Genomic DNA, 108,026 nt, shown 5'->3' on the forward strand with positions numbered 1-108,026 from the left:
TGATCGAGGTGACGATGCAGACGCCGCAGATGGCCAGCGGCAGCAGCATCATGTTGCCGACGATTTCCTGGCCTTTGAAGAAGATGGCGGCCAGGACCATGGTGGCGACCGTGGTCACCGCATAGGTCTCGAACAGGTCGGCGGCCATGCCGGCGCAGTCGCCGACGTTGTCGCCGACGTTGTCGGCGATGGTGGCGGCGTTGCGGGGATCGTCTTCCGGGATGCCGGCTTCAACCTTGCCGACCATGTCGCCGCCGACGTCGGCGCCCTTGGTGAAGATGCCGCCGCCCAGACGGGCGAAGATGGAGATCAGCGAGGCCCCGAAGCCCAGGGCGACCATCGAATCGACCACTTCACGGCTGGTGTTCTCCAGGCCCAGCGGCCCGGTCAGCACCGCGAAATAGCCCGCCACGCCGATCAGGGCGAAGCCGGCGACCAGCATGCCGGTGATGGCGCCCGAGGTGAAGGCCAGGTTCAGACCCTTGGCCAGGCTCTCGGAGGCGGCCTGGGCGGTGCGGACGTTGGCCCGGACCGAGATCAGCATGCCGGCGAAACCGGCCAGGCCCGACAGGACCGCGCCGATGCCGAAGCCGATGGCGGCGTGCCAGCTGATCAGGACGCCGACGATGACCAGGATCACCACCCCGACCATGCCGATCGTCATATACTGACGGTTCAGATAGGCCTGAGCGCCTTCCTGGATGGCGGCGGCGATTTCCTGCATCTTCGCGTTGCCGGGCGACTTGCGCATCAGCACAGCGGTTTGCAGCGCGCCGTAGAGCACGGCCAGCAGGCCGGCTACGATCGCGAGCCAGAGAAAATTGATCATTAGCAAAGCGCCCCTCTTGTTCTTGCGCATGAGCAGCCGTCGACGGGCGTCGCGACCGCTCTCTTGTTGCCCTGACGCGCGAACGCACGTCTCCCAGAGCCTTAAAGAAGACCGTGTTTGCCAAATACGCCGCCCCGGCGCAATGGCGCCGCTCCAAGCAAGACAAACTGGCGCAAGGGCGCCCCTGGTATTGCTAGCGCGTGGGGTTGCTGACCCGGCGGCGGGGGGTTTCGAGGACCAGGGTCACCGAGGCCAGGTTCTCGGCCCCGACCAGAGCGGCCGCCTCGCGCATCAGGCTGGCCTTGAGCTTGGCCTGGTCCAGGCGGTTGTAGTCAGTGGCCAGGGTGAAGGGCGTGCGGTGGCCGGCCCGCACCAGGGCGTCGCGGAAGTAGGGTTCCTTCTCGCGCATCTTGTTGGCGTCGGCCCGCGTCGAGAGGTTCACCCGCACCGTGGCGAAGACGTAGTTGAGCAGCCGGCCGTTGACCCCGATCGGCAGGGCGACCGGCGAGATGTCGACATATTGCCCGACCTTGTCGCTCTTCTTGTCGCCCTCGGCCTCGGCCACGCCCGCGACAGCGAGCATGGGAGCGGCGGCGAGGAGGTCACGTCTGCGCATGACCGCAAGGTCTAGGCCGACAAGGTTACCGGCCCCTTGCCGTCAGAGCCCGACCTCGGCCTTGCTGGCCTCGTTGAGCAGCGGCTCGCCCGCGCGGAAGCGTCGCAGGTTCTCCAGGAACAGCTCGTCGCCCCGCCGCAGGGTGCCGTTGCCGGCGTTGGAGGCGTGGGCCGTGACCCGGACATTGGGGTGAGTCCATGGCCAGCTGCCCGCCGGCAGCGGCTCGGCGCGGAAGACGTCGAGCACCGCAAAGCCCGGCCTGCCCGCCTCCAGCCCGACGCGCAGGGCGTCCTCGTCGACCAGCTCGCCCCGGCCGATATTGATCAGGATGGCGCCCGGCTTCATGGCCGCGAAGAAGGCGGCATTGGCGATGTCGCGGGTCTCGTCCGTCAAGGCGCAGGCCAGCACCACCACATCGGCCTGGGGCAGCAGGTCCGGCAGCTCGGCCTGGGTCGCCATGCGGTCGACCAGCGGGTCGGGCTGGGCGGAACGGCGGACGGCGGTGATCTGGGCGCCGAATCCCTTCACCCGCCTGGCGATCTCGTGGCCGATATTGCCAAAGCCCACCAGCAGCCAGTGGCTGGAGCCGATCTCGGTGAAGGGCACGCGCTTCCATTCCCGCGCGTCCTGAGCGGCCTGCTGGGCGGCGATGGGGTGCAGCAGGCTGATGCCGTGGGCGACGACATATTCGGCGATGGGCGGGGCCTGGGCGCTGCTCTTGGAGACCCGAAGGCCCTTTTCGAACAGGATGCGGAACACCGGATTGTCGAGGCCGGCGTTGAAGGTCTGCACCCACTGGCCGCGCGAGCCCTGGCCGATATGTTTGAAGAAATGGCCCAGGCCCGCGCCGAACGCGTCCAGGCTCAGCCAGTAGAGCTCGGGATCCACCTCGGCCGCGTCGCGACTGAGCGTGCCGTCGGGGGCCAGGGTGACGATGTCGAGATCGGGGGCCAGGGCCCGCAGGCGGTCCCCTACCCGCTTCAGCGCGGCCTCGGTCAGCAGCAGTTGCATCAGTGGCTCCAGCCCAGACGGTCGGGGGTGACGACTTCCCCCTGGAAGCGGGTGGTCTGCTCGCCCTCGGTCAGCCGACCGACGACGGTGGCGGGCACGGCGCCGACCTCGGCCTGGAAGGCTTCCAGGGCCTGCGGCGCGACGGCGCAGACGATTTCATAGTCGTCGCCGCCGGTGGCCAGGGCGATGCGGGCGCCGGCCTGATCCTCCTGCCGTTCCAGCCAGCGCGCGGCGGCGGGCGACAGGGGCAGGCGTTCCAGCTCGATCTCCAGGCCACAGCCGCTGGCCGTGGCGATGTGGCCCGCATCGGCCAGCAGGCCGTCGGAGACATCGGCGGCGGCGCTGGCATGCCGCAGGGCCACGCGCCATCCCAGGCGGGGCTCGGGAAGCTGGTAGCGGCGGACGAGGTAGCTGTCCGGCTCGGTGAACTCGCCCTGCAGCGCCTTCAGGCCCAGCCAGCCATCGCCGATCATTCCGCTGACCACCAGCAGGTCGCCGGGCTTGCCGCCACCGCGCCGGACCATGCCGCCGGGATCGACCCGGCCCATCATGGTGGCCGACAGCGTCCAGGGACCGGGGGTGGAGACCGTGTCGCCGCCCAGCAGGCTGAGCCCGAAGGCGCCCTGGTCGGTGGCCAGGCCCTTGGCGAACATCTGGCGGCGCCGCCAGTCGGCGTCCCTGGGCCAGGCCACGGTCATCAGATAGCCGAACGGCACGGCGCCCTTGGCGGCGAGATCCGACAGATTCACCCGCAGCAGCTTGCGCGCCACCATGTCGGGCCGGTCGGAGGCCAGGAAATGCACGCCTTCCACCAGGCAATCGCTGGTGACGACGATCTGGTTGGCCTCGTCGATCTCGGGGATCAGGGCCGCATCGTCCAGCAGGTCGAACGCCTCGGGCGCGCCGCGCGTCAGGGGACGCAGCAGGCGCGCGATCCAGTCGAACTCGTCAACCGGCTCGCTCATCCCGCGCGATTCCATCCAGGGCGCCGTTGACGAAACCGGCTTCGGGGCCCTCGAAGAAGGACTTGGCGATCTCGACATATTCGTCGATGGCGACCTCGACCGGCACGTCGGGCCGGCGCATCAGCTCGAAGGCGCCGGCGCGCAGGATGGCCCGCAGGGTGGCGTCCAGCCGCTCCAGCCGCCAGCCCTCGGCCAGCCGGCGGATGACCGCCTTGTCGATCAGGCCCTGCTCGGCCACCACGCCCCGCACCAGCTCGCCGAAGAAGGCTTCATCGGCAGCGGCCAGGGTCTCGCTGCCCTCGCCGTCCAGCCCGCGGTCGAAGCGGTGCTCGCTGAACTCGCGGACCACGGCCTCGGCCCCGACGCCGCTGACTTCCATCTGATAGAGGGCCTGCACGGCGGCCAGACGGGCGACCGAACGTTTCTGGCGGCTCATCGCGCCCCGCCCAGCAGTTGGCGCTTGATCGAGACCATTTCCAGCGCCGCCCGCGCCGCGCCGCCGCCCTTGTCGCCCTCGGAGATGCGGGCGCGGGCCCAGGCCTGGTCCTCGTCCTCGACGGTCAGGATGCCGTTGCCGATCGCCAGCCGCTTGCCGATGGCCAGGTCCATCAGGCCCCGGGCCGACTCGTTGGAGACGATCTCGAAATGGTGGGTCTCGCCACGGATGACCACGCCCAGCGCCACATAGCCGTCATAGCGCACGCCGGCCGGGCGATGGCCGCCCTCGTCCGCCAGGGCGATCACGGCCGGAATTTCCAGCGCGCCCGGCACGCTGATCACGTCATGCTCGGCCCCGAACGCCTGAATGGCCTGCACGGCGCCGTTCAGCAGTTCGTCCGACAGGTCGGAATAGAACCGCCCCTCGACGATCAGAATGCGCACGGGGTCTTCCTGCATGGTCGCTCTCAAAACCTATTCGGCGCCTGCAATGGGCGCTCGGCCGACGATCTTCAAGCCATAACCTTCCAGGGCCGCCGGCTTGAAGGCGCTGGAGGTCAAGAGGGTCATGTCGCGGACCCCCAGGTCCAGCAGGATCTGGGCGCCGACGCCATAGTCGCGGATGGCGTGCTGGCGGAACTGCGCCCCGGCCGCCATCTCGCCGCCGTAGCGTTCCGACAGCCAGGTCGGGTTGGGATCGCGGATGAACACCGCCACCCCCGGGCCGTCATGGGCGCCGATGGCCTTCAGGGCATTGGGCACATAGTCCCGCCGCGCGCCCACGAAGCCCAGCAGGTCGCCGGCGAAGTCGACCTGGTGCATGCGCACGAGCGTGGGCTTGCTGGCCTCGATCCGTCCCTTGACCAGGGCGATGTGCTCGCAGCGGTCGATCAGGTTGCGATAGATGATCATCCGGAACTCGCCGCCATAGACGCTCTCGAACGGCGTCTCCAGCACCCGCTCGACCTGCCGCTCGTTGCGGCGGCGGTAGGCGATCAGGTCGGCGATGGTGCCGATCTTCAGGCCATGCAGCTGGGCGAAGGCGACCAGGTCCGGCAGGCGGGCCATGGTCCCGTCGTCCTTCATGATCTCGCAGATCACCCCGGCCGGGATCAGCCCGGCCATGCGCGAGATGTCGACGGCCGCCTCGGTATGGCCGGCGCGGACCAGAGTCCCGCCGTCCTTGGCCACCAGCGGGAAGACGTGGCCGGGCGAGACGATGTCGTCGGGGCCCTTGCCGGGGTCGATGGCCACGGCGACCGTGTGGGCGCGGTCATGGGCGGAGATGCCGGTGGTGACGCCCTCGCGGGCCTCGATGGAGACGGTGAAGGCTGTGCCCATGCCCTCGCGGTTCTCCGAAGCCATCGGCGGCAGGCGCAGCTGGCGGGCGCGGTCGGCGGTGATGGAGAGGCAGATCAGGCCGCGCGCATGACGGGCCATGAAGTTGATCTGGTCGGGGGTGGCGAACTGGGCCGGGATGATGACATCGCCCTCGTTCTCGCGGTCCTCGGCGTCGACCAGGATGTAGGGCCGGCCGTTGCGGGCGTCCTCGATGATGTCCTCGATCGGGGAGATGGGGGTGTCTTCGCTCATGACGCAGTCTCCTGCCAGCGGGCGAGGTAGCGCGCCAGCATGTCGATCTCGAGATTGACGCGGCTGCCGGGCTTCAGGGCGCCCAGGCTGGTCACGTCCCAGGTGTGGGGAATGATGTTGAGGCCAAAGACATCGTCCTCGACCTCGTTGACGGTCAGCGACACGCCCTCGACGGCGATGGAGCCCTTGGCGGCGATATAACGGTGCAAAGGCCGGGGCGCGCGGATGCGGTAGCGGTGCGAGCCACCCTCCGGCTCGATGCTCAGCACCTCGCCGACGCCATCGACGTGACCGGAGACGACATGGCCGCCCATCTCGTCGCCGAGTTTGGCGGCGCGTTCCAGGTTGACCCGCGTTCCTTCACCCCAGTCCCCCAGGGTCGTCTTGGAAAGCGTCTCTTCGGAAACCTCGACCGCGAACCAGCCCGGTCCCTTTTCCACCACCGTCAGGCAGCAGCCGGCATGGCTGATCGACGCGCCAAGGTCGATGGTGGCGGTGTCATAGGCCGTCTCGACCTCGTAGCGGCGGTCGCGGTTGGTCTGGCGGACCGAGCGGACACGGCCCACGTCGGTGACGATGCCGGTGAACATCAGCTTCTCCCGTAACGCTCCCAGAGATCGTCGCCGACCTCGTGGATACTCAACCGCCGAAACCGCGGCGCAGCGGCCAGGGCCTTCAACGGAAAGGCCCCAACCGCCGGACGCCCCTCGTCGCCCAGCACGATGGGCGCGCGGAACCACTCGACCGCATCGACAAGGTCGGCGCCCAGGAAGCTGGCCGCCACCTGCCCGCCGCCCTCGATCATCACCGCCCCGACCCCGGCCGCTTCCAGCGCCGCCAGGGCGGCGGCCGGATCGACCCGGCCATCGCTCGCCTCGACTTGCAGCACGGTGACCCCTGCGTCAGTCAAACGGTCGTTTGAATCTTTTGTGGTGACGACAATGGTCGGGATGCGGTCGGCGGTTTCGACCAGCTTGCAGGCCGGTGGAATGCGCAGCCGACTGTCCAGCACCACCCGGCGCGGCTGCGGGCCGACATAGCCCGGCAGGCGCACGGTCAGTTCCGGATCGTCGGCGATCACCGTATCCACCCCCACCAGCACCGCCATGTGAATGGCGCGCAGGCGGTGGACCTCCTCGCGGGCCGCCGGACCGGTGATCCAACGGCTTTCCCCGGAGGCGGTGGCGATGCGTCCGTCGAGCGAGGTGGCCAGTTTGAGCGTGACGCTCAAACCTAGTCCTCCGCCTCTTCGCGAAGGCCCTCGTCGCTGAGGAACTGGGCGAAGTCGTCGGTGTGGCGGAAGTCGCGATAGACCGAGGCGTAGCGGACATAGGCGACATCATCGAGCGACTTGAGCGCCTTCATGACCATCTCGCCGACCACGGTGCTGGGCAGTTCCGTCTCGCCCATGCTTTCCAGCTGGCGGACGATGCCGTTGACCATGCGCTCGACCCGCTCGGGATCCAGCGGCCGTTTGCGGATGGCCACCGAGATCGAGCGCATCAGCTTTTCGCGGTCGAAGGGATTACGCCGGCCCGAGCGCTTGAGGATGGTCAGCTCGCGCAGCTGCACCCGCTCGAACGTCGTGAATCGGCCACCGCATTCGGGGCAGAGCCGGCGACGGCGGATGGCCGCGCCGTCTTCCGACGGGCGGCTGTCCTTGACCTGGCTTTCGGCATGGCCGCAGAACGGGCAACGCATGATGTGGCCCCTCCCGACCGGGCCCTAACTACCTATTGTAGATGGGGAAGCGCCGCGTCAACGCAACCGCCGCTTCCCGCACCCGCGCCTCGACCGCCGGATCGCCGTCCGGATTGGCCGAAAGACCGTCCAGCACCTCGCCCATCCAGAGGCCAATCTGGCGGAATTCCGCCGGGCCGAAGCCGCGCGTGGTGCCGGCCGGGCTGCCGACCCGGATGCCCGAGGTCTTGGTCGGAGGCAGCGGATCGAAGGGGATGCCGTTCTTGTTGGTGGTGATGTGGGCCCGCTCCAGGGCGACCTCGGCGGCCGTGCCAGTGACGTTCTTGGGGCGCAGATCGACCAGCATGACATGGCTGTCGGTGCCGCCCGAGACGATGGCCAGTCCCGCCTCCTGCAGGCCGGCGGCCATGGCCTTGGCGTTCTCGACGACGCGGCGGGCATAGTCCTTGAACTCGGGCTGCAAGGCTTCCTTGAAGGCCACGGCCTTGGCGGCGATGACATGCTCCAGCGGCCCGCCCTGCAGCCCCGGGAAGATGGCCGAGTTGAACTTCTTGCCCAGGTCCGGGTCGTTGGAGAGGATCATGCCGCCGCGCGGGCCGCGCAGGGTCTTGTGGGTGGTGGTGGTCACCACATGGGCGTGCGGCACCGGGTTGGGATAGACCCCGCCCGCCACCAGGCCGGCATAGTGGGCCATGTCGACCATCAGCCAGGCGCCGATGCTGTCGGCGATCCTGCGGAAGCGGGCGAAGTCGATGGTGCGGCCGTAAGCCGAGCCGCCAGCGATGATCAGTTTGGGCTTCTCGCGCTGGGCGACTTCTTCGACATTGTCGTAGTCGATGAGCTGGTCGTCCTTGCCGACGGTGTAGGAGACCGGGCGGAACCACTTGCCCGACTGGTTGGCGGGACTGCCGTGGGTCAGGTGGCCGCCGGCGGCCAAGTCCATGCCCATGAAGGTGTCGCCCGGCTTGAGCAGGGCCATGAACACACCCTGGTTCGCCTGGGCCCCGCTGTGCGGCTGGACGTTGGCGTAGGCCGCGCCGAACAGTTCCTTGGCCCGGTCGATGGCCAGTTGCTCGATGACATCGATGACCTCGCAGCCGCCGTAGTACCGCTTGCCGGGATAACCCTCGGCATACTTGTTGGTCAGCACCGAGCCCTGGGCCTCGAGCACGGCCTTGGAGACGATGTTCTCGGACGCGATCAGTTCGATCTGGTCCTGCTGGCGCTGCAGCTCGCCGGCGATAGCCTTGGCGATGTCGGGATCCGACGTCGCCAGGTCCTGGCCGAAAAAGGCGCTCTGGAAAGAGGTAGGGGCGTTCATGGGCGACTCCTCGTCTGGGCGCTGGTCGCGCCCTCTTTAGCGCCGGTGGCGGCGCGATCAATCGGAACCCGACTCAGCGGGCATGCGTTGGGCTTCGACAGGCAGGTGTCCGGACGGGCGCCGGTCTCGCTGTAAGCGTTCATGAAGGACCGCCATGACTGACGTCCGGGACACCGACGCCCCCTCCCCCGATCAACTGCTGACTGCCAGCGCCGAGATCGTGTCGGCCTATCTCGGCCAGAACCAGATTCAGGCGGCGACCATTCCCGACCTGATCCGCTCGGTCCATGGCGCCCTGACCAGCCTGGGCGGCGCGGCGGCGGCGCCGGCCGAACGGCCCAAGCCGGCCGTGCCGATTGGCCGGTCGGTGCAGCACGATCACATCGTCTGCCTGGAAGATGGGGTGAAGCTGAAGATGCTGAAGCGCTATCTGCGCTCGCACTACAATCTGAGCCCAGAGGACTATCGCCGCCGCTGGGGCCTGCCGCCGGAATATCCCATGGTCGCCCCGGCCTATGCGGAGCGGCGCTCGGAATTCGCCAAGAAGATCGGGCTTGGAAAAGGGGTTCGGCGGCGGACGTCTCGCTCCAACTAAATTAGGCGGCGACACCGCCCATACGGGCGATATTGCAGTGGGCCCAGAGTTTCTCAAGCGCTGAAACGAGATCGCGCATCATGTCGTCCGTATGGAACGGCGTGGGCGTGAAGCGCAGGCGCTCGGTGCCGCGCGGCACGGTCGGGTAGTTGATCGGTTGCACATAGATGCCGTGATCGCTCAGCAGCATGTCCGAGACCATCTTGCAGTGCACCGGATCGCCGACCAGCACCGGCACGATATGGCTGACCGAAGGCATGACCGGCAAGCCGGCCTCCTTCATCATCGCCTTGAGGGTGGCGGCGCGCTCCTGGTGGGTGACGCGCACTTCGTTGTGGTTCTTCAGCCAGCGCACCGAGGCCACCGCCCCGGCGGTCAGGGCCGGCGGCAGCGAGGTGGTGAAGATGAAACCGGACGCAAATGAGCGGATGGCGTCGACCATGTCGGCGTCGCCGGCGATGTAGCCGCCCATGACCCCGAAGGCCTTGCCCAGGGTGCCTTCGATGATGTCGATCTGGTCCATCACCCCGTCGCGCTCGGCGACGCCGGCCCCGCGCTCGCCATAGAGGCCAACGGCGTGAACTTCATCCAGGTAGGTGATGGCGTTGTATCTCCTGGCCAGCGCCGCGGTGGCGGCCAGGTCGGCGATATCGCCGTCCATGGAATAGACGCTCTCGAAGGCCACCAGCTTGGGCGCGTCGATCGGGGCGGCGGCCAGCAGTTCCTCGAGGTGTTCCAGGTCGTTGTGGCGGAAGATGTGCCGCACGCCGCCACCGTTGCGGATGCCCGAGATCATCGAGGCGTGGTTGAGGCTGTCGGAATAGGTGATCAGCCCGGGCAGGATCTTCTGCAGGGTCGAAAGCGCCGCCTCGTTGGCCACATAGCCGGAGGTGAACAGCAGGGCCGCTTCCTTGCGGTGCAGGTCGGCCAGCTCGCGCTCGAGTTCGACGTGGTGGTGGGTGGTGCCGGAGATGTTGCGGGTGCCGCCCGAGCCGGAGCCGTTGGCGTCGATGGCCGCGTGCATGGCGTCCAGGACGACGGGGTTCTGACCCTGGCCGAGATAGTCGTTCGAGCACCAGACCACGACGTCGCGCTCGGCGCCGTCATCGGTGGTCCAGGTGGCGCGCGGGAAGGCGCCGCGATGGCGTTTCAGATCGGCGAACACGCGGTAGCGGCCCTCTTTGCGGACCTGATCCACGGCGTTCTTGAAGGCGGCCTTGTAATCCATCGACGCTCTATCCCGGTCCTGCGCCCCCCCACGGGACGGTGGCCGGCTCCTGTTAATCTGGTGGCGGACATCGCATGCGCAACTGACCGCTGTCCACTTAACGAGAATTCATACGCCCGGCGAGTTCGTGAATCTACGTATCCCTGGCGTCAAACACCGCCTGCGACAGCTTGGCTTGTGGAACAGGTTCGGACTTCTAGCCGAGTTCGTCAATCTTTCCCCGCATAAGTTGCAGCACGGCGGAGAAATCCTTGCCGCCGAATCCCAGGCCGTCGAACATCGCGTAGAGCGCCTCGGCCTGGGCCCCCAGCGGCGTCGTCGCCCCGGCCTTGGCCGCCGCCTCCTGGGCCAGCTTCAGGTCCTTGAGCATCAGGGCGGTGAGGAAGCCGCCCTCATAGCCCCGATTCGACGGCGCGGTCGGCACGGGGCCGGGCCAGGGGCAGTAGGTGGTCAGCGACCAGCACTGGCCCGAGGACTGCGAGGCGATCTCGAAGAATCGGTCCGGCGCCAGGCCCAGCTTCTCGGCCAGGGCGAAGGCCTCGCAGGTCCCGAGCATCGAGATGCCCAGCAGCATGTTGTTGCAGATCTTGGCCGCCTGCCCCGCCCCGCTGGCCCCGGCATGGACCACGGCCCGGGCCATCGGCTGAAGCACCGCCTCAACCGCCGGGAAGTCGGCGTCGTCACAACCGACCATGAAGGCCAGGGTGCCGGCGTCAGCCGCCATGATGCCGCCGGAGACCGGGGCGTCGGCGAAGCGGAAACCCTTGGCCGCCGCCATCGCCGCGACCGCCCGGGCGCTGTCGACATCGATGGTCGAGCAGTCGATCAGCAAGGCCCCTTGAGCAACATTGGGCAGGATGTCGGTCTCGTAGACTGCCCGCACATGCTGGCCGGCCGGCAGCATGGTGATCACCACCTCGGCCTGCCCGACCGCCTCGGCGGCCGAAGCCGCCGGCTGGCAACCGGCCGCCACCGCCTTGTCGATGGCGGCGGCGGCGAGGTCGAAGGCCAGCACGGTCTGGCCGGCCTTCACCTGGTTGGCGGCCATGCCGCCGCCCATATTCCCCAGGCCGATGAAGGCGATACGCGACATGCGTCCTACGCTTTCGGCTTGCGGAACTTGAGGACGAACTGGTCGGTCTTGCCCTTGATCGAGTCGTCGAAGACGCTGACGGTGCGCGGGTCCTCCTTGTTGCGCAGGACATCGCTTTCACCTTCCAGCACGAAACCGGCGGCCTTCAGCTCGGTCTTCACCGTTTCGATGTCGATGCGGTGCAGCTTGGCGGACAGGGTGTCGCCCGTGCCGTCCGGCGCATAGTGGTCGATGACCAGGAAGACGCCGCCGGGCTTGAGGCTATCGAACAGCCCCTTGTTGATGGCGGCCAGTTGCGCGGGCGTCGCCTGGCCCAGATGCAGGTCATGATAGTTCTGGGCGGTCCACAGCACGTCCAGCTTCTCGGGGAAGGCGATGGCGCCCAGGCTGAAGCTTTCCGGGGTGACGTTGGAGAGCTTGGCGACCGCGTCGAGCGGCTTCTGGTAGTCGGGATTGTATTTGATGAACTCGGCGGGCTGGTAGGCGTAGACGTGGCCCTTGGGGCCCACCACGGCCGAGAACAGGCGGGTGAAATAGCCTCCGCCGATGACGAAATCGCCGACCTTGTCGCCAGGTTTGACCCCGGCGAAGGCGAGCAGCTCGGCCGGGTGGCGGGCGGCGTCGCGGGCCTTGTCCTCGTCCGTGCGATCCGGCGAGGCCAGGGCGGCGGCATAGGCGTCGGGTTTGCTGACGACCATCGAGGGGACGGCGACAAGGGCGAAGCTCAGCGCGGCGAGCGCCGCGACGGCGAAACGGTTTTTCATTTAACGCGCGCTCCTGGGTTTGCGGAATTTGTAGACGAACTGGTCGGTCTCGCCCCGGACCTTCGGATCGAAGACCTTGAGGCTCTTGTCGTCTTTCGGATTGCGCAGGACTTTGGTTTCACCCTCGAAGATGAAACCGGCGGCCAGCACCTCCTTTTTCACAGTTTCGGCGTCGATGCGGTGCAGGGTCTCGGTGTCGCGCAGGCCGGAACCGGGCTGGGCGGCATGGTCGATGACGATATAGACCCCGCCCGGCTTGAGCGAGGCGAAGATGGCGCGGTTGACCACGGAGAGGTCGGCCGGGCCCATGAAGCTGTCATGCATGTCGTGGTAGTTCTGGGCGGTCCAGACCACGTCCAGCTTCTCGGGCGCGGCGAACTGGCTGAGCAGCCTCAGCACCAGCGAGACATTCTTGTAATTCGGATCGTCGGTGATGGCTTTGACCGCCGGCGGCCGCTTGGCCAGCTTGGTCAGTTCGTCCGGCACATAGGCGTAGACATGGCCCTTGGGCCCCACGACCTTGGAGAAGATGCGGGTGAAATAGCCGCCGCCGGGGATCAGGTCGGCGACCTTCATGCCAGGCTTGACGCCCGCCCAGGCGATCACCTCGCCGGGCTTGCGGGCGCCGTCACGGTCGCGGTCCGCCTTGGGCCGGCCCGGATCGGCCAGGGCCGCGGCGACGTACGGCGGGACGGCGATGCTGGCTTCGGGCGGCGGCGGAGGCGGCGGCGGCACGGTGGCGCAGGCGGTCAGCGCCACGCAGGCGGCCAGGGTCGCGGCGAGTCCAAAACGCATCGAATTCCTCCCGATACTCAATTTGGGGCCGTCCTACCGCTCTTTGGCGGTCAAGTCAGCGGCGTCCATTCCTCATCCGCCGGTAACGGGGCGAAAATCTGGTCGAGCAGGGCCGGCGTGACCCCAGCCAGGTCGGCGGGGTCCCAGCGCGGGGCGTTGTCCTTGTCGACAATCACCGCCCGCACCCCCTCCAGGAAGTCGTGACGCTGCACCACCCGCGCGCCGATGCGGTATTCCATCGCCATGTTGTCGGCGAAGAGGCCCAGGGCGCCGCCTTCGCTAAGTTGCCGGAAGGCGACCTTGAGCGTCTGGGGCGACTTGGTCTTCAGGGTGGCCAGTTGGGCCAGCGCCCAGTCGCCGCCGTCGGCTTCCAGATCCGCGAAGATGGCCTCGACCGAGGCGCCGCCGAACAGCCGGTCGATATCGGCCAGGTGCGGCTCGATGGGCGCGGGCCCGGCGTCGTCGACGAAATGAGCCAGGGCGCCGACCAGGCTGCCGGGGTGCTCGGCCAGGGCTTTCTTGAAGTCGGCGACCTGGTCGAAAGGCATGAAATGGGTGGCGACGCCCAGCCGCGCGCAGTCCGCCGCCTTGATCCGCGCCCCGGTCAGGGCCAGCCACAGGCCTGTCTTGCCCGGCAGCCGCGGCAGGAACCAGCCGCCGCCGACGTCCGGGAACAGGCCGATGCCGGTCTCGGGCATGGCGAAGGTGGTCCGCTCGGTGGCGATCCGCACGCTGGCCGGCATGGAGAGCCCGACCCCACCGCCCATGGTCACCCCGTCCATCACCGCGCAGACCGGCTTGGGATAGGCGAACAACAGCTGGTTCAGCCGGTATTCGGTGAAGAAAAATTCCCGGGCGAGCTTGCCGTCCCCTGCCCCGCTCTCGGCCAGCATGCGGATATCGCCCCCGGCGCAGAAGCCGCGCTCGCCGGCGTGGTCGATCAACACGCAATGCACCGCGTCATCGCCTCGCCAGTCCAGCAAGGCGGCGGTGATCAGCCGGCACATGTTGGTGGTCAGGGCATGCAGCGCCGCCGGACGGTTGAGCGTGACGCGGCCGACGCCGGATTCAATACGGGCAAGAACTTCGGGCTCTGAACTCATCGAGACTTCCTGATGGCGACCGCCACGCGCGCGACCCGCACATAGGTCCAGGCGGCGATGCCGAAAGCGGCCGGGAACAAGACCAACTGCAGCCAGTTGGGCAGGTAGAACAGATTTTCCGCCTCGAACGGATAGAGACCGTCAGGGGGCGTCAACATCGCCTTGCCGATGTACCAGCCCATCGACAGGGCCAGCAGGGCGCCAGGAACGCCGGCGACCAGGGTCACGAACATCCGCTCGCCGCCCCGCGCCAGCCGGGTCAGGCCCCAGCCCAACAGTACAACAACCAGCCCCACCACACCGACTAGAGCCATGCTGGCCACCAGCTCATGGAGCGGCATATTTTCCATGCTCATCTGCATGTCGGCATCCAGGCCCTGCCTGAATATCTGCACGAAGTAGACCTGCAAAATCAGCAATCCGCCCAGGGGCATGATCGTCAGGGCCAGCGCCAGCCAGGACCAGGGCAGCGGCCGGCCAAGCGGCTTGGGTTCGGGACGGGAAAAGGCGCGGGCGAGGACTTGGTCGGTCATGGGTCTCTCCTGAAGAGCCTGGCGACGAAAGGCGCCCTACAGAACCACATCCGGCCTACTGCCGGAACATCTCCCGTCCGATGATGACCCGCATGATCTCGTTGGTCCCTTCGAGGATCTGGTGGACCCGCAGGTCGCGGACGATGCGCTCCAGGGGGTAGTCCTGCAGGAAGCCGTAGCCGCCGTGCAGTTGCAGCGCGTCGTTGGCGACGGTGAAGCAGGCGTCGGTGGCGAAGCGCTTGGCCATGGCGCAGAGCTTGGTGGCCTGCGGGTCCCGGTTGTCGAGGGCGGCGGCGGCGTTGCGGACCATCAGCCGGGCGGCTTCCAGTTCGGTGGCCATGTCGGCGATCTTGAACTGCAGGGCCTGGAAGTCCTTCAGCGGCCGGCCGAACTGATTGCGGGTCTCCATATAGGCCTTGGCGGTGTCGAGGGCGAAGGCCGCCCCGCCCAGCGAGCAGGAGGCGATGTTCAGCCGCCCGCCGTCCAGCCCCATCATGGCGAAGCGGAAGCCCTCGCCCTCCTGGCCGATGCGGTTGGCGACCGGGACCCGGACATTGTCGAAATTGACCTGGGCGGTCGGCTGCGAATTCCAGCCCATCTTGCGCTCGTTGGCCCCGAAGCTGAGGCCCTCCCAGCCCTTCTCGACCACGAAGGCCGAGACGCCCTTGGCCCCGTCTCCGCCCGAGCGGGCCATGACCACATAGACGTCCGAGACGCCAGCGCCGGAGATGAAGGCCTTCGAGCCGTTCAGGACGTAGTGGTCGCCGTCGAGCCTGGCCGTCGTCCGCATGGCCGCCGCGTCGGAGCCCGAGCCCGGCTCGGTCAGGCAGTAGCTGGCGATCAGTTCCATGGTGGTCAGGCGGGGCAGGTAGCGGTGGCGCAGCTCGTCGGCGGCGAAGCGGTCGATCATCCAGGAGGCCATGTTGTGGATGGTGAGGTAGGCCGCCGTCGGCACGTCGCCGTAGCTGAGGGCCTCGAAGATCAGCGAGGCGTCCAGGCGGGTGAGGCCCGAGCCGCCGACGTCCTCCTGCAGATAGATGCCCGCAAACCCCAGGCCCGCGGCCTGGCGCAGCACGTCGACGGGGAAGAACTTCTCCTCGTCCCATTTGGCCGAGTGCGGGGCCATCTCCTCCCGGGCGAAGGCCAGGGCCATCTCCTGGATGGCGCGTTGATCGTCGGTCAGGGAGAAGTCCATGCGTATCGGGCCTTAGATCGGGGAACGGATGACCTGACGCCGCTTCGGCTCGCTGTCAACGCAAGTTCGGCGGCGTGCAATATGCCGTCTCCATGGATATATGGGCGCCATGACCAAGGCCCCGCTCGCCCCCTACCCCGCCACCCGCCTGCGCCGCCTGCGCCAGGCCGACTGGACCCGCCGGCTGGTGCGCGAGAGCGTGCTGACGCCGGCCGACCTGATCTGGTCGATGGTGGTGCATGAGGGCGAGGGCCGGGTCCCCGTGGCTTCCATGCCCGGCGTCGAGCGGCTGTCGGTGGCCGAGGCGGCCAAGGCGGCGGTCGAGGCGCGGGCGCTGGGCATCCCCGCCATCGCCATCTTCCCGCACATCGACATGGCCCGGAAGGACGCCGCCGGCTCCCTGGCCGCCGACCCCGATGGCGTCATCAGCCGCGCGGTCAGGGCCATGAAGGACGCCGCCCCCGAGGTCGGGATCATGTGCGACGTGGCGCTCGATCCCTTCACCACCCACGGCCATGACGGCGTCCTGGAGAAGGGCCGCATCGTCAACGACGCCACCATCGAGCGGCTGGTCGAGCAGGCCCTGGTCCAGGCCCGGGCCGGCTGCGATATCCTGGCCCCCTCCGACATGATGGACGGCCGCATCGGCGTCATCCGCGCCGCCCTCGAGGCCGAGGGCCACTGCGACACCCTGATCATGTCCTACGCGGCAAAGTATGCCTCGGCCTTCTACGGCCCCTACCGCGACGCCATCGGCTCGGGGAAGCTGGGCTCGGGCGACATCGACAACCCGGGTGACAAGAAGACCTACCAGCAGGACCCGGCCAACAGCGACGAGGCCCTGCGCGAGGTGGCCCTGGACATCGCCGAGGGCGCCGACATGGTCATGGTCAAGCCGGGCCTGCCCTACCTCGACATCGTCCGCCGCATCGTCGAGGCCTTCGCCATGCCGACCTTCGCCTTCCAGGTCAGCGGTGAATACGCGATGATCGTCGCCGCGGCCCAGAACGGCTGGATCGACGGCGACCGCGCCATCCTGGAAAGCCTGGGGGCCTTCAAGCGGGCCGGCTGCGCGGGGGTGATCACCTATTTCGCCCCCAAGGCGGCGCGGATGCTGGGAGCCTGACCGATCCCGGATGATCGTGTCCGGAACCGGCCAGCAGGCCGGCCGCTATGGCGTCATCATTCTCTCAAGCCAGAGAGAGGAACGTCATGCCCACCGTCCACAAAGAGATCCTGATCAACGCCTCGCCCGACAAGGTCTGGGACGCCGCCCGCGACTGGGGCGCCCTGCACACCCGCCTGGTCCCCGGCTTCGTCACCGCCACCGAGACCGCGGCCGAGGCCGACGGCACGCCCTATCGCATGGTGACCTTCGCCAGCGGCATGACCCTCAAGGAGGTGATCGTCGATATCGACGACGAACGCCGTCGCCTGGTCTGGACCATCGAAAGCCCCAATGTCCGCCACCACAACGGCGCGCTGCAGGTGTTTCCCGAGGCCGGCGGCTGCCGCGCGGTCTGGACCGCCGACGTCCTGCCCGCCGCCATGGCCGAAGCCTTCGCGCCATCGATGGCGGCGGGTCTGCAGGCCATGAAGGCGGTGTTCGAGGCCTAGCGGCTGGTCAACATTCACCTTTTGCCTCCCCTCCCTATGTCGTCATGGCCGGAATTTGGGTGGGAGTATGGGCCTCAAAAGCCGATGAGTGCGGGCCCTAGCGTCCCCCCGACCTGTCGAGCAGTTCCGCCAGCCGGTCCTGCCAGATCGCCGCCCAGGTATGGGTGCCGTGGCCGTGGGTGTCGGGGCCGGCGGGGATCAGCACGAAGGTCCCCCGCTTGAGCCGCTTGGCGAAGCCCTCGGCCAGGCCCAGCTCGGGCGGGTTGATGAAGTCGTCGGCCGAGTTCACCCACATCACCGGGGCGGTGATCTTTTCCAGGTCGGCCGAGGGGTCGTAATCGCGGCTGGCGTTGACCTGGTAGAGCAGGTCGTTGGCGTCCAGCCCGGCTACCGCCCTGGGGAAGTTCTCCTGATACCAGCTGTCGACCTGCATCAGGGTCGGCAGCTGGTTCTGCATGGGCAGCGGCGCGGCGCCGGCCAGCATGAGCAGGTCCTCGGCGGTGCGCAGGCCTTCCATGGGCTGGGTCTTGTAGTCGCCGCCCATCCAGGCCGGATCCCGGCGAATGGCGTCCATCAGCATCGTCCGCCACAGCCGGTTGCGGCCGGCGATCTGGGTCGGCAGGCAGGCCAACGGCATCAGGGCGTCGGCGAAGGCGGGATGTTCCTCGCCCCAGACGAAGGCGTGCATGCAGCCCATAGAGGTGCCCAGGATCAGCCGCAGGTGATCGACCTTGAGCCCATCGACCAGCAGCAGGCGCTGGGCCTCGACCATGTCCTGGTAGCCGTACATCGGGAACCGGGCGTGGAGCCCATCGCTCGGCTTGGAAGAGCCGCCGTGGCCGATGCCGTCGGGCAGGATGACGTAGTATTTGGCCGGGTCGAGCAGGCCGCCGGGCTTGAACAGCACGTCGGCGAACTGCGGCCGCAGGAACTGGGCGCCCGACCCGCCGGTGCCGTGCAGGATCATCACGGCGTTGGTCACCCGGCCCTTGGCGTCGCGCTTGGGGGCCCCCAGTGTGCGGTAGTGCAGCTTGAGCTGCGGCAGGGTCTGGCCCGAATTGAACTCGAAGTTGGCGACCGTGTAGTCGCCCTCGGTGACCGCCGGCGCGGCCATGGCGGCTGAAGCCAGACCAAGCCACGCCAGCACGGCGAGCAGAACAGAACGCATCACTTCACTCCATTCAACCGCGCCGCCAGGGACGAGGTGTCCCACCGCCGCCCGCCCAGTTCCTGCACCTCGGCATAGTAGCCGTCCACCAGCCGGGTCATTTCCAGCTTCGCGCCGTTGGCCGCCGCCTCGTCCAGCACCAAGCCCAGGTCCTTGCGCATCCAGTCCACGGCGAAGCCGAAGTCGAACTTCCCCTCGACCATGGTGGCCCAGCGATTGTCCATCTGCCAGCTCTGGGCGGCGCCCTTGCTGATGGCTTCATAGACCAGGGCCGGATCGATGCCCGCCTGTTTGGTGAAATGGACTGCCTCCGCCAGCCCCTGGACGACGCCGGCGATGCAGATCTGGTTGACCATCTTGGCCAGCTGGCCGCTACCGGGGCCGCCGATGCGCATCACCGCCTTGGCGTATGAACGCAGCACCGGCTCGGCGCGGTCGAAGGCGGCCTGGTCGCCGCCGGCCATGACGCTGAGCTGGCCCTTCTCGGCCCCCGCCTGACCGCCGGACACCGGGGCGTCGACGAACCAGCGGCCGCTGGCGGCGCAAAGCTCGGCCATCTCGCGGGCCACCATGGCCGAGGTGGTGGTGTGGTCGACGATGATGCCGCCCGGGGCCAGGACCTCGCGAATTTCCCCCACCACGCCGCGCACGTCATTGTCGTTGCCGACACAGAGCGCGACCAGTTCACAGCCCTCGGCCGCCTGCGTGGCGGTCGCCGCGCCCCGGCCCTTGTGGGTTTGCGTCCAGCGATGGGTCTTTTCCGGCGTGCGGTTGAACACCGAGACCGCGTGGCCCGCGGCGGCCAGGTGGCCCGCCATCGGGAACCCCATCACGCCAAGTCCAATGAACGCCACCCGCATGCCGGTCTCTCCAAATCCGCCGCCTACCTAACCCCATCTTAACGCCCTGCCGCCACCCTGCGGCGCAATAGGGTTAAGCGGGGTTTGTCATGGCGCTCGGCAGCGATTCGCCGATCATGATCAAGAGGATCAAGAAGGTCGCCGGCCATGGTCACCATGGCGGGGCCTGGAAAGTCGCCTACGCCGACTTCGTGACGGCCATGATGGCCTTCTTCCTGCTGATGTGGCTGATCAACACCACCAGCCCCGAGCAGAAGCGCGGCATCGCCGACTATTTCGCCCCGGCCAGCGTCTCCCAGACCACCAGCGGCGCGGGCGACATCCTCTCCGGCACGGCCCTGGGCGATGACGGCGCCAAGGGCTCCGGCTCGGCCGACGTGGTCCAGGCCCTGGCCCCGCAGGCCCCGCCGGACGTCAACAACTCCGGCCAGAGCGACACCAAGCCCGGCGCCACCGATCTCGACAGCGCCGAGACCCAGGCCCTGCGCAAGCAGCTGCAGGCCCGCGACGACGCCGCCTTCGCCTCGGCCGCCCAGTCGCTGCGCCAGGCGCTGCAGGACATGCCGGAACTGGCCGAGCTCTCGAAACAGCTGATCATCGACCAGACTCCCGAGGGCCTGCGCATCCAGCTGGTCGACCAGGACGGCCGCTCGATGTTCAAGGAAGGCTCGGCCGCGCCCAACGACCGCGCCCGCATCCTGCTGCGCGCCGTCGCCCGGGTGATCAACATCCTGCCCAACCGCATCAGCATCTCGGGCCACACCAGCGCCACCGCCGTCGGCCAGAAGTCCGATGGCGACTGGAAACTCAGCGCCGAGCGCGCCGACCTGGCCCGGATGATCCTGCAGGCCGCCGGCGTCGACGCCGACCGCGTCTACCAGGTCTCCGGCAAGGCCAATTCCGACCCGCTCTATCCGGATGACCCGACCCTGGCCGGCAACCGCCGCATCGCCATCGTCCTGCTGCGCGAAGCCCCAGTGTTGCCTCCGGGGAACTAGCCTGTGGCTCAGGGTCCCATCCCCCTTGCGCCAACCGCCGCTATCGGCGCTAATCCTTGCCAGTACAGGCGGAGAGACTAGGGACCCCATCAGGTGACGCAGCATTTCCCCACGCGGCAGATGCGCTTCTTCCTGACAGCGCCATCCCCCTGCCCCTATCTGCCGGGCCGGGAAGAGCGGAAGGTGTTCGCCCATCTGCCGCCGGCCGACGGGGCCCAGATCAACGACTCGCTGACCCAGTCGGGCTTCCGCCGCTCGCAGAACATCGCCTATCGCCCGGCCTGCGAGACCTGCGCCTCCTGCATCTCGGCGCGGCTGCCGGTGGCCGACTACGTCTTCTCGCGGTCGGAGCGGAAGACCCTCAGCCGCAACGGCGACCTGCGCCGCCACCTGGTCGAGGCCGAGGCGACGCTGGAGCAGTTCGACCTGCTGCGCCGCTACCTGCTGACCCGCCACGCCGACGGCGGCATGGCCGAGATGACCTGGCCCGACTATGTGGCCATGGTCGAGGACACCGCCGTCCGCACCCACGTCATCGAATACCGCGCCCCGTCCCAGGACCGCGGCCCGGGCGACCTGGTCGCCTGCGTGCTGGTCGATGTGATGAGCGATGGCCTGTCACTGGTCTACAGCTTCTACGATCCCGCCCTGACCCGCCGGAGCCTGGGCAGCTTCATCATCCTGGACCATGTCGTTCAGGCGGGGATCAACGCCCTGGCCTATGTCTATCTGGGCTACTGGGTGCCCGGCAGCGAGAAGATGACCTACAAGGCGCGGTTCTCGCCCCTGGAAATCCTGCGCCCGTCGGGGTGGAGCCTGATGTCGACCCGCGATCGGGAGGAAGCGGCGCGGGCGCTGGCGGCGAGCGGTGACAAGGCGGTGGGAAAGCTCGGGCGAAAATAATATTCCTCGCCCCTTGGGCGAGGTGGCGGCGAAGCCGACGGAGTGGGCCGTGGAGCACACGGTGCGTCCGGATTGAGCACTGCCGGAGTGGGCGTGCCTGAAACGCCGTGTGTTCCCCAGAGCCCACTCCACCACTTCGTGGTCCCCCTCGCCCAAGGGGCGAGGAATTTAGCCCCAGGGCCCGGCGGCCGGCGGCGGTGACGCCGGCGGGTCACCCCACGGTCCTTCGACTGCCGCAGCCGCCGGCTCCGGCAATTCCGACACCCGTCCGCCCGCAAACTTCACCAGCGCCTCGATCCGCTTGGCTATCGGCGGATGCGTCGCGAACAGGCCCATCACCCCGGCGCTGTCGTCCTCCAGGAACATGGCCCGCACGCTCTCAGGGGCGTCGAGATGGGCGTGGCCACTGATCTTCTGCAGGGCGCTGATCATGGCGTCGGGGTTCTTGGTCAGCTCGACCGAGCCGGCGTCGGCGACGAACTCGCGGCTGCGCGACAGGGCCATGCGGATGACGATGGCCAGCACATAGCCGATGGCCGCGGCGATCAGCGCCACGAAGATCCACGGCCCGCCGCCCTTGCGGTCGCCACGGCCCCGACCCACCCCGCCCCACATGATGGCGCGGTAGAGGATCTGGGCGATCAGGGTGATGATGCCGGCGAACACCGAGGCGATGACCATGGTCCGCACATCGCGGTTCAGAACATGGGTCAGTTCATGGCCCAGCACCGCCTCGAGCTCATCCTTGGTCATGGTCTGCATCAGGCCGCGGGTGACGGTGATGCTGTACTGTTTCTCGTTGAGGCCGGTGGCGAAGGCGTTGAGGCCCTCGCTCTCGATGATCCTTAAGGTCGGGGTCTTGATACCCCGCGAAATGCAGAGGTTTTCCAGCAGGTTGTAGAGCTCGGGCTCCTCCTGCCGTGTCACCTGATGGGCGCCGGTCGCCAGGTCGATGATGGTCTGGTTGGCGAAATAGGCGATGACGAACCACACGCCCGAGACGATCAGCGCCAGCGGCGCGGCGGCCAGCATGAAACCCGCCGCCTCGGCCAGCTCGCCGCCCGGCTCCTGGGGCGGCGGCAGATAGCCGGCCCCGATCCCCGCCAGGGTCAGGAAATAGACGATGACCAGCAGCAGCACCGGAAAGCCCGCCAGCAGTAGGGCCGACCGGACATTGTTGGCCTGGATATGGGTGTAGAGGCCGACAGCCCCCATGACGCTGGTCCTAGAACTTCACTTCCGGCGGCTTGTCCAGCGCCGCCCGCTCTTCGCCCAGGTCGAAGAAGCTGCGGGCCTTGAAGCCGAACATGCCGGCGAACAGCACGGCCGGGAACTGCTGGATGGCGGCGTTGAACTCGCTGACCGCGCTATTGAAGAACCGGCGGGCGGCGGCCAGCTTGTTCTCGATGTCGGTCAGCTGCGATTGCAGGCCCAGGAAGTTCTGGTTGGCCTTGAGGTCCGGATAGGCCTCCGACAGCGCGAACACCTGCCGCAGGGCCCCGGTCAGCATGTTCTCGGCCTGAACCTTGTCGTCGACGCTCCCCGCCGAGGTCGCGGCGTTGCGGGCGGCGATCACCGCCTCCAGCGTGCCCTTCTCGTGGGTCGCATAGCCCTTCACCGTCTCGACCAGGTTGGGGATCAGGTCGTGGCGCTGCTTGAGCTGGACGTCGATGTCGGCGAAGGCCTGGTTGGCCCGCTGATTGAGCGCGACCAGGCTGTTGTAGGCCATGATCGCCAGGACAGCGACCACGATGGCGACGACGATAGCGATGATGAAGCCGGTGCCCATGGACTGGGTTCTCCAAAGTCTGATGGACGTTATGTGGCGAAGCTAACCCGGCAGCGCCAGCGCCGCCACGGTGAAACCTTTGTCATCTCATTTCTTGGGATCGACCAGGGCCGAATAGACCAGGGTCTGGCTGAGATGCTCCAGGTTGACGTCGCCCATCCCGTACCAGCCCAGCACCTGGATCATGCCCAGAAACACCACGTCGTTCTCCGGATCGACCCAGAACCAGGTCCCGGCCGCCCCGCCCCAGCTGTAGGTCCCCTTGCCGGCCAGCGTGCCCGCCGCGGCCGGGTCCATGACCACCGAGCCGTCGAAGCCGAAGCCCATGCCGGGCCCCATAGGCTTCTGGGCCATCACCGCGTCGCTGAGATGGTTGGACTCCATCATCTTCACCCCGGCCGGCGAGAGAATGCGCACGCCATCCAGCGCGCCGCCATTGGCCAGCATCTGGGCGAACCTCAGATAGTCGTGCGCCGTCGAGACCAGCCCGCCGCCGCCCATGGCCATGGTGGGCGGCTTGCTGACGTCCAGCACCATGAAGCCCTCGGCTGGGACGATGGCCCGGCTTTTGGGATTGACGGCGTAGAGGGCCGCCTGGCGGGGCTTCTTGTCGTCGGGGACATAGAAGCCGGTATCCTTCATGCCCAGCGGCCCGAAGATGCGGCTCTGCATGAAGTCCGGCAGCGACTGGCCCGACAGCCGCTCGACGATCGCCCCCTGGATGTCGACGGCGATGGAGTATTTCCATCGGGCCCCCGGCTGGTTGGCCAGCGGCAGGGTCGTCGCCTCGCCCAGCATGGCGTCCAGGTTCTTCGAGCCCAGCAGGCCGGACTCGAAATAGGCCTTGTCGACCGGGTTGTCGGTCACCAGCCCATAGGCGAAGCCGGCGGTGTGGGTCATCAGCTCGCGCATCGTCGCCGAGCGCGAGACCGGCTCCAGGATCGGCTGACCTTTGTCATCCAGCCCCTTGAACACCTTGAGGTTCTTGAACTCCGGCACGAACTTGGTGACCGGGTCGTCCAGCTTCCACTTGCCCTCTTCGAAGAGGATGGTCATGGCCACGGCGGTGACCGGCTTGGTCTGGCTGTACATCCGGAAGATGGTGTCGGCGGTCAGCGGCGCCTTGGCCTCAGTGTCCTTGGCGCCATAGACATTGACCGCCACCACCTTGCCGTGGCGGGCCACGATGGTCAGGATTCCGGGCAGCCGGCCCTTGTCGACCAGAGCGTCCATGGCGGTGTCCAGAGCCTTCAGCCGCTCGGACGAGAAGCCCATCTTCTCGGGCTTGACGGTCGGCAGGCCGATATCCGGCTTGTCGGCGCTGAAGGCCGGCGCGGCCAGAAGCAGCGCCGCGGTCAGCGCCAGTGATTTCGTCCAACGCATGGAGTCCCCCTGTCGAGTCGCGGGAGCCTAGAGCAACTGCTGACGGCGCCAAGACACCTCACCCGCTCTTCGCGCCTTCGCGCTCAGAGTCGACCTCTCCTCGGAGAGGAGAGGAGGCGTAAAAGCTGAAAACGCGGCTCTCCCCCTCGCTCGCGAGGGGGAGCGAGGGACACGCGGCAAAGCCGCGGCGTCCCACGGAGGGGGAGCCCTTACTTCGGCCTGAACCGCTTGGTGACCGGGAAGCCCTTGGGCGCCAGCCGCCCCGCCGCCGAGCGCCGCCCGACCCAGTCCTTCCAGTCCGGCCAGTCCCGTGTGCGGCCGGCCGCGTCGATCCAGGCGGCGCCGGCGTCCTTGTCGAACACCAGGGCGTCGCGCAGGCCGCCCTCGCGATAGGCCTGCAGCTTGACGCCCTTGCCGCGCGGCATTTCGGGCAGTTCGTCGAGGGGGAAGATCAGGATCTTGCCGTTGTCGCCGATCACCGCCAGGTGGTTGCCGGCCGCTTCGAGACTGACCGCCACGTCGCCGTTCAGCACCTGCTTGCCGGCCCGCCGCTGCGAGACCGCCTCGTCCTCGGGCAGCACGAAGCCATAGCCGGCCTTCGAGGCCAGCACCCGCTTGCGGCCCGGCTTGAAGGGGAAGACGTCGACGATGTCGACCTTGTCGTCCAGGTCGATCATCAGCCGCACCGGCTCGCCATGCCCCCGCGCCGAGGGCAGTTTCGACCCCTCCAGCGTGAAGAACCGCCCGTCCGACGACAGGATGATCAGCTTGTCGGTGGTGAAGGCCGGGACGATGAAGCCCTGCTTGTCGCCTTCCTTGTATTTCAGCTCCGACGGGTCATCGACGGCGCCCTTGGCGGCGCGGATCCAGCCCTTTTGCGAGAGGATGACGGTGATCGGCTCGCGCGGGGTGAAGGCCTCGATGGCCGCCTCGGTGTCGACCTGCGGGGCCTCGGCGAAGTCGCTGCGGCGCTTGCCCAGCACCGTGCCGGCGCCCAGCACGGCCCTGGCGTCGGCCAGTCCTCCGCCGACCAGCTTCCACTGCATCTTCTCGTCGGCCAGCATGCCGACGATGCCATCCCGCTCTTCGGCGAGGTCCGCGTGCTCGCGGCGGATTTCCATCTCCTCCAGCTTGGCCAGTTGGCGGAGGCGCGTGTTGAGGATGGCGTCGGCCTGCAACTCGGTCAGCTCGAAGGCGGCGATCAGCTTGGCCTTGGGCTCGTCCTCGTAGCGGACGATGCGGATCACCTCGTCCAGGTTCAGATAGGCGATCAGCAGGCCGTCCAGGACGTGCAGCCGGGCCTCGATCTTGGCCAGCCGGTGGCGGGCCCGGCGGACCAGCACCTCGCGGCGGTGGGCCAGGAAGGCGACGAGGATCTGCTTGAGGCCCATGACGCCGGGCGTGCCGCGGGCGTCCAGGACGTTCATGTTGACCGGGAAGCGGTTCTCCAGGGCCGAGAGCTTGAACAGGCTCTCCATCAGCATCTCGGGCTCGACGTTGCGGCTCTTGGGCTCGATCACCAGCCGCACGTCCTCGGCCGACTCGTCGCGGACATCGCCCAGCAGCGGGGCGCGCTTGCTCTCGATCAGCTCGGCCAGCTGCTCGACCAGCTCGGCCTTCTTGACCTGGTAGGGCACCTCGGTGACGACGATCTGGTAGCCGCCCCGGCCGGTGTCCTCCTTGAACCAGCGGGCCCGCAGGCGCACCCCGCCCCGGCCGGTCTCGTAGGTCTCCAGCAGCGAAGCCGCCGGCTCGACGATGATGCCGCCGGTCGGGAAGTCGGGGCCCAGCACCCGCTGCATCAGGTCGGCCGTGGTGGCTTCCGGCCGCTGCAGCAGCAGCAGGCAGGCGTCGATCAGCTCGGCGGCGTTGTGCGGCGGGATGGAGGTGGCCATGCCCACGGCGATGCCGGCCGAGCCGTTGGCCAGCAGGTTCGGGAAGCCGCAGGGCAGCACCACCGGCTCGGTCTCGACCCCGTCATAGGTGGGACGGAAGTCGACGGCGTCCTCGTCGATGCCGTCCATGAGCAGGACGGCGGCGGCGGTCAGCTTGCACTCGGTGTAGCGCATGGCCGCGGCGTTATCGCCGTCGATGTTGCCGAAATTGCCCTGGCCGTCGACCAGCGGATAGCGCTGGGCGAAGGTCTGGGCCATGCGGACCATGGCGTCATAGATCGACTGGTCGCCGTGCGGGTGGAACTTGCCCATCACGTCGCCGACCACGCGGGCGCACTTCTTGGCCCCGTTCTCGGGGTTCAGCCGCATCTCATGCATGGCGTACATCAGGCGGCGGTGAACGGGCTTGAGCCCATCGCGCACGTCCGGCAGGGCGCGGTCGGTGATGGTCGAGAGGGCGTAGGCCAGATAGCGGCGCGACAGGGCCTCGGTCAGCGGTTCTTCGAGGATGCGGTCGCCGTCACTGGGCGGCGGGGTGTGAACGGTCATGAGGGCCGTTGAATCCGAGTCAGGGGTCCGTGTCCAGTGTGACCCGCTGACCTGATTGACAAGTTACTTGTCATAATGACAATCTGATTGTCATGAACGACATCACCTCGCTCATCGACCGCATCCCTCGCCTGTTCCATCTGCTCAAGGCGCTGGGCGACAAACTGCATGCCGATCTGGGCGTCACCACCTCAATGCGCGGCGTCATGGTCTCGCTGGCCCGCGACGGCGAGCGCACGGTGCCGGAACTGGCCCGCGAGCGGCCGGTCTCGCGCCAGCACATCCAGACGGTGGTCGATGCGCTGACGGCGGCCGGCCTGGCCATGAGCCGGCCCAACCCCCAGCACCGACGCTCGGTGCTGATCGTCCTGACCGCCGAGGGCCGGCGGCTGTTCGAGACCATGCAGGCGCGCGAGACCGAACTTTTCCGCTCGGCCCATCCAGCCGATCCGGCCGACATCGCCGCGGCGCACCGGGTATTCGACGCCCTGGAAACCGACCTCGCCGCCCATCTGCGTCCGGGAGAATTGATCGATGGCTGACTTCTACGCCCAGTTCGGCCGTCCGGTCGGTTTTCCCGGGTGGCTGGCCGGCAAGCTGATGGCGTCGCGGGAGGGCAACAAACGTCGCAATGCCTGGACCGTCGACCTGCTGGACATCCAGCCCACCGACCTGGTGCTGGAGATCGGCTATGGCCCCGGCCTCGGAGTCGAGTGGGCGGTCGCTAAGGTCACGAACGGCCTGGTGGTTGGCTTCGACCATAGCGATGTCATGCACGGCCAGGCCCGTAGGCGAAACCAGCGAGCGATAGAACTGGGCCATCTGCTGCTGCGCACCGGCCCGCTGGAAGCGGCCGCCGAACTGGGCCTGCGCTTCGACAAGGCCTTCTGCTGCAACGTCGCCCAGTTCTGGCCCGACCCCAACGCCGCCCTGGCCCAGTTCAAGGCGCTGCTCAAGCCGGGCGGGCGGCTGGCCATCACCTATCAACCCGCCGGCCATGGGGCCAAGCCGGCCGACGCCGACCGCTTTGCCGAACGCTGGCGCGGCCTGCTCCATGCCGGCGGCTTCAGGGATGTGCAGGTCGAGCGACTGGCCGACCTGAAGCCCAGGCCGGCCGTCTGCCTGCTCGCCTACGCCTGAACCGGCACCCACCACTCCACCCAGGCGCCGGGCCGGTTGGGGTCGAAATCGGCGGGGTAGTATTCCAGGTCCGGTCCCCTGGCGATCTGGTAGCCGGACTTGGGAATGCGCTCGCCCCAGATTTCCCTGGCCGAGGCCTGCATCTGCGGGTGCAGGTTGGGGCCGGTCAAGGTCTGGCGGAAGACCAGGTAGTCCTGGGCCGGCACCTCGCGGACCTCCATGCCGTCCGGGACCGGGGCGTCGGCGGCGATGGGCGCGCCAGCCAGATAGGTCATCCCCTGCCCGTCCGCCTCGCCGATGCAGACGCCGAAGCTCTCGTTGGCGGTCTGGCCGGGGACCGGCAGGCGGGCCAGCAGTTTGGGCCACAGGGTCGGGATCTGGGTCTTGTTGGTCTCGGTGAACCGGCCGCCAAAGCCGGCGACGCGGAAGGCGGGCCGATGCATGGGCTTGCCGCCGTTGCGGGTTTCCAGGTCGATGTCTTGCTTGGTGAGGGACATGAGCGCCTCCGGATGTGGAAGTTGGGAGCCAAACCGTTGAAAGCGTCCGGGGCTGACCCCGAACATGCGCTTGAAGGCCCGGGTGAAGGCCTCCTGAGAGTCGAAGCCGCTATCCAGCGCCAGGTCGATTAGGGACGGCGGCTTGGGGCTCGCGAGTTGCGTGGCGGCGGCCGCCATCCGCCGGCGGCGGACCCAGGCCATGGGGCTTTCGTCGAAGCGGGCGGTGAAGGCCCGGGCGAAATGGAAGGGCGACAGGCTGGCCGCGTCGGCGAGCTCGGCCAGGGTCAGAGGCTGGTCCAGATGCGCCTCGACGAAGGCCAAGGCCCTTTCGAGACGGTCTGGTTGCTGGGCGGTGGCGGCGACTTCGATCATGCCCACAGGATGGACCCGCGCCATGGCGGTGTCTTGACCGGGCTTGCTGAGTTTACAGCACCTGGGCCTTGAGCCCCGGGAACACCTTGCCGACCTTGCCCAGCAGATAGTCGCCGTAACGCCCGGTAACGGCGTCCAGGTCGGCCTCGTCCCAGCGCGGGCCGCGCGGGGCCGCTTCCAGCGACAGCGGCTCGACGACCGCATCGAAGCCGGGATCGAAGAACAGCGGGAAGGACAGCCGATCCTGGCCCGAGCTGTTGATCACCCGGTGTGGCGCCGAGCGATAGGCGCCTCGCGTCAGTCGGTCGAGCATGTCGCCGACATTGCAGACCAGGGCGCCCTGGATCGGCGGGGCGTCCAGCCAGGCGCCGTCGACCTTGATCCGCAGGCCGCCGTGGCGGTCCTGGGCCAGCAGGGTCAGGAAGCCGTAGTCGGTATGCTCGCCGACCCCGAAGCCATCGGCGTTCGGCGGCTGGGGCGGATAGTGGAAGATACGGAAGAGGACGGTCGGCTGGGCCGTGTAGCGGCTGAGGAAATAGTCGGGGGCCAGGCCCAGGCTGATGGCCAGGGCCCGGGTCAGGGCGTGGGCGGCGCGGGTGGTCCCGGCCATATAGGCCTCGACGGCGGGGCGCAGGCCGCCGGCGGGCCACTGGTTGGCGCCGTGCATAGGCCAGCCGGCCTTTACGCGCGGGTCGTCCGGCCCCAGTTCCTCGCCGAAATAGATCCCCTCCTTGAGGTCCGGCTTGCCCGAGGTCAGCTCACCCCCGACCGGAAAGAAGCCGCGCCAGGCCGGGCCGCCATTGGCCATGGCGATCTGCAGTTTCTCGGCCTCGGGCAAGGCGAAGAAGGCGCGGCTCTGGGCTTCCAGGTCGTCGAGCAGGGCGTCCGAAAGGCCATGGCCGACCAGATAGAAGAAGCCGTGGCTGCGGCAGGCGGCGCCGACGGCCGCGGCGACCTCGCTGTCGTCCTTGGAGAGATCGACCAGCGGCAGGCCCATGTCAGGCGGCCTGGAAGGCGGGGACGCCGGCGAAGGGGTCGTCCAGGCTGGCCTGGGGCGTGGTGAACCAGCGCGGGCCGTCGGCGGTCATGTGGAAGTGGTCTTCCAGCCGGATGCCGAACCTGCCCGGCACGACGATCATCGGCTCGTTGGAGAAGCACATGCCCACTTCCAGCGGCGTGACGTCGCCCCGCACCAGGTTGGGGGCCTCGTGGATGTCCAGCCCGATGCCGTGGCCGGTGCGGTGCGGACAGCCCGGCAGGCCGTAGTCGGGGCCAAGGCCCGCCTGTTCCATCACCGCCCGGGCGGCGTAGTCGACGCTCTGGCAGGGCTGGCCGAGTTTGGCGGCGGCGAAGGCGGCGGCCTGGGCGGCCTTTTCCAGGTCCCAGATGCGGCGGACCTCGGCGGTCGGCTCGCCGTAAACATAGGTGCGGGTGATGTCGCTGTTGTAGCCATCGAGCCGGGTGCCGGTGTCGATCAGGATGACGTCGCCCTTCTTCAGAGCCGGATCGCCCTCCCCGCCGTGCGGCAGGGCGGTGTCGGCGCCGAACGAGACGATGCAGAAGCTGGAACCGCCCTCGCCGCCCAGCGCCCGATGCTGCTGGTCGATGAAGCGGGTCAGTTCGGAGGCGCGAACACCCTCCTCGGCCGCTTCCCAGGCTCGACGGTGGACCTCGATGGTGATGGTCTTGGCCCGGCTCATCAAAGCGATCTCGGCCGGCGACTTGCAGCGGCGCAGGCGGTTGATCAGCGGCCCGCCATCGATCAGCCGCTCGGTCCCGGCGGCGCGGGCCAGGCCCAGCCAGGTGAAGAGTTGCACCTGGTCATCCACCGCGATCTTCCCGGCGACCCGGCCAGCGATCAGGGCGTAGACGCTCTCGTCCTCCTGCCAGGTCAGGATGTCGTCGCCGGGCACACCGACGATGCCGCTGACCTTGTCCAGCTCGAAGCGCGGGCAGACATACTCAAGGCGGCCGTCGGCATGGACGATGGCGCCGGTCAGCCGCTCGGAGGGATGCCAGTCGAGGCCGGTGAAGTAGCGCAGGCTCGAGGTCGAACCCAGCAGCAGGGCGCTGGCCCCGGCGGCGTCGATCAGGCCGCGCAGGGCGGTGAGGCGTTGCCGGCGCTCAGCCAGCGATATCGGCGGGGGTGTGAGGCTCATGGTCATATCGAAGGCCGATTGCGCCGCCCGTGCAAGCGCGGCCTTGCGGCGAACGCCGGTTCACGGCTGGATGGGCGCATGCGCCTGCGCCAGAGCCTCGGCGCGACGACCTGGTCGTTCGCGGATCTAAAGGACCTGATGGCCAAGGCCACGCCCCTGCGCTCGGGCGACGCCCTGGCCGGGCTGGCCGCCGGTTCGGCCGAGGAGGCGGTGGCGGCCCGCATGTTGCTGGCCGACCTGCCGTTGAAGACCTTCCTCGACGAGCAACTGATCCCCTACGAGACCGACGAGGTCACCCGGCTGATCTGCGACAGCCATGACGCCGGCGCCTTCGCCCCGGTCGCCAGCCTGACGGTCGGCGAATTCCGCGAATGGCTGCTCTCCGACGAGACCGACAGCGCGGCCCTGGCGGCGCTGGCCCCGGGCGTGACGCCGGAGATGGCCGCCGCCGTCAGCAAGGTCATGAGAAACCAGGATCTGATCCTGGCGGCCAGCAAGTGCCGGGTGACGACCGCCTTTCGCGACACCATCGGCCTGCCCGGCTGCATGGCGGTGCGGCTGCAGCCCAACCACCCGACCGACGACCTGGCCGGCATCTCGGCCTCGATCCTCGACGGCCTGCTCTACGGCGCGGGCGACGCGGTGATCGGCATCAACCCGGCATCTGACAACCTGTCGAACCTCGGCGACCTGCTGCGGATGCTGGACGACCTGATCCACCGCTTCGCCATCCCCACCCAGAGCTGCGTCCTCACCCACGTCACCAGCACGGTCGAGCTGATCGAAGCCGGGGCGCCGGTCGACCTGGTCTTCCAGTCGGTGGCGGGAACCCAGGCCGCCAATGAGAGCTTCGGCGTCAACCTGGCCCTGCTGGCCGAGGCGCGGGAAGCGGCGCTGTCGCTCAAGCGCGGCGCGGTCGGCCGGAACGTCATGTATTTCGAGACCGGCCAGGGCTCGGCCCTGTCGGCGAACGCCCATCACGGCCTGGACCAGCAGACCGCCGAGGCGCGGGCCTATGCGGTGGCGCGGGCGTTCGATCCGCTGCTGGTCAACACCGTCGTCGGCTTCATAGGGCCGGAATATCTCTACGACGGCAAGCAGATCATCCGGGCGGGGCTGGAAGACCATTTCTGCGGCAAGCTGCTGGGCGCGCCGCTCGGCTGCGACGTCTGCTACACCAACCACGCCGAGGCCGACCAGGACGACATGGACAGCCTCCTGACCCTGCTGGCCACGGCGGGGGTGACCTTCATCATGGGGGTGCCGGGGGCGGACGATGTGATGCTGAACTACCAGTCGACCTCGTTCCACGACGCCCTCTATGTGCGCCGCCTGCTGGGCCTGAAGCGCGCGCCGGAGTTCGAGGCCTGGCTGCAGGGCATGGGCCTGACCGACGCGGCCGGCGGTCTGGTCCCGCCCCGCCCCGGCCATCCGCTGCTGGCCGCCCGATGAAGCCGCCGGTCACCCGGGACCCCTGGGCCGAGCTTCGGGCCCGCACCCCGGCCCGCATCGCGCTGGGCCGCGCCGGCCCCGCCCTGCCCACGAAGGCGGTGCTCGACTTCGCCCTCGACCACGCCCGGGCCCGCGACGCGGTGCATGCGGCTGTCGACTGGGACGCCTTGGCAGGCCAACTCGCGTTGCCGACCGTGCGGGTCGCCAGCGCCGCGCCGGACCGGGCGACCTATCTGCGCCGTCCGGACCTGGGCCGAAAGCTGGCGGAGGGCGAGCGCCTGCGACCCGCACCGCAGGATTTCCTGCTGGTCATCGCCGACGGCCTCTCGGCGGCGGCGGTCCAGGCCCATGCCGCCCCGCTGATCGCCGCCCTGCCCGCCGATCTGCGCACCGGCCCGGTCGTGCTGGCCAGCCAGGCCCGGGTGGCGCTGGGCGACGAGATCGGCGAGCGGATGGGCGCGCGGATGGTCGCGGTGCTGATCGGCGAGCGGCCAGGCCTCTCCTCGCCCGACAGTCTGGGGGTCTATCTGACCTACGAGCCCCGGGTCGGGCGCACCGATGCCGAGCGAAATTGCATCTCCAACATCCGCCCCCAGGGCCTTGGCTACGAGGCCGCCGCCGCCAGACTGACCTGGCTGGTGCGCGAGGCGCTCAAACGACGGCTGACCGGCGTCGAGTTGAAGGATCAGAGCGATCTTGGGCTGATCGGTCCCTTAGCGCACCGCGCCGTTCCTTAAGCTCACCAATGTCTTGCGGCGACACAACAGTTCGCCTTGCCGACTTTGGAGGCAATCGCAGCAACCCCAGGCAAAGAAGGCGACAAGTCGAGTATTCCCAGGCAGGCTCATACCGCGAGTCACCCAGGAGCACGGTATGACGGGCGTTGGGGAACCACCAGACGTTGAAGGTGTCCGCTATGAAACTGTCGATGACCGTTATTTCGAGCGGCGCGGACTGAAACGCTACGCCGGCGTCTTCTCGCTGTGGGCGCTGGGAGTGGGGGCCGTCATCTCTGGCCAGTATTCCGGCTGGAACCTGGGTCTGGCCAGCGGCGGTTGGGGCGGGTTGCTGCTGGCGACCGGCATCATCGTGGTCATGTATCTTGGCCTGGTCTGGTCGATCGCCGAGATGGCGGCGGCCCAGCCCCATACCGGCGGCGCCTACAGCTTCGCCCGCACGGCCATGGGACCCTGGGGCGGCTTCATCACCGGCCTCTGCGAGAATGTCGAATATGTGCTGACCGCCGCGGTCGTCTGCTTCTTCATCGGCAGCTATCTGGGGGCCATCTTCGAGACCCCGCCGGAATGGCAGCCGGTCTACTGGATCGTCGCCTACCTGATCTTCGTCGGCATCAATGTGCTGGGGGTGGCGCTGAGCTTCCAGGTCACGGTGGTCATCACCCTGGTGGCCATGGCCTGCCTGGCCGTGTTCTGGACCAGCGCCCTGCCCCAATCCGACTTCGCCCGCTACGCCCTCAATGTCGGGGCCGGCGGGGTGGAGCTTCCCGACGGCCATGGCCCCTTCCTGCCCGACGGCATAGCCGGGGCCCTGCGCCAGCTGCCCTTCGCGGTCTGGCTGTTCCTGGCCATCGAGCAGCTGCCCCTGGCCGCCGAGGAATCCCACATGCCTCAGCGCGACCTGCCCAAGGGCATCCTGCTGGGCATGTTCACCCTCATAGGGTCCGCCCTGCTGGTCATCTGGCTGAACGCCTCGATCCCGCCAGGCGCCTTCCAGCTGGCCGCCTCGGGCCAGCCGATCCTCGACGGCTTCGCCAAGCTTTACGGCGAGGGCCTGGCCAAGGTTCTGGCGGTGGTGGCCCTGACCGGTCTGATCGCCAGCTTCCACGCCATCATCTTCGCCTATGGCCGGCAGATTTATTCGCTCTCGCGCGCCGGCTATTTCCCCCGCTGGCTGTCGATCACCAACGCCAAACGCAAGACGCCGGACGCGGCCCTGCTGGGCGGCAGCCTGGTTGGATTGCTGGTGATGATGGTCGTCTGGTTCACCCTGGGCTCGGACCAGGGGGCCAAGGTGATCGGCGGGGCGCTGCTCAACATGGCGGTGTTCGGGGCCATGGCCAGCTATGTGATGCAGGGTCTTTCCTTCATCCTGCTGCGGGTGCGGTTCCCGAACATGGAGCGGCCCTATCGCAGCCCGCTGGGCCTGACCGGGGCGGGCCTGGCGCTGGGCATCGCCCTCCTGACCATCGCCTATCAGTTCCAGGACCCGATCTATCGCTGGGGCGTGGCGGGGGTGGCGGTGTGGTTCGCGCTGGGCATCCTCTATTTCGCCCTGGTCGGCCGGCATCGCCTGGTGCTGTCGCCGGAGGAGGCCTTCGCCGTGAAGGTCGAGCGCGGAACCTAGAGCCCCCTTTCCTAAAGTCTCTCGGCGTCGGTCAGGCGGTCGATCAGCCAGACCCGGGCCGGCGGCAGCGGCCGGTTCAGCGGGGCGAACACGAACTGGGCCAGGAAGTGGCCGGTGATGTCCAGGCCGGCGCGAATATCGCCGGGCGACAAACCGCCCTGGGCCGACAGCAGGAAGGGCGGCAGGGCCAGCAGGCGGTCGGCATAGGGTTTGCCGGCGGTGCGGCTGACCGCCCGGCCGGTGCGCGGGCTGACATAGATCAGGTCGTCGGTGCTCCCGGTGGCGGCGCAGCGCGACAGGTCCAGGCCAAAGCCCAGGTCCTGCAGCAGCCCGGCCTCGAAGCGCACGAACACCGCCGGCCAGATGTCGGGATGGGCCAGCGCCCCGATCAGCGATTCGAAGGCCAGATAGGCGCCCGGATGCGGCTCGCGTTCCGGCAGGGCGCCGGCGGCCACCGATGCGGCGGCGGCCAGGCCTGACAGGGCCAGGGGATCGTCGAACAGGGCGGACGGCCCCTCCCCCACCGGCTCCAGGGTCGCCGCGCCCAGCTGTTCCGACACCCGGGCGCGATAGCGGGCGATCACCCGGGCCCCGGCCTGCAGAAAGGGCTTCATCCGCCGCGAGGCGCCGCCGGCCACATGCACGACGAAGCGGCCGCGCTCGGCGGTCAGCAGGTCGACGATGGCGCCGGTCTCGCCATGGGCCCGGGCGGCCAGAACGAAGGCGTCGTCTTCCCATTCCATGCAGTTGAGATAGCCTCTCGACGCGGGATTTGCGACGGAGGATCGAATGCTCAGCCTTGTGACCCTGAGCGCCGCCCTGATGACCCTGGTGGCGCCGCCCGCCTCCGGGCGAATGCACGACGTATCGGGCAATCCTGGCGTGATCTCGGCCTGGGACGACGGCGAATGCCAGTCCGGCTTCAAGCTCAAGCTGGGCGAGGCCAAGGCTCTTGGCTGGACCATCAACTGGTCGAAGGTCGAGTCGATCACCGTGGAAACGGATTCGAGCTTCGAAAACGACCCGGCCGCCGACCTCTACAAGGTCCGAACCAGCCTGGTGGTCAAAGGCGCCGGCGCCTTCCAGGCCGATCTGGGCAGCCGGAAGGTCGAGGCCGACAGCTTCGAATACTTCCTGGAGACGTCGCAACAGGCCAAGAGCCTGCAGAACATCTGGACCCGACGGGCGGCGTCCTGCCTGCTGAACTAGACGTCGAAGTCCAGGCCCATGTCCGTGTAGGCCTGCCGCTCGTCGGCCCAGGTCTCGCGGACGCTGACGTGCAGGAAGAGGTGGACCTTGCGGTCCAGCAGCTCGGTCAGCTCCTCGCGGGAGGCTGAGCCGATCCATTTCAGCGTCTGGCCGCCCTTGCCCAGGATGATGGCCCGCTGGCCGTCGCGCTCGACCTGGATCAGCTGCTCGATCCGCACCGAGCCGTCCTTGCGCTCCTCGAAGGCGGTGGTCTCGACGGTGGCGGCGTAGGGCAGCTCCTCATGGACCCGCAGGTAGATCTTCTCGCGGGTGATCTCGCTGGCCAGCAGGCGGACCGGCAGGTCGGCGCTCTGGTCGGCGGGGTAGAGCCAGGGGCTCTCCGGGACTTGGCCGGCCAGGTAGTTGGAGAGGTCCTCGACCCCATTGCCGTCGGCGGCCGAGATCATGAACACCCGGGAATAGACCCCGCTGTCGAACAGGGTCTTGGCCACCGCCAGCATGCGGTCGCGCTTTACCCCGTCGATCTTGTTCAGGGCCAGGATGGCCTGGCGGCCCGAGCCCTTCAGGCCCTGGATGATGGATTCGACATCCTCGACCGACTTCTTGTCGGCCCCCTTGCCGGTGCCGTCGGCGGCGGCCAGTTCGGCCTGCACGTCGACCAGGTGGACGACCACGTCGGCGTCCTCGGCCCCGCTCCAGGCCGAGCGGACCATGGCCCGGTCCAGCCGCCGGCGGGGTTTGAAGATGCCGGGGGTGTCGACCAGGATCAGCTGGGCGTTTCCGACCATGGCCACGCCCCGGATCGGAAAGCGCGTGGTCTGCACCTTGCGGGTGACGATCGAGACCTTGGTCCCGACCATGCGGTTGACCAGAGTCGACTTGCCGGCGTTTGGCGCGCCGATGATGGCGACGAAGCCCGCCCGGGTGGTGTTGGCTTCGGTCAAGCCTGGCCCTCTCTCTTGTTCAACATGGTCAGCGCCGCGGCCTTCTCGGCCTCCTGGCGCGAACGGCCCTGGCCGCTCTCGGTCTCGAAGCCCTCGATGGTCACCTCGACGGTGAAGATGGGGGCGTGGTCGGGACCGCTGCGCGACACCGTATCATACTTCGGGATCGGCAGGCGGCGGGCCTGGGCCCATTCCTGCAATTGGGTCTTGGGGTCCTTGTTGCGGACCGGGGTCGGATCGGCGAATTCCGCCTCCCAGGCGTCCAGGAAGAAGGCTCGGGCCAACTCAAGCCCGCCCTCGAGATAGAGGGCCGCCATCAGCGCCTCGCAGGCGTCGCCCAGTACGGTGTCGGAATCGCGCCCGCCGACCTTGGTGGCCGAGGCCGACAGCCGCAGGGCGTCGGGCAGGCCGATCCGCCGCGCCACCCGGGCGCAGGCCTTGCCGTTGACCAGGGCCGACAGCCGCTGCGACAGCACCCCCTCGGGCGATCCCGGGTCCAGCTCGACCAGCCGCTCGGCCGCCACCAGGCCCAGGACGCGGTCGCCCAGGAACTCCAGCCGCTCGTTGTGGCTGACCTTGCGGGCGCCGTCGCCGACGCTGGAATGGGTCAGGGCCCGCTCCAGCAGGGCGCGGTCGGCAAAGACATGGCCGATCCGTCGCTCGAGTTCGGCGACGGCGGCTTCGCGCCCGTTCATCGCTGGAAGATCATTTGAGGACGTGGAAGAACCGGCTGGGACGGGCGTCCAGGAACCAGGTCCAGGGCTTGAACAGGCTGGCCTTGCCGTTCCAGGACAGCAGGATGATCTGGGCCTTGCCGACCAGGTTCTCGGCCGGCACGAAGCCGACGCCCAGGTTCTCGCCGATCTGGCGGTCCAGGCTGTAGTCCCAGGGACAGGCGTTGGCGGCGAACGAGCCCGGCTCCAGGCCCGGATCGAAGCGGCTGTCGGCCGAGTTGTCGCGGTTGTCGCCCATGAAGAAGTAGCAGCCCTTGGGCACGGTGTAGACGCCGGTGTTGTCGGCGCTGCCATAGCCGCTGATCTGCTGGGTCATGATGAACTTGCCCGGGCGGATTTCCTCCCGGTACTCGGTGGCCTGCACCGGCCAGCCGCCGTTTTCGGCGACGAACGACTTGCCCGGCACATGGCTGACCGGCTTGCCGTTGATCAGGATGACGCCGCCGATCACCTGGATCTTGTCGCCGGGCAGTCCGATCAGCCGCTTGATGTAGTCCATGTGGCCGTCGCGCGGCAGCTTGAAGACGATGATGTCGCCGCGCTTGGGCTCGTGGGCGAACAGCCGGCCCTTGAACAGCGGCGGGCTGAGCGGGATGGAGTGGCGCGAGTAGCCGTAGGCATATTTGGCGACGATGATGTAGTCGCCCTTCAACAGGTTCGGCTCCATCGAGGCCGAGGGGATGGTGAAGGGCTGGAAGAACAGCACCCGCAGGAACAGGGCGATCAGCAGCGCATAGGTGATGGTCTTGACGATCTCGACCATCTCGCCGACCGCGCTCGGCCCGGCCTCGGCGCCCGCTTCAGCCTCGGGCGCTCCCTCGACGGGCGCAGCCTCTGCGGGCGGGGCGGTCTCGGCGATCGGCTGATCGGCGGCGGGCGCGTCCTCGGGGGCGGCGTCGTCGGTCATGGCGCAGCGATACTTTCTTCAGGTCCGGCCAATCGCGGCCGGAAGGTGTGGTTAGTCTCGGAATAGGACAGGAGCAAGCTTCCGCCCGGTTAACGCGCCAACATGGCGCAAGCGGGGCTGCAGGAGCCGGGCCAGATACTAGGTTTCAGGCACGGCCTCAATAATCACGAAGGCCTGGGCGTAGGGATGGTCATCGGTGAGGCTGACATGGATGACCGGCCGCATCCCCGCCGGGATCAGGCTGGCCAGCCGCTCGGCCGCCCCGCCGGTCAGGGCCATGGTCGGCTGGCCGCTGCGCATGTTGACCACGCCCATGTCCTTCCAGTGGACCCCGCGGCGCGGCACGCCGGTGCCCAGGGCCTTGGCGCAGGCCTCCTTGGCGGCGAAGCGCTTGGCGTAGCTGGCGGCGCGGCCCCCTTGGGCGTTGACCTTGCGCTCGGAGCGGTCGCGCTCGGTGTCGGTGAAGGTGCGGGCGATGAAGCGCTCGCCGAACCGCTCAAGCGTCTTGTCGATGCGCCGGATGTCGGAGAGGTCGGACCCGATGCCGACGATCACGCCGCCGCCTCGGCCCGGGCGGCGTCCATCAGGGCCCGCATGCGCTGGATGGCGGGGGCGAGACCGGTGAAGATGGCCTCGCCGATCAGGAAGTGGCCGATGTTCAGCTCGGCCAGTTCCGGAATGGCGGCGACAGCGCGGACGGTGGCGAAGTCGATGCCGTGGCCGGCATGGACCTCCAGGCCCAGCTGCACCGCCTGCCGCGCGCCGGCCGCCAGCCGGCCCAGCAGGCGCTCGGCCTCGGCGGCATGGCCCGAGCGGACCGCCTCGCAATAGGCGCCGGTGTGCAGTTCGATGACCTGGGCCTCGACCTCGGCGGCCTTGGCGATCTGGGCCGGATCGGCCTCGATGAACAGCGAGACGCGCGAGCCGGCGGCCTTCAGGGCCCGGACGGCCGGGGCGATGGCGTTATGGCCGCGCACCACGTCCAGCCCGCCCTCGGTGGTCACCTCCTCGCGCCGCTCGGGCACCAGGCAGGCGGCGTGCGGCTTGTGGGCCAGGGCGATGCCGAGCATCTCGTCGGTGACCGCCATCTCCAGATTCAGCGGCTTGCCGCGCTTGCGGCAGAGGTCGGACAGCGCGTCGATGTCGGCGTCGGAGATGTGCCGGCGATCCTCGCGCAGGTGGGCGGTGATGCCGTCGGCGCCCGCCGCCAGGGCCAGGTCGGCGGCGCGCAACGGCTCGGGGTAGCTCTCCCCCCGGGCGTTCCGGATGGTGGCGACGTGGTCGATGTTGACGCCGAGGCGTAGGGCGTGAGGCTTCAAGACGGCAGTCCCTCAAGAACAGGCCTTCAAGATAGGCAAAGCCGCTCCGATTGACACCCCCGCGCCGCCGCGCCTAGCTTCACCTTGCGTTTCGGGATGCATCGGCAAGTCGCCGAAAGGGCCAGGCCCGCCCGCTGAACCTCTTTTCAGCCGGAGTGCGACCCATGCCGACCCTCGACACCTATCGCAAACAGGCCAAGCTCCTGATGCGCTGGCATCGCGAGCAGAACTATTCGCTCGGCGGCAAGGTGCGGCAGGTCCCGCGCCTGGCAGACCTGACCGACCGCCAGGTGCTGGACGCCCCCTTCCCGCTGGCCCTGGCCCAGGAGGTGGTCGCGGCCGAGGCCGGCTTCGACAGCTGGGCCGCGCTCAAGGCCGGGGCGGGTGAAGCCAAGCCCGCCGAACCGCCCGCCGCTGAGCCCGTCGTCCAGTCGGCCACCCCGATCTTCTTCGTCAGCGACGTGACGGCCTCGGCGGCCTTCTATCGCGACCGATTGGGGTTCGAGATCGACTTCCTGCATGGCAAGCCGGCCTTCTACGGCTCGGTGTCGCGGGGCGGCGCCTGCCTGCATCTGCGCCATGTCGACCATCCGGGTTTCGCGGAGTGGGCGGCGCGGGAAGAGTCGGTGATCCTGGCCACCATCGAGGTCCAGGGGGTCAAGGCGCTGTTCGACGCCTATGCGGCGGCCGGGGTGGCGTTCGCCCAGAAGCTCACCCGCCAGGCCTGGGGCGGCCTCGACTTCCAGGTCCGCGACCCGGACGGCAACGTCTTCTCGTTCGTGGAATACCGCCGCTAGGTCGGGCAGGCGCGGACGATGCGGTCGCGCTCGGCGTCGAGATAGGCCAGCAGTTCGGGATCGACCGGATCGACGCCGTCCCTGTCGACATGGCGCGACGGTCGCGGTTCCAGGAAGGCGTCCTTGAACTCGAGCGAGCGGCGGACGGCGGTGAAGTCCTTCGGGTGGGCCAGGCAGAGGGCCGCCAGCCGGACCAGGGCGGCCTCCAGGTCCTCGACATACTCCGGCTCGTAGTCGAAACCGGTGAGGTTGCTGGCCTCCCAGTCCGGGTCGCCCTGGGCGAGGCGGGCGAACCCGCTCTTGCGCAAATAGGCTGAGATCGGCCCATCGACGCCGGTAGCGCGCTCGGCGCTGAACGCGCCCAGCAGATCGGCGAAGTGGATCGAGCGGCGTTGGGCGATACGATGATCGACCCGACGAAGTTGCATGCGCGAGATGGTGAAGATGGCGTCGGTCGTCGTGGCGTCGGGCCGCCCGCGGCTCTGCCGCCAGCAGGCCAGCCGCTCGGCGTCGCTGTCGTCCAGGATTCGAACCGGCACGACCTGGATGACGAGGTCGCCCAGGTCGACATCCTCGGCCTCGATGGCCTTGCGCACCAGATCCGGGTTTCCAGCGTCCTTCTCGATCCGCTCCAGCAGCGGACGGCAGGAGGGCGCCAGCGGCTTGGGATTGTCCTCGTCGTCATACTGAGCCCACGCCGGAACGGCCGCCAGCAGGATGGCGGACACACCAACCAGACAAGCCAAACGGATCATTGCCAGCCTCCCACGCCGGACCCTTAGACGGGAGGATAGTTCAGAACCCGAAAACCGGCCAGCAGGCCCGACTCACCCCGCCAGCCTGCGGCTGCCTGGATCGGTGGTGGGGATCGCCGCCAGCGCCGGCGGCAGGGCGTCGGCCGGATAGGCGGGGACCTCCAGGCTGGCCAGAGCGACCAAAGGCACGCCGACATCGGCCTTGCCGCCCGAGCGGTCGACGATGCAGGCCGCGGCGATCACCGTGCCGCCGGCCGCCTGGATGGCCTGGATGCATTCGCGGGAGGAGAGACCCGTGGTGACGATGTCCTCGACCATGACCACCTTCTCGCCGGGCTCGACCGTAAAGCCCCGCCGCAGCTTGAAGATCCCGCCCTCGCGCTCGACATAGAACGAGCGGACGCCCAGGTGGCGGGCGGTCTCGTAGCCCGGGATGATGCCGCCGACGGCCGGCGAGATGCAGACGTCCGGTTGGCCCACCTCGGCGACGATCCTGGCCGCCAGCGCCTTGCAGAGCCGCTCGCAGCGGTCCGGCTCGGCGAAGACCAGGTTCTTCTGCAGGAAGACCGGGCTGTGCAAGCCGCTGGAGAGGATAAAATGGCCCTCGCGCAGAGCGCCGGCCGCGCGGAATTCGTCCAGGACGTCTTGGGTGTTCATGGGCGCTGATTTAGCCACAGCCGATCCGCCATGCTAGCCTCGGTTTGGGAACAACGGGGGCGATCATGTCAGCTGCGCGTTTGAGGGCCTTGCTGGCCGTGTTGGCGGGTCTCGCCACTCTGGCGATCTTCGCCCATTTCGCCGCCCTGCCCCAGGTGGCGTTGGCGATGCTGCCCAAGTGCTTCGCCCAGGCCGACATCATCCAGTTCGAACTGGCCGGCACACAAGACCAGCTGGCGGCGGTCTTCCCGGCCGGCTGCCGGTCGCTGGCCGTGCCGGCGATGGACGCGGTGAACCGCTGGGACATCAAGGCCTTCATCCCCGCCTACACGGCCTTCGCCATCCTGGCGGCCATCTGGCTGGGCTATCGGCAGAAGCGCTGGATGGTCGCCGCCGTGGTGGTCGCGCTGCTTGCCGCCTTGTGCGATCTGCTCGAGACCACGACGCTGCTGAAGCTGTCGCACAGCCTGGATAGCCCCGGGACGATGCTGACCACGCTGTCGATCGGCGCCTGGGGCAAGTTCGGCCTGCTGGCCGTGCATGCCGCCCTGTTGATGTGGATCGCCTATCGCGACAAGCGCCGGATCCTGGCCGCCCTGCTGCTGCTGATCCCGCCCGCCACCGCCCTGGCCGCCTTCGACCACGAACGCTATGCGGCGGTGATGAGCACCACGACCCTCATCGCCTGGACGGCGATGATGCTGCTGGCGGCGCGGGAAACCATCTGGCCGAGATCCGCCTAGTGGCGGGCCGGTGGAAAGCCGCCACCGTCGTTGTGGCGGGTCTGCTGACCCTGGCCGCATCGGCCGGTTTTCTGGTCCTGGGGTTCGGCGCTGTCGGCGCGTCTCCCTGCGATGTCGATCTGCGGCTCGCCGCTCTTGAGAGCGCCCGCACTCAGAACCAGGCGGCGATGGCGATTGGCGATTGCTCCTCCGAACTCGCGGCGTATGGCGCCGACGTCTACGGCTGGGAGGCTTTGGCCTTCACCCCCGCCTGGGTCCTGCTGGCGCTGGCCCTCACCGCCTATGTCGCGCGAGGCTGTCCCCGCTGGTGGCGGCTGCTCGGCTATGCCCTGCCCCTGGCGGCCGCGGCGGCGAACATCGTCCTGGCGCAGAGCCGGCTGAACATGGCGCAGGAGGTGATCGTCGCCGCCGACCCGAACCGCCTGATCGACCTGAGCTTGTGGATCAAAGGGGCCGCCCTGCTGGCCCATGCGGCATTGCTGATCGTGGCGTGCCTGCGCCAGCAGCCCGCGCGCACATTGCTGGCCATCTGCATGGGCGGCGCCGCCCTGCTCGCCGTGTTCTGGGTGTTCGATCCGGCGACCTGGTCAAATCTCGCCTTCGCGATCTGGACGCCGGCGGTCCTGCTGGCTTGCAAGGAGGCTTGCCTGCCTAGCCCAGCGCCCGATCCGCCGTATCCACGCTGGGACAGGCCCGCAGCGCCGCCATGATGTTGGTCAGGTGGCGGTTGTCCTTCACCTCGACATCGAAATCGACGTCGAAATAGTCGGACTGGCGGTGGTGCATATTGAGATTGAGGATGTTGCCGCCGGCCTCGCCGATGATGGTGCAGGCCTCGCCCAGCACCCCCGGCGCATCGCGGATGGTGGCGCGGATGCGGGCCAGGCCCAGGGCGTTGCGCTCGGCCTCGGCGGTCCAGCGCAGGTCTCGCCAGAGGTCCTCGCGGTCCTCGTAGTCGGCCAGGCGCGGGCAGTCGATGGTGTGGACGGTCAGGCTCCTGTCGGGCTGCTTGATGCCGACGATGCGGTCGCCCGGCACCGGGCGGCAGCAGACATCCAGGCGAACCCGGGTATGGGCGGTGACCCCGCCGCCCTGCACGAAGGCCGCGGCCGAGTCGGCGTCGATGGCCTGGCGTTCGCCCAGGGCCTTGATCTCGCCGGCGTCCAGGTCGGGGAACAGCACCTCCAGCACCTGCTGGGGCCGCACCCTGCCCCGGCCGACCGCATCGTAGAGTTCGTCCTCGCTGGCCAGGGCGAACCGCTCCAGCGCCGGCCGCAGCGAGACGGTGCGCGACTTGCCGGCCCGCTGGATGGCGGCCTCGAACGCGGCGCGGCCGGTCTTGAGGAACTCGCCCTTCTCGGCCTGGCGCATATGGCGGCGGATGGCGGAGCGGGCCCGGCCGGTCACCGTCAGCGACTGCCAGTCGCCGTGCAGCTCGCGGTTGGGGCCGCGGATGACCTCGACCACATCGCCGTTCTGCAGGACGGTGCGCAACGGGCGCGGCTCGCCGTTGATCTTGGCCCCGATGGTCTCGTCGCCCAGCAGGGTGTGGACGGCATAGGCGAAATCCAGCGGCATGGCCCCGCGCGGCAGGGTGATCAGCCGGCCCTTGGGGGTGAAGACGAACACCTGGTCGAGGAACATCTCCAGCTTGGCGTTCTCGACCAGCTCTTCGGAGTCGCCGCCATGCTCGAGCACCTGAACCAGCTGGCGCAGGTTGGCCAGCGGGTCGCGGCCGCCCTCGGCCTCCATGGCCTCCTGGTCGAAGCCGTAGCTGTGGTTCTTGTAGCGCCAGTGGGCCGCCACGCCGTCCTCGGCCACCCGGTCCATGTTCTCGGTGCGGATCTGCATCTCGATCCGCATGCCCTTGGCCCCGATCACCGTGGTGTGCAGCGAGCGGTAGTTGTTGCGCTTGGGCGTGGAGATGAAGTCCTTGAACCGCTCGGGCACGCAGGGCCAGGCGCGGTGGATCAGGCCCAGGGCCCGGTAGCAGTCGGCGTCGCTGTCGACGATCACCCGGAAGGCGTAGATGTCCGACAGCTGGGAGAAGCCGATCGATTTGCGCTGCAGCTTGCGCCAGATCGAGAAGGGATGCTTCTCGCGCCCGAACACCCGGGCCGGAACGCCGTCGTCGACCAGCAGCTGCATGATGTCGGCGCTGACCTTGTTGACGGCCTTGCCCTGGTCGGCCCGCAGGGTGTCCAGCCGGCGCAGGATGGCGTTGCGGGCCACCGGGTTGAGCTGCTCGAAGGCCAGCTCCTCCAGCTCCGAACAGATGCGGTGGCAGCCGATGTTGCGGGCCAGGGGCGCGTAGATGTCGAGCGTCTCGCGGGCGATGCGTTCGCGCTTGGCCGGCTGCTTGATGAAGTTCAGCGTCCGCATGTTGTGCAGGCGGTCGGCCAGCTTGACCATCAGGACCCGGACGTCCTTGGAGATGGCCAGGATGAACTTGCGCAGGTTCTCGGCCTGGCGGGCGTGCTCGGCGGCGAACTCCAGCTTGGAGAGCTTGGTGACCCCCTCGACCAGCTCGGCGATCTCGGCCCCGAACAGCTTTTCGATATCGGCCTGGCTGACCTCGGTGTCCTCGATGACATCGTGCAGCAGGGCGGTGACGATGGTGGCGGTATCCAGCCTGTAGTCGGTCAGGATGCCGGCCACCTCGATCGGGTGGGCGAAATAGGGGTCGCCCGAGGCCCGCTTCTGCGAGCCGTGCATGCGGACGGCATAGACATAGGCGCGGTTCAGCAGCGCCTCGTCGGCGTCCGGCTCATAGGCGCGAACCCGCTCGATCAGCTCGAACTGGCGCAGGAACTTGGGACCGGCGGCTTTTGGCGGCGTAGGGGCGAGTTTGGGGGTGGCGGGCTTTTCCGCCGTCAGAGGTGCGAGAGGGTCTGTGCCTTCTGGGCTCAGTACCGCTCCTCCTGACCGCCGTCACGGTCGCTCTGCAGGGCGCGGATCAGTTCCTGTTCGCTCATCTGCATGTGGGTCGGATCCGACAGCAGGGCGATGGTTTCCGCCTCTTCCTCGGCTTCCGAGCGCTCGTCGACGCGTTGCAGCGTCGTGATCAGATGTTCCTTCAGCGCCTCGTGATCGACCACGTCGTCGGCGATCTCGCGCAGGGCGCAGACCGGGTTCTTGTCGTTGTCGCGGTCGACGAGCAGGGTGGCGCCGGCCGAGATGGCGCGGGCGCGATGGGCCGACAGCAGCACCAGGCTGAAGCGGTTGGGAACTCGTTCGACGCAATCTTCGACGGTGACGCGGGCCATGGAGACTCTCAGGTGGTGCTGGGAACCGGGCTACATAGAGATTTCGGGGCCATTGTGCAATGCCGCATAGGGTTTGTCACCCTTAGTCGGGCGGGTGGAAGAGGATGGGTATGCGCACCGTGCCGCCGCCGACGGGCGAGCCGTCCCTGGCCAGGGGCTTCATCCTGAATTTCGAGGTCACCTTGAGGGCCGCTTCGCCAAAGCCTTCGCCCTCCGGGGTCTCGGAGATCAGCGAGCAATAGACCAGCGTGCCCAGGCTGGTGACGTCGCAGCTGATGATCGCCTTGCCGGACAGGCTCAGCGTCCGGGCCCGCGCCGGATAAACCTTCTCCAGGTCCTCGCCCGAGGGGCGGCGCGTCCAGTCCGGCGAGGTGATCCTGGCCATGGGAAGCGGCGTCGGACAGGTCAGCGGCGTGGCGGCCAGCGCGCGAGCCTGAGCCATGGCCGTGGCGCCCAGGGCCTGGCGGGCGGCATTGTCGTTCCGCCAGGTCCAGCGCTCAAGGACCCTGCCGTCATCGGTGCGGATCGTCAGTTCGATCTGCCGCGCCGCCAGCACGACCGCGGGGTCCAGATTGACCCACATATCGAAGGCGAGCTTTGAGCCCGCGATCACGGGCTTGGCGTCTCCCGGTTGGACCGGGATCATCGGCTTGTAGAAGCGATAGGCGAAGCTGCGGACGGGCGGGCCGCCATCGACCGAGGCTTCCAGCGTCAGGCTCTCCGCCTTCGCCTCCGTCGAGCCGGTGGCCTGGAGGCGGACGCGCCCCGGCAGGGCCGCCGACTGTCCGATCTCGTCGACGGGGCGATCCCATGCGGCCGCCGACAGGCTGAACCCCTCGGGCGATTTTACTGACCAGCTGTAGAGGGCGGTCTTGAACTGGCCGGCCGCGTCATAGGCCAGCGACACCTTGACCTCGCCGGCGGGCCCGCTGGCGGCGCCGTCGCAAAGGGTGTCGGCCTGGGCCGTTGTGTTCAGCGCGGCAAGGCCCAGGGCCAGACCGAGGATCAGGGCTTTCATCGCACGCTCCCCCAGGGTCGGTCAGGCTGACGGTGTGATGGGCCGGGCGTCAAGGCCGACCGTGGCGGCGGTTGCCAGTTCGGCGGCGCTTCGGTCCCGCCGAGGATGGCGCCAAGCGGGCCGCACCTGGGCCAGCGGGCCCATCACGAACAGTCGCTCATGGGCCCTGGGGTGCGGCAGGGTCAGGCCCGGCTCGTCGAGGATCAGCTGGCCAAAGGCTACGATATCCAGGTCGAGGGTCCGGGCGGCGTTCACCTCGCCCCTCTCTCGCCCGAACGCCCTCTCGATCCGGTTGAGCGCCTCCAGCACCGCGCGCGGCGAGAGCGTCGTCTCGACAATGGCCACGCCGTTCGTATAGGCAGGCGCCGTTGGATCGGGCCAGGCGGCCGATCGCCACCAGCCGGATCTGACCGTCACGGTCAGGCCCTCGGTGGCGAACATCGCCAAAGCCGCTTCCAGCAAGGCCGCGCCTGACGGGTAGGCTCCGGGCAGATTACAGCCCAGGGCGACGACCACAGCCGGTTCATTCTTGGTGTTGATATTTTCGCTCAAAGGTTTGACGCAAATGACTTTCTATCCGACCGACCGTATGGCCCTGTTCATCGACGGCGCCAACCTCTACTCCCAGGCCAAGGCCCTGGGCTTCGACATCGACTACAAGAAGCTGCTGGACGAGTTCCGCAAGCGCGGCGTGCTGATCCGCGCCTACTACTACACCGCCCTGGTCGAGAACGACGACTACAGCCCCATCCGGCCACTGGTCGACTGGCTGGACTACAACGGCTTCACCCTGGTGACCAAGTCGGCCCGGGAATACACCGACAGCCAGGGCCGCAAACGCTGGCGCGGCGACATGGATGTCGAGATCGCCGTCGACATGCTGGAGATGGCGACCCACGCCGACCACCTGGTGCTGTTCTCGGGCGACGGCGACTTCCGCGCCCTGGTCGAGGCGGTGCAGCGCAAGGGCGTCCGCGTGACCGTGGTCTCCACCGTCAAGAGCCAGCCGCCGATGGTCTCGGACGACCTGCGCCGGCAATGCGACAACTTCGTCGACCTGGCGGACCTGGGCGACATCATCGGCCGCCCCGCCCGCCCTGCCCCGCCGAGATTCCTGCAGGGCGAGCGCACCCGGGCCGAACTGGAAGCCGATGACGAACTCTGAGCCGGCGCCCGACTGCCCGCTCTGCCCAAGGCTGGTCGCCTATCGGAACGTCAACGAAGCGGCCCACCCCGAGTGGTTCAACGGCGCCGTCCCCTCCTGGGGCGACCGTAACGGCCGGCTGCTGGTCGCGGGGCTGGCCCCCGGCCGCCAGGGCGCCAACCGCACCGGCCGGCCCTTCACCGGCGACCATGCCGGCTGGCTGCTCTACGAGACCCTGGGCAAGCTCGGTTTCGCCGCCGGTGAGTTCCAGGCCCGCACCGACGACGGCCTGACCCTGACCGACTGCTACATCACCAACGCCGTCCGCTGCGCCCCGCCCGGCAACAAGCCCGAGACCAGCGAAGAGAACACCTGCCGCCAGTTCCTCTCGGCCACCATCGCGGCGATGCCGAACCTGAAGGTCATCGTCACCCTGGGCGACGTCTCGCGGCGCAATGTGCTGAAGGCCATCGGTCTGAAGGCCTCGGCGGGCATCCCGGGGCACGGCTCGGAGATGCAGGCCGGGCCCTACTGGCTGATCAACAGCTACCACTGCTCACGGCTGAACACGAACACCGGCCGCCTGACCCCGGCGATGTTCGAGGATGTGTTTCGCCGGGCGCGGGAGATGATCGAAGGATAGCTCGGCCTAACTCCCTCCCCTTTATGGGGAGGGACGGCGTCGAAGACGCCAGGGTGGGGCTCCCACCTGTCAGGCAAATCACCCGGGTTAAGTTCCCCACCCGGGTCGCTGCGCGACCGTCCCTCCCCATAAAGGGGAGGGAGTTTCTTGGCCGCGTCTTTCGCCTAGTAGATCTCGAACAGCCCGGCGCCGCCCTGGCCGCCGCCGATGCACATGGTCACCACGCCCCACTTGGCGCCGCGGCGCTTGCCTTCCTGCAGCAGGTGGCCGGTGCAGCGGGCGCCGGTCATGCCGAAGGGGTGGCCGATGGAGATGGAGCCGCCGTTGACGTTGTATTTCGCCGGGTCGATGCCCAGGCGGTCGCGGCTGTAGAGGCACTGCGAGGCGAAGGCCTCGTTCAGCTCCCAGATGTCGATGTCGTCGACTGTGAGGCCCTGGCGGGCCAGCAGCTTGGGCACCGCGAACACCGGGCCGATGCCCATCTCGTCGGGCTCGCAGCCGGCGGCCGCCCAGGACACGAAGCGGCCCATGGGGGTCAGGCCGCGCTTTTCGGCTTCCTTGGCTTCCATGACCACCACGGCGGCGGCGCCGTCGCTGAGCTGGCTGGCGTTGCCGGCGGTGACGAAGTTGCCCTCGCCCTTGACCGGGGCCAGCGAGGCCAGGCCCTCGAGGGTGGTCTCGGGACGGTTGCACTCGTCCTTGGAGACCACGTAGTCGACGATGGACTCTTCCTTGGTCTCCTTGTTGACCACCTTCATCTTGGTGTTCATCGGGACGATCTCGTCCTTGAACAGGTTGGCCTGCTGGGCGGCGGCCATGCGCTGCTGGGACTGCAGGCTGTACTCGTCCTGGTATTCGCGGGAGAGGCCATAGCGCTTGGCGACGATGTCGGCGGTATCGATCATGGCCATGAAGATGGCCGGGGCGATCTTGGTCAGTTCCGGGTCGGTGGCGGCCGGGCCGCCCGCCCCGCCGCCGGGAATGGAGATCGACTCCACCCCGCCAGCCACCACGCAGTCGGCGCCGTCGCCGCGCACATGGTTGGCGGCCATGGCGATGGCCTGCAGGCCCGAGGAGCAGAAGCGGTTGATGGTCACGCCCGCCGTGGTCACCGGCATGCCGGCCAGCAACGCCGCCTGGCGGCCGATATTGGCCGCGCCATGGGCGTTGTTGCCCAGGTAGCAGTCCTCGACGAAGTCCAGCTCGACGCCCGAGCGCGCCACGGCGTGCTTGATGGCGTGGGCGGCCATGGTCATGGGCGGGGTGACGTTGAACCCGCCGCGGCCGGCCTTGGCCAGCCCAGTGCGGGCGTAGGAGACGATGACGGCTTCGCGCATGGGAATTTCCTGGGATGGCGTTTTCTTTGCGAACAGTCTTTTCGCATCCAAACGCGCGTTTGACAGCCCCTTCCGTTCCGCAAGTTCGAAATCCTTGTGACGCGGGGGCGGCGCGGGGCTTGCTGGTCGGCGCCCACTCGCTGAAAACCAGTCCCGGATTGAGATGAGCCAGATGAGATCGATGACCCTGTTGGCGGCCCTGGTCCTGATGGGACCGGCCACCGCCGGCGCCCAGGCCCAAACGGCCGAGCCGGCCCCGGCCCGTGACTCGGCCCTCGGCCCGGCCTGGATCGCCGCGCCCACCATCACTGACCTGAAAGCCGTGTATCCGCCGCAGGCCCGACAGGAGCGGGTCGAAGGCACGGTGATCCTGAGCTGTAAGGTCACGGCGACCGGTGAGCTGCAGGGCTGCACGGTCCTCAAAGAGAGCTCGCCCGGCGCCGGGTTCGGTCAGGCGGCCCTCAAGCTGGTCCCGAAGTACAGAATGAACCCCAGGGCCGCCGACGGCTCGTCCATGGAAGGCGCCCAGGTGGCGTTGCCCGTCCGGTTCCAGATTACCGAAGAGGGCCCGACCCCCGCTCCCGGATGATCCGGCCCCGAGCCGCTAACCGCCCTGGCTGAGCCGAACGGCGCACATCGGCCGGGGCAGCAGCGAGACGCTGCTGGGCCTCACATCGACGCACCAGACACCCCTGTCCGGCGCGGCGGTCTTCATGAAGTCCAGCATCAGCTCCTGCGAGAACTTCTTGCCGTCGGCCCGCACCACCGTGAAGGTCCGCGATGTCGGCCGCGAGCGGAAGCTGGCATAGTTGGGAAAGGCCCCGGTCGAGCCGCTCTGGCCGTCATCGAGCGTGACCGTGAAAGGCTGGTCGGAGCGGGAGAACACCCGAACCTCGCCGCCGGATGGCTGGGCGGTCTGGCCATAACTGAACGGGGCGGACGCGGCGCCAGCGATAAGCAGGGCGAGCGCGATTACTGACTGAGACTTCATGACAAAGCCCTCCGTCTGAACGGCGGGATTTTACGCCTGATCCTGGTCGGCGCCAAACGGATGGGCCCCCATCCACCCTTCAATGTTTCACGTGGAACAAAATGGGAACATTGAGGGGCGGGGCAGTTCTCGGGCTAACCCCGGTCCCGCATGATCCGCCCCTGCTCCCGCTTCCAGTCCCGATCAGCCTCGGTGGCGCGCTTGTCGTGCAGCTTCTTGCCCTTGGCCAGGGCCAGCTCCAGCTTGGCCATGCCCTTGTCGTTCCAATAGAGCTTGATTGGAATGATGGTGCGGCCCTCGCGCTGGACGGCGCCGATCATCTTGTCGATCTCGCGGCGTTTCAGCAGCAGTTTCCGGGGCCGGCGGGGCTCATGGTTGAAGCGGTTGGCCTTGGCGTAGGGCGGGATGTCGGCGTTGACGAGCATGATCTCGTTGCCCTCCACCGCCGCGTAGGATTCGGCGATGTTGGCCTTGCCCATGCGCAGGGACTTCACCTCGGTCCCGGTCAAGGCGATGCCCGCCTCCACGGCGTCGTCCAGAAAGTAGTCGTACCGCGCGCGGCGGTTCTCGGCGATCAGCTTGACCATGATGGCGCTAGATTACACCGGCATCGCGCATGCCCGCCAGGACCGCCTCGCGGGCGGCCTCCGAGCAGGGCGACAGCGGCAGGCGCAGCTCCTCGGCGCAGAGGCCGAGATGGGCCAGGGCGAACTTGGCCGGGGCCGGCGAGGCATCGGCGAACAGCGCCTTGTGAAGGCGGATCAGCCGGTCCTGCCAGTAGAGGGCCGTCTCCCAGTCCTTGGCGAAGCAGGCGTTGTACATGGCCGAGCAGGCGTCCGGCGCGACATTGGACGTCACCGAGATGCAGCCATGGCCGCCGTGGGCCATGTAGCCCAGCGCCGTGTCGTCATTGCCCGACAGCATGATCCACTCATCGCCGCAGTCGAGCCGCTGCAGGCTGGCGCGGCCCAGATCCCCGGTGGCGTCCTTGATGCCGACGATGTTGGGCAGCTTGGCCAAACGAGCGAGGGTTTCGTTGCTGATGTCGACGCTGGTCCGCGACGGCACGTTGTAGGTCAGCACCGGCAGCTGCACGGCCTCATTTATGGCCGCAAAGTGCTGGTAGAGCCCCTCCTGCGAGGGACGATTGTAGTAGGGGGCGACCACGAGGGCGCCGTCCGCGCCGACCGTCTTGGCGAACCGGACCAGTTCGATGGCGTGCGCCGTCGAGTTGGAGCCAGCCCCGGCGATCACCGGCACGCGGCCGCGGGCGACCTGGATGCACAGCTCGACGACGCGGCGGTGCTCGTCATCGCTGAGCGTGACCGACTCGCCGGTGGTGCCGGCGGGGACCAGGCCGTGAACGCCACCGGCGATCTGGCGCTCGACCAGCTCGGCGAAGGCTTTCTCGTCCACGGCTCCGTTCCGGAATGGCGTGACGAGCGCGGGGAGCGCCCCTTTGAACGGAGAGTGGAACATAGCTTGCAAAAGGCCGTGAGATCGCCGCTTTGGGTTGCGGCACTGTGTTGGAGCCGGACAATATGTCCCCTGGCCGGGCGCGTGCAATGCCCGGAATATCGATTTGAGACTTAAGGAGAACCGGTTTGGGATCGCGACTGCGCAAGGTGCTGCTGACGACCGTCCTGGCCGCCGTGGCCGGAGGATTCGCCGACGCCCAAACGACCTACGGGTCGGGCGGGGCGCCCCAGCTCATCACCACGCCCCAGATCGCCTACCGCCAGCCGGTTTCCGACAGCGACATCGGCTATCTGAAAGCCGCCCTGACCGCCGCCAAATCGGGAGACGGCGACCGCATCCGCCTCTCCATGGACGCCATCTCCGACCCGCTGACCCGCAAGATCGCCCTTTGGGCCCTGGCCGACGGCGCGCCGGACAGCCTCTCCTTCTTCGAGGCCGATTCGGCCCGCCGCGACCTGGCCGGCTGGCCGCGCAGCGCCAAGCGCCAGGCCAACGCCGAGCAGAAGCTGGAAACCTCGGGCCTCGATCCGGCCCGCATCGTCGCCTGGTTCGGCGGCTCGCCCCCCGAGACGGCGCGGGGGGCCATCGCGCTCGCCGCCGCCCTCAACGCCACCGGCCACCAGGCCGAAGCGACCAACCTGATCCGCGAGTGGTGGAACACCCGCCTGTTCGAAGCCGACGACCAGCGCTCGATGCGCGCCCGCTTCGCCACGGTGATCACCACCGACGACGACATCCGCCGCACCGACATGCTGCTCTACGGCCAGCAGGGCCCGGCCGCCCGCGACATGGTCGCCATCCTGCCGGCCGATCTGCGGCCGGTCGCCGACGCCCGCCTGGCGCTGCGCGGTAACTCGGCCGGCGCCAACGCCCTGGTCGCCAATCTGAGCGCCGAGCAGCGCAAGGATCCCGGCCTGATCTTCGAGCAGGCGGCCTATTTCCGCCGCCGGGGCCTGGACAGCATGGCCCGCAGCCTGACCGGCGGCTTCGCCCCGCCCCCGACCCCGGAAGTCGCCGCCAAGGCCTGGCCCGAGCGCCGGGCCATCGTGGTGGCCGGCCTGCAGAACGGCGACTACCGCGCCGCCTACAACGCCGCCAACGACGCCGGCATGACCGTGGGGCCGGACGCGGCCGAGGCCGAGTTCTATGCCGGCTGGATCGCGCTGACCAAGCTCAAGCAGCCCGAGACCGCCGCCGCCCATTTCGCCATCCTGTCGGGGGCCGGCACCTCGCCGATCACCAAGGGCCGGGGCTACTACTGGCAGGGCCGCGCCGCCGAGGCGATGGGCGACCGGGCCACGGCCGCCGTCTACTACCAGCAGGGCTCGCAGTACATCACCAGCTTCTACGGCCAGCTCTGCGCCGAGAAGGCCGGCATCACCCGCATCGAGCTGGGCAAGGACCCCGACATCACCCCGGCCGACCGCGCCCGCTTCGAGGGCCGCGAGCCGGTCCGCGCCGCCCGCGTCCTGGCCGAGGCCGGCCTGAAGGACCAGTTCCGCGCCTTCGTCCTGGCCATCGACGACACCCTGCCCACCGCCGCCGAAGCCGCCTTGCTGGTCGACCTGGCCAAGAATTACGGCGATGTCGATCTGGCCATGCGCGCCAGCCGCACGGCGGCCCAGCGCGGCTTCTCCCTGCCCGAGCGCGGCTATCCGATGATCCTGGCCCCCAACGTGCCGGGCGGGGCCGAGCCGGCCTTCGTGTTCAGCATCACCCGCCAGGAAAGCAATTTCGACCCCCGGGCCAAGTCCGCCCCCGGCGCCCGCGGCCTGATGCAGCTGATGCCCGCCACCGGCGCCACCACCGCCCGGGCCCTGGGCGAGCCTTACAGCGTCGACCGCCTCTATGAGGGCGACTTCAACCTGCGCCTGGGCGCCCGCTACCTGGGTGACATGATCTCGACCTTCAGCGGCAGCTACATCATGGCCGCCGCCGCCTACAACGCCGGCCCCGGCCGCCCCGCCCAGTGGTCGGCGGTGTGCGGCGACCCGAGAGGCTCAGGCACCGACCCGCTGGACTTCATCGAGTGCATCCCGTTCGTGGAGACCCGCAACTACGTGATGCGGACGCTGGAGACGACGCAGGTCTACCGGGCGCGGCTGAACGGCGGGTCGGCGCCGTTGACGCTGTCGGCGGATCTGAAGCGGGGGTCCTGGATGGGGTACCAGCCGAGTGCGGGGGTGGTGGCGCCGTCGCAGGATGCTACGCGCTAGCTGGAGGTCGTTACAGGGGATAGGCCGCGCGAACCTGTTCCAAGGTTCAGGCTCGGGATTCGGCTCTCGTCAGAAATCCGCCTCCATCCATGGCGCAAACGCCGGCGAGTAGAACACCACCTCGGCCGGCTTGAACCGCCAGGCGGCTCCCGCCTGGGTGAAGGCGATGTAGTCGGGGCCGCGGTGGCTGAGCGGGCCGTGGGCGGCGGTCATGGCGGCGAGGATCGCCGCCTCGTCCTCCGCCTTGACCATGATCCAGACCATCTCCAGGGAATCGTCGCGGAACACGAACTCGGCCCAGCGCGGAGCGCCGAACCAGACAAGGCCGTCGCAGTCGATCTGCAGCTGCTCGCGGCGGACGTCCGGGGCGAAGGGCGGGTCGATGCGGCGCGTCCTGATGGTCTTGCAGCGACCGGCCAGGGCGGCCTGGGTCTGCGCCACCGTCGCGCCGAAGCGCGCCTCTGGAGGCCGGCGGACATCCGGGCCCGGCGCCCAGGCGGCGAGGGTCAGTAGGGCCAGGGCAAGGGCGGCCCGCCTCACGGCCGTTCGACCGGGCAGCCGGCCGGCAGGGCCGTGTCGGCGCTCTTGGCGATGGCCTCCCGCAGTTCCGGGCCGTTGAAGTTGGTCGGGTCGAGCTGAAGCACGCAGCGGAAGCTGGCCAGCCTCGGCCCGGCCTGGCCGGCCTTCTCCTGGACGATCGCCAGGCCATACCAGCTGTTCCAGACGAAGGGATGCATCTCGGTGGTCAGGGCGCAGGCCTCCAGGGCGTCGGCCAGCCGGCCGGCCGCCGTCAACGCCTCGCAGGCCCGGCGCATCTGGAGCTCGGTCGGCGCCGTCCACCAGCCGAGCGCCCCGTAACGGGCCAGCCGATCCCGGTACACGCGACGCCCCGCCGCCCCGCCCTCGCTGCGGACGATCTGCGGGATCGAGCGCATGTCCTCGCCGGCCAGGATGCGGTCGACGGCTGGGTCGCGTCCGGCGCCGTAGTCGGTGAACGCCATCAGCGCCGGGGCGTCGACCGGGATGAAGTCGCGCCGGTCCGAAAACGGCCCCAGCTGGTGGCCGACCGTGGAGACATAGAGGTGCAGGCCGGCGGCCGGATACAGCCGCGCCGCCGGATCGCCGTAGGAGTTGAGCCCCACCCCGGTCGGCTCGCCGACGATCGAGACATCGACGTGGTCGATCAGCTCGCCGAGCAGGTTGATCGCGGCGCTGTAGTTCTTGCGGCCGGTGACGACATAGAGCTCCTTCCACGGCGGGTCGGCCTCGCGGCGGACGAACTCATGGACGAAATCGCGCACCCGGCTGCCGTCGCCGCCGAAGTTGAACCGCATGTCGAGGATCAGCCGCCGCGGTTTCTGGCGATCGACCTCGGCCATGGCGGCGGCGATGAAGGTGATCATCTCGTCGCTGTCGGTGCGGTTGAGCTGAATATAGTAGGCGTCCTGCTCGGGCAGGGCCCGCGACAGAAAGCCGAAGCGCTGGGTCATGTAGGGCGGGCGGGCCGGGTCGGGCTTGCGGAATTCCACCGAGGGACGGCCGTTGAAGGCGGCGATCCAGTCGGCGTTGGTCCCGAACGGCATGCCGTAGACCTCGCCGCGATAGACCCACTCAAAGATGGTGTCGGAGTTCAGATAGGCCGGATTGTCGGTCGCCCTGGGCAGGAGCGTCCGGGTCACCACCCGACCGTCCCGCAGCCGGGCGCGGATCTTCAGCCCCATGTCCTTGTCGGTGAAGCCCAGGCCCCGCATCAGCGCCCCGTTGTGCACCGCGTAGAGCCGCTCCATCCGGAAATAGCCGTTGTCGGCGCCGAACAGGCTGCGGGCCGCGTCGACGGCCTCGGCCACCGGCCGCCCGTCGATCTCCAGGACCTGGGCGCCGGCCAGGTCGGCGGCGGAGGCGTGGGCGCTGGTGATGAAATAGCCGTCGGTGAACTGGTAGAGCCGGAACGGGTACCAGACCTTGAAGGCCGCCCCGGTTGGCTCCAGCGAGGTGTGGCCGTCGCCGAGCAGGGCGATCCACTGCATGGCCCGCACGACCCGCTGTTCCTCCGTCAGCCTGGGAAGATCGGCCTTCAGGGCGTCGAGCGCCTGCAGGAAGGTCAACTCCCCCACCCGGGTGAAGGGGGCGGGGTGGGTGGCGCGCAGCTCGCGCACGATCTCGTCGAGGGACTGGCGCCACTCGGCGACGGAGGCGGCCTGGGCCGCCGCCGGAGCCAGGCAGACAATCGCCGCCGGCGCGAGGAGTCGTAGCAGGTCCATCTCGTCCCTCCCGTCTGGAGCGGGCAGGATCGGGGCGATTGGCGGCCGGTGTCTTGTAAAAACCGAACATCGTCGCGCCCCGGGGCGTCCCGGCTAGTTGATCATCCGCCGGAAGGCGTCGGGGGCCACGCCGTGGGCGCGGGCGAAGCTGCGGGTCAGGTGGCTCTGGTCGGCGTAGCCGCAGGCGTGGGCGATGTCGGCCAGCGCCATCCGGGTCCGGCAGAGCAGGCCGGCGGCCCGGCGCAGCCGGCAGGCGCGCAGGTATTCCCCCGGCGTGCAGCGGTGAAAGGCGCGGAAGGTGCGGGCCAGATGGATGGGATGCACCCCGATCAGGGCCGCGACCGCGGCCACGCCCCCGGCCCCGTCCCGCAACAGGTCGGCCGCCTGGGCCAGCCAGCGGGGCGGCCTGCGCTCGGTCAGGCCGCCCCGCCCGGCGCCGGCCAGCAGTTCGAGACAAGCGGCCTCGGCGCTCAAGGCGGCGTCGCCGTCCCAGGCGTGGGTCTCCCGGATCAGCCGCTCCATCGCCGCGACGGCGGCGAGCTGTCCCAGGCGGGTCGGCGACCGGGGCGGCGACAGCTCCGCCGCGGCGGCCTGGGCCTCCGGCGGGACCTTCACCGAGAAGAAGGCGCCGCCGGCCCGGAAGTGATCGCGGTGAAAGGTGCCGGGCGGATTGAAGATCAGCAGCGGCCCGTCCTCGCCGGCCCCGGCCTCGGTGACGAAGTCGCCGGCGGTGATGAAGATGAAATGGCCTTCCTCATGGCCGTGCGGCTCGACCGCCGTGGTCCGGGGCGAGAGCCAGTGGCCCAGTTCGAACCCGCCGGCCTCGGCCCGGGCGACCGCCTGGCCGATGAATGCGCCGCCGCCCTGTCCCATGGCCGCTCCCCTCCCCGGGGCCTGGCCGCCGGCCTGGTCATTGTAGAGCACATTGCGGCGCGGAAGCGGCGGCCGGCGTCAGCGCCCCACGACAGGCACGCCGGCCGATTCAGCGATTGCCGCCTATGCGACCCGACGTCAGACTGGCCGCCAAGGAGCACCGCCATGGCCTTGCAGTCCGTCGACTACGACCACCGGCAACACAGCGTCTACGCCAAGGCCAGGGCCCTCGACCCGGACATGCTGAGCCAATGGATGGATGTCTTCGCCGGTTTCCTGGCGGCCCGCAGGCCCCTGCCCATCCTGGACCTGGGTTCCGGCACCGGCCGGTTCACCCCCGCGCTAGCTGAACGCTTCGGCGGCCCGGTCTACGGAGTCGAGCCTTCGGACAACATGCGCCACGTGGCCGAGGGCCAGCCGCATGGCGAGGCCGTCCGCTACCTCGCCGGCCACGCCGCCGCCATCCCGCTCGCCGACCACGCCGTCGAGGCGGTGCTGATGTTCCTCTCGTTCCACCATTTCCCCGACCGCGCGGCCGCGGCGCGGGAGATCGCCCGGGTGCTTCGGCCTGGTGGGCGGGTGCTGCTGCGCGGGGTGTTTTCGGACCGGCAGCCGGGCGAATGGTGGAACCCGTTCTTCCCCCGCCTCGACGAGATCGGCGCCCAGATGTTTCCCACCCTGCCGGACGTCACCCGGGTCTTCGCCGAGGTCGGCCTGCGTCCGCTGGATTTGGTGGAGGTCGAGGAGCGTTACGCCGCCAGCGAAGCCGAGGCGGTCGAGCGGCTGAAGCTCAAGGGTATCTCGACCTTCGAGCACCTGACCGAGCGCGAGATAACCGAGGGGTTCGCCCAGCTGGACGCGGCGCTGGCGGCCGGAAGGCTGCGCATCCCCCTGACCGGGCGCAGCGACCTGCTGGTTCTGGGCTGATGACGGCCGGGCCGGCGAAGCGGACTGGCTAGCCCTCCTCTTCGCTGTCGTAGTATTCCGCCGCCACGAGCCGCCCAAACAGGTTCAGCGACGGCTCGGCGGCGTCGAAGGGGGCCATCCCCGCGTCCACCGCGATCTTCCCCGAGTCCGGATACTCGACGATGTCGGTCGGGCCGTCCGCCGACAGCGCCAGATAGCGCAGGTCCGTCGCCCCGGTGTTGATGATCTGGTGCGCCTCCTTGCCGGCCGGGGCGGCGATGAGGTCGCCGGGGCGGACGGGGCGGGTTTCGCCGTCCAGGCGGGTGACGCCCTCGCCTTCCAGGATGAAGAACAGTTCGTGCCAGACGTGGTGGCGGTGGAAGGGGCAGGCGCTCTTGCCCGGCGGGACGACCACCAGCGAGACGCCCAGGCCCGTCGAGCCGATCAACGGGCCGGCCTGGGCGACCCGGGCCCCGAAGGTCTTGCCATCGCCAACCTGGCGCATCGCGAGGTCGGCCAGGTTGACGATGCGTTGTTCCGCCATGCGGCGCTCCCCTGTCAGCTTGCTGTACCGGCGAGCGGGACGCGAAGCGCGCACACCACCCCGCCGGGCCGATAGTCCACCGCCGCCGCCGCGCCCAGCTCCGACGCCAGGCCCGCCAGTAGCCGCGACCCGAACCCTCGGCGCGATGGCGGCCGAACCGGCGGCCCGCCGGTTTCCGCCCAGCGCAGGGCCAGGACGCCGTCGCCCTCCCCCGGCCCCCACGCCACCGAAACCCGGCCGCCGTCCTGCGACAGCGCCCCATATTTCATCGAGTTGGTGCACAGCTCGTGCAGCACCATGGCCACGGCCAGGGCCGTCTGCGGCGCGACCCTGGCGGAAGGGCCCTCGGTGTGGAAGCGGTCGATCCCGGGGGTGTCGAAGGCGTGCAGGGCTTCGGCGACGACGTCGGCCAGGTCGGCCGCCTCCCAGTTCTCGCGGTTGAGGATGTTGTGGGCGGCCGAGAGGGCCATCAGGCGGCCTTCAAGCATGGCCTGGGCCTCACCCGGGTCGCTGTAGGCCCGCAGGGTCTGGGCGGCCAGGGACTGGACGGTGGCCAGGGTGTTCTTGACCCGGTGGTTCAGTTCGTCGGTCAGCAGGCGCTGATGCAGCGCCGCGCGGCGCTCGTCGGTGGTGTCGATATTGACGCCGATCATGCCCAGGAAATTGCCGGCCGCATCGAAGCGCGGATTGGCCTCGGTGCGCAGGGTGCGGACCTCGCCGTCGACCCGCCAGTAGCGGGCCTCGACCGTGAAGGCGGCGCGGTTCTCCAGCGCCAGATCATAATCGGCGTAGAGGGCCTGGCGGTCCTCATCCAGCACCCGTTCCGCCCATTTGAAGCCGGCCAGATCCTCAGCCGCGCCCCAGAAGGCGCGCTGCTGGCGGTTGAGATAGACGATCCGGCCCTCGGGGTCGCTCATCCACAGGTTCACCGGGGCGTTCTCGGCCAGCAGGCGGAAGCGGGCCTCGCTCTCCTGCACCGCCGCCATGGCCAGCTTGCGCTCGTGCACGTCGTTGGCGACGGTGATCCAGCCCTCAAGCTGGCCGTCTCTATCGAGCCGGGGCTCACCCCGGATCTCCACCCAGCGCGGCTCCGGCCCGGCGGCGACGGTCAGGCGGACCTCGGACGCGAAGCCCGTCTGCGTCTGGGTGGCCGCGAGGAAGGCGGCGTCCAGGCCGGGCAGGTCCTCGGCGTGGATGGAACCGCGCCAGCCATCACCCAGCGACTCCGCCTCGCCCCGCCCGGTGAACCGCGTCCAATAGGCGTTGATCCACAGCACAGAGCCGTCCGTGTCGGTGACCGACACCGCCACGGGCATGGCCTGCCAGATGGCGCGGACCTGCTGGCGGTACAGCTCGGTTGTACGCGGCTCGGGGGCGGTCTTGGCGGGGTCGGTCAACACGGGCCTCCAGCCGCCGAGTCTCGTCCGTCGGCGCGCTGGCGGTCAAGGTATTGTGGCGGCGGCCCCCTACGCCGCGCCCAGCACCGGACTGGCTACTGCATCCTGGAACACGCCGTCCGTGGATTTGGACAGCGCCGCGTGGTCGCGGATGGTCTGGAGCCGCGCCTCAATGGCTGGGATGACCGCTTCCAGGGCGTCGCTGCCGGCCGCGAACACCCGGGGCGGGTCCTGCATGCTGGCGATGCTGACCAGCGCCTCGCCGAGTCTGGCGGGGTCGCCCGGCTGGATGCCGTCATAGGGCGACCACATGGCCTGCGGGCTGCCCTCGGCGGCATAATCGTCGATGGGATTGCCGGCCCAGCGGGCGTTGTCGGGGGTCAAGAGGTCGGTGCGGAAGAAGCCGGGCTCGACCAGGGTGATATGGATGTCGAACGGGGCGACCTCTTCGGCGACCGCCAGGGAGAGGCCCTCGACGGCGAACTTGCTGGCCCCGTAGGCGGCGCAATGTTTCAGGCCAACGACGCCGGCGACGGAACTGATGTTGATGACATGGCCGGCGCGCTGGCGGCGCATGACCGGTAGGGCGGCGCGCATCAGGTTGGCCACGCCGTAGAAGTTGGTGGCGAACTGGCCTTCCAGGTCGGCCCGGGTCATCTCCTCGAAGTTGCCCAGGATGCTGTAGCCGGCATTGTTGACCAGGACGTCGATACGCCCAAAGCGCGCGACAGCCACCTCGACCGACGCCTGGGCCTGGGCCGGGTCGGCCACATCCAGCTGGGCGAATTCGATGGAGTCGCGGGGGGCGCCGGCCAGGGCGCCCCGCACCTTGCCCAGATCCCGACCCGTGGCGACGACGCGGTCGCCGGCCTTCAGCGCCGCCTTGGCGATGGCCGCGCCGATGCCGCTGCCCGCGCCCGTGACAAACCAAACCTTGCTCATTGTCTGCTCCTCAAGCTTCTGCATTACCGCCCCACCCGCGCCTGCAGGCTGGCGGGATACCGCGCGCCCTCGACCGGGATGGCGGCCAGCGCCGCGGCGATCTCGGCGAGGTCCCCGGCGCTCAGCGCCACCGCGGCGGCTCCCAGGTTCTCGTCCAGCCGATGCAGCTTGGTCGTGCCGGGGATGGGAACGATCCAGGGCTTCTGGGCCAGCAGCCAGGCCAGCGCGATCTGGGCTGGGGTCGCCTGCTTGCGGGCGGCGATCTGGCCGATCCGCTCGACCAGGGCCTGGTTGGCGGCCCGGGCGTCCGGCGTGAAGCGCGGAACGATGTTGCGGAAATCGTCGCTGGCGAACTGGGTGCTGGCGTCGATGGCGCCGGTCAGGAAGCCCTTGCCCAGCGGGCTGAACGGCACGAAGCCGATGCCCAGCTCCTCCAGGAGCGGCAGTATCTCGGCCTCCGGCTCGCGCCACCACAGGGAATATTCGCTCTGCAGAGCGGCGACCGGCTGGACGGCGTGGGCGCGGCGGATCGAGTCGGCCCCGGCTTCGGAGAGGCCGAAATGCCTGACCTTGCCGGCCGCGATCAGCTCGCGCACGGCGCCGGCGACGTCTTCCATCGGCACGTTCGGGTCGACCCGGTGCTGGTAGAGCAGATCGATGCGATCGGTCTTCAGACGCTTCAGCGCCGCGTCGGTGACGGCGCGGATGTTTTCGGGGCGGCTGTCCAGCCCCTTCTGGGCCTCACCGCCGGGGAAACCGAACTTGGTGGCGATGACCACCTGGTCGCGGATGGGGGCCAAGGCCTCGCCCAGCAGTTCCTCGTTGGCGAACGGACCATAGGCCTCGGCGGTGTCGAAGAAGGTGACGCCGCGCTCGAAGGCAGTGCGGATCAGCTTGACCGCGTCGGTGCGGTCGGCGGCCGGGCCGTAGCCGAAGCTGAGGCCCATGCAGCCCAGGCCGATGGCGGAGACTTCGAGGCCGCTCGTTCCAAGTTTGCGCGTTTGCATGATCAATTTCCTTCTCTTCCGAACAGGGCCGGAATTTAGGCCGCGCGCGCCTCACCGATTAGACGCTATAATCCGCATGTAGCTATGAGCGGACTTCATCAATGGCGCGGGAAAACCTCAACGACCTGGCCGCCTTCGTGGCGGTGGCGCGCGAGCGCAGCTTCACTCGCGCGGCGGCGCAGCTGGGCGTTTCGCAATCGGCGCTGAGCCATAGCCTGCGAGGGCTGGAGGAGCGGCTGGGCATCCGCCTGCTGACCCGCACCACCCGCAGCGTCAACCCGACCGAGGCGGGTGAGCGGCTGCTGGCGACGCTGGCGCCCCGGTTCGAGGAGATCGAGGCCGAGCTCACCGCCCTCACCGCCCTGCGCGACAAGCCGGCGGGCGTGGTGCGGCTGACCGCCGCTGAAACCGTCGCCGAACTGGTGCTGATGCCGGCGCTGGAGCGGCTGCTGCCGGACTATCCGGACATCACGGTCGAGGTTGTGGTCGATAACGCCATGACCGACATCGTCGCCCAGCGCTTCGACGCCGGCGTGCGGATCGGCGAGCAGGTGGCCAAGGACATGATCGCCGTCCGCATCGGCCCCGACCTGCGCATGGCCGTTGTCGGCGCCCCAGCCTATTTCGACCGGTGCGGCAAGCCGCACGCACCGCAGGATCTGACCGGCCACAGCTGCATCAACCTGCGTCTGCCGACCCTTGGCGGCCTCTATGCCTGGGAGTTCGAGCGGGACGGCCGCGAACTTCGGGTGCGGGTCGAGGGCCAGCTGGTCTGCAACACCGCCGGCCCGATCCTGCGCGCGGCCCTCAGCGGCCTGGGTCTGGGGTATCTGCCCGAGGCCCAGATCGCGCCGCATCTCGCAACCGGCGCGCTCGTGCGCGTGCTGGAAGACTGGTGCCCACCGTTCTCAGGCTATCACCTCTACTATCCCAGCCGCCGCCAGCAATCGCCGGCCTTCGCGGTGGTGGTCGAGGCGTTGCGCTACAGAGAGTAGCGCGGGCTTGCCCCCGGCGCGCGAGAGGCTCAAAACACCGCCGACCGAGTCGGACGCCGCCTCCCCGCCGCCCGGCTGGTCGGGAGATCGCGATGTTCGATCATGCGGACGCCGTCCTGCTGGCGCGTATCCAGTTCGCCTTCACCGTCTCGTTCCACTTCCTGTTTCCCAGCTTCTCGATCGGCCTGGCCAGCTATCTGGCGGTGCTGAACGGGCTGTGGCTGCGGACGAAGGACGAGGTCTATCTGACCCTGTTCAAATACTGGCTGAAGATCTTCGCCCTGACCTTTGCGATGGGCGTGGTGTCGGGGATCGTGCTCTCCTACCAGTTCGGAACCAACTGGTCGGTGTTCGCCGACAAGACCGGGCCGGTGATCGGGCCGCTGATGGCCTACGAGGTGATGACCGCCTTCTTCCTGGAGGCCGGCTTCCTGGGGGTGATGCTGTTCGGCATGAACCGGGTCGGGCCGGCCCTGCATTTCGCCGCCACCCTGGCCGTGGCGGTGGGGACCTTCATCTCGGCCTTCTGGATCCTGTCGGCCAACAGCTGGCTGCAGACCCCCGCCGGCTACGCCATCAACGCCGCCGGTCAGTTCGTCCCGGCCGACTGGTGGAAGATCGTCTTCAACCCGTCCTTCCCCTACCGCCTGACCCACACGGTGATGGCCGCCTATCTGACCACCGCCCTGGCGGTCGGGGGCGTGGGAGCCTGGCATCTGCTGCGCGACAAGGCCAATCGTGGGGCGCGGGTGATGTTCTCCATGGCCATGGGCATGATCACCGTCGTCGCCCCGCTGCAGATCCTGGCCGGCGACGCCCACGGCCTCAACACCCTCGAACACCAGCCCGCCAAGGTCATGGCCATGGAGGGCCATTTCCAGAGCCATCCGGACGGGGCGCCGCTGATCCTGTTCGGCCTGCCCGACCAGGCGGCGGCCAAGGTGCGGGCCGAGGTCTCGGTCCCCAAGGCCTCCTCGCTGATTCTCAAGCATGACCTGGGCGCCCCGCTGGCGGGCCTCGACACCGTGCCGCGCGCCGACTGGCCCGTGGTGCCGGTAGTGTTCTGGTCGTTCCGGGTGATGGTCGGGATGGGCCTGTTGATGGGGCTGCTGGCCCTGGTCAGCCTGGTCGCCCGGATGCGGCGCAGGCTCTATGACTGGCGGCCGCTGCTGCGCTTCGCGGTCGCCATGGGGCCGGCCGGGTTCGTCACGGTCATCGCCGGCTGGATCACCACCGAGGTCGGCCGCCAGCCCTTCACCGTCTATGGCCTGCTGCGCACCACCGCCTCCGCAGCCCCGCTGGACGCCCCGGCGGTGGGCGCCTCGCTACTGGCCTTCATCGGGGTCTACTTCATCGTCTTCGGCGCGGGGACCTTCTACATCCTCAGACTGATGAGCCACCCGCCCCATCCGGGCGAGGCGGGCCTGGAGGCGGGGCGACCGACCCGCGCCGCCGGCATCATCCCCGGCGGCGCCACCGAGCCGGAGGCCGGCCGATGACCGTCTCGATCGACCTGGCCACAGCCTGGGCCTTCATCATCGCCTTCGCCGTCTTTGCCTATGTGGTGATGGACGGCTTCGACCTGGGGATCGGCATCCTGTTCCCGGCCTTCAAGCCCGGCCCCGAGCGGGACAGCGCCATGAACTCGGTCGCCCCGGTCTGGGACGGCAACGAGACCTGGCTAGTGCTGGGCGGCGGCGGGCTGATGGCCGCCTTCCCCCTTGCCTACGCCATCATCCTGCCGGCCCTCTACGCCCCGATCATCGCCATGCTGCTGGCCCTGATCTTCCGGGGCGTGGGGTTCGAGTTCCGCTGGCGCGATCCCCGCCATCGCCCCTTCTGGGACCTGGCCTTCACCGCCGGCTCGGTGGTCGCCGCCTTCGCCCAGGGGGTGACGCTCGGCGCGCTGCTGCAGGGGATCAAGGTCGTGGGCCGCGGCTATGGCGGCGGCTGGTGGGACTGGCTCTCGCCGTTCAGCCTGCTGACCGGGGCCAGCGTGGTGATCGGCTACGCCCTGCTGGGCTCGACCTGGCTGATCATGAAGACGCAAGGGCCGATGCAGGCCCGGGCCTATCGCCAGGCCGGCTGGCTGGGCTGGGCGACCATCGCCTGCATCGCCGCCGTCAGCGCCGCCACGCCCTTCCTGCAGAACGGCTACTACCAGCGCTGGTTCGCCATGCCGAACGTGCTCTACACCGCCCAGGTCCCGCTGCTGGTGGTGGTCGGCTCGGGGCTGTTCTTCCTCAACCTCAGAGCCAGGCGCCAGGCCGCGCCCTTCCTGCTGACCCTGGGCCTCTTCGCCCTGACCTTCGCCGGGCTGGGGATCAGCATGTTCCCCTATGTGGTCCCCACCGCCGTGACCATCTGGGACGCCGCCGCCCCGGCCTCCAGCCAGGTCTTCATGCTGGTGGGCGCGGCGGTGCTGATCCCGATCATCCTGATCTATACCGGCTATGCCTACTGGGTGTTCAGGGGCAAGGTCGGCCACGAGGGCTATCACTGATGCCGCCCTCTCCGGCGCCGCGTTGGGCCAGCCGGCTGCTGTGGTTCGTCGGCCTGTGGCTGGCCGGGGTCTGCACGGTGGGGGCGGTATCGCTGCTGATCCGCGCCTGGATCCGCTAGCCCGCCGTCAGGGAGGCGACCGCCTCGAGCAGCTCGTCCGGCGACATCGGCTTGGTCAGGGTGACGTCGGCCCCGATCATGCTGGCCAGGTTGAGCAGGTCGAGATCGCCAAAGGCGGCGCGGCCCGAGATGGCGATGATGCGCACGGTGGGGTGGATGGTCTTGACCGCGCCGATCAGCTCGATCCCGTCGGAGTCCGGCATCATGATGTCGGTGATGATCAGGTCGGGCGGCGCGGTCCTGACGCTGCGCAGGGCGTCGGCTCCATCGACCGCCTCCCGCACCACATGCCCGATCCCGCGGAGCATTCTACTGACCGAAGTACGCAGCGCCTCGTCGTCGTCAACCACCAGTATCTCAACCGACGGCATGCACGCCCCCCAGAAACTCGATGGGGCTAGCTAGGCGGTTCGATATCGAAGCGCCAGCGAAAAACCCATTTTGGGGAATTTACCCGGCCCAGAACGGGTCAGGCGCTGTCGTCGCCCTTCGGCTTCAACGTCCCGCGTCGGGCCAGGGCCTCGCGCAGCAGCATCTCGACCTGGGCGTTGACCGAGCGCAGTTCGGCGGCCGCGAGGCGCTCGACCGCTTCGAGCACCTCGGGCCGCACCCGGATCAAGAAGGCGCGCTTGTCCGGACTGGCCATCTAGACCCTCCTGCGAGGGTCTAGATTCTTAAGTTTGGAGCATGTCCGGGCGGCGAAACCGCCCACACTTTCGCCTGACATACTCCCCCCTAGCCGCTGTAGAGCGTGCCGGTGTTGACCACGGGCTGGGTGTCACGATCGCCGCAGAGCACGACCAGCAGGTTGGAGACCATGGCCGCCTTGCGCTCTTCGTCCAGCTGCACGACGCCGCGCTCGCCCAACTGCTGCAGGGCGCTCTCGACCATGCTGACCGCGCCGGTGACGATGGTGCGGCGGGCGGCCAGGACCGCCTCGGCCTGCTGACGGCGCAGCATGGCCCCGGCGATTTCCGGCGCGTAGGCCAGGTGCATCAGATGCATCTCGTCCACGGCGATGCCGCCGACCTCGACCCGCTCCTGCAGGTCGGCGCGCAGCCGCTCGCCGACGATCTCGGCGTCGGCCCGCAGGGTGGGTTCCTCGTCCTCGGCGTGGTCGTAGGCATAGTGGCGGGCCACCTCGCGCAGGGCGGTCTCCATCTGGATGTTCATGAAGGCCACATAGTCGTCGACATCGAACAGGGCCTGGGCCGAATCCCGCACCCGCCAGACGACGTTGGCGGCGATCTCGACCGGGTTGCCGCGCTTGTCGTTGACCTTGAGGGTCTCGCTGGTGACGTTGCGCACGCGCATCGACAGCTTCTTGCGGGCGAACCAGGGCAGCACCCAGCGCAGCCCCGTGGTGCGGTCGGTGCCCTTGTAGTTGCCGAACAGGGTGATGGCGACCGCCTGGTTGGGCTGGATGGTGTAGAAGCCGGCCAGACCCAGGATGGCGATGAAGCCCAGCAGAACGCCTGGAATCCCGATAGCCGGGTTGTCTTCCATCCGGCTGATCATGAAGCCTGACAGGATCAGCAGGCCCAGGAAGACCAGCAGCATCAGGCCGCCGTTGGTCCCGCCGCCGACGCGTTCGGTGCTGCGATTGATGGTCCGTTGATCGGACATATGCCCCTCCATTGATTGGCCCCAAAGTGATATCACTTTGATGTCACGCGTCAAGACGCCTTGCCCCCCTCCTCCGGCTGCGGCACACGGGGCTCAGCGCCGCGTCGGGAGCACGTCAGGCGGAAGTGGCTACCGGTTCCGCCGCCCGACGTGCTCCCAACTCTAAGAGTCTTCGGGGGAGTCCAAATGGCCCGTTTCCTGTTCGCCACCTGGGAAGGCGGCGGCCATGTGCAACCGATGCTGAGCGTCGCGGCCGGGCTGAAGGCGCGCGGCCATCGGGTGCTGATGATGAGCGATGCCGCCAGCGCCCCCGACGCGGCGGCGATGGGGGTCGAATTCAGGCCCTGGACCACCGCCCCCAGCCTGACCGAGAAGGCCCGCTCGGGCGACCGGCTGCGCGACTGGGAGGCCGACAACCCGCTGCAGGTCATCCAGGACCTGATTGGCAAGGTGATGATCGGGCCGGCCGGCGCCTACGCCGCCGATGTGACGGCGACCCTGGCGGACTTCAAGGCCGACGTGGTGGTCAGCCAGGAGCTGCTGTTCGGCCCGATGCTGGCGGCCGAGGCGGCGGGCCTGCCGCTGGCCCTGCTGGCCGCCAATGTCTGGACCTTCCCCACCCTCACCGGCGTCCCGCCGTTCGGGACCGGCATGGCGCCGGCGACCAGCGACGACGAGCGGGCCCTGCACGCCATGGTCGCCCAGACCACCCGGACCATATTCCAGATGGGCCTGCCCGACCTCAACGCGGCCCGGGCGGGCCTGGGCCTGATGCCCCTCGCCGATCTCTTCGACCAGCTGGCCTATGCCCGCGCCATCCTGCTGGCGACCAGCCGCGCCTTCGACTTCGCGCCAGAGCCGCTGGCCGAGCCCTTCCGTTATGTCGGGCCGTACCTGGGCGATCCCGTCGATGTCGAACCCTGGTCGGCGCCCGGCGACGGCAAGCCGCTGGTGGTGGTGTCCTCCTCGACCCTCTACGAGGGCCAGGAGGGCTGGCTGGGCCGGGTGATCGCGGCGCTGGGCTCGCTTCCCGTGCAGGGCCTGGTCACCCTGGGACCGGCCATCGATCCGGCCCAGTTCGATCCGCCAGCCAATGTCTCTGTCGTTGCCAGCGCCCCGCACAGCCAGGTGCTGCCAAAGGCCGCCGTCATGATCACCCATGGCGGCCACGGCTCGGTGCTGCGCGGCCTGATGGCGGGCGTTCCGCTGCTGCTGCTGCCGGCGGTGCGCGACCAGAACGACAACGCCGCCCGGGTGACCGCCCGGGGCGCCGGCCTGTCGCTGAGCCGCGACGCCAGTCCCGAAGCGCTGGCGGCGGCGATCCGGCGGCTGCTGGACGAGCCCGGGTTCGCCGTCCAGGCGCGGGCGCTGGGCGCGGCGATCGCGGCGGACGTCGGGGGCCGCTCGGCGGAGGATGAGTTGGAGCGGCTGGTCTAGACCGGCTTCAGCCGATAGTGGCTGACGCCCCATTCCTCGCCGCCGCGATGGCCGAAGACGCCGGCAGTGGCCAGGAAGAACAGGCGCCAGCGGCGGCGCCACAGGCCGGCGTCCTTGCCGTAGACCTGTTTCATGATCGAGCGGACGGCGGCGTCATTGGCGTCCATATTGGCCAACCAGTCCAGGGCCGTGCGTTCATAGTGCTTGCCGCTCCAGCGCCAGTCGGCCTCCAGCTCGAAGGTGTCGCCGAACTGCCGGATCAGGTTGTGGCTGGGCATGAAGCCGCCGGTGAAGAAGTAGCGGCCGATCCAGTCCTGCGGGTTCTCGTGGCTGAAGCGGTAGGGCGCGCTGGCGTGGCTGAAGACGTGCAGAAACAGCCGGCCGTCGGGCGCCAGCCAGGTCCGTACCCGCTCCAGCAGGGCCGGCCAGTTGGCCATGTGCTCGAACATCTCCACCGAGACGACCCGGTCGAAAGTCCTGCCCGGCTCGAAGGCGTTGGCGTCGGCGGTGATGACGGTGAGGTTGGTCAGGCCCCGCGCCGCCGCCTCCGCCTCGATGAAGGCCCGCTGGGTGCGGCTGTTGGAGACGCTGGTGATCTTCGAATTGGGATAGCCGGCGGCCATCCACAGGCTCAGCGAGCCCCAGCCGCAGCCCAGTTCCAGCACGTCCTGGCCGTCCTGCAGGTCGGCATGGGCGCAGGTCTCGATCAGGGCCTGGCGTTCGGCGTCGTCGAGGGTCTGGGCCCCGTCCTCGTAGAGGCAGGAGGAGTATTTCAGGTGGCTGCCCAGGACGAGACGGAAGAATTCGGTCGGCAGTTCGTAATGCTGCTCGTTGGCCGCATCGGCGTGCTCGGCGATGGCCAGGGTGCGCATGTTGGCCGCGAACTCGGCCTCCGACTGAGGTCGCAGCCGCTGGCGGGTGCGCTCGCCCTCGACCAGGTTCCAGATCGCCGCCCGCCGCAGCGGGTCGGGGGCCGGCAGGTTCTCGGCGGCGTGGATGGCGGAGGCGATCAGGCTCATGCCAAGTCTCCTTGGGCGGGGCTTCGTTTGGGCGGCATGGGGAAGAAGACCGAGGTGCGGGCCTTGTAGGCGTCGAAGGCGGCGCCGCGGCTCTTGGCCATGGCGTATTCCAGCATCCGAACGCCGGTGACGTTGTTGAGCAGGTGGTACATCAAGAGCGGCCCGATCAGGGCGACCAGGCCCCAGTTCCACCGGCCGCTGAGGTCGATGGCGATGACCGGATAGGCCACCCAGGCCAGCCACTCGAAGAAATAGTTGGGGTGGCGCGACCAGGCCCACAGGCCCGTCTCGCAGATCCTGCCCTTGTTGGCGGGATCGGCCTTGAAGGCGGTCAGTTGGGCGTCGGCCAGGGCCTCGCCCAGGATGGCGATGGCCAGCAGCGCCCCGCCCAGGCTGTCCTGCCAGGAGAGCTCACCCGGCCGGCGGGCGGCGACCAGCACGCCCAGGCTCAGCAGGAAGGAGGCCGCGCCCTGCATCTCGAGAAAGCCGAACATCATCAGGTCGTTGCGCGCGCCCCACTTGCGCCGCAGGCCGGCATAGCGGGCGTCCTCGGGACGACCGGCCGTGCGCAGGGCCAGGTGGGTCCCCAGTCTGAGACCCCAGACGGCGATCAGCACCGCTACGATCCACTGCCGGGCCGTCGGCGGCGCGCCGTCGATGGGGACCAGGGCGACGATCACCCCGGCCGCGCCCAGGACATAGGACCAGAACACGTCGGTCCAGCCGCCGTTCTTCATAGCGCGCTGGAAGGCCCAGACCAGGGCCATGGCCATGGCCAGGAAGGCGGCGTCGACGGCGAGGAGGTTCAGCATCGGTTGAGGATACGCGCGTCGGCGCGAAGTGGTTCACCCACAAATGGGGGATTAGATGCGCCGCCTTAACCGGCCGTAGAGCCGCGGGCCCCATCCTGGACGCCACATCGAGGGGTCCCAAGGATCATGCGCTGGATTATCGGAGCGGCCGCCTGCGCGGTGCTGGGCCTGGTCGGCTGCAATGCGTCATCGGCGCTCAGCGACGACACCAAGGCCTTCACGGCCGGCGTCGCGGCCTTCAAGGCCGGGGATCGAACCGCGCTGGACACGGCCATGACCACCCTGAAGGTCAGGTCGGACGATCCTGCCCCCTGCTCCCCCGAAGCCTTCGCGGCGGCGCGGCGCTCGGCCTTCCGGCAGATCCTGGAGCCTCTGGACCGCTCGGCCATCCTGTCGATGCCGGAGGAGGCGCGGTTCGTCTTCCTCAGCGGCGCCATCGGCCGTGGCGTCGAGGACGCGGCATCGCCCGCCCAGGCCTGCAAGGACCAGAAGGATGTCGGCCTCTTGGCAGTGCAGGACACCGTCGAACGGGTCGCCGCGCTCAAGGCGGTGATCGAGACCACCAAGTCCTGGCATGAGGCCCTGGCCGCCAGGCACGGCAAACAGCTGGATGCCCGGCTGATGGCCGCCGCCCGCATGCTGGCGGCCAACCATTTCGACGTGGGTTACCTGCAACTGCGGTATTGAGGGACCGGCCCCGGCCGATCTCGCCCTCGCTAGACCCGGGGAATCGCCGGCAGCGGCATGGCGGGAGGAAGGCCCGAAACGCCGTTTCCTGAAAGCCAATCCTGGCGGTCAGGGCCTGGGCCGACAGGATTTGAACCAGAGCGCCCCCAGGTCGCGGGACATCGCTTCGACCTTGGCCCCGCCGTAGTTGGACAGCAGGATCATCGTCAGGGGCGCGTCGTCGAAGCGTTCGAAGTCGCTGGCAAACCCCGGCAGGTTGCCGCCGTGGCCGACATAGCGGCGCCCCTCCACGCTGTCGACGAAGAAGCCCAGTCCATAGCCGTGGCCCCGATCGGCGAACAGCCGGTCCCGCAGGTCGGGCCGCAGCAACGCCGCTCCGTGCAGGGCCTTGTCCCAGGCCAGCAGGTCGTCGACGGTCGAATACATGGCTCCCGCGGCGAACAGCATGCTGGGGTCGATGTAGAACAGGTTCGCGACGCCCGCGCCGTCCTTCATGTAGCCCGAGGCCCGGCCGGGCAGCAGCGCCTGGGCGTCCAGGAAGCCGGTATGGCTCAGGCCCTGTGGCCGCAGGATGCGGTCCTGGACGAAGGTTTCGAACGGCTTGCCGCTCACCGCCTCGACGACCATGCCGAGGGCGGCAAAATCGGTGTTGGTGTAGCGATAGCGGCTGCCCGGCGGGAAATCGAGCGGACGGTCGCGGACCAGGGCCAGCACTTCCGCCGGCGTGCGCTGCACCCGCATCAGGGCCCGGAAGGAGTTGGTCGTCAGGGAATACTCGGCCAGTCCGGACTCGTGGCTGAGCAGGTGAGCCAGGGTGATGTCCCGCCAGGCCGGGGGCGCGTCGGGGATGAACCTGGCCAGACGGTCGTCGAAGCCGAGCTTTCCGTCCTGCGCCAGCAGCGCGATGGCGACGGCGGTGAAGGTCTTGCTGGTCGAGCCGATGGCGAACACCGAGTCTGGCGTGGCCGCCACGCCCAGTTCGCGGTTGGCCAGCCCATAGCCGCGGCGAAGCAGCGGTCGGCCCTCAAAGGCGATCAGCACCGCCCCGCTGAAGCCGGCCGAGCCGACCTTCTCGCGGATATAGGCGTCGGCAAGCCGCGCGTAGCCCGGACAGCCGGCCGCCTGGGCCGGGCCAAGGACGGTGGCGGAGAGGGCGAGGACCAGGGTCAGAAGGCGCGGGAGCTTGATGATCCTGGTCCTGTTCGAATGCGGCGCAGCCCAGCCCCGCAAGGCCGCAGGGCGGAGCAGGATGGTGGGCGGCGACGGGTTCGAACCGCCGACCCTCTCGGTGTAAACGAGATGCTCTGACCAGCTGAGCTAGCCGCCCTTTCCCGGCGTCATAGCGTCCTGGGAGAGGGAGCGCAAAGCCAAGCTAGGCTCCGCTCCCCCATCGGGGACAAAGCTTCTTCACCGCCTCACGGATTGAAGTTGACGGTCTTGTCGGCCAGGCCGGTGACGTCGACCGTGGCGAAGCCCTTCAGCTCCTTGGCGTCGCAGGTGTAGTCGCCGCTGTTCACCCGGCGGAACGGCCCGGGATGCTGCACGCAGAGCTGGAAGTCGCCGCCCCAGCTGCCGTCCTCGTCATCCTCGGCATAGTCGTAGATGACGCTGTCGTTGGGCACGCGGATGTCGAAACAGCTGTAGGGGCTGATGTTCTTCCAACCCTCGACGATCCAGTTGTTCGAGCCGATCGACTCCCGATAGCCCAGAGCGACATAGATCTTCAGGCTGGTCTTGTTGCACAGATGGACATTGACCATGCCCGACCCACTGCTGGGCTTGCTGGTATAGCCGCCGCCACCGCCCGGATGGGTCTGGCTCCAGGCCGGCGAGATGGACGCCAGCGCCAAAATCGCCGCCACCGGCGCCGCAACGCGCCGTGCAAACTTCAATCCACCCATAGTTCAACCCTCCCCTTGGGGTTCCTCAAACAGCCGGGCATATGCTTACGCGTCTTCGCCCGCTTGAAAAGAGCGGCGGCGCGCGACGCCCCCTTTTTGGCGGGTCAGCCGTTCAGAGCGCTTTTCAGACTCTCGCCGGCCTGGAAACGCGCCGTCTTGCTGGCCGGCCGCTGGACCTTGGCTCCGGTCTTGGGATTGCGGGCGGCGCCGGCCTTGCGGATCACCGGCTTGAAGGCGCCGAAGCCGACCAGGCGAACATCGTGGCCCTCTTTCAAACTGGAGGTGACGGCCTCCACGAACGCGGTCAGGGCCGCATTCGCCTGCGACCGGTTCAAACCTGACTTGTCGGAAATCGCAGCCACCAATTCAGCCTTGGTCATGCCTGTCTCCCAGCCATTGTGCAGCGCGATACTTCCCCCCTCAGGCGAACCCCGCGCGGACAGCGATTATGGCGGTTGCGAATCACCCGTCAAACGGCAAGCGGCGCGGGAATGACCCGCGCCGCCCACATTATCGCCGTTCAGCTATGAACTAGTGCGTGATCACCGAGTCCGCGTCGGTCTCGTCGACCTTCGCAGGCGCCACAACGCTGTCGTCCGGCTCGGTCCATTCGATCGGAGTCAGAGGGCCGGTCAGGGCCTGGGCCAGGACCTCGTCGACGGTGGAGACCGCGATGATCTCCAGCTCGTTTTTGACGTTGTCCGGGATGTCGGCCAGGTCCTTCTCGTTCTCCTTGGGGATCAGCACGGTCTTGATGCCCGAGCGCAGGGCCGCCAGCAGCTTTTCCTTCAGGCCGCCGATCGGCAGCACCCGGCCGCGCAGGGTGATCTCGCCGGTCATGGCCAGATCCTTGCGGATGGGGTTGCCGGTCAGCACCGAGACCATGGCCACGGCCATGGCGACGCCGGCCGAGGGACCGTCCTTGGGCGTCGCGCCTTCCGGCACGTGCACGTGGACGTCGGTCTTGTCGAACAGGGTCGGCTTGATGCCGAAGGCGGGCCCTCGCGAGCGGACATAGCTGTTCGCCGCCGAGATCGACTCCTTCATCACCTCCTTGAGGTTGCCGGTGATCGACATCCGCCCCTTGCCGGGCATGCGCACGGCTTCGATGGTCAGGATGTCGCCGCCGAACTCGGTCCAGGCCAGGCCGGTGACGATGCCGATCTGGTCGACCTCGTCGGTGGCCCCGTAGTGATACTTCTTCACGCCGGCGTATTTGGCGATCCGGGCGTCGTCGATGGTGATCGTGGTCAGCTTTTCGCGGTCCAGGTCACGCACCACCTTGCGGGCGAGGCCTCCCAGTTCCCGCTCCAGCGACCGCACGCCGGCTTCCCGGGTGTAGTAGCGGATCAGGTCGCGGATGGCCTTGTCCGGCACGACGAACTCTTCCGGGGTCAGGCCGTGGTCCTTGGTCAGGCGCGGCATGATGTGGCGCTTGGCGATCTCGACCTTTTCGTCCTCGGTGTAGCCGGGGATGCGAATGATCTCCATGCGGTCCAGCAGGGGCTGGGGCATGTTCAGGCTGTTGGCCGTGGTGACGAACATCACCTGGCTAAGATCGTAGTCCACTTCCAGATAGTGGTCGGCGAAGGTCGAGTTCTGGGCCGGGTCGAGCACCTCCAGCAGGGCGCTGGAGGGATCGCCGCGCCAGTCGGAGCCCATCTTGTCGATCTCGTCGAACAGGAAGAAGGGATCGACGGCCTTGGCCTTCTTCATCGACTGGATGACCTTGCCGGGCATCGAGCCGATGTAGGTGCGGCGGTGACCGCGGATCTCGGCCTCGTCGCGCACGCCGCCCAGGGAGAGGCGCACGAACTCACGGCCCGTCGCCTTGGCGATCGAGCGGCCAAGCGAGGTCTTGCCGACGCCGGGAGGGCCGACCAGACAGAGGATGGGCCCTTTCAGGGTGCCGGTCCGGGACTGCACCGCCAGGTATTCCAGGATGCGTTCCTTGACCTTCTCCAGACCGTAGTGGTCCTCCTCGAGTATCTCCTCGGCCCGGGCGACGTCGATCTTCTTGGGCTTGGCCTTGCCCCACGGGATCGACAGGATCCAGTCGAGGTAGTTGCGCACCACCGTGCTCTCGGCCGACATCGGGCTCATGTTGCGCAGCTTCTTCAGCTCCGCCTCGGCCTTGGTGCGGGCCTCCTTCGACAGGCGGGTCTTCTTGATGCGGCGCTCCAGGTCCAGCAGCTCGTCGCGCTGGTCGTCCTGTTCGCCCAGCTCGCGCTGGATCGCCTTCATCTGTTCGTTGAGGTAGTATTCCCGCTGGGTCTTCTCCATCTGGCGCTTGACGCGCGAGCGGATCTTCTTCTCGACCTGCAGGACGCTGATCTCGCCTTCCATCAGGGCGAAGACCTTCTCCAGCCGCTTCACGACGTTGAAGATCTCCAGCAGGTTCTGCTTGTCGTTGATCTTCACCGACAGGTGGGCGGCGATGCTGTCGGCCAGCTTGCCCGGATCGGTGATCTGCGGGATCGAGGCCAGGGCTTCGGGCGGCACCTTCTTGTTCAGCTTGACATAGTTCTCGAACTGCTCGGCCACGGCGCGGGACAGGGCCTCGGCCTCGTGGGCCTCGCCGCCTTCCTCGTCGATCACGGCCGCGTCGGCCTCGTAGAAGTCCTCGGTGGCGGTGAACTTCAGCACCGCGGCGCGGGTCTTGCCCTCGACCAGCACCTTGACGGTGCCGTCGGGCAGCTTGAGCAGCTGCAGGACCGTGGCGATGACGCCGACGTCGAAGATGTCGCCCGGGGCGGGATCGTCGTCGGCGGAATTCTTCTGGGTGGCCAGCAGGATCTGCTTGTCGGTGCGCATCACCTCCTCGAGGGCGCGCACGGATTTGTCGCGACCGACGAAAAGCGGCACGACCATGTGTGGGAAAACGACGATGTCCCGAAGCGGCAACACCGGCAACGTGCGGATATCCGACATTTCACTCTCCTTCACCCGGTCCGTATCGGCCCCGGGCGCCCACCGGACGTCGGTGGACTCTCGGGTGATATGTGGCCGCTTCGCCGAGCCATTCAAGCTTGGCGCCGTTCCAGTAATAATCTCTGAGGCTTAACGCCTCAGTACGGGCACAGCTGCGTGATGGAACCGTGACTGTCGCTCAGCGTCCGGAACGATCCGGCTTCTCGCGCTCGGACTTGGGCTCGGCCTCATCCTTGGGCTCTGGTTTGGGCGGCGGAGCCAGGGTGGTCCCCATGCTGCGGGCGACATCGGCTTCCTGGCGGTCGCCGCGGCGGACATCCCGACGGGCCGTATAGAGGCCGCGCAGATAGGCCCGGTCCCAGTCGGTCATCCCCTCGACCGGCTCGACGCCGGCGGCCTTGTCGGTGAACAGGTTGAGGATGGACGAGACGCCCTTGGTGTCGGCGTCGGGATTGATCTGGGCCAGGCTGACCATCGCGACATAGTCGGCCAGGGCCGAAAACCGCACCACGCCCACGCGGCGCGCGTCAAGGACGATGACCACATGGTCGAAGTCGACACGGGTGTTGGCGTTCACCCGGCCCACGCTGCGGACCCGGACATTGGCGCCCTGGACATAGGTCTGACCGTCGGAGAGCTTACGCGAGGAGACATGCCACCAGCGGACCGGGGCCTGGGAGTCGATGAAGGCCTGCAGGGCCTTCTTGCCGCGGCTGACGCCGTCCTCGTACTTGGCGAAGGTGTCGGGATTGTCCTTGACCGCCTGGCGGACCAGGGCGTCGGTGTCGGCGCTGGCGACGATCAGGATGTCGGCCTTGCAGCCGGGCTTGCCGACCTCCAGCCCGACGGCCTGGGCGTTGGCGGCGATGCGGTCCAGCAGCACCTGGGCGTAGGCCGGCTTCAGGCCGATGACGCCGGGGCAGATCTTACGGTCCCAGCGGCCCACACGCTTGTCAGAGCCCGTGGCCGTGACGCTGGAAACAAAGCTGGTGATCTGTTCCTTGTCGGTCTTGGCCGGGGCGGTGACCACCAGGCTCTCGACGGTGTTGCCCTCGCTGGGGTTCGGCGGCGGCGTCGTGGCCGGGCCGGCCTGCAGGATGGCCAGGGCGCTCAGAAGGGCCGGCGCGAGATTGGACATGGGTTTGGAAGTCCCCGACTTACAACTTCGGGGAGCCGTAACGCGCCGCGCGACGCGGCACAATGCGACGCACGGTCCGTGGAGAATTTGTAATGGGGGCTAGCTGCCCGAGGTCAGCGCTTCCTCGATCCAGTCCAGGCGGTCCTGGCCGAAATACATCGCCTCGCCCAGGAAGAAGGTCGGGGCGCCGAACACGCCCCGGGCCACGGCGGCCTCGGTGTTGGCGCGCAGGGCGTCCTTGACCGCCTGGTCCTCGGCGGCGGCGATCAGGACGGCGGGATCGAAGGCGCCGGCGCTGAGCACCTCGGCCAGCACGGTGGGGTCGCCCATATTCTTGCGGCGCGACCACATGGCGTCGAACACCAGGTCGACATAGGCCATGAAGTTGGGCCCGCCCTTCAGCGCCGTCGCCCCGCGCATGATCTGGGTGGTGTTGATCGGGAAGTAGGGGTTCATGTTCAGCTTGACCCCGTGGCGCTTGGCGAACCGGCCCATATCCTCATTCATGTAGCGGCCCTTGGCCGGCACCATGGCCGGCGAGGCGTTGCCGGTGGCCTTGAAGATGGCGCCCAGCAGCACCGGGACATAGTCGACCTTGACGCCGGTGCGCTCGATCAGCCCGGGGATCTGCTTGTGGGCCAGATAGGTGGTCGGGCTGCCGAAATCGAACAGGAATTCCAGGGTCTTCGTCATCACCAGGTCTCCGTCCAGGGGCGCAGGTCCAGCTCGTGGGTCCAGGCGTCGCGCGGTTGGCTATGCAGCATCCAATAGGCGTCGGCGATGTGGTCGGGGTTGAGGATGCCGTCCCGGTCCTTCATCGCATAGCGGTCGGGGAAGTTCTGGGCGATCCACTGGGTGTCGATGGCCCCGTCGATCAGGGTGTGGGCGACATGGACGCCCTGCGGCCCCAGTTCCCGGGCCATGCTCTGGGCCAGGGCCCGCAAGGCGTGCTTGGCCCCGGAGAAGGCTGAGAACCCCTCGCGGCCGCGCACGCTGGCGGTGGCCCCGGTGAAGAGGATCGTCCCTCTGCCCCGCGGCGTCATATGCCGGGCCGCTTCCCGCCCGGTCAGGAAACCGGCGAAGGCCGCCATCTCCCAGACCTTGCGATAGACCCGCGCCGTGGTCTCGACGATGGGGAAGCGGACGTTCGCGCCGATGTTGAAGACCACCGCCTCGAGCGGGGCGACCTCGGTCTCGATCTTCTCGAACAGCGCCACGACCTGGTCCTCGTCGCGGGCGTCGCAACCGAACGGATGGGCTTGGCCGCCCTCGGCGGTGATCTGCCCGGCGAGGTCTGCGAGGCTGGCGGCCTCACGGCGGACGATGCAGGCGGCGTAGCCCTCGCGGGCGAAGCGGCGGGCGATGGCGCCGCCGGTGGCGTCTCCCGCCCCGACGACCAGAACGGCCTTGTCAGCCATGGCTACCTCGTCCGTTGTTTTTCAGGACTGACTGTATAGCCCCGCGTGGGTCTGGCGCAACAGCGCCTTCTGCACCTTGCCCATGGCGTTGCGCGGCAGGTCGTCGACGAACAGCACCCGCTTGGGCTGTTTGAACTTCGCCAACCGTTCTTGCAGCGCCGCCAGCACCCCCGCCTCGGTCAGCGTCGTGGATCCACCCGTGGCGATGACGGCCGTGACGCCTTCGCCGAAGTCGGCATGCGGCAGGCCGATGACGGCGCTCTCGACCACCCCCGGAATGGCGTCGAGTTCGGCCTCGACCTCCTTGGGATAGACGTTGAAACCACCCGAGATGATCAGGTCCTTGCCCCGCCCGACGATGCTCACATAGCCGGCCGCGTCGATCATCCCCAGGTCGCCGGTGATGAAAGAACCGTCGGCCCGGAACTCGGCGGCGGTCTTTTCGGGCATGCGCCAGTAGCCGGCGAAGACGTTGGGGCCCCTGACCTCGATCATGCCGATCTCGCCCTGGGCCAGGGGGACGCCGGTCTCCGGGTCGGCGATGCGCAGCGCCACGTCCGGCAGCGGCGGGCCGACCGTGCCGGCCACCCGCTCGCCGTCATAGGGGTTGGAGCTGTTCATGCCGGTCTCGGTCATGCCGTAGCGCTCCAGGATCGCCGTCCCGGTCCGCGCCGACCAGTCGCGATGGGTCTCGGCCAGCAGCGGGGCCGAGCCGGAGATGAAGAGGCGCATGCCCGCCACCGCCGCCCGGTCCAGGCCCGGCTGAGCGAGGAGCCGGGTGTAGAAGGTCGGCACCCCCATCAGGGCGCTGGCGCGGGGGAACAGGGTCAGGGCCTCGGCGGCGTCGAACTTCGCCCGGAAGATCATCGAGGCCCCGGCCGTCAGGACGACGTTGGTCGCCACGAAGAGGCCGTGCACGTGATAGATCGGCAGGGCGTGGATCAGCACGTCGCGAGCCGTGAACCGCCAGAGCTTCGTCAGGGTCGCGGCGTTGGAGGCCAGGTTGCCCTGGGTCAGCATCGCCCCCTTGGAGCGGCCGGTGGTGCCCGAGGTGTAGCAGATGGCGGCCAGGTCGCTGGACGCTCGTTCGACCGTGGCGAAGTCGGCGGACTGGCCGGCGGCAAGGTCGGTGAGGCTGCCCTGCCCTTGCGCATCCAGCGTGGCGACCTTCGCGCCGACCTTGCTGGCCAGCCCGCCGACACCTTCCAGCACCGCCGGATCGCAGACGATCAGCGCCGGCTCGGCGTCCTCGATGAAGTAGCTGAGCTCGGCCAGGGTGTAGGCGGTGTTGAGCGGCAGGAACACCGCCCCGGCCCGCACGCAGGCCAGGTACAGGTAGAGGTTCTCCGGCGTCTTCTCGACCTGCGCGGCCACACGGTCGCCGGGCTGGACGCCCAGGGCCGCCAGGGCATGGGCCAGGCGGGCGGTGTGGGCTTGAAGATCGGCGTAGGTGTCGATGCGGCCATCGGACCGTTCGAGGAAGGGCGCGTCAGGGCGGCCGGCGGCGGTAAGTTGGTCGTAGAGCGGGTTCACAACCTCTCCGTATCCCCAGCGAAAGCTGGGGTCCATGAGTGAGAAACAACCCGCAAGGTGATGGTCGACTATCCGCCCTCATGGGCCCCAGCGTTCGCTGGGGACACGGAGGATGGGGTTACCCCGCCACCACGCCCCTCAGCGCGGCGGGTTTCAAAATCTCCACCCGGCCATAGCCCAGCCGCACCCAGCCCTTGCGGGCCATCTCGCCCAGCCAGCCGTTGATCGCCTTGCGGGTCACTCCGACCATTTCGGCCAGATCGCCCTGGCTGACATCCGCCACACCGAGGTTCTGCTCCAGCTGCAGCAGGCGCGCGGCCAGGCGCGCCCTGGGAGGAAGCGCTGTGAGCACGGCGACCAGCTGCAGGATCGTGCTGAGCTGCAGATAGAGCAGCCCCGCCAGATCCCGCCAGACGCCGGGATGGTCGGCCGCCGCCTGGCGCAGGGCCCGGTCCGAGAGGGTGAAGACGATGCTGTCGGCGGCGGCGATCACCGTCAGCAGGCGCGGCCCGCCCCCGAAGGTGGCGCTCTGACCCATCACCGCCCCGGGCGGCATGATGGCGATCATCACCTCGCGCTCGCCGGGGGCCTGGCAGTAGAGCTTCAGCCGCCCCTCCAGCACCGCCAGCAGGCCCGTCTCCTCGTCGCCCTCGCCATGCAGCCATTCCCCGGCGCCCCGGCGGATCAACCGGCCGGCCTTGATCAGGGCGGCGGCCTGTTCGGGGGCCTGACCGGCGAACCAGGGGATGGCCATCAGGCTGCGGCGCTGGTCCTCGTCGGGCGGGTTCATGACCAACTGTAACCCAGGTGACGTTCCGCCGTCCAGGATCGGCGACACTCCCCCCAAGCCCGCCGGAGGAACCCATGCCCACGTCCGTCATCGCCATCGAACGCCAGAGCGGCTGTGGCGCCCTGGTCAGCGGCGTCGACCTGGCCAGCGCCGGCCCGCGCGAGGTCGACCTGATGCGCAAGGCCCTGTTCGACCACGGCGTCCTCTTCTTCCGCGATCAGACCCTGACCCAGGCCCAGCACATCGCCCTGGCCGAACAGTTCGCCCCCATCGACATCAATCGCTTCTTTCCGGCCGACGCGGACTACCCACAGATCGCCAAGGTCGAGAAGACGCAGGAGCAGACCTCCAACATCGGCGGCGGCTGGCACACCGACCACAGCTATGACGCCGAGCCGGCCATGGGCTCGATCCTGGTCGCCCGCCAGCTCCCCGACAAAGGCGGCGACACCCTGTTCGCCGATATGTACGGCGCCTTTGACAGCCTGGACGACGCGCTCAAGGCGCGGCTGAAGACCATGCGGGCCGTCCATTCCACCGCCCAGGTGTTCGGGGCGGCCGGCGCCTATGCCGGGACCGACCAGCAGGCGCTGTCAGGCAGCCGCGACCTGCCCGAGACCATCCACCCGGTGATCATCCGCCATCCCGGCAGCGGCAAGCCGGTGCTCTACGTCAATCCCGCCTTCACGACGCGTTTCGAGGGCATGACCCGCGAGGAGAGCCTGCCGCTGCTGCAACAGCTGTTCGTGGCGGCCATCGACCCGGCCCGGGTGACCACCTTCAAGTGGAAGCCGGGCTCGGTGGCCATCTGGGACAACCGCGCCAGCTGGCATTTCGCCAAGAACGACTATCACGGCCAGTACCGGCTGATGCACCGCATCACCATGAGCGGGTGTGCGCTGGAAGCGGCGTAAAACTCCGCCCTCAGTCCCCCCTAAACTCCGGCTTCCGCTTCTCGAAAAACGCCTGCACGCCCTCGGCCATGTCGGCCGAGCGGGAGGTCAGCAGGAACTGGTCGCGGTCCATGAAACTGGTGGCGGCGTGGGTGGCGTTCACCGCCGCGTTGATCGCCTCCTTGGTCATGCGCACCGGCAAGGGGGGCAGGTCGGCGACCCGGCGGGCCCAGTCCAGCGCCTCGGCCTCGGCGGCGCCGTTGGCCACCACCACCTCGGCCAGGCCCGCGGCCAGGCATTGCTCGGCGTTCAGCTGCTCGCCAAACAGCACGAAGCGCTTGGCCTTGGCGGGACCCATCAGGGCCGCGAGCCTGGGCAGGCTGCGCCAGCTCATGTTCATGCCCAGCGGAATCTCAGGCAGGCGCAGCCGGGCCGAGGCGCCCAGGATGCGGAAGTCGCAGGCAATGGCCAGCGCCACGCCGCCGCCGATACAGAAGCCTTCGATGGCGCAGATCGTCACCTGCTCCAGCTCCTCCCAGGCGCGGCAGAGGTCGGGACCCAGCTTCATCGACTGCCGCAGCTGCAACAGGGTCGCGCCGGCGGCGTTCCGCTCGGGGTCGGCCAGGTCGGCGCCGGCGGTAAAGAAGTCGGGACCGCCCGAGAGCACGATGGCCTGGATGTCGATGCGCGGCCGCAGGGCGTCGGCGGCGGCGATCAGCTCGCGCATCAAGGCCCGGCTCAGCGCATTGCGGGCCTCCTGGCGATTGAGACGCACGATCGCGACTGCGCCCTGCTCCTCGACGGTCAGAAACTGCGGCATCGCCTTCTCCGCCCCCCAAGGAGAATTAGCCGCTGAGTCGTCCGGCCGACAAAACGACGAACGCCCTCCCCTCTCGTCGAGGGAAGGGCGTCCGGAATTTCGACCGTGAGCGGAGGGCTTTAGGCGGCGCCGCCGGCCTTCTTCTCGGCGTAGATGACCAGCGGCTGGGCGCGGCCTTCGACGACCTCGGCGTTGACCACCACTTCCTCGACACCCTCGTAGGTCGGCAGCTCGTACATGGTCTCCAGCAGGATGCCTTCCATGATCGAGCGCAGGCCGCGCGCGCCGGTCCGGCGGCCGATGGCCTTGCGGGCCACGGCGTTCAGGGCGTCGTCGGTGAACTGCAGGCCGATATTCTCCATCTCGAACAGGCGGCCGTACTGCTTGACCAGGGCGTTCTTCGGTTCGGTCAGGATCTTGACCAGCGCGCCTTCGTCCAGGTCTTCCAGGGTGGCGATGACCGGCAGGCGGCCGATGAATTCCGGGATCAGGCCAAACTTCATCAGGTCGTCAGGCTCGACGTTGCGCAGGACTTCGCCCGTGCGCCGCTCATCGGGATCGACCACCTTGGCGCCGAAGCCGATCGAGGTGCCCTGGCCGCGGCCCGAGATGATCTTCTCCAGGCCGGCGAAGGCGCCGCCGCAGATGAATAGGATGTTGGTGGTGTCGACCTGCAGGAACTCCTGCTGGGGATGCTTGCGGCCGCCCTGCGGGGGCACCGAGGCGACGGTGCCTTCCATGATCTTCAGCAGGGCCTGCTGCACGCCCTCGCCCGACACGTCGCGGGTGATCGAGGGGTTGTCGGACTTGCGGCTGATCTTGTCGACCTCGTCGATGTAGACGATGCCGCGCTGGGCGCGCTCGACGTTGTAGTCGGCGGCCTGCAGCAGTTTCAGGATGATATTTTCGACATCCTCGCCGACATAACCGGCTTCGGTGAGCGTCGTGGCGTCGGCCATCGTGAACGGCACGTCGATGATTCGCGCCAGGGTCTGGGCCAGCAGGGTCTTGCCCGAGCCCGTCGGGCCGACCAGCAGGATGTTGGATTTGGCCAGTTCGACGTCGTTATTCTTCTGCGCGTGGTTGAGGCGCTTGTAGTGGTTGTGCACAGCAACGGCCAAGACCTTCTTGGCGTGCATCTGGCCGATCACGTAATCGTCGAGGACTTCGCAGATTTCCTTGGGGGTCGGCACCCCATCCTTGGATTTGACGAAGGCGATCTTGTGCTCTTCGCGGATGATATCCATGCAGAGCTCGACGCATTCATCACAGATGAACACGGTCGGACCGGCAATCAGCTTGCGCACCTCATGCTGGCTCTTTCCGCAGAAAGAACAATACAGAGTGCTTTTCGAGTCGCCGCTGGCGGCCTTGGTCATGTCGCTTCTCACGCTACGGCGGATCCGGTCCCAGAACCGAACACCGCCTCCCCGGGGGCGCTTCCCGCCAATCGAACTTGCAGGATACGCGCCGCGGGTTGTCTAATCCTTGACATTCCCCGATCCGGGCGTCCCGAACAAGCGTCCAGGCGCCACACACCTAAGGAATGCGCCGATCTCCACCCATCAAAGCGGGCGTTCGGCCTCACCGTCATAGATGGGTCATGTCCCATCATGGAACAAGCACCGGCCCAGGGTTACGCGGTAAGGCGTCGCAGCGCTTCTCACGTCTCCTTGAACTACAAGGGGTTGAGGCTATGAAACAGGTGTCACGAATCGTGCAGGGACGGCCGCCTTGGCCTTGAGGGGCAGCCGGACTGGAGATCGCGGGGCGAAAGCCGCGCGATGGGACGATGGGACGCAGAGCAACAACACTGGCGAGACGATTGACGTCCTCGATTCACATCATGGCTGACCCGCTGGACGCCCCCGCCCTGGTGGCGTTCGATTTCGACGGGACGCTGACCGTCCGCGACAGCTTCACCGCCTTCCTGAAGTGGCGGGCGGGCGGGGCGCGCTACATGCTGGGCTGCATCAAGCTGGCCCCGGCCGCCTTCGCCTATCTGTTCCACCGCAACCGGGGCCGGCTGAAGGCCGCCGCCGTGCGGGAATTCCTCAAGGGCGCGCCGCAGAAGGAGCTGGAGGCCCAGGCCAAGGCCTTCGCCGAATGGGCCGCGCCCAAGCTGTTCCGCCCCGACGCCCTGGCCACCTGGCGGCGCTGGCGTCTGAAGGGCGCCAAGACGGTGATCGTAACCGCCTCTCCCGACCTGATCGTCGCCCCCTTCGCCCGCGGCCTGGGAGCCGACGCCCTGATCGGCAGCGGCCTGGCCTTCGACGCCAACGACCGCTGCCTGGGCGTCCTGGCCGGCCCCAACTGCCGAGGCCCGGAAAAGGTCCGCCGGCTCAAGGCCCATTATGGCGAGGACGTCCATCTGGCCGCCGCCTATGGCGACACCTCCGGCGACAAGGAGATGCTGCAGATGGCCGACGAGAAGGGCTACCGCGTCTTCCGCGGCAAGCCCAGCTGATGCGCCACGCCCGGCCGGCGGCGCTGGACGAACTGGAGCCCTTGCTGGCCCAGATCCGCGCCCTGCGCGGGCTGACCGAGAAGGCGCGCGGGGTTTTCTACCGCAAGTCCAAGGCCTTCCTGCATTTTCATGAGGACCCGGCCGGCCTGTTCGCCGACGTGCGGCTGAGCGCCGACTTCGACCGCTTCAGGGTCCAGACAGCGGAAGAGCAGGCCGCGCTGGTCGGCCTGCTCTCCAGACATCTCAACGATTGAGGGGCTAAGCTTAAGCGCCGCTGACGTCCTCGTCGCGGGTGGACTGCACGCGGTCGACGATGCCCCAGGCCAGGGCCTCATCGGCGCTCATGAAGTGGTCGCGGTCCAGGGTCTTCTCGACTTCCTCGTAGCTGCGGCCGGTGTGGTGGACGTAGATCTCGTTCAGCCGGCGCTTGGTCTTGATGATGTCCTCGGCATGGCGCTCGATGTCCGAGGCCTGGCCGCGGAAGCCGCCCGAGGGCTGGTGGACCATGATGCGGGCGTTGGGCAGGGCGATCCGGTGACCGGCGGCGCCGGCGCACAGCAGCAGGCTGCCCATCGAGGCGGCCATGCCCATGCAGACCGTCGAGACCGGGCATTTGATGTACTGCATGGTGTCGTAGATCGCGAGACCCGACGTCACCACCCCGCCCGGCGAGTTGATGTACATCGAGATTTCCTTCTTGGGGTTCTCGGACTCCAGGAAGAGCAGCTGCGAACAGATCAGCGAGGCCATGCCGTCCTCGACCGGACCGGTCAGGAAGATGATCCGCTCCTTCAACAGGCGCGAGAAGATGTCGTAGGCGCGCTCGCCACGACTGGTCTGCTCGACCACCATCGGGACCAGGTTCATCATCGGACGGTCGTATTCGGACATGCAGGGGCCCTCTGGGTGCAGGCGTCGCGAATCGCGCGCGCCGTTGTTTCAGCCACGGATATCGGTCTGGGGTTAACAGTATGCAAGGCCGCCGCTACGCCGCGAGCGGCCAACGCCGCAGGGCGATGTGCTGGGTTCGGCCCAGCAGGCTGTGAACCAGGACCAGTTCGGCGGCGGTCCAGCTGATCGGTGCGACGGGCGTTTCCGGGACCAGGGCGTCGTCATAGAGCAGGGTCACGTGCGGCGTGAAATTGCGGTCCGGCCGCAGACCCGATCTGACCATCGCCGCGCCCAGTTGCTGCTGGAAGGCGATGACCCCGGCCAACCCCTCCCCGCCCCGCAAGACGAACGGCCGGTTGCCGGAGCGGCCATGGAAGCTGGCGGCGCGGTCGAAGGTCACCTCGAACGGCGCGGCGGTGAGGCTGGCCGCCGCGGTCGTCGCGGGCTCCACGACCGACTCTGGGACCCCGACATAGTCGCCCAGGTGGCTGATGGTGATGTGGAAACGCTCCGGAGCGAGCGGCCGCCCCCGCAGGTTCAGCTGGCCCCGCAGGCCATCGGCGAGCACGGCGATCCGCGCCGCCGTCCCGGCATCGGGGAAGACGGCGAAGAACAGGCGATCGGTCGGCCGGAGGGGCTCGGGATCGTCGAAGAGGCCGCTCATTTGACGATCCGGCGCGCCGCCAGGGTCAGGCCGGCCGGGGTTTCGATGAGCCCGCCCTCCAGGCCGAACACCTCGCGCAGGACTTCCGGCCGCAACGCCTCTATCGGCGGCCCTTCGGCGACGGCGCGGCCGGCCTTCAGCACCACCAGGCGGTCGCAGAAGCGGGCGGCCAGGGTCAGGTCATGCAGGGTGACCACCACGCTGGCGCCGCGCGCGGCCTCGGCCCGGAGCAGTTCGAGCATGTGCAGCTGGGCGTCGGGGTCGAGGCCGGCGGCGGGTTCGTCGGCGATCAGGACGGCGGCCCGGGTGGCCAGCAGCCGGGCCAGCAGCACCCGGGCCCGCTCGCCGCCGGACATGTCGAGGACGCCGCGCTGGAGCAGGCGGCGCAGGCCGACCTTGGCGAGATAGTATTTGGCGGCGGCATGGGCGTCGGACAGGGAAAGGTCCGGGGCGCCCAGCGCGGCGATGTCCTGCGCCGACAGATTCCAGCCGACGTGACGCTCCTGCGGCAGGTAGCCGACCAGGCGCGCCCGCTGGGCCTCGGTCAGGTTCGAGAGGGGCTGGTCATCCCAGAGGATCAGGCCATGGCCGCTGTCCAGCAGTCCCAGCCCGCCGCGCAGCAGCGTGGTCTTGCCCGAGCCGTTGGGGCCCAGCACCCCGACCACCTCACCGCCGACCAGGGTCAGGCCGACCGCCTGGGCCGGCGGGGCGCGCAGGGACGAGGACGGGGCCGCGCCAGTGGAGCGCCAGCTGCGCGACGCCCGCCAGGCGACCAGGGCAAAGAGCGGCGCGCCGAACAGGGCCGTGACGACGCCGAGCTTGAGCTCCTGCTCGGTCGGGATCAGCCGGGCGACGAGGTCGGCGGCGGCCAGCAGCGCCGCCCCGGCGATGGCGGAGGGCAGCAGGGTCTTGCCAGGATCGTCGCCGACGCTGCGGCGAACCAGGTGGGGGGCGGCCAGGCCCACGAAGCCGATGACCCCGGACGCGGCCACGGCCGCCCCGGTCAGCAGGGCCGCGCCGGCGACGGCGGCGGTGCGCAGGCGGGCCATCGGCAGGCCTGACAGGGCGGCGGTCTCTTCGCCCAGGGTCAGCATGGTCAGGCCCCTGGCCGACCAGGCGCAGAGCCAGGCGCCCAGGGCCATGGGGATCAGGGCTCGCAGGATGTCGATCCAGTCGCGGTTCTCCACCGAGCCCAGCAGCCAGCTCATCACCTCGGCCGTGGTCACCGGCGAGGGCGAGAAGTTGAACACCAGGGCGGTCAGGGCCCCGCCAAAGGCCGACAGCGAGACCCCGAACAGGATCAGGGTCTCCGGCTCGCGGAAGCGGGCCGAGATGGCCGAGACGATCAGGCCGGCGGCCAGGGCTCCGGCCAGGGCGGCCAGCTCGATGGCGCCGGGGGCGAGCGCGATGCCGGCGGCGATGGCGGCGGCGGCCCCCAGGCCCGACAGGGCGGAAACCCCCAGCACGCCAGGGTCGGCCAGCGGGTTGCGCAGCAGGCCCTGCATGGCCGCGCCCGCCAGCCCCAGCGCGGCGCCGACCAGCCCCGCCATCAGGGCGCGCGGGGCGCGGATCGACCAGATGACCTCGGCCGGGGCCGAGCTGGGGTGGGTGAAGGCCTGGACATACTGCTCGGCGCTCAGCGGCGTCTCGCCCAGCAACATGGCGGCGGCCAGGGCGGCGATGAGCAACAGAAGCAGAATCGCCAGGCTGCGGGTCATGGCCCCGTTGTGGGCCGCGCTTTGGCGATGTCCAGCGCTCCGTCGGCGGCGAACCAGGCCGGACAGCCCAGCATCGACCCCGGCAGCGAGGCGATGGTGCGGCCCGGGAGGCGTCTTTGCAGCACCCGATGCCGGCCCGGCGCCCAGCGCTCCATGGCGTTCTCCAGCGAGTCGAAGAAGCCCAGCACGAAGGCCTGCGGAGTCTTGAAGACCATGGCCTCCAGCGGGACGGCCGCGTAGCCGGCGCCGGGGGCCAGGTTGGTCAGGCCCGCCGCCGCCAGGATGGCGTCGACCAGGGTGCCCTTGCCCGCCGTGAAGCCGCCGGGGGTCATGTAGAGGGCCCCGGCGCCCTGCCAGCGGCCCTGGGCGGCGGCCAGCTTGCCGTCCATGCCGGTGATCAGCGCCTCGCCGCGCGCCGGCTGGTTCATGGCCGCCGCGACCTTGCGAATATTGGCCCGCACGGCGTTGAAATCACTGGCTTCGTCGATGCGGACGGTGCGCACGCCGCGCCGCTTCAGCATGGCGTCCATCCGCCCATCGCCGCCCCAGTAGCGGACCACCAGGGTTGGGCGGGCGGCCAGCACGGACTCGGCGCTGACCCGCCGCAGGGGCAGCCCCCTCGCCTCCTTGCGCAGCCAGGCGTCGGCGTCGTCGGCGCGGCGCGAGAGGCCGACGATGTCTGCGCGCGGGCTCAGGGCCAGGACATACTGATCGGCGCACTGGTCGAGCGAGACCACGCGCTCGCCGGCCAGGACTGGACTCGTCAGAAGACAGGCCGCCGCGACGCCCAATATCCAGCGGGCGGCGGCCATGGGCTTAATCGGCGACCAGCCCGTAGAGCATGCCGTCGAGCATGACGTCGCGCAGCTCGCCCTCCGGCGCCCAGCTGAAGTCGGGCTTGGTGATCAGCAGCGAGACCAGGCCATGGCAGGCCGCCCACAGCGCCTGGGCCGCGCTCTCGGCCGACCCGGTGCGCAAGCGGCCCGAGGCGGCGATCTCGCGGACCGTGCCCATGAACTTCTCGAAGCAGCGCTCGCCCAGCGCCATGGCCGCGTCCTGGCGGTCCTGGGCAATCACTCCGGACGGCGCGCAGAACACCAGCGCATAGGCGTTGGGGTTCTCCAGGGCGAAGGTCATGTAGGCGTCCAGCATCAGCCGCACCCGCGCCACCGCGTCGATGGGCCGCGCCGAAATCTCGCTGTTAATGGCCAGCAGCCGGGAGATCGCGTTGTCGCTGATCTCCAGAAGGATCTCGTCCTTGTCCTTGAAGTGCATGTAGAGCGCCGTCGAGGAGACCCCCACCTCGTCGGCGATCTTCCGAATCGTGGCGCCGTGATAGCCCTCGACCAGGAAGATTCTCTGGGCGGCTTCGAGGATTTCTCCCCGTCTCATATGCCCGTCGCCCTTGGGCTTTCTTGCCGATCGTTGCGGCTTTTTCAAAAGGGTCGTCATTAGGCTCCCCTGCGTTTCCCCGTGTGACACTAAACGTGAATCACCCACGCGCCGCAAGTCGTGGACTGGACGGCGATTACCCAGACCGTCTAATGCCGGGCACATGAACGCCGGAAATCCTCGGATTGCTCCCACACCCCTGGTCATGAAGACCGAGGGATGGTCCGACTACGGCCTGTTGGACAGCGGTCACGGCCGCAAGCTGGAACGCTATGGCCACTACCGGGTGGTGCGGCCCGAGCCGCAGTGCCTGTGGGCCCCGCGCCTGCCGCAGAGCGATTGGGACGGGGCCGACGCGGTGTTCGACCCGACCGACGAGGACGAGGCCGGCCACTGGCGGTTCAAGCGCCAGCCGCCGGACACCTGGCCGCTGGAATGGGGCCAGGTGCGGTTCAAGGGCCGGTTCACCAACTTCCGCCACCTGGCCTTCTTCCCCGAGCAGGCGGCCAACTGGACCTGGCTGGACCAGCGGGTGCGGTCCGCCGGCCGGCCGCTGAAGATTCTCAACCTGTTCGGCTATACCGGCGTCGCCAGCCTGGTCTGCGCCGCGGCCGGGGCCAGCGTCACCCATGTCGACGCCTCCAAGAAGTCGGTGGGCTGGGCGCGGGAGAACGCTGCGCTGTCGGGCCTGGCCGAGGCGCCGATCCGCTGGATCGTCGACGACGCCAAGAAATACGTCCAGCGCGAGTTGCGCCGCGAGAGCCGCTATGACGGCATCATTCTGGATCCCCCCAAGTTCGGCCGCGGGCCGACCGGCGAGACCTGGCGCCTCTTCGAGGACCTGCCGGAACTGGCCGGCGCCTGCGCCCAGCTGATGTCGGACAATCCCTCGTTCCTGATCCTCAACGCCTATGCGGCGCGGATTTCCGGGGCCTCGCTGGCCGGGCTGATGGCCGAGATGATGGCCGGGCGCGGCGGGACCATCGACTGGGGCGAACTGACCCTGGGCGAAGCGGCCACCGAGCGGCAGGTGGGGCTGTCGTTCTTCGCGCGCTGGGCGTCATGACGGAGAAGCCCGACCTTGCTGGAAGGATTGTCACCTCGCTGACCAATCCCACGGTCAAGGCGGTGCGCGCCCTGCACATGCGCAAGGCCCGCGAGGAGACCGGCCAGTTCCTCGCCGAGGGGCTGAAGATCGTCACCGAGGCGGTCGAGCAGGGCCGGGCGCCGGAGATCCTGCTCTACGGCCGCGACGCCGCCGACCATCCGCTGCTCAGGAAGGCCGTGGCCGCCACCCTGGCCGCCCACGGCCAGGTCATCGAGGTCACCAAGGACATCCTGGAAAAGATCGCCCGCCGCGACAACGCCCAGGCGGTGCTGGCGGTGTTCCGCCAGGGCTTCACGCCGCTGGAGTCGCTCAAACCCCAGAGCGCCCGCTGCTGGGTGGCGCTGCAGGCGGTGCGCGACCCCGGCAACCTGGGGACCATCGTGCGCACCGCCGACGCGGCCGGCTGCGGCGGGGTGATCCTGGTCGGCGACTGCTGCGATCCCTTCTCGGTCGAGGCGGTGAGGGCCACCATGGGCTCGATCTTCGCCGTGCCTCTGGCCAAGGCCAGCGTGGCCGAGTTCATCGCCTGGCGGAACGCCTGGCCAGGCTCGGTGGTCGGCACCCTGCTGACGGCCACGGTCGATCACCGCTCGGCCGACTATGTCTCGCCCACGCTCATCCTCATGGGCAACGAACAGGCCGGCCTGCCGCCCGAGCTGGCTGCGGTCTGCGACGTCAACGTCAAGATCCCCATGCGCGGCCGGGCCGACAGCCTGAACCTGTCGGTGGCGACCGGGATCATGATCTATGCGGTGACGGGCTAGACCCCGTCTTTCGGTGTCCAGCCGGGCTGGGTCTCGAACGTCTGCACGGCCGGATCCATGACATCCCAGGCCCGGCGATTGCGGGCGAACACCACCACCTGCGGCGCCAGGTGATCAGAGTCATCCAGGGTCCCGAGCGTCACAGTCATGAACCCCGGCATCCCAGTATTCATGCCAAACAGCGGACTGCCGCACCGCGGGCAGAAGATGCGGGTGACGGTCGCGCCGCTGTCGGCGGTGAGCTCATAGCGGGCGACCGGGCCGGTGAGCGTGACGCCCTCCGCCGCGAACATCGCCCCGGAGGCATGGCCCGCGCCGCTGAGCCGCTGGCAGTCGTCACAGTGGCAATGCGCCACCACCACCGGCTCACCGACGATCTCGTAGCGGCAGTCGCCGCAGAGGCAGTGTCCGGTCAGCATGGGGCGGTCTTTCGAGATCGGATGGAGCGGCACCCTGTCATGGCGATGCCGACAAGGCCATGACCTCACGTTCCCCTCGGCTTGGCCCGCGTCGTTGGCGTGGCCAACCAGGGTTCGTCCGGCCAGACGTGGCGGGGATAGCGGCCCTTCATGTCGCTCTTCACGTCCTTCCAGCTGCCCCGCCAGAAGCCCGGCAGGTCCTTGGTGATCTGGATCGGGCGGTGGGCCGGGGACAGCAGGGCCAGGGTCAGGGGCAGGCCGGCGGCGGTGGGGTGCTCGCTCAGGCCGTAGAGTTCCTGGACCCGGACCTCGACCCGGGGGCCGCCCTCGGCGGCGTAGTCGATGGTGAAGCTGTTGCCGGTCGGGGCGGTCCAGCGCGGCGGGGCGGCGGCGTCGAGCTGGCGCTGGCGGTCCCAGGGAATGAGGGTTTTCAGGGCGTCGACCAGCTCGTGGTCGGCGAGCGCGCCGAGCGACTGGCGGCCCGACAGCGCCGGGGCCAGCCAGCTTTCCAGGGTGGCCAGCAGGGCTTCGTCCGAGAGATCGGGCCAGGCCGGGTCTGACTGGCGCAGGAAACCGACCCGGCGGCGCAGGCCCGCGGAGCCGGCGCCAAACGATAGGCCGCCGAGCCCCTCGCGCCGCACCTGATCCAGCAGGGCCGCCTCGATCATCGCCGGGTCGGGATTGTCGATGCGGCGGTCCTCGACGACCAGCCGCTCGAGCCGCAGCAGGCGGCGGGCCTGCATGCGGCCGCTGGGGCTGGGCTCCAGGCGGTCCTCGACGGTCAGGCGGTCCGCGAAGGCCTCGCGCAGGCTGGCGGGATCGAGCGGGGCGGCCAGCAGGATGCGGTCGCGGGCCGCGCCGCCGCCCAGTTCGCCGATGGCCAGCCAGGGTTCGCGCGCCATGGCGTCCGTCGGTTCGAGATGGGCGCCGCGGCCGGTGGCCAGCTGGAACTCGCCGGACGACCCCCGCGCCTTGGCGATGCGTTCGGGGAAGGCCTCGGCCAGCAGCAGGGCGTCATCCAGCGGTGCGGCGCCCGTCGGTTTGCCGGCGGCCCGGGCCCAGCGTTCGGCCAGGGCGCGGGCGTCGCGGGCCCGGGGCGAGCGGTCGCGCTCGAAGGCTTCCAGGCGGTGGCGCAGGTCGACGTCGCGACCGCCCAGGCCGCGCTCGGTCAGCAGGACGGCGATGCGGGCGGCGCGGACGGCCTGGTCGGCGGCGGCGCCGCGCAGGACCATGTGCGCCAGCCTTGGCGGCAGGGGCAGATCGGCCAGGGCGCGGCCGTGGCCAGTCAGGCTGCCCTCCCCGTCCAGCGCCCCCAGTCGTTCGAGCAGCTTGCGGGCCTCGGCGAAGGCGGCGGCCGGCGGCGGGTCGAGCAGGGCCAGGCCGGACGGGTCGCGGGCGCCCCAGCGGGCCAGGTCCAGGGCCAGGCCCGACAGGTCGCTCTCCAGGATCTCCGGCCGGGCGAAGGCCGGCAGGGCGCGGGTCTGGGCCTCGTCCCACAGGCGGTAGCAGACGCCGGGCTCGGTGCGGCCGGCCCGGCCCCGGCGCTGGTCGGCGGCGGCGCGCGAGACCCGCACGGTCTCCAGCCGGGTCAGGCCGCTGGCCGGATCGAACTTCGGAACCCGCGAGAGGCCGGCGTCGATGACCACCCTGACACCCTGCAGGGTCAGGCTGGTCTCGGCGATGGAGGTCGCCAGCACCACCTTGCGCCGGCCGCTCGGCGAAGGGGCGATGGCGCGGTCCTGGTCGGCCGGATCGAGGGCGCCGTAGAGCGGGGCGATGTCGACATCCTGGCGGGTAAGGCGCTCGGCCAGCCGCTCGGCGGTGCGCAGGATTTCGCCCTGCCCCGGCAGGAAGACCAGCACCCCGCCGCTCTCCTCGGCCAGGGCCCGCTCGATGGCCCGCACGATCTGGTCCTCCAGCCGCAGACGCTCGTCGCGGCCGAGATAGCGGGTCTCGACCGGGAAGCTGCGGCCATGGCTCTCGACCACCTCGGCGTCCAGCAGCGACGCCACCGCCGCGCCGTCCAGGGTGGCCGACATCACCACCAGCCGCAGGTCCTCGCGCAGCAGCTTCTGGCTGTCGCGGGCCAGGGCCAGGCCCAGGTCGGCGTCCAGGCTGCGCTCGTGGAACTCGTCGAAGAGGACGGCGGCGACGCCGTCCAGGCCCGGATCGTCGAGAATCATCCGGGTGAAGACGCCCTCGGTCACCACCTCGATGCGGGTCCTGGCCGAGACCTTCGACTGCATCCGCACCCGAAAGCCCACCGTCTCGCCGACCGCTTCGCCCAGGGTCGAGGCCATGCGGGCGGCGGCGGCTCTGGCGGCCAGGCGGCGGGGTTCGAGGACGATGAGCTTGCCGCCCGCCGCCCAGGACTGATTCAGCAGTTCGAGCGGCACGACCGTGGTCTTGCCGGCCCCGGGCGGGGCGACCAGCACGGCCGAGGGACCGGCCTGGAGCACCGCGCGCAGGCGGGGCAAGGCTTCATGAATCGGCAGCATCATAAAATCGCGGCCGGCGAGGAACCCCGCCGGCCGCTGTATTCCAGGCTCGAAAGTTCAGACCTATTCCGGCTTGTGCGGCAGTTCCATCGGCGCCGCCTCGTGACCCTCGACGATGACGCCGCGGCCCAGCTTCGAGTTCCAGATGCCGTAGGCGAAGTAGAGCACGATGCCGCCCCCCAGATAGATGAGGAAGAAGTTCCGGGTGGCCGGGGTGGCCATCAGGGCCAGCAGCAACACCAGGCACATGACCGCGCCCATGATCGGCGTGAACGGATAGAGCGGCGTCCTGAACGGACGCGCCAGCTTGGGATCGCTGATCCGCAGGTAGATCACCGTGATGCAGACCAGGGTGAAGGCCGCCAGCGAGCCGACGTTGGAGAGGTCGGCCAGGGCGTCCAGCGACAGGAAGCCCGCCGCCGCCATGGCCGCGATGCCGACGATGATCGTGTTGATCCACGGCGTCTTGTAGGTGTTGTGAACCACCGCCAGGCTCTTGGGCAGCAGGCCGTCCTTGGACATGGTGTAGAAGATGCGGGTCTGGCCGTAGAGCAGCACCAGCATGACGCTGGAGAGGCCCGCGATGGCCCCGATCTTCACCAGCACCGCGAACCACGGCAGGCCGATCTGGTTCACCGCCAGCGCGATGGGCGCGGGGTTGTCCAGCGAGGCGTAGGGCACGATGCCGACCAGCACCGCCGAGGTGGCGATGTAGAGGGCGGTGCAGATGACCAGGGCCCCCAGGATGCCGATCGGCATGTCCTTGCCCGGGTTCCTGGATTCGGCGCCGGCGGTCGAAACCGCTTCGAAGCCCAGATAGGCGAAGAAGATCACCGCCGCGCCGTGGATGACGCCGCCGATGCCGTATTTGGTGGAGTTGTCACCGGTGACGACCGCGACCAGCGCCCGCCAGATCTGGTGCCAGATGTCCATGTTGGTGCCAGCAGGCTCGGCTGGGATCTGCGCCGGCACCAGCGGCGTCCAGTGGGCCGTGTTGACGTATTTCATGCCGATGACGATGAAGGCGATGACCACCGTCAGTTTGATGGCGACGATGATGTTGTTCACGGTCGCCGACTCGGTGACCCCGCGAATCAGCAGCATGGTCACCGCGGCGATGACCACGATGGCCGGCAGGTTCATGACCCCGTGGGCGATGACCACCCCGGCGGCGTCCTTGACCGCCACCCCTGGCGCGGCTGTCAGCTCGGGCGGTATCCCCAGGTGCATGTCGGCCAGCAGGCTGGCGAAGTAACCCGACCAGCCCACGGCCACCGTCGAGGCGGCCAGGCCGTATTCGAGCAGCAGCAGCAGGCCCATGACCCAGGCCGCGCCCTCGCCCATCGAGGCGTAGGTGTAGCTGTAGGCCGAGCCCGAGACGGGAAGCGCCGAGGCCAGTTCCGCATAGCAGAGCGCCACGAAGGCGCAGAGCAGGCCGGTGATGACGAACGAGATCATGATGCCCGGGCCGGCGAACTGGGCCGCGGCCCGGCCGGTCAGCACGAAGATACCCGTCCCGATGATGCAGCCGATCCCCAGCAGCACCAGATTGAGCGCGCCCAGCGAGCGCTTCAGCTCACCATGCTCGTGCTCGGACTGGATCTGCTCCACCGACTTGCGCTGAAATATGCGCCCTATCCCCGTGGCCATCCGCCAATTCCCCGCTTGAAGATTACAGGCCCTTCCCCGGGCCGATTAACCGCACGCTAGCGGCGACATCGTCTGTCGGCAATGACCCCATGGGCAACCGCGGCCCCGATGGGCCCTGTCTGTTGGCAAAATCCTGCACTGGCGGGCCGATTCAGGCCTCCAGCAGACCCTTGCGCCGCAGCCAGTCCAGACAGGCTGCAACGCTCTCGGCCATCTTCTCGGGCTGGCCGTAATAGTAGTGGCTGGCCCCCTCGTTGCGGTACAGTTCCTTGTCGGCCTGGGTGACGCCCTCATAGAGCCGGCGGGTGTGGCTGGGGGTGCAGGCGTCGTCGGCGGTGTTCTCGATGATCAGCACCGGGACAGTGATGTCGCCGGCGCATTTAGGCCCGTCGGCGCGGCTCTCGGCGTAAGACCATTGGCTCAGCCACGAGCGCAGGCTGGAATAGCGCGCCAGGCCGGCCGGCATCATGTTCACCGTGTGGGGCTCGCCCAGGAAGCACCAGTTGGGCCCCTTGCGGCCGTTGGGATCGACGGCCAGGTCCAGCCAGCGCGGGTCGGCCATGGTGCCGTGGACGACAAAGGCCCGCTCCATCTCGCCCGTGCGGCGCACGACCTGAAGCGTCTCCTTGACCCAGTCGTCGATCTTCTTGGACCGGGCGATCTGGGCGGCGCGGTAGCGGTCCAGGAAGGCCTGGTCATAGGGCGGCTTGACCAGGTCGCCATAGAGGTCGAGCTCGGGATCGCGGCGACTGGGATCGTGCTCGTCCAGGATCGAGGCGTCGATCCATTCGGTCAGCGTGATGGCCCGCGAGACGTGGGCGGCCAGCTGCATCACCGCGTCGGCCGGGATCAGGCCTTCGGAGACCAGGTCGCAGGCGTCGCCGGCCGGGGTCTGGGTGATCCAGGGCTTCTCGGCCTGGCTCTGATAGAACATCGACAGCGACCCGCCGCCCGACCAGCCGGCCAGCACCACATGCTCAAAGCCCAGCTTCTCCTTGGCGTAGCGGACATAACGGCCCAGATCGATCAGCACCTTTTCCATGATCAGGCCGCTGTCGTTGTGCGGATAACGGCTGGCCGCGCAGATGACCGGCAGCCCGGCCCGGGCCATGGCGTTGGTCATCGGCAAGAGGTTCATCACCCCGGTCGGATGCATGAAGATCAGCATGGTCTTGCTGGGCGGCGCCTCGCGGGGCCTCAGATACTGGCCCTCGACGATGACCTGGTCGAAGCCGCCGCCATAGGTCTCCTTGAAGCTCGACTTCTCGGTCCAGTGCAGATGGAAGGGGATGCGGTCGAAGCCATAGGTCTTCAAGGCCGTGGTCATCTGTCCCTCCCTGCCCCTCTTTCAATCGGGAGCGTGAACACCGATCATATGGCTGCACGCCCTCGCCAGGAACCCGTCATGTCCGAACCCGCCATCCAGGCCGTGATCGCCCCGGTCACCCCGCTGCAGCAGAACTGCACCATCGTCTGGTGCGCCAAGACCCTGAAGGCGGCGGTGATCGATCCCGGCGGCGAAGTCCCGCGCCTGATGGCGGCGCTGAAGGCCAAGGGCCTGACTCTGGAGAAGATCTGGATCACCCACGGCCACCTCGACCATGCCGGCGGAACCGCAGCGCTGGCGGCCGAGACCGGGGTTCCCATCGAGGGCCCGCATCCCGACGACCAGTTCTGGATCGACATGATCCCCGAGAGCGGCGCCCGCTATGGCATGCCCGGCGCCGAGAGCTTCACCCCCGACCGCTGGCTGGGCGACGGCGACACCGTCACCCTGGGCGAGACGGAATGGGAGGTGGTCCACTGCCCGGGCCACACCCCCGGCCACATCGTCTTCTTCCACCGGCCCTCGCGGTTCGCCCAGGTGGGCGATGTGCTGTTTAAGGGCTCCATCGGCCGCACCGACTTCCCGCGCGGCAATTTCGAGCAGCTGATCCACTCGATCACCCAGAAGCTCTGGCCCCTGGGCGACGACGTGGCCTTCGTGCCGGGGCACGGGCCGATGAGCACGTTCGGGGCGGAGCGGCGCAGCAATCCGTTCGTCTCGGATTTGGCCATCGAGTCGATGAATGTCTGAGGGCATGTGGCGCCTGCTGAGGCGCGCCCTTCCCGCCCCTCTGCTCGCAGGTTGCCTAGCGCTTTCGGCCGCCTCGGCCCAGGAACAGGCGCCAGCGGCAGGGCTGAACGGGTTCGACTGCAATCGTTGCATGCGGGCGGAAGGCATGACCTGCCAAGCCGCCGCACGGCTCCCCGTCGCTGGTGTTGCGTCCGAGATCCGCTATCTTTTCGCAACCGGCGGCTGTGATCAGACCGACACCGGCTGTATCGGCGAGGCGGCCTGGCGGACGGTGGTCTCCTACGGCCTGAAAGGACGAGACGGCGCGGTGCGGTGGACCAAGGCCCGGATCAGCTACAACGAGAATGGCGCGGTTCCCGGGTCTGACCAGGGCATCTTCCTGCAGGCGGGGCGGCGCTACCTGGTTTCCGACGGGGTGCGGGAAAAGGGCGAGCGCTATCGGCTGCTCGCCTATGCCTGTCCGCTGCCCTAGTTCCGGAACAGCTGCAGCAGTAGCGACGGCGCCTGGTTGGCGATCGACAGGGCCTGGATGGCCAGCTGCTGCTGGACCTTCAGGGCCGCGAGCTTGGTGCTCTCCCGCGCCATGTCGGCGTCGACCAGCCGGCCGATGGATTCCTCCATGGTGTCCTGCAGCTTGCCGACGAAGGTGGTGTGCAGGTCCAGCGCCTTGCTGCCCGTGCCCAGCTTGGCCAGGGCCCCGTTCACGCCGGTGATGGCGTTGGTCAGGCTGGTCAGGTTGGCCGAGGAGATCGAGGCGGTGAGGTCGGCGGGCAGGCCGCTGAGCAGGGCGCCGCCGGTCGACAGGTCGATGTGGTCCACGTCGATGGTCGAACTGGCGTTGCTGTTGGCCAGGGCCCTCACCTGGCCGCTGCTCCCGGCTGAGATCAGGCTGATGCCGTTGAAGCTGGCGTTGTTGGCGGCGATGTCGATCTGTTTGCGCAGGGCGACATAGTCGCTGCTGAGCGCGGCCCGGGCGTTGCTGTCCAGGCTGGGATCGGCCGCCGCCAGGGCCTTTTCCTTCATCTGGTTCAACAGGTCGGAGATGGTCTCGCCGCCGGCGACGGCGATATCGACGATGGAGCTGCCGCGCTGCAGCGACGCGGTCACCGCGTCGAGTGCGTGCATTTCGCTGCGCTGGGTCTGGGCTATGGCCCAGGTCGCGCCGTCGTCCTTGGCGCTGTTAACCTTCTTGCCGGTCGAGATGCGGTTCTGGGTGGTCGCGAGGTCGCGGTTGATGGCCGTAAGGGCCTGCAGCGCCTGCATGGCGCCGACATTGGTGTTGATGCTGTTCAACGCCACGACTTAAGTCCCGCTTCCTGGGTTGGCCCTACTCGGCCACAGGGCGTTTTGCCCCAGCAGTCAGGAACCACGCGGACTCTTGCGAAAGCCTTACCGGGCGGCCTTAAGAGAAGGCTCACCACCCGCCGCTAGGTTGCCCAGATGGCGATCGAGGGCGCAGGGCTGGAGGTTGTGTCGCAGGCGGCGGGCTGGCTGCTGCGCGGCCTGGCGGGCCTGTTCCTGTCGCCCGGCTCCAACGCCTCGCTGTGGTCGCTGGCCACAGCCGGGTGCGTCGCCGCCCTGATCCTGCTGGCCCGCCGTCCACCGGGCAAGAAGCCGGTCAGGCTGAAGGTGCTGCTGCGGACCCTCTTTCCCCGCTGGATTCTGCGCCACCGCTCCAGTCGCGCCGACCTGGCGCTGCTGGCCTTCAATGGCCTCATCTATGGCGCGATCTTCGGCGGGGCGACCCTGTCGGCGGCGGCCGTCGCGACAGTGGCTGGCGCAGGCCTGACCAGCCTGCTGGGCGCCCACGCCCCCGCCCTCCCCCCGCCGGTCGGCGTCGGCCTGCTGACCCTGGCCGTCTTCCTGGCCGCCGAGCTGGCCTACTGGGTGGATCACTGGCTCAAGCACCGCATTCCGGCCCTCTGGGCCTTCCACAAGGTCCATCACACCGCCGAGGTCCTGACCCCGGCCACCGCTTTTCGGGTGCACCCCGTCGACACCCTGGTCTTCGCCAACATCACCGCCCTCTTCATCGGCCTGACCGAAGGCCTGGGCCGCTGGCTGCTGGGCCAGCCCATCGACCCGCTGGCGGTCGCGGGCCACAACCTGATCATCGTCGCCTTCGTCTTCGCCGTCGGCCATCTGCAGCATTCGCATCTGTGGATCGCCTTCCCCGGCTGGTGGGGCCGCCTCTTCCTCAGCCCCGCTGCGCACCAGCTGCACCACTCCGCCGACCCCCGCCATTTCGGCAGCAACTTCGGCAGCTTCCTGGCCGTCTGGGACTGGATGTTCGGAACCCTGCGCGCGCCCACGGCCCAGCGCGAACGGCTGACCTTCGGGGTCGAGCCGCGCCGGCCCGAGCAGCACGGGCTGACCGGCGTGATGCTCACTCCCTTCGTCGAGGCGGCGCGGCTGGACGCCATCCCGCAGGGCGAACCCCGGCTGACCTAGATCCAGCCCCGCTGCTCGGCGATACGGCAGGCCTCGACGCGGTTCCTGGCCCCGATCTTGGCCAGCAGTACCGTCATCAGGTTCTTGACGGTCCCTTCGCTCAGCCCCAGCGCCCCGGCGATCTCGGCGTTCGACTGGCCCTCGCGCACCAGGTGCAGCAGCACCCCGTCGCGTTCGCTCGGCGCCTCGCCCTCCTCCTCGAGTTCCAACAGCGCCCCGTCGATCTGCCGCCGTCCGGCCGCCACGGCGCGAATGCCGTCGGCCAGCCTCTCCGGCGGCGAGTCCTTGAGCAGGTAGCCGCCGATCCGGAGTCGCAGGGCTTCCTGCACATAACCCGCCCGCGCGAAGGTCGAGAGCAGCACCACCCGGCAGTCCGGGGCCAGGGTCCGCAGCCGCCGCGCCAGCTCCAGTCCGTTCATGCCGGGCATCTGGATGTCGGAGACCACGACATCGGGGCGCAACCTCGCCGCCGCTTCCAGAGCCAGGACCGGATCGGCATAGCCGCCGACCACCGCGAAATCGGCGTTGAGCCCCAGCAACGCCACCAGGGCGGCCAGCACCGTCTTCTGATCCTCGACGACCAGAATGCGGATGGTCATAGCGGCAGGCGCAGGATGACCCGCGTCCCCCGTTCGCGGCGGATTTCCAGGGCGCCCCCGATCTCCGCCGCCCGTTCGCGCATGCCGTCGGTCCCGAACCCTTCGTAGCGCGCCGACCCGCGTCCATCGTCGGCGACTTCCAGGACCAACTGGCCGGCCTCCGCCTGGACATGGATGCGGCAGGACTTCGCCCGCGCATGGCGCACGACGTTGGTGACCGCCTCGCCCATGATCAGGGCCAGGAAGCACTCCTGGCGTTCGGTCAGGCTGTCGGGCAGCTGGGCGTCAATGACCGGCTCCACGCCGGAAAGGCGCAGCAGTTCCTCGGCCTGGCGCAGGTCCTCGACGAAGGCTCGGGCGCTATAGCCGCTGACCACCCGGCGCACGGTGGCCAGGGTGTCGCGCGCCGCCTCGCCGATCTCGGCCAGTCCCTGGTCGGCGGCGCCCGGCTGACGGCGGGCCAGGTCGGCCTTCAGGGAGATGACCACCAGCTTCTGGGCCAGCTGGTCGTGCAGGTCGTGGGCGATGCGGCGGCGTTCCGAGGCGCGGTGGATGGAGGCCAGTTCGGCCTCGCGCAGATGCAGACGCTCGGTGATCAGGGCGCTGCGGCGGGCCTGCAGATAGATAGCGGCGACCGCGACGATCACCAGGCTGTTCATGGCCAGATAGGTCTGGGGATACCCCGCCGCCCCGGCCCGCAGCAGGAAGACGGCCAGCACCGCGACGGCGCAGGCGACGCCATAGCGCAGCGGGAACAGATAGCAGGCCAGCGAGGCGGCGTAGCACAGGAAGACGCTGGCTCCCGGGTGAGCCCCCAGCAGCAGGGTTCCCAGCAGGGCGATGGCGGCGATCGGCGCGGCGGCCAGGCTGGGCGGGACCCAGTAGCTGGCGAAATACAGGGCCAGGAAGACGAGCGCCGCCAGGACCGAAGCGGCGATGCCGGCGGCGGAGGCGTGCGGCGCGCCCGTGAAATAGAAGAACAGGAACAGCAGGCTGGCGTAGATTTCCCAGTTCTGCGCATGCCGGCGCGGCAGCAGCGACCAGCGCCGCCGCCGCGCTATTCGACCCTGTTCCAAGGGCGTCATCTATTTCAGCCGAATTCGCACCGGCGAAGCATAGCCGCTGAACCGGCTTTCGATGACAGCCGATGAAGCGGCCAGATCCAGGATCGCCTCGCACATCCCGCTGGCGGCCCGCCCCAGCTCGGCGCCGCCGCCCGCGAACGGGTTGGCCGCCTGTCGCGCCATCGCGTCCGCCTGGGTCAGGAACCGGCCCAGTCTCTCGTGATAGGCGGCCACCTCGGGACCGGCATAGGACCGGCCATTCGCCCGGATCGCCTGGGCGCTGACGACGATGACCTCGCCCTTGCCCGAAAAGGTCAGGCCCTCCGCCGCCCGGGTGACGTCGTAGGGCAGGTCGACGTCCTGGATGCGGCCGCACTGGGCCGGATCGAATCCTCGCGCCTGGGCCAGAGACGCCATCGGGGGCGCGGCCAGGGTGGTCAGCAGGGTCAGGGCTATCAGGGTGCGCCGCATGGTCGGCCTCCGGATGTTGCGCTGGGTCCTTCCCAGCGAGGTGCAGGTTGCCGGCCGTCACCGGGGCCCGGAAGTGAAGATGGTCATGTCCCGCCCTTGCCGTTTCACCGCCGCCTGGGTAGGTTTTCGCATGGCCGACAGGGTGGCCACCCGTCCGCGGAAAGGGCTCAGCCCGCCTTGCCGATCGCCTACGGTCCCATGACCTTTCCTGCCCGTCAGCGGACGCCGGGCCGCAGAGGAAAGGTGTTGCCATGAACTCATCCCAGGACGCCCCGCGCCCGCTCCCCGGCCGCGCCTCGCAGGAATTCCTGCGCAAGGAAGCCAAGCGCCGCGCCAGGGCCTCGGGCCTGGGCCTTGCCAGGGCTCAGCGCGACCTCGCCGCCGAGTATGGCGCGCAGAGCTGGGCCGAGCTGATGCGGCGCATCGCCCAGAGGCGCGAAGAGGACGGCCCGCCGGGACCACTCTCGCCCCTGGCCTTGGCCGCCAGGATCGGGGCGGCGGACGAGGTCCGCCGGCTGCTGGCCCAGGGGGCGGCGCCCAACGGAGAGACGGGCGACCTGGGGACGCCGCTCTGGCACGCCTGCGCCGGCGAGGCCGCCGATGACCGCCGCCTGGAGACCGCCCGGCTGCTGTTGGAAGCCGGCGCCGATCCCAAGCGCGACACCGCCGGGGCCCCATCGCTGCATGCCGCCGCGACCCGTGGCCCGGCGGCCCTGGTCGAACTGCTGATCCGTCACGGCGCCCTGGAATGGCAGCCTGACCACCGAGGCCGCTCGCCCCTCGCGGCCGCCCGGCGAGGCTCGGGACCCGACCGGTCGGCCATCGTCACCCTGCTGGACCGGCCGGTGGTCCAGGACAGGACCTTTCGCAAGGCCATCGCGGCGATCCATGCCGGCGATATCGCCAGGCTGGGCGCGCTGCTCGACGCCGAGCCCTGGCTGCTGCGAGAGCGGATCGTCGAGCCGGACTGCTACCGCCAGGCCGCCCGCCAGCAGTATTTCCTCGACCCCAAGCTCTTCTGGTTCATCGCCAACAACCCCCGGCTGGCGCCAGCCCTGCCGGCCAACATCGTCGAGATCGCCCAGGCGATGATCGCCCGCGGCGTCGACAAGAGCGACCTGACCTACGCTCTGGAGCTGGTCATGACCGGCGCCTCGGTCCGCGAACAGGGCCAGCAGCTGCCGCTGATGCGGGTGTTGCTGGAAGCCGGCGCCGAGCCCTCGGCCAGCGGCGTGGACATGAGCCTGGCCCACGGTGAACTCGAGGCCGTGGGCGCCCTGGTCGCCGCCGGCGCGCCCCTGACCGCCTCCATCGCCGCCGCGACGGGACAGGCCGAGGCGTTGAAGACCCTGCTGTCCAAAGCCTCGGCGGCGGACCTTCAGATGGCCCTCGCCCTGGCGGTCATCAACGGCCAGACGGACGCGGCGCGGACAGCCCTCGAGGCCGGCGCCGACCCCAACCGGTTCATGCCGGTTCACGCCCACAGCCTGCCGCTCCATCAGGCCGCCCTGAGCGAGAACATCGACCTGCTCGCCCTGCTGGTCGCGTACGGCGCGCGGACCGACATCCCCGACAAGCTGTGGAGCGGCACGCCGCTGGACTGGGCCGTTCATGAGAACCGGCCGGTGGCGCGGGCTTGGCTGGAGGCGCTGGGTTCGAAGGAAGCCTGATCCCGCCGCCCCGCAAAAACCATCCGCTTGTTGCACCCCTGAAATTCCCGGGCCATGTCGAGGCTGCAATGGGGAGGCATGGAGCTGGTCATGGAGACTGCCAACACCCCGCCGTCGGAAGTGGGCGCCCGCATCCTGATGGTCGATGACGACCGCGGGATCCGCGATGTCGTGTCCGAATTCCTCACCCGTCATGGCTACCAGGTCGAGACCGCCGGCGACGGCAAGGGCATGGAGGCGGCGCTGGCCCGGGGGCCGGTCGACCTGATCGTGCTGGACGTGATGATGCCGGGCGAGGATGGCCTGTCGATCTGCCGGCGGCTGTCTGGCACGGCCAATGCCCCCTCGATCATCATGCTCTCGGCCATGGGCGAGGAGACAGACCGCATCGTGGGGCTGGAGCTGGGGGCCGACGACTATCTGCCCAAGCCCTGCAATCCGCGCGAGCTGCTGGCCCGGGTGCGGGCGGTGCTGCGGCGGCGGCGCGAGCCGGCCGGGACCGGCGAGGAGGGCGTGGGCGCGGCCTGCCTGTTCGCCGGCTGGCGGCTGGACCTGGTGCGGCGCGAGCTGCGCTCGCCGCAGGGCGTGGTGGTCAACCTGTCGGGCGGGGAGTTCTCGCTGCTGCGGGCCTTCGTCGACCATCCCCAGCGGGTGCTGACCCGCGACCAGCTGCTGGACTTCGCCCGGGGCCGGGACAGCGACGCCTACGACCGCGCCATTGACGTGCAGATCAGCCGGCTGCGCAAGAAGCTGGACGATGGAGCCGCTGGGGGCGGCAGCGGCGAACTGATCCGCACCATCCGCAGCGAAGGCTACATGTTCACCGCCAAGGTGGCCCGCGGGTGAGCCGCCTCACCGGCCGCGGCATTCCCCTGTTCGTCCAGGTGCTGGCCCTGGTGGCCTTCACCATGGTCGCCGCCCACGCCGTCTCGATCGGGGTGCTGCTCAGCCTGCAGCCGCCGGGGCCGGAAGTGTACCGCCTGGCCTCGGTGACCGGCGCCCTGCGCTCGCCAGGCCTGCACCCGATGGGCGAGGCCCGTCCGCTGCTGGTCCGGCTGAAGGATCAGCCGCCGAAGGACTATGACGACGGTCGACCCGGCCGCTGGCGAAACGACTTCCGCGCCGCCGTCGCCCAGGCGCTCTCCGTTCCCGCCGAGGACGTGGTGGTGGTCACCCGGCCTCCGCCCCGCATGGTCATGCGGCTGATGTCGCATGGCAGCACGCGGCGGGTGGAGACCCAGGTCTTTCGGGTCGGACCCCAGCCCGACGATTTCCGGGTGATGCGCAGGGCTGTGCCGCCGCCAGGCGCCGATCAACCCGGCCCGCCACCGCCGTTCGGGCCGCCAGGCGGCATGGCTGGCCCGGCCGCGGGGATAGTGCTGGGGGTCGGCCCGCAGCTGCGGAACTTCGACGACCGCATCATCTTCGCCCCCTTCCAGATCGCGGTGCGGCAGTCGGACGGCCGCTGGCTGACCGCCGAGCCCAAGCCGGAATTCCGGTGGGACAGCTGGGAGGGCCACATCCTGGCGACCCTGGGCCTGTCGATCCTGGCCACCGCGCCGCTGGCCTGGCTGTTCGCCCGGCGGCTGGCGGGGCCGATCACCGCCTTCGCCGACGCCGCCGACCGGCTGGGCCGCGATCCTAATGCCGCGCCCCTGACCATCGACGGCAGCCGCGAGGTCACCGCCGCCGCCACCGCCTTCAACCGCATGCAGGAGCGATTGCGGCGCTATGTCGAGGATCGCACCGCCATGGTCGGAGCCATCGCCCATGACCTGCGCACGCCCCTGACCCGCCTGCGCTTCCGTATCGAGGCGGCGCCGGACGATCTGCGGCCCAAGCTGGAGTCCGACGTCGACCAGATGGAGGCGATGATCGCCGCCACCATGAGTTTCGTCGCCGACGCCACCAAGGCCCGCGAACGCACCCCGCTGGAGCTCTCCTCGCTGGTCGAGAGCGTCATGGACGACCTGGCCGAGACCGGCGCGGACGCCACCGTCGAACGCGCCGACAAGCTGGTGCTCAACGGCGATCCGGTGGCGCTGCGCCGGCTGGTCGCCAACCTGGCCGAGAACGCCCTGAACTACGGCCAGCGGGCCCGGGCCCGGGTGTTCGCCGAAGGCGGGGCGGCGATCATCGAGATCGACGACGACGGCCCGGGCGTTCCGGTCGCCGAACTGGAGCGGGTGTTCGACCCCTTCTACCGCGGCGAGCCCTCCCGCAACCGCGAGACCGGCGGCATCGGCCTGGGCCTGGCCGTGGTGCGCTCGGTGGCCCGGGCGCATGGGGGGGATGTCACGCTGCACAACCGGGATGGCGGTGGACTGACGGCGCGGGTGAGTCTGCCGTTGTAGGGCGAGCTTGCTGGTCGCAACTCTCCTCCTCGCTTGCTGTTTGGACCGGAGACATCCGTGACAAGCGTTCGGGGACATCCGTGACAGTTTTCCGGCCTTCGGAAGGAGGCTGGGGATGCCGTTCACGGGAGT

Annotated in this window: 114 protein-coding genes, 1 tRNA gene and 1 pseudogene (1 of these 116 running past the window's edge); 35 read left to right on the top strand and 81 right to left on the bottom strand. The window is 68.9% G+C overall.

Annotation, left to right across the window (positions count from 1 at the left end):
• The 11 genes from QO010_RS04930 to glyA form a co-directional block, all read right to left on the bottom strand.
• Positions 1–829, bottom strand: partial view of a sodium-translocating pyrophosphatase gene (locus QO010_RS04930; RefSeq protein WP_307346711.1) — the start only. Its footprint begins 1,298 nt before the window's first position; only the first 829 of its 2,127 coding nucleotides appear in the window; its start codon is at positions 827–829; the stop codon falls past the left edge of the window.
• 193 nt (positions 830–1,022) lie between these two features.
• A complete protein-coding gene (locus QO010_RS04935; protein WP_307346714.1) occupies positions 1,023–1,445 on the bottom strand; it encodes a hypothetical protein in 423 nt (140 codons plus the stop codon).
• A 42-nt stretch (positions 1,446–1,487) separates the two neighbouring features.
• The gene (locus QO010_RS04940; RefSeq protein WP_307346717.1) at positions 1,488–2,456 is read right to left on the bottom strand and encodes a D-2-hydroxyacid dehydrogenase; all 969 of its coding nucleotides are present in this window, start codon (positions 2,454–2,456) and stop codon (positions 1,488–1,490) included.
• Entirely contained in the window at positions 2,456–3,499 is a 1,044-nt protein-coding gene (thiL, locus tag QO010_RS04945) for a thiamine-phosphate kinase (RefSeq protein ID WP_370873711.1), read from the bottom strand. The genes QO010_RS04940 and thiL overlap by 1 nt, the downstream gene beginning before the upstream one ends.
• Positions 3,405–3,857: a transcription antitermination factor NusB gene (nusB, locus tag QO010_RS04950; RefSeq protein ID WP_307346723.1), complete on the bottom strand. Its 453-nt coding sequence runs from the start codon at positions 3,855–3,857 to the stop codon at positions 3,405–3,407. Before nusB ends, thiL begins: the two co-directional genes overlap by 95 nt.
• Positions 3,854–4,318: a 6,7-dimethyl-8-ribityllumazine synthase gene (gene ribH / locus QO010_RS04955; RefSeq protein ID WP_307346726.1), complete on the bottom strand. Its 465-nt coding sequence runs from the start codon at positions 4,316–4,318 to the stop codon at positions 3,854–3,856. Before ribH ends, nusB begins: the two co-directional genes overlap by 4 nt.
• A 15-nt stretch (positions 4,319–4,333) precedes the next feature.
• Positions 4,334–5,452, bottom strand: a complete 1,119-nt coding sequence (ribB, locus tag QO010_RS04960) for a 3,4-dihydroxy-2-butanone-4-phosphate synthase (RefSeq protein WP_307346728.1) — start codon at positions 5,450–5,452, stop codon at positions 4,334–4,336.
• Positions 5,449–6,042, bottom strand: a complete 594-nt coding sequence (locus tag QO010_RS04965; RefSeq protein ID WP_307346731.1) for a riboflavin synthase — start codon at positions 6,040–6,042, stop codon at positions 5,449–5,451. Before QO010_RS04965 ends, ribB begins: the two co-directional genes overlap by 4 nt.
• Positions 6,042–6,683 (bottom strand): RibD family protein, encoded by a 642-nt coding sequence (locus tag QO010_RS04970; RefSeq protein WP_307346733.1) that lies wholly within the window; start codon positions 6,681–6,683, stop codon positions 6,042–6,044. The genes QO010_RS04965 and QO010_RS04970 overlap by 1 nt, the downstream gene beginning before the upstream one ends.
• Positions 6,684–6,685: 2 nt before the next feature.
• On the bottom strand, positions 6,686–7,153 hold the full coding sequence (gene nrdR, locus QO010_RS04975) for a transcriptional regulator NrdR (RefSeq protein ID WP_307346735.1): 468 nt from the start codon (positions 7,151–7,153) through the stop codon (positions 6,686–6,688).
• Positions 7,154–7,181: 28 nt separating this feature from the next.
• The gene (gene glyA / locus QO010_RS04980; RefSeq protein ID WP_307346737.1) at positions 7,182–8,474 is read right to left on the bottom strand and encodes a serine hydroxymethyltransferase; all 1,293 of its coding nucleotides are present in this window, start codon (positions 8,472–8,474) and stop codon (positions 7,182–7,184) included.
• Between the two features lie 154 nt (positions 8,475–8,628).
• Between glyA and QO010_RS04985 the strand changes: the two genes are divergently transcribed.
• A complete protein-coding gene (locus QO010_RS04985; protein WP_307346739.1) occupies positions 8,629–9,069 on the top strand; it encodes a Ros/MucR family transcriptional regulator in 441 nt (146 codons plus the stop codon).
• Between the two features lies 1 nt (position 9,070).
• On the opposite strand, the gene hemA is transcribed toward QO010_RS04985, so the two are convergent.
• The 7 genes from hemA to QO010_RS05020 form a co-directional block, all read right to left on the bottom strand.
• The gene (gene hemA, locus QO010_RS04990) at positions 9,071–10,297 is read right to left on the bottom strand and encodes a 5-aminolevulinate synthase (RefSeq protein ID WP_307346741.1); all 1,227 of its coding nucleotides are present in this window, start codon (positions 10,295–10,297) and stop codon (positions 9,071–9,073) included.
• Between the two features lie 196 nt (positions 10,298–10,493).
• The gene (mmsB, locus tag QO010_RS04995; protein WP_307346743.1) at positions 10,494–11,390 is read right to left on the bottom strand and encodes a 3-hydroxyisobutyrate dehydrogenase; all 897 of its coding nucleotides are present in this window, start codon (positions 11,388–11,390) and stop codon (positions 10,494–10,496) included.
• Between the two features lie 5 nt (positions 11,391–11,395).
• Positions 11,396–12,154 carry a class I SAM-dependent methyltransferase gene (locus tag QO010_RS05000; protein ID WP_307346745.1) on the bottom strand — a complete coding sequence of 253 codons (759 nt, stop codon included), beginning with the start codon at positions 12,152–12,154 and terminating at the stop codon, positions 11,396–11,398.
• Positions 12,155–12,949: a class I SAM-dependent methyltransferase gene (locus QO010_RS05005; RefSeq protein ID WP_307346748.1), complete on the bottom strand. Its 795-nt coding sequence runs from the start codon at positions 12,947–12,949 to the stop codon at positions 12,155–12,157.
• A 50-nt stretch (positions 12,950–12,999) separates the two neighbouring features.
• Complete coding sequence (locus QO010_RS05010) at positions 13,000–14,052, bottom strand: enoyl-CoA hydratase/isomerase family protein (protein ID WP_307346751.1); 1,053 nt, start codon at positions 14,050–14,052, stop codon at positions 13,000–13,002.
• Entirely contained in the window at positions 14,049–14,585 is a 537-nt protein-coding gene (locus QO010_RS05015; RefSeq protein WP_307346754.1) for a hypothetical protein, read from the bottom strand. The genes QO010_RS05010 and QO010_RS05015 overlap by 4 nt, the downstream gene beginning before the upstream one ends.
• Positions 14,586–14,640: 55 nt before the next feature.
• Positions 14,641–15,786, bottom strand: coding sequence for an isobutyryl-CoA dehydrogenase (locus QO010_RS05020; protein WP_307347080.1), 1,146 nt, complete (start codon positions 15,784–15,786; stop codon positions 14,641–14,643).
• Between the two features lie 103 nt (positions 15,787–15,889).
• Here QO010_RS05020 and hemB point away from each other — a divergent pair, with 103 nt between their 5' ends.
• Positions 15,890–16,906 carry a porphobilinogen synthase gene (hemB, locus tag QO010_RS05025; RefSeq protein ID WP_307346757.1) on the top strand — a complete coding sequence of 339 codons (1,017 nt, stop codon included), beginning with the start codon at positions 15,890–15,892 and terminating at the stop codon, positions 16,904–16,906.
• Positions 16,907–16,992: 86 nt separating this feature from the next.
• Positions 16,993–17,397: an SRPBCC family protein gene (locus QO010_RS05030; protein WP_307346760.1), complete on the top strand. Its 405-nt coding sequence runs from the start codon at positions 16,993–16,995 to the stop codon at positions 17,395–17,397.
• A 97-nt stretch (positions 17,398–17,494) separates the two neighbouring features.
• Here QO010_RS05030 and QO010_RS05035 read toward each other — a convergent pair whose 3' ends face one another.
• Both QO010_RS05035 and QO010_RS05040 read right to left on the bottom strand, forming a co-directional pair.
• Positions 17,495–18,565 (bottom strand): alpha/beta fold hydrolase, encoded by a 1,071-nt coding sequence (locus QO010_RS05035; protein WP_307346763.1) that lies wholly within the window; start codon positions 18,563–18,565, stop codon positions 17,495–17,497.
• The gene (locus tag QO010_RS05040) at positions 18,565–19,425 is read right to left on the bottom strand and encodes an NAD(P)-dependent oxidoreductase (RefSeq protein WP_307346766.1); all 861 of its coding nucleotides are present in this window, start codon (positions 19,423–19,425) and stop codon (positions 18,565–18,567) included. The genes QO010_RS05035 and QO010_RS05040 overlap by 1 nt, the downstream gene beginning before the upstream one ends.
• A gap of 89 nt (positions 19,426–19,514) precedes the next feature.
• Between QO010_RS05040 and QO010_RS05045 the strand changes: the two genes are divergently transcribed.
• Together QO010_RS05045 and QO010_RS05050 are read left to right on the top strand one after the other, a co-directional pair.
• The gene (locus QO010_RS05045; RefSeq protein ID WP_307346768.1) at positions 19,515–20,423 is read left to right on the top strand and encodes a flagellar motor protein MotB; all 909 of its coding nucleotides are present in this window, start codon (positions 19,515–19,517) and stop codon (positions 20,421–20,423) included.
• 93 nt (positions 20,424–20,516) lie between these two features.
• On the top strand, positions 20,517–21,326 hold the full coding sequence (locus QO010_RS05050) for an arginyltransferase (RefSeq protein WP_307346769.1): 810 nt from the start codon (positions 20,517–20,519) through the stop codon (positions 21,324–21,326).
• A gap of 168 nt (positions 21,327–21,494) precedes the next feature.
• Here the strand turns inward: QO010_RS05050 and QO010_RS05055 are convergent, their stop codons facing one another.
• The 4 genes from QO010_RS05055 to parC form a co-directional block, all read right to left on the bottom strand.
• Positions 21,495–22,541, bottom strand: a complete 1,047-nt coding sequence (locus QO010_RS05055) for a M48 family metallopeptidase (protein ID WP_307346772.1) — start codon at positions 22,539–22,541, stop codon at positions 21,495–21,497.
• A 10-nt stretch (positions 22,542–22,551) separates the two neighbouring features.
• The gene (locus tag QO010_RS05060) at positions 22,552–23,115 is read right to left on the bottom strand and encodes a LemA family protein (RefSeq protein ID WP_307346775.1); all 564 of its coding nucleotides are present in this window, start codon (positions 23,113–23,115) and stop codon (positions 22,552–22,554) included.
• 87 nt (positions 23,116–23,202) lie between these two features.
• The gene (locus QO010_RS05065; protein WP_307346777.1) at positions 23,203–24,498 is read right to left on the bottom strand and encodes a serine hydrolase domain-containing protein; all 1,296 of its coding nucleotides are present in this window, start codon (positions 24,496–24,498) and stop codon (positions 23,203–23,205) included.
• A 209-nt stretch (positions 24,499–24,707) separates the two neighbouring features.
• The gene (parC, locus tag QO010_RS05070) at positions 24,708–26,942 is read right to left on the bottom strand and encodes a DNA topoisomerase IV subunit A (protein WP_307346780.1); all 2,235 of its coding nucleotides are present in this window, start codon (positions 26,940–26,942) and stop codon (positions 24,708–24,710) included.
• A 92-nt stretch (positions 26,943–27,034) separates the two neighbouring features.
• Here parC and QO010_RS05075 point away from each other — a divergent pair, with 92 nt between their 5' ends.
• Positions 27,035–27,484 carry a MarR family winged helix-turn-helix transcriptional regulator gene (locus QO010_RS05075; protein WP_307346783.1) on the top strand — a complete coding sequence of 150 codons (450 nt, stop codon included), beginning with the start codon at positions 27,035–27,037 and terminating at the stop codon, positions 27,482–27,484.
• Complete coding sequence (locus QO010_RS05080; RefSeq protein WP_307346786.1) at positions 27,477–28,082, top strand: class I SAM-dependent methyltransferase; 606 nt, start codon at positions 27,477–27,479, stop codon at positions 28,080–28,082. The genes QO010_RS05075 and QO010_RS05080 overlap by 8 nt, the downstream gene beginning before the upstream one ends.
• Here the strand turns inward: QO010_RS05080 and QO010_RS05085 are convergent.
• Genes QO010_RS05085 through QO010_RS05095 form a run of 3 tightly spaced genes read right to left on the bottom strand, consistent with a single transcriptional unit; the run spans position 28,073 to position 31,110 of the window.
• On the bottom strand, positions 28,073–28,951 hold the full coding sequence (locus tag QO010_RS05085; RefSeq protein ID WP_307346788.1) for an AraC family transcriptional regulator: 879 nt from the start codon (positions 28,949–28,951) through the stop codon (positions 28,073–28,075). The genes QO010_RS05080 and QO010_RS05085 overlap by 10 nt on opposite strands.
• Positions 28,952–29,003: 52 nt before the next feature.
• A complete protein-coding gene (locus QO010_RS05090) occupies positions 29,004–29,948 on the bottom strand; it encodes an isopenicillin N synthase family dioxygenase (protein WP_307346791.1) in 945 nt (314 codons plus the stop codon).
• 1 nt (position 29,949) lies between these two features.
• Positions 29,950–31,110 (bottom strand): M24 family metallopeptidase, encoded by a 1,161-nt coding sequence (locus QO010_RS05095; RefSeq protein ID WP_307346792.1) that lies wholly within the window; start codon positions 31,108–31,110, stop codon positions 29,950–29,952.
• Positions 31,111–31,188: 78 nt separating this feature from the next.
• Here QO010_RS05095 and QO010_RS05100 point away from each other — a divergent pair, with 78 nt between their 5' ends.
• The 3 genes from QO010_RS05100 (at position 31,189) to QO010_RS05110 (ending at position 34,926) form a co-directional block, all read left to right on the top strand.
• Complete coding sequence (locus tag QO010_RS05100) at positions 31,189–32,562, top strand: ethanolamine ammonia-lyase subunit EutB (RefSeq protein WP_307346795.1); 1,374 nt, start codon at positions 31,189–31,191, stop codon at positions 32,560–32,562.
• Positions 32,559–33,299, top strand: coding sequence for an ethanolamine ammonia-lyase subunit EutC (eutC, locus tag QO010_RS05105; RefSeq protein WP_307346798.1), 741 nt, complete (start codon positions 32,559–32,561; stop codon positions 33,297–33,299). Before QO010_RS05100 ends, eutC begins: the two co-directional genes overlap by 4 nt.
• Before the next feature lie 136 nt (positions 33,300–33,435).
• Positions 33,436–34,926 carry an amino acid permease gene (locus QO010_RS05110; RefSeq protein ID WP_307346800.1) on the top strand — a complete coding sequence of 497 codons (1,491 nt, stop codon included), beginning with the start codon at positions 33,436–33,438 and terminating at the stop codon, positions 34,924–34,926.
• Between the two features lie 11 nt (positions 34,927–34,937).
• Here the strand turns inward: QO010_RS05110 and recO are convergent, their stop codons facing one another.
• Entirely contained in the window at positions 34,938–35,669 is a 732-nt protein-coding gene (gene recO, locus QO010_RS05115; protein WP_307346803.1) for a DNA repair protein RecO, read from the bottom strand.
• 46 nt (positions 35,670–35,715) lie between these two features.
• On the opposite strand from recO, the gene QO010_RS05120 reads away from it, so the two are divergent.
• On the top strand, positions 35,716–36,135 hold the full coding sequence (locus QO010_RS05120) for a hypothetical protein (RefSeq protein WP_307346806.1): 420 nt from the start codon (positions 35,716–35,718) through the stop codon (positions 36,133–36,135).
• Here QO010_RS05120 and era read toward each other — a convergent pair.
• The 5 genes from era to QO010_RS05145 all read right to left on the bottom strand — a co-directional run bounded on the left by era (position 36,132) and on the right by QO010_RS05145 (position 40,039).
• The gene (gene era, locus QO010_RS05125) at positions 36,132–37,079 is read right to left on the bottom strand and encodes a GTPase Era (protein WP_307346808.1); all 948 of its coding nucleotides are present in this window, start codon (positions 37,077–37,079) and stop codon (positions 36,132–36,134) included. The two genes, QO010_RS05120 and era, sit on opposite strands and share 4 nt — an antisense overlap.
• Positions 37,076–37,774: a ribonuclease III gene (rnc, locus tag QO010_RS05130; protein WP_307346811.1), complete on the bottom strand. Its 699-nt coding sequence runs from the start codon at positions 37,772–37,774 to the stop codon at positions 37,076–37,078. Before rnc ends, era begins: the two co-directional genes overlap by 4 nt.
• 10 nt (positions 37,775–37,784) lie before the next feature.
• On the bottom strand, positions 37,785–38,576 hold the full coding sequence (lepB, locus tag QO010_RS05135) for a signal peptidase I (RefSeq protein ID WP_370873722.1): 792 nt from the start codon (positions 38,574–38,576) through the stop codon (positions 37,785–37,787).
• A gap of 282 nt (positions 38,577–38,858) precedes the next feature.
• Entirely contained in the window at positions 38,859–39,275 is a 417-nt protein-coding gene (gene acpS, locus QO010_RS05140; RefSeq protein WP_307346816.1) for a holo-ACP synthase, read from the bottom strand.
• On the bottom strand, positions 39,272–40,039 hold the full coding sequence (locus tag QO010_RS05145; RefSeq protein WP_307346818.1) for a pyridoxine 5'-phosphate synthase: 768 nt from the start codon (positions 40,037–40,039) through the stop codon (positions 39,272–39,274). The genes acpS and QO010_RS05145 overlap by 4 nt, the downstream gene beginning before the upstream one ends.
• A gap of 164 nt (positions 40,040–40,203) precedes the next feature.
• Here QO010_RS05145 and QO010_RS05150 point away from each other — a divergent pair, with 164 nt between their 5' ends.
• The gene (locus tag QO010_RS05150; protein WP_307346821.1) at positions 40,204–40,836 is read left to right on the top strand and encodes a glyoxalase superfamily protein; all 633 of its coding nucleotides are present in this window, start codon (positions 40,204–40,206) and stop codon (positions 40,834–40,836) included.
• Here the strand turns inward: QO010_RS05150 and QO010_RS05155 are convergent.
• Together QO010_RS05155 and pyrE are read right to left on the bottom strand one after the other, a co-directional pair.
• The gene (locus QO010_RS05155) at positions 40,833–41,564 is read right to left on the bottom strand and encodes a hypothetical protein (RefSeq protein WP_307346824.1); all 732 of its coding nucleotides are present in this window, start codon (positions 41,562–41,564) and stop codon (positions 40,833–40,835) included. The genes QO010_RS05150 and QO010_RS05155 overlap by 4 nt on opposite strands.
• Before the next feature lie 99 nt (positions 41,565–41,663).
• Entirely contained in the window at positions 41,664–42,248 is a 585-nt protein-coding gene (gene pyrE, locus QO010_RS05160; protein ID WP_307346827.1) for an orotate phosphoribosyltransferase, read from the bottom strand.
• Between the two features lie 65 nt (positions 42,249–42,313).
• Between pyrE and QO010_RS05165 the strand changes: the two genes are divergently transcribed.
• Together QO010_RS05165 and QO010_RS05170 are read left to right on the top strand one after the other, a co-directional pair.
• Complete coding sequence (locus QO010_RS05165) at positions 42,314–42,991, top strand: hypothetical protein (protein ID WP_307346830.1); 678 nt, start codon at positions 42,314–42,316, stop codon at positions 42,989–42,991.
• Complete coding sequence (locus QO010_RS05170; RefSeq protein ID WP_307346833.1) at positions 42,991–43,701, top strand: hypothetical protein; 711 nt, start codon at positions 42,991–42,993, stop codon at positions 43,699–43,701. Before QO010_RS05165 ends, QO010_RS05170 begins: the two co-directional genes overlap by 1 nt.
• Here QO010_RS05170 and QO010_RS05175 read toward each other — a convergent pair.
• The 4 genes from QO010_RS05175 to folK all read right to left on the bottom strand — a co-directional run bounded on the left by QO010_RS05175 (position 43,643) and on the right by folK (position 47,827).
• Positions 43,643–45,706, bottom strand: coding sequence for a RelA/SpoT family protein (locus QO010_RS05175; protein WP_370873712.1), 2,064 nt, complete (start codon positions 45,704–45,706; stop codon positions 43,643–43,645). The genes QO010_RS05170 and QO010_RS05175 overlap by 59 nt on opposite strands.
• A gap of 191 nt (positions 45,707–45,897) precedes the next feature.
• Positions 45,898–46,257 (bottom strand): DNA-directed RNA polymerase subunit omega, encoded by a 360-nt coding sequence (gene rpoZ, locus QO010_RS05180; protein WP_307346836.1) that lies wholly within the window; start codon positions 46,255–46,257, stop codon positions 45,898–45,900.
• 82 nt (positions 46,258–46,339) lie between these two features.
• Positions 46,340–47,275: a TonB family protein gene (locus QO010_RS05185; RefSeq protein WP_307346838.1), complete on the bottom strand. Its 936-nt coding sequence runs from the start codon at positions 47,273–47,275 to the stop codon at positions 46,340–46,342.
• A gap of 21 nt (positions 47,276–47,296) precedes the next feature.
• The gene (gene folK, locus QO010_RS05190) at positions 47,297–47,827 is read right to left on the bottom strand and encodes a 2-amino-4-hydroxy-6-hydroxymethyldihydropteridine diphosphokinase (protein ID WP_307346841.1); all 531 of its coding nucleotides are present in this window, start codon (positions 47,825–47,827) and stop codon (positions 47,297–47,299) included.
• Between the two features lie 13 nt (positions 47,828–47,840).
• Here folK and QO010_RS05195 point away from each other — a divergent pair, with 13 nt between their 5' ends.
• Together QO010_RS05195 and QO010_RS05200 are read left to right on the top strand one after the other, a co-directional pair.
• Positions 47,841–48,440, top strand: coding sequence for a LabA-like NYN domain-containing protein (locus QO010_RS05195; protein ID WP_307346844.1), 600 nt, complete (start codon positions 47,841–47,843; stop codon positions 48,438–48,440).
• Positions 48,427–49,062 (top strand): uracil-DNA glycosylase, encoded by a 636-nt coding sequence (locus QO010_RS05200; RefSeq protein WP_307346847.1) that lies wholly within the window; start codon positions 48,427–48,429, stop codon positions 49,060–49,062. Before QO010_RS05195 ends, QO010_RS05200 begins: the two co-directional genes overlap by 14 nt.
• A 164-nt stretch (positions 49,063–49,226) precedes the next feature.
• Here the strand turns inward: QO010_RS05200 and QO010_RS05205 are convergent, their stop codons facing one another.
• Positions 49,227–50,399 carry an acetyl-CoA C-acyltransferase gene (locus QO010_RS05205; protein WP_307346849.1) on the bottom strand — a complete coding sequence of 391 codons (1,173 nt, stop codon included), beginning with the start codon at positions 50,397–50,399 and terminating at the stop codon, positions 49,227–49,229.
• A 181-nt stretch (positions 50,400–50,580) separates the two neighbouring features.
• Here QO010_RS05205 and QO010_RS05210 point away from each other — a divergent pair, with 181 nt between their 5' ends.
• On the top strand, positions 50,581–50,988 hold the full coding sequence (locus QO010_RS05210) for an energy transducer TonB (protein WP_307346853.1): 408 nt from the start codon (positions 50,581–50,583) through the stop codon (positions 50,986–50,988).
• A 15-nt stretch (positions 50,989–51,003) separates the two neighbouring features.
• Here QO010_RS05210 and QO010_RS05215 read toward each other — a convergent pair whose 3' ends face one another.
• From QO010_RS05215 to dapA, 3 genes are all read right to left on the bottom strand, one after another.
• Entirely contained in the window at positions 51,004–51,390 is a 387-nt protein-coding gene (locus tag QO010_RS05215) for a hypothetical protein (RefSeq protein WP_307346855.1), read from the bottom strand.
• A 134-nt stretch (positions 51,391–51,524) separates the two neighbouring features.
• On the bottom strand, positions 51,525–51,977 hold the full coding sequence (gene smpB, locus QO010_RS05220) for an SsrA-binding protein SmpB (protein WP_307346857.1): 453 nt from the start codon (positions 51,975–51,977) through the stop codon (positions 51,525–51,527).
• A gap of 7 nt (positions 51,978–51,984) precedes the next feature.
• A complete protein-coding gene (gene dapA / locus QO010_RS05225; RefSeq protein ID WP_307346859.1) occupies positions 51,985–52,869 on the bottom strand; it encodes a 4-hydroxy-tetrahydrodipicolinate synthase in 885 nt (294 codons plus the stop codon).
• A 125-nt stretch (positions 52,870–52,994) separates the two neighbouring features.
• On the opposite strand from dapA, the gene QO010_RS05230 reads away from it, so the two are divergent.
• Complete coding sequence (locus QO010_RS05230) at positions 52,995–55,085, top strand: lytic transglycosylase domain-containing protein (protein ID WP_307346861.1); 2,091 nt, start codon at positions 52,995–52,997, stop codon at positions 55,083–55,085.
• 69 nt (positions 55,086–55,154) lie between these two features.
• Here QO010_RS05230 and QO010_RS05235 read toward each other — a convergent pair whose 3' ends face one another.
• From QO010_RS05235 to QO010_RS05245, 3 genes are all read right to left on the bottom strand, one after another.
• Positions 55,155–55,625, bottom strand: coding sequence for a hypothetical protein (locus QO010_RS05235; RefSeq protein WP_307346863.1), 471 nt, complete (start codon positions 55,623–55,625; stop codon positions 55,155–55,157).
• Positions 55,622–57,346, bottom strand: coding sequence for a S41 family peptidase (locus QO010_RS05240; protein WP_307346865.1), 1,725 nt, complete (start codon positions 57,344–57,346; stop codon positions 55,622–55,624). The genes QO010_RS05235 and QO010_RS05240 overlap by 4 nt, the downstream gene beginning before the upstream one ends.
• Before the next feature lie 93 nt (positions 57,347–57,439).
• Positions 57,440–58,219, bottom strand: a complete 780-nt coding sequence (locus QO010_RS05245; RefSeq protein WP_307346867.1) for a helix-turn-helix transcriptional regulator — start codon at positions 58,217–58,219, stop codon at positions 57,440–57,442.
• 165 nt (positions 58,220–58,384) lie between these two features.
• On the opposite strand from QO010_RS05245, the gene QO010_RS05250 reads away from it, so the two are divergent.
• Positions 58,385–59,146 carry a class I SAM-dependent methyltransferase gene (locus QO010_RS05250; RefSeq protein WP_307346869.1) on the top strand — a complete coding sequence of 254 codons (762 nt, stop codon included), beginning with the start codon at positions 58,385–58,387 and terminating at the stop codon, positions 59,144–59,146.
• A 28-nt stretch (positions 59,147–59,174) separates the two neighbouring features.
• On the opposite strand, the gene QO010_RS05255 is transcribed toward QO010_RS05250, so the two are convergent.
• From QO010_RS05255 to QO010_RS05270, 4 genes are all read right to left on the bottom strand, one after another.
• On the bottom strand, positions 59,175–59,669 hold the full coding sequence (locus QO010_RS05255; protein WP_307346872.1) for a cupin domain-containing protein: 495 nt from the start codon (positions 59,667–59,669) through the stop codon (positions 59,175–59,177).
• 14 nt (positions 59,670–59,683) lie between these two features.
• A complete protein-coding gene (locus tag QO010_RS05260) occupies positions 59,684–61,066 on the bottom strand; it encodes a sensor histidine kinase (protein WP_307346875.1) in 1,383 nt (460 codons plus the stop codon).
• A gap of 69 nt (positions 61,067–61,135) precedes the next feature.
• Entirely contained in the window at positions 61,136–62,008 is an 873-nt protein-coding gene (locus QO010_RS05265; RefSeq protein ID WP_307346879.1) for an SDR family NAD(P)-dependent oxidoreductase, read from the bottom strand.
• 23 nt (positions 62,009–62,031) lie between these two features.
• Positions 62,032–63,015 (bottom strand): aldo/keto reductase, encoded by a 984-nt coding sequence (locus QO010_RS05270; protein ID WP_307346882.1) that lies wholly within the window; start codon positions 63,013–63,015, stop codon positions 62,032–62,034.
• A gap of 101 nt (positions 63,016–63,116) precedes the next feature.
• Between QO010_RS05270 and QO010_RS05275 the strand changes: the two genes are divergently transcribed.
• The 3 genes from QO010_RS05275 (at position 63,117) to cydB (ending at position 66,513) form a co-directional block, all read left to right on the top strand.
• The gene (locus QO010_RS05275) at positions 63,117–64,010 is read left to right on the top strand and encodes a LysR family transcriptional regulator (protein WP_307346885.1); all 894 of its coding nucleotides are present in this window, start codon (positions 63,117–63,119) and stop codon (positions 64,008–64,010) included.
• Between the two features lie 92 nt (positions 64,011–64,102).
• Positions 64,103–65,509 carry a cytochrome ubiquinol oxidase subunit I gene (locus QO010_RS05280; RefSeq protein WP_307346887.1) on the top strand — a complete coding sequence of 469 codons (1,407 nt, stop codon included), beginning with the start codon at positions 64,103–64,105 and terminating at the stop codon, positions 65,507–65,509.
• The gene (cydB, locus tag QO010_RS05285) at positions 65,506–66,513 is read left to right on the top strand and encodes a cytochrome d ubiquinol oxidase subunit II (RefSeq protein WP_307346890.1); all 1,008 of its coding nucleotides are present in this window, start codon (positions 65,506–65,508) and stop codon (positions 66,511–66,513) included. Before QO010_RS05280 ends, cydB begins: the two co-directional genes overlap by 4 nt.
• Positions 66,514–66,628: 115 nt before the next feature.
• On the opposite strand, the gene QO010_RS05290 is transcribed toward cydB, so the two are convergent.
• The 3 genes from QO010_RS05290 to QO010_RS05300 form a co-directional block, all read right to left on the bottom strand.
• Complete coding sequence (locus tag QO010_RS05290) at positions 66,629–67,003, bottom strand: response regulator (protein WP_307346892.1); 375 nt, start codon at positions 67,001–67,003, stop codon at positions 66,629–66,631.
• A gap of 98 nt (positions 67,004–67,101) precedes the next feature.
• Positions 67,102–67,278 (bottom strand): type II toxin-antitoxin system antitoxin, encoded by a 177-nt coding sequence (locus QO010_RS05295; protein WP_307346895.1) that lies wholly within the window; start codon positions 67,276–67,278, stop codon positions 67,102–67,104.
• A gap of 89 nt (positions 67,279–67,367) precedes the next feature.
• Entirely contained in the window at positions 67,368–68,258 is an 891-nt protein-coding gene (locus QO010_RS05300; protein WP_307346897.1) for an SPFH domain-containing protein, read from the bottom strand.
• A 186-nt stretch (positions 68,259–68,444) separates the two neighbouring features.
• Between QO010_RS05300 and QO010_RS05305 the strand changes: the two genes are divergently transcribed.
• Positions 68,445–69,695 (top strand): glycosyltransferase, encoded by a 1,251-nt coding sequence (locus QO010_RS05305; RefSeq protein WP_307346900.1) that lies wholly within the window; start codon positions 68,445–68,447, stop codon positions 69,693–69,695.
• On the opposite strand, the gene QO010_RS05310 is transcribed toward QO010_RS05305, so the two are convergent.
• Positions 69,692–70,714 (bottom strand): SAM-dependent methyltransferase, encoded by a 1,023-nt coding sequence (locus QO010_RS05310; RefSeq protein WP_307346903.1) that lies wholly within the window; start codon positions 70,712–70,714, stop codon positions 69,692–69,694. The two genes, QO010_RS05305 and QO010_RS05310, sit on opposite strands and share 4 nt — an antisense overlap.
• The gene (locus tag QO010_RS05315; RefSeq protein ID WP_307346906.1) at positions 70,711–71,526 is read right to left on the bottom strand and encodes a DUF1295 domain-containing protein; all 816 of its coding nucleotides are present in this window, start codon (positions 71,524–71,526) and stop codon (positions 70,711–70,713) included. The genes QO010_RS05310 and QO010_RS05315 overlap by 4 nt, the downstream gene beginning before the upstream one ends.
• 126 nt (positions 71,527–71,652) lie before the next feature.
• On the opposite strand from QO010_RS05315, the gene QO010_RS05320 reads away from it, so the two are divergent.
• Positions 71,653–72,213, top strand: a complete 561-nt coding sequence (locus tag QO010_RS05320) for a hypothetical protein (RefSeq protein ID WP_307346908.1) — start codon at positions 71,653–71,655, stop codon at positions 72,211–72,213.
• A 108-nt stretch (positions 72,214–72,321) separates the two neighbouring features.
• Here QO010_RS05320 and QO010_RS05325 read toward each other — a convergent pair whose 3' ends face one another.
• The 10 genes from QO010_RS05325 to QO010_RS05370 form a co-directional block, all read right to left on the bottom strand.
• The gene (locus tag QO010_RS05325; protein ID WP_307346911.1) at positions 72,322–73,443 is read right to left on the bottom strand and encodes a serine hydrolase domain-containing protein; all 1,122 of its coding nucleotides are present in this window, start codon (positions 73,441–73,443) and stop codon (positions 72,322–72,324) included.
• Positions 73,444–73,463: 20 nt separating this feature from the next.
• Positions 73,464–73,540: transfer RNA gene (locus tag QO010_RS05330), tRNA-Val, on the bottom strand.
• A gap of 88 nt (positions 73,541–73,628) precedes the next feature.
• Complete coding sequence (locus QO010_RS05335) at positions 73,629–74,063, bottom strand: DUF1036 domain-containing protein (RefSeq protein ID WP_307346913.1); 435 nt, start codon at positions 74,061–74,063, stop codon at positions 73,629–73,631.
• Between the two features lie 155 nt (positions 74,064–74,218).
• The gene (locus QO010_RS05340) at positions 74,219–74,494 is read right to left on the bottom strand and encodes an HU family DNA-binding protein (RefSeq protein ID WP_307346916.1); all 276 of its coding nucleotides are present in this window, start codon (positions 74,492–74,494) and stop codon (positions 74,219–74,221) included.
• 151 nt (positions 74,495–74,645) lie between these two features.
• Positions 74,646–77,045 carry an endopeptidase La gene (gene lon, locus QO010_RS05345; protein WP_307346919.1) on the bottom strand — a complete coding sequence of 800 codons (2,400 nt, stop codon included), beginning with the start codon at positions 77,043–77,045 and terminating at the stop codon, positions 74,646–74,648.
• 178 nt (positions 77,046–77,223) lie between these two features.
• Entirely contained in the window at positions 77,224–78,183 is a 960-nt protein-coding gene (locus tag QO010_RS05350; protein ID WP_307346922.1) for a hypothetical protein, read from the bottom strand.
• A 99-nt stretch (positions 78,184–78,282) separates the two neighbouring features.
• Complete coding sequence (locus QO010_RS05355; protein WP_307346924.1) at positions 78,283–78,876, bottom strand: 2-hydroxychromene-2-carboxylate isomerase; 594 nt, start codon at positions 78,874–78,876, stop codon at positions 78,283–78,285.
• Positions 78,876–79,601: an SDR family oxidoreductase gene (locus QO010_RS05360; RefSeq protein ID WP_307346926.1), complete on the bottom strand. Its 726-nt coding sequence runs from the start codon at positions 79,599–79,601 to the stop codon at positions 78,876–78,878. The genes QO010_RS05355 and QO010_RS05360 overlap by 1 nt, the downstream gene beginning before the upstream one ends.
• Positions 79,602–79,622: 21 nt before the next feature.
• Entirely contained in the window at positions 79,623–81,134 is a 1,512-nt protein-coding gene (locus tag QO010_RS05365; RefSeq protein ID WP_307346929.1) for a malonate--CoA ligase, read from the bottom strand.
• 118 nt (positions 81,135–81,252) lie between these two features.
• Complete coding sequence (locus QO010_RS05370) at positions 81,253–81,924, bottom strand: Crp/Fnr family transcriptional regulator (RefSeq protein ID WP_307346932.1); 672 nt, start codon at positions 81,922–81,924, stop codon at positions 81,253–81,255.
• A gap of 74 nt (positions 81,925–81,998) precedes the next feature.
• On the opposite strand from QO010_RS05370, the gene QO010_RS05375 reads away from it, so the two are divergent.
• Positions 81,999–82,838, top strand: coding sequence for a TauD/TfdA dioxygenase family protein (locus QO010_RS05375; RefSeq protein WP_307346935.1), 840 nt, complete (start codon positions 81,999–82,001; stop codon positions 82,836–82,838).
• 10 nt (positions 82,839–82,848) lie between these two features.
• Here QO010_RS05375 and QO010_RS05380 read toward each other — a convergent pair whose 3' ends face one another.
• Positions 82,849–83,637: an enoyl-CoA hydratase/isomerase family protein gene (locus QO010_RS05380; protein ID WP_307346938.1), complete on the bottom strand. Its 789-nt coding sequence runs from the start codon at positions 83,635–83,637 to the stop codon at positions 82,849–82,851.
• 119 nt (positions 83,638–83,756) lie between these two features.
• Entirely contained in the window at positions 83,757–85,016 is a 1,260-nt protein-coding gene (gene clpX, locus QO010_RS05385; RefSeq protein WP_307346941.1) for an ATP-dependent Clp protease ATP-binding subunit ClpX, read from the bottom strand.
• A gap of 467 nt (positions 85,017–85,483) precedes the next feature.
• Here clpX and QO010_RS05390 point away from each other — a divergent pair, with 467 nt between their 5' ends.
• Complete coding sequence (locus QO010_RS05390; RefSeq protein WP_370873713.1) at positions 85,484–86,104, top strand: HAD-IB family hydrolase; 621 nt, start codon at positions 85,484–85,486, stop codon at positions 86,102–86,104.
• Positions 86,104–86,358 carry a hypothetical protein gene (locus QO010_RS05395; protein WP_307346947.1) on the top strand — a complete coding sequence of 85 codons (255 nt, stop codon included), beginning with the start codon at positions 86,104–86,106 and terminating at the stop codon, positions 86,356–86,358. Before QO010_RS05390 ends, QO010_RS05395 begins: the two co-directional genes overlap by 1 nt.
• A gap of 10 nt (positions 86,359–86,368) precedes the next feature.
• Here the strand turns inward: QO010_RS05395 and QO010_RS05400 are convergent, their stop codons facing one another.
• The 6 genes and pseudogenes from QO010_RS05400 to QO010_RS05425 all read right to left on the bottom strand — a co-directional run bounded on the left by QO010_RS05400 (position 86,369) and on the right by QO010_RS05425 (position 90,829).
• The gene (locus QO010_RS05400; protein ID WP_307346950.1) at positions 86,369–86,995 is read right to left on the bottom strand and encodes an ATP-dependent Clp protease proteolytic subunit; all 627 of its coding nucleotides are present in this window, start codon (positions 86,993–86,995) and stop codon (positions 86,369–86,371) included.
• 94 nt (positions 86,996–87,089) lie between these two features.
• Entirely contained in the window at positions 87,090–87,659 is a 570-nt protein-coding gene (locus QO010_RS05405) for a 2'-5' RNA ligase family protein (RefSeq protein WP_307346954.1), read from the bottom strand.
• On the bottom strand, positions 87,656–88,375 hold the full coding sequence (locus QO010_RS05410; protein ID WP_307347086.1) for an ABC transporter ATP-binding protein: 720 nt from the start codon (positions 88,373–88,375) through the stop codon (positions 87,656–87,658). Before QO010_RS05410 ends, QO010_RS05405 begins: the two co-directional genes overlap by 4 nt.
• A gap of 24 nt (positions 88,376–88,399) precedes the next feature.
• A pseudogene (locus QO010_RS05415) lies at positions 88,400–89,377 on the bottom strand (FecCD family ABC transporter permease); the annotation flags it as partial.
• Positions 89,374–90,189: an ABC transporter substrate-binding protein gene (locus QO010_RS05420; RefSeq protein WP_307346957.1), complete on the bottom strand. Its 816-nt coding sequence runs from the start codon at positions 90,187–90,189 to the stop codon at positions 89,374–89,376. The pseudogene QO010_RS05415 and the gene QO010_RS05420, both read right to left, overlap by 4 nt.
• 4 nt (positions 90,190–90,193) lie before the next feature.
• Positions 90,194–90,829 carry a TetR/AcrR family transcriptional regulator gene (locus QO010_RS05425; RefSeq protein WP_307346960.1) on the bottom strand — a complete coding sequence of 212 codons (636 nt, stop codon included), beginning with the start codon at positions 90,827–90,829 and terminating at the stop codon, positions 90,194–90,196.
• A gap of 145 nt (positions 90,830–90,974) precedes the next feature.
• On the opposite strand from QO010_RS05425, the gene QO010_RS05430 reads away from it, so the two are divergent.
• Positions 90,975–91,835, top strand: a complete 861-nt coding sequence (locus QO010_RS05430; protein ID WP_307346963.1) for a class I SAM-dependent methyltransferase — start codon at positions 90,975–90,977, stop codon at positions 91,833–91,835.
• Positions 91,832–92,641, top strand: a complete 810-nt coding sequence (locus tag QO010_RS05435) for a TrmH family RNA methyltransferase (protein ID WP_307346965.1) — start codon at positions 91,832–91,834, stop codon at positions 92,639–92,641. The genes QO010_RS05430 and QO010_RS05435 overlap by 4 nt, the downstream gene beginning before the upstream one ends.
• Here QO010_RS05435 and QO010_RS05440 read toward each other — a convergent pair.
• The 4 genes from QO010_RS05440 to QO010_RS05455 form a co-directional block, all read right to left on the bottom strand.
• Positions 92,638–93,060 (bottom strand): GFA family protein, encoded by a 423-nt coding sequence (locus QO010_RS05440; RefSeq protein WP_307346968.1) that lies wholly within the window; start codon positions 93,058–93,060, stop codon positions 92,638–92,640. The two genes, QO010_RS05435 and QO010_RS05440, sit on opposite strands and share 4 nt — an antisense overlap.
• Positions 93,061–93,125: 65 nt before the next feature.
• Positions 93,126–95,558, bottom strand: coding sequence for an ATP-dependent helicase HrpB (gene hrpB, locus QO010_RS05445; RefSeq protein WP_307346971.1), 2,433 nt, complete (start codon positions 95,556–95,558; stop codon positions 93,126–93,128).
• A gap of 63 nt (positions 95,559–95,621) precedes the next feature.
• Positions 95,622–97,208: an APC family permease gene (locus QO010_RS05450; RefSeq protein ID WP_307346974.1), complete on the bottom strand. Its 1,587-nt coding sequence runs from the start codon at positions 97,206–97,208 to the stop codon at positions 95,622–95,624.
• A gap of 151 nt (positions 97,209–97,359) precedes the next feature.
• A complete protein-coding gene (locus QO010_RS05455) occupies positions 97,360–98,535 on the bottom strand; it encodes an alpha/beta hydrolase (RefSeq protein WP_307346977.1) in 1,176 nt (391 codons plus the stop codon).
• Between the two features lie 78 nt (positions 98,536–98,613).
• On the opposite strand from QO010_RS05455, the gene QO010_RS05460 reads away from it, so the two are divergent.
• On the top strand, positions 98,614–99,285 hold the full coding sequence (locus QO010_RS05460) for an MBL fold metallo-hydrolase (protein WP_307346979.1): 672 nt from the start codon (positions 98,614–98,616) through the stop codon (positions 99,283–99,285).
• A 145-nt stretch (positions 99,286–99,430) separates the two neighbouring features.
• Positions 99,431–99,757, top strand: a complete 327-nt coding sequence (locus QO010_RS05465; protein ID WP_307346981.1) for a hypothetical protein — start codon at positions 99,431–99,433, stop codon at positions 99,755–99,757.
• Here the strand turns inward: QO010_RS05465 and QO010_RS05470 are convergent.
• Positions 99,754–100,584, bottom strand: coding sequence for a flagellin (locus QO010_RS05470; protein ID WP_307346984.1), 831 nt, complete (start codon positions 100,582–100,584; stop codon positions 99,754–99,756). The genes QO010_RS05465 and QO010_RS05470 overlap by 4 nt on opposite strands.
• Positions 100,585–100,725: 141 nt before the next feature.
• On the opposite strand from QO010_RS05470, the gene QO010_RS05475 reads away from it, so the two are divergent.
• The gene (locus QO010_RS05475) at positions 100,726–101,736 is read left to right on the top strand and encodes a sterol desaturase family protein (protein WP_307346987.1); all 1,011 of its coding nucleotides are present in this window, start codon (positions 100,726–100,728) and stop codon (positions 101,734–101,736) included.
• Here QO010_RS05475 and QO010_RS05480 read toward each other — a convergent pair.
• Genes QO010_RS05480 through QO010_RS05490 form a run of 3 tightly spaced genes read right to left on the bottom strand, consistent with a single transcriptional unit; the run spans position 101,733 to position 103,870 of the window.
• Positions 101,733–102,335, bottom strand: coding sequence for a response regulator (locus QO010_RS05480; RefSeq protein ID WP_307346989.1), 603 nt, complete (start codon positions 102,333–102,335; stop codon positions 101,733–101,735). The two genes, QO010_RS05475 and QO010_RS05480, sit on opposite strands and share 4 nt — an antisense overlap.
• Positions 102,332–103,420, bottom strand: coding sequence for a sensor histidine kinase (locus QO010_RS05485; RefSeq protein WP_307346991.1), 1,089 nt, complete (start codon positions 103,418–103,420; stop codon positions 102,332–102,334). Before QO010_RS05485 ends, QO010_RS05480 begins: the two co-directional genes overlap by 4 nt.
• Positions 103,421–103,870: a hypothetical protein gene (locus QO010_RS05490; RefSeq protein WP_307346993.1), complete on the bottom strand. Its 450-nt coding sequence runs from the start codon at positions 103,868–103,870 to the stop codon at positions 103,421–103,423. It abuts the gene before it with no gap.
• A 251-nt stretch (positions 103,871–104,121) separates the two neighbouring features.
• Between QO010_RS05490 and QO010_RS05495 the strand changes: the two genes are divergently transcribed.
• From QO010_RS05495 to QO010_RS05505, 3 genes are all read left to right on the top strand, one after another.
• On the top strand, positions 104,122–105,540 hold the full coding sequence (locus QO010_RS05495; protein WP_307346996.1) for an ankyrin repeat domain-containing protein: 1,419 nt from the start codon (positions 104,122–104,124) through the stop codon (positions 105,538–105,540).
• A 78-nt stretch (positions 105,541–105,618) separates the two neighbouring features.
• Positions 105,619–106,386, top strand: coding sequence for a response regulator (locus tag QO010_RS05500; protein WP_370873723.1), 768 nt, complete (start codon positions 105,619–105,621; stop codon positions 106,384–106,386).
• Positions 106,387–106,448: 62 nt separating this feature from the next.
• Positions 106,449–107,894, top strand: a complete 1,446-nt coding sequence (locus tag QO010_RS05505; protein ID WP_307347089.1) for an ATP-binding protein — start codon at positions 106,449–106,451, stop codon at positions 107,892–107,894.
• Positions 107,895–108,026: the final 132 nt, after the last annotated feature.

Origin of the sequence: Caulobacter ginsengisoli (assembly GCF_030814835.1) — a bacterium.
Taxonomy (GTDB): Bacteria; Pseudomonadota; Alphaproteobacteria; order Caulobacterales; family Caulobacteraceae; genus Caulobacter; species Caulobacter ginsengisoli.

What these genes read in the sequence shown, in the direction of transcription:
- QO010_RS04940 (WP_307346717.1), bottom strand. Translation starts at nt 2,456, where the DNA reads ATGCAACTGCTGCTGACCGAGGCCGCGCTGAAGCGGGTAGGGGACCGC.
- nrdR (WP_307346735.1), bottom strand. Translation starts at nt 7,153, where the DNA reads ATGCGTTGCCCGTTCTGCGGCCATGCCGAAAGCCAGGTCAAGGACAGC.
- QO010_RS05185 (WP_307346838.1), bottom strand. Translation starts at nt 47,275, where the DNA reads ATGAAAGCCCTGATCCTCGGTCTGGCCCTGGGCCTTGCCGCGCTGAAC.
- QO010_RS05485 (WP_307346991.1), bottom strand. Translation starts at nt 103,420, where the DNA reads ATGACGCCCTTGGAACAGGGTCGAATAGCGCGGCGGCGGCGCTGGTCG.
- mmsB (WP_307346743.1), bottom strand. Translation starts at nt 11,390, where the DNA reads ATGTCGCGTATCGCCTTCATCGGCCTGGGGAATATGGGCGGCGGCATG.
- QO010_RS05200 (WP_307346847.1), top strand. Translation starts at nt 48,427, where the DNA reads ATGACGAACTCTGAGCCGGCGCCCGACTGCCCGCTCTGCCCAAGGCTG.
- QO010_RS05210 (WP_307346853.1), top strand. Translation starts at nt 50,581, where the DNA reads ATGACCCTGTTGGCGGCCCTGGTCCTGATGGGACCGGCCACCGCCGGC.
- QO010_RS05010 (WP_307346751.1), bottom strand. Translation starts at nt 14,052, where the DNA reads ATGAGTTCAGAGCCCGAAGTTCTTGCCCGTATTGAATCCGGCGTCGGC.
- rnc (WP_307346811.1), bottom strand. Translation starts at nt 37,774, where the DNA reads ATGAACGGGCGCGAAGCCGCCGTCGCCGAACTCGAGCGACGGATCGGC.
- eutC (WP_307346798.1), top strand. Translation starts at nt 32,559, where the DNA reads ATGAAGCCGCCGGTCACCCGGGACCCCTGGGCCGAGCTTCGGGCCCGC.
- QO010_RS05270 (WP_307346882.1), bottom strand. Translation starts at nt 63,015, where the DNA reads ATGCAAACGCGCAAACTTGGAACGAGCGGCCTCGAAGTCTCCGCCATC.
- QO010_RS05005 (WP_307346748.1), bottom strand. Translation starts at nt 12,949, where the DNA reads ATGCGTTTTGGACTCGCCGCGACCCTGGCCGCCTGCGTGGCGCTGACC.
- smpB (WP_307346857.1), bottom strand. Translation starts at nt 51,977, where the DNA reads ATGGTCAAGCTGATCGCCGAGAACCGCCGCGCGCGGTACGACTACTTT.
- QO010_RS05300 (WP_307346897.1), bottom strand. Translation starts at nt 68,258, where the DNA reads ATGTCCGATCAACGGACCATCAATCGCAGCACCGAACGCGTCGGCGGC.
- QO010_RS05120 (WP_307346806.1), top strand. Translation starts at nt 35,716, where the DNA reads ATGCTCAGCCTTGTGACCCTGAGCGCCGCCCTGATGACCCTGGTGGCG.
- QO010_RS05245 (WP_307346867.1), bottom strand. Translation starts at nt 58,219, where the DNA reads ATGGGACAGGGCGGCGGCGCATTCATCGGCCAGGCGGTCGCCCGGGCC.
- QO010_RS05420 (WP_307346957.1), bottom strand. Translation starts at nt 90,189, where the DNA reads ATGGCCGCCGCCCGCTGGATATTGGGCGTCGCGGCGGCCTGTCTTCTG.
- hemA (WP_307346741.1), bottom strand. Translation starts at nt 10,297, where the DNA reads ATGGATTACAAGGCCGCCTTCAAGAACGCCGTGGATCAGGTCCGCAAA.
- nusB (WP_307346723.1), bottom strand. Translation starts at nt 3,857, where the DNA reads ATGAGCCGCCAGAAACGTTCGGTCGCCCGTCTGGCCGCCGTGCAGGCC.
- QO010_RS05505 (WP_307347089.1), top strand. Translation starts at nt 106,449, where the DNA reads ATGGTCGCCGCCCACGCCGTCTCGATCGGGGTGCTGCTCAGCCTGCAG.
- QO010_RS05095 (WP_307346792.1), bottom strand. Translation starts at nt 31,110, where the DNA reads ATGAGCCTCACACCCCCGCCGATATCGCTGGCTGAGCGCCGGCAACGC.
- QO010_RS05475 (WP_307346987.1), top strand. Translation starts at nt 100,726, where the DNA reads ATGGCGATCGAGGGCGCAGGGCTGGAGGTTGTGTCGCAGGCGGCGGGC.
- QO010_RS05090 (WP_307346791.1), bottom strand. Translation starts at nt 29,948, where the DNA reads ATGGGCCTGCCGCTGGTCGATCTCTCCAAGGACGACAGCGAGGTCGCC.
- QO010_RS05465 (WP_307346981.1), top strand. Translation starts at nt 99,431, where the DNA reads ATGACCTGCCAAGCCGCCGCACGGCTCCCCGTCGCTGGTGTTGCGTCC.
- hemB (WP_307346757.1), top strand. Translation starts at nt 15,890, where the DNA reads ATGACCAAGGCCCCGCTCGCCCCCTACCCCGCCACCCGCCTGCGCCGC.
- QO010_RS05390 (WP_370873713.1), top strand. Translation starts at nt 85,484, where the DNA reads ATGGCTGACCCGCTGGACGCCCCCGCCCTGGTGGCGTTCGATTTCGAC.
- clpX (WP_307346941.1), bottom strand. Translation starts at nt 85,016, where the DNA reads ATGACCAAGGCCGCCAGCGGCGACTCGAAAAGCACTCTGTATTGTTCT.
- QO010_RS05275 (WP_307346885.1), top strand. Translation starts at nt 63,117, where the DNA reads ATGGCGCGGGAAAACCTCAACGACCTGGCCGCCTTCGTGGCGGTGGCG.
- QO010_RS05340 (WP_307346916.1), bottom strand. Translation starts at nt 74,494, where the DNA reads ATGACCAAGGCTGAATTGGTGGCTGCGATTTCCGACAAGTCAGGTTTG.
- QO010_RS05425 (WP_307346960.1), bottom strand. Translation starts at nt 90,829, where the DNA reads ATGACGACCCTTTTGAAAAAGCCGCAACGATCGGCAAGAAAGCCCAAG.
- rpoZ (WP_307346836.1), bottom strand. Translation starts at nt 46,257, where the DNA reads ATGGCCCGCGTCACCGTCGAAGATTGCGTCGAACGAGTTCCCAACCGC.
- QO010_RS05500 (WP_370873723.1), top strand. Translation starts at nt 105,619, where the DNA reads ATGGAGCTGGTCATGGAGACTGCCAACACCCCGCCGTCGGAAGTGGGC.
- QO010_RS04985 (WP_307346739.1), top strand. Translation starts at nt 8,629, where the DNA reads ATGACTGACGTCCGGGACACCGACGCCCCCTCCCCCGATCAACTGCTG.
- glyA (WP_307346737.1), bottom strand. Translation starts at nt 8,474, where the DNA reads ATGAACGCCCCTACCTCTTTCCAGAGCGCCTTTTTCGGCCAGGACCTG.
- QO010_RS05035 (WP_307346763.1), bottom strand. Translation starts at nt 18,565, where the DNA reads ATGCGTTCTGTTCTGCTCGCCGTGCTGGCGTGGCTTGGTCTGGCTTCA.
- QO010_RS05060 (WP_307346775.1), bottom strand. Translation starts at nt 23,115, where the DNA reads ATGGGCACCGGCTTCATCATCGCTATCGTCGTCGCCATCGTGGTCGCT.
- QO010_RS05490 (WP_307346993.1), bottom strand. Translation starts at nt 103,870, where the DNA reads ATGCGGCGCACCCTGATAGCCCTGACCCTGCTGACCACCCTGGCCGCG.
- QO010_RS05395 (WP_307346947.1), top strand. Translation starts at nt 86,104, where the DNA reads ATGCGCCACGCCCGGCCGGCGGCGCTGGACGAACTGGAGCCCTTGCTG.
- lon (WP_307346919.1), bottom strand. Translation starts at nt 77,045, where the DNA reads ATGTCGGATATCCGCACGTTGCCGGTGTTGCCGCTTCGGGACATCGTC.
- QO010_RS05375 (WP_307346935.1), top strand. Translation starts at nt 81,999, where the DNA reads ATGCCCACGTCCGTCATCGCCATCGAACGCCAGAGCGGCTGTGGCGCC.
- QO010_RS05000 (WP_307346745.1), bottom strand. Translation starts at nt 12,154, where the DNA reads ATGAAAAACCGTTTCGCCGTCGCGGCGCTCGCCGCGCTGAGCTTCGCC.
- QO010_RS05015 (WP_307346754.1), bottom strand. Translation starts at nt 14,585, where the DNA reads ATGACCGACCAAGTCCTCGCCCGCGCCTTTTCCCGTCCCGAACCCAAG.
- QO010_RS05255 (WP_307346872.1), bottom strand. Translation starts at nt 59,669, where the DNA reads ATGGCGGAACAACGCATCGTCAACCTGGCCGACCTCGCGATGCGCCAG.
- ribB (WP_307346728.1), bottom strand. Translation starts at nt 5,452, where the DNA reads ATGAGCGAAGACACCCCCATCTCCCCGATCGAGGACATCATCGAGGAC.
- QO010_RS05150 (WP_307346821.1), top strand. Translation starts at nt 40,204, where the DNA reads ATGCCGACCCTCGACACCTATCGCAAACAGGCCAAGCTCCTGATGCGC.
- thiL (WP_370873711.1), bottom strand. Translation starts at nt 3,499, where the DNA reads ATGTCGAGATCGCCAAGTCCTTCTTCGAGGGCCCCGAAGCCGGTTTCG.
- ribH (WP_307346726.1), bottom strand. Translation starts at nt 4,318, where the DNA reads ATGCAGGAAGACCCCGTGCGCATTCTGATCGTCGAGGGGCGGTTCTAT.
- recO (WP_307346803.1), bottom strand. Translation starts at nt 35,669, where the DNA reads ATGGAATGGGAAGACGACGCCTTCGTTCTGGCCGCCCGGGCCCATGGC.
- QO010_RS05045 (WP_307346768.1), top strand. Translation starts at nt 19,515, where the DNA reads ATGGCGCTCGGCAGCGATTCGCCGATCATGATCAAGAGGATCAAGAAG.
- QO010_RS05100 (WP_307346795.1), top strand. Translation starts at nt 31,189, where the DNA reads ATGCGCCTGCGCCAGAGCCTCGGCGCGACGACCTGGTCGTTCGCGGAT.
- QO010_RS05240 (WP_307346865.1), bottom strand. Translation starts at nt 57,346, where the DNA reads ATGGACCTGCTACGACTCCTCGCGCCGGCGGCGATTGTCTGCCTGGCT.
- QO010_RS05320 (WP_307346908.1), top strand. Translation starts at nt 71,653, where the DNA reads ATGCGCTGGATTATCGGAGCGGCCGCCTGCGCGGTGCTGGGCCTGGTC.
- QO010_RS05435 (WP_307346965.1), top strand. Translation starts at nt 91,832, where the DNA reads ATGACGGAGAAGCCCGACCTTGCTGGAAGGATTGTCACCTCGCTGACC.
- QO010_RS05075 (WP_307346783.1), top strand. Translation starts at nt 27,035, where the DNA reads ATGAACGACATCACCTCGCTCATCGACCGCATCCCTCGCCTGTTCCAT.
- dapA (WP_307346859.1), bottom strand. Translation starts at nt 52,869, where the DNA reads ATGTTCCACTCTCCGTTCAAAGGGGCGCTCCCCGCGCTCGTCACGCCA.
- QO010_RS05400 (WP_307346950.1), bottom strand. Translation starts at nt 86,995, where the DNA reads ATGTCCGAATACGACCGTCCGATGATGAACCTGGTCCCGATGGTGGTC.
- QO010_RS05350 (WP_307346922.1), bottom strand. Translation starts at nt 78,183, where the DNA reads ATGTCCAATCTCGCGCCGGCCCTTCTGAGCGCCCTGGCCATCCTGCAG.
- pyrE (WP_307346827.1), bottom strand. Translation starts at nt 42,248, where the DNA reads ATGAACACCCAAGACGTCCTGGACGAATTCCGCGCGGCCGGCGCTCTG.
- QO010_RS05310 (WP_307346903.1), bottom strand. Translation starts at nt 70,714, where the DNA reads ATGAGCCTGATCGCCTCCGCCATCCACGCCGCCGAGAACCTGCCGGCC.
- QO010_RS05360 (WP_307346926.1), bottom strand. Translation starts at nt 79,601, where the DNA reads ATGGCTGACAAGGCCGTTCTGGTCGTCGGGGCGGGAGACGCCACCGGC.
- QO010_RS05405 (WP_307346954.1), bottom strand. Translation starts at nt 87,659, where the DNA reads ATGAGCGGCCTCTTCGACGATCCCGAGCCCCTCCGGCCGACCGATCGC.
- QO010_RS05195 (WP_307346844.1), top strand. Translation starts at nt 47,841, where the DNA reads ATGACTTTCTATCCGACCGACCGTATGGCCCTGTTCATCGACGGCGCC.
- QO010_RS05080 (WP_307346786.1), top strand. Translation starts at nt 27,477, where the DNA reads ATGGCTGACTTCTACGCCCAGTTCGGCCGTCCGGTCGGTTTTCCCGGG.
- QO010_RS05290 (WP_307346892.1), bottom strand. Translation starts at nt 67,003, where the DNA reads ATGCCGTCGGTTGAGATACTGGTGGTTGACGACGACGAGGCGCTGCGT.
- QO010_RS05355 (WP_307346924.1), bottom strand. Translation starts at nt 78,876, where the DNA reads ATGACGAAGACCCTGGAATTCCTGTTCGATTTCGGCAGCCCGACCACC.
- QO010_RS05460 (WP_307346979.1), top strand. Translation starts at nt 98,614, where the DNA reads ATGTCCGAACCCGCCATCCAGGCCGTGATCGCCCCGGTCACCCCGCTG.
- QO010_RS05205 (WP_307346849.1), bottom strand. Translation starts at nt 50,399, where the DNA reads ATGCGCGAAGCCGTCATCGTCTCCTACGCCCGCACTGGGCTGGCCAAG.
- QO010_RS05370 (WP_307346932.1), bottom strand. Translation starts at nt 81,924, where the DNA reads ATGAACCCGCCCGACGAGGACCAGCGCCGCAGCCTGATGGCCATCCCC.
- lepB (WP_370873722.1), bottom strand. Translation starts at nt 38,576, where the DNA reads ATGGTCGAGATCGTCAAGACCATCACCTATGCGCTGCTGATCGCCCTG.
- QO010_RS05055 (WP_307346772.1), bottom strand. Translation starts at nt 22,541, where the DNA reads ATGGGGGCTGTCGGCCTCTACACCCATATCCAGGCCAACAATGTCCGG.
- QO010_RS05215 (WP_307346855.1), bottom strand. Translation starts at nt 51,390, where the DNA reads ATGAAGTCTCAGTCAGTAATCGCGCTCGCCCTGCTTATCGCTGGCGCC.
- parC (WP_307346780.1), bottom strand. Translation starts at nt 26,942, where the DNA reads ATGACCGTTCACACCCCGCCGCCCAGTGACGGCGACCGCATCCTCGAA.
- QO010_RS05085 (WP_307346788.1), bottom strand. Translation starts at nt 28,951, where the DNA reads ATGATCGAAGTCGCCGCCACCGCCCAGCAACCAGACCGTCTCGAAAGG.
- QO010_RS05175 (WP_370873712.1), bottom strand. Translation starts at nt 45,706, where the DNA reads ATGCACGGCTCGCAGAAGCGGGCCTCGGGCGACCCCTATTTCGCCCAC.
- QO010_RS05440 (WP_307346968.1), bottom strand. Translation starts at nt 93,060, where the DNA reads ATGCTGACCGGACACTGCCTCTGCGGCGACTGCCGCTACGAGATCGTC.
- QO010_RS05280 (WP_307346887.1), top strand. Translation starts at nt 64,103, where the DNA reads ATGTTCGATCATGCGGACGCCGTCCTGCTGGCGCGTATCCAGTTCGCC.
- QO010_RS05315 (WP_307346906.1), bottom strand. Translation starts at nt 71,526, where the DNA reads ATGCTGAACCTCCTCGCCGTCGACGCCGCCTTCCTGGCCATGGCCATG.
- QO010_RS05040 (WP_307346766.1), bottom strand. Translation starts at nt 19,425, where the DNA reads ATGCGGGTGGCGTTCATTGGACTTGGCGTGATGGGGTTCCCGATGGCG.
- QO010_RS05110 (WP_307346800.1), top strand. Translation starts at nt 33,436, where the DNA reads ATGACGGGCGTTGGGGAACCACCAGACGTTGAAGGTGTCCGCTATGAA.
- QO010_RS04965 (WP_307346731.1), bottom strand. Translation starts at nt 6,042, where the DNA reads ATGTTCACCGGCATCGTCACCGACGTGGGCCGTGTCCGCTCGGTCCGC.
- cydB (WP_307346890.1), top strand. Translation starts at nt 65,506, where the DNA reads ATGACCGTCTCGATCGACCTGGCCACAGCCTGGGCCTTCATCATCGCC.
- QO010_RS05380 (WP_307346938.1), bottom strand. Translation starts at nt 83,637, where the DNA reads ATGCCGCAGTTTCTGACCGTCGAGGAGCAGGGCGCAGTCGCGATCGTG.
- hrpB (WP_307346971.1), bottom strand. Translation starts at nt 95,558, where the DNA reads ATGCTGCCGATTCATGAAGCCTTGCCCCGCCTGCGCGCGGTGCTCCAG.
- QO010_RS05495 (WP_307346996.1), top strand. Translation starts at nt 104,122, where the DNA reads ATGAACTCATCCCAGGACGCCCCGCGCCCGCTCCCCGGCCGCGCCTCG.
- QO010_RS05250 (WP_307346869.1), top strand. Translation starts at nt 58,385, where the DNA reads ATGGCCTTGCAGTCCGTCGACTACGACCACCGGCAACACAGCGTCTAC.
- QO010_RS05295 (WP_307346895.1), bottom strand. Translation starts at nt 67,278, where the DNA reads ATGGCCAGTCCGGACAAGCGCGCCTTCTTGATCCGGGTGCGGCCCGAG.
- QO010_RS05265 (WP_307346879.1), bottom strand. Translation starts at nt 62,008, where the DNA reads ATGAGCAAGGTTTGGTTTGTCACGGGCGCGGGCAGCGGCATCGGCGCG.
- QO010_RS05030 (WP_307346760.1), top strand. Translation starts at nt 16,993, where the DNA reads ATGCCCACCGTCCACAAAGAGATCCTGATCAACGCCTCGCCCGACAAG.
- QO010_RS05430 (WP_307346963.1), top strand. Translation starts at nt 90,975, where the DNA reads ATGAAGACCGAGGGATGGTCCGACTACGGCCTGTTGGACAGCGGTCAC.
- QO010_RS05450 (WP_307346974.1), bottom strand. Translation starts at nt 97,208, where the DNA reads ATGGCCACGGGGATAGGGCGCATATTTCAGCGCAAGTCGGTGGAGCAG.
- QO010_RS05065 (WP_307346777.1), bottom strand. Translation starts at nt 24,498, where the DNA reads ATGCGTTGGACGAAATCACTGGCGCTGACCGCGGCGCTGCTTCTGGCC.
- QO010_RS04935 (WP_307346714.1), bottom strand. Translation starts at nt 1,445, where the DNA reads ATGCGCAGACGTGACCTCCTCGCCGCCGCTCCCATGCTCGCTGTCGCG.
- QO010_RS05455 (WP_307346977.1), bottom strand. Translation starts at nt 98,535, where the DNA reads ATGACCACGGCCTTGAAGACCTATGGCTTCGACCGCATCCCCTTCCAT.
- QO010_RS05305 (WP_307346900.1), top strand. Translation starts at nt 68,445, where the DNA reads ATGGCCCGTTTCCTGTTCGCCACCTGGGAAGGCGGCGGCCATGTGCAA.
- QO010_RS05165 (WP_307346830.1), top strand. Translation starts at nt 42,314, where the DNA reads ATGTCAGCTGCGCGTTTGAGGGCCTTGCTGGCCGTGTTGGCGGGTCTC.
- QO010_RS05480 (WP_307346989.1), bottom strand. Translation starts at nt 102,335, where the DNA reads ATGACCATCCGCATTCTGGTCGTCGAGGATCAGAAGACGGTGCTGGCC.